The sequence below is a fragment of the Cytobacillus pseudoceanisediminis genome, from assembly GCF_023516215.1.
GTDB lineage: Bacteria > Bacillota > Bacilli > Bacillales > Cytobacillaceae > Cytobacillus > Cytobacillus pseudoceanisediminis.
On the sequence record NZ_CP097350.1, the window covers coordinates 57,672 to 173,014 of the forward strand.

108 protein-coding genes and 15 pseudogenes (2 of these 123 cut by a window edge) are annotated in these 115,343 nt (G+C 35.3%); 97 read left to right on the forward strand and 26 right to left on the reverse strand.

What is annotated here, in order from left to right; genetic code table 11:
* Positions 1-375, reverse strand: partial view of a hypothetical protein gene (locus M5V91_RS28715; RefSeq protein WP_019379588.1) — the 5' portion only. The gene continues 57 nt to the left of window position 1, outside the view; only the first 375 of its 432 coding nucleotides appear in the window; its start codon is at positions 373-375; the stop codon falls past the left edge of the window.
* A 179-nt stretch (positions 376-554) separates the two neighbouring features.
* On the opposite strand from M5V91_RS28715, the pseudogene M5V91_RS28720 reads away from it, so the two are divergent.
* The 24 genes and pseudogenes from M5V91_RS28720 (at position 555) to M5V91_RS28835 (ending at position 20,742) form a co-directional block, all read left to right on the forward strand.
* Positions 555-1,087 (forward strand): annotated as a pseudogene (locus M5V91_RS28720) (RsfA family transcriptional regulator).
* 448 nt (positions 1,088-1,535) lie between these two features.
* The gene (locus M5V91_RS28725; protein ID WP_284522370.1) at positions 1,536-2,024 is read left to right on the forward strand and encodes a helix-turn-helix domain-containing protein; all 489 of its coding nucleotides are present in this window, start codon (positions 1,536-1,538) and stop codon (positions 2,022-2,024) included.
* The gene (locus M5V91_RS28730; protein WP_284522371.1) at positions 2,002-2,535 is read left to right on the forward strand and encodes a DnaA N-terminal domain-containing protein; all 534 of its coding nucleotides are present in this window, start codon (positions 2,002-2,004) and stop codon (positions 2,533-2,535) included. The genes M5V91_RS28725 and M5V91_RS28730 overlap by 23 nt, the downstream gene beginning before the upstream one ends.
* A gap of 623 nt (positions 2,536-3,158) precedes the next feature.
* Positions 3,159-4,052 carry an ArdC-like ssDNA-binding domain-containing protein gene (locus M5V91_RS28735; RefSeq protein ID WP_019379886.1) on the forward strand — a complete coding sequence of 298 codons (894 nt, stop codon included), beginning with the start codon at positions 3,159-3,161 and terminating at the stop codon, positions 4,050-4,052.
* A 29-nt stretch (positions 4,053-4,081) separates the two neighbouring features.
* Positions 4,082-4,321: a hypothetical protein gene (locus M5V91_RS28740; protein ID WP_019379887.1), complete on the forward strand. Its 240-nt coding sequence runs from the start codon at positions 4,082-4,084 to the stop codon at positions 4,319-4,321.
* Positions 4,311-4,496 carry a hypothetical protein gene (locus M5V91_RS28745; protein ID WP_236888100.1) on the forward strand — a complete coding sequence of 62 codons (186 nt, stop codon included), beginning with the start codon at positions 4,311-4,313 and terminating at the stop codon, positions 4,494-4,496. Before M5V91_RS28740 ends, M5V91_RS28745 begins: the two co-directional genes overlap by 11 nt.
* A 93-nt stretch (positions 4,497-4,589) precedes the next feature.
* Positions 4,590-7,160 (forward strand): helicase, encoded by a 2,571-nt coding sequence (locus M5V91_RS28750; protein WP_284522372.1) that lies wholly within the window; start codon positions 4,590-4,592, stop codon positions 7,158-7,160.
* A gap of 713 nt (positions 7,161-7,873) precedes the next feature.
* A complete protein-coding gene (gene ltrA / locus M5V91_RS28755) occupies positions 7,874-9,676 on the forward strand; it encodes a group II intron reverse transcriptase/maturase (RefSeq protein ID WP_284522373.1) in 1,803 nt (600 codons plus the stop codon).
* Positions 9,677-9,745: 69 nt separating this feature from the next.
* Positions 9,746-10,558, forward strand: coding sequence for a hypothetical protein (locus M5V91_RS28760; protein ID WP_284522374.1), 813 nt, complete (start codon positions 9,746-9,748; stop codon positions 10,556-10,558).
* Positions 10,555-11,319 (forward strand): hypothetical protein, encoded by a 765-nt coding sequence (locus tag M5V91_RS28765; protein ID WP_252222843.1) that lies wholly within the window; start codon positions 10,555-10,557, stop codon positions 11,317-11,319. The genes M5V91_RS28760 and M5V91_RS28765 overlap by 4 nt, the downstream gene beginning before the upstream one ends.
* A gap of 318 nt (positions 11,320-11,637) precedes the next feature.
* Positions 11,638-12,327, forward strand: coding sequence for a hypothetical protein (locus M5V91_RS28770; RefSeq protein WP_252222846.1), 690 nt, complete (start codon positions 11,638-11,640; stop codon positions 12,325-12,327).
* Complete coding sequence (locus M5V91_RS28775) at positions 12,318-12,875, forward strand: hypothetical protein (protein WP_252222849.1); 558 nt, start codon at positions 12,318-12,320, stop codon at positions 12,873-12,875. The genes M5V91_RS28770 and M5V91_RS28775 overlap by 10 nt, the downstream gene beginning before the upstream one ends.
* A gap of 278 nt (positions 12,876-13,153) precedes the next feature.
* A complete protein-coding gene (locus M5V91_RS28780; protein WP_284522375.1) occupies positions 13,154-13,537 on the forward strand; it encodes a hypothetical protein in 384 nt (127 codons plus the stop codon).
* 132 nt (positions 13,538-13,669) lie between these two features.
* On the forward strand, positions 13,670-14,086 hold the full coding sequence (locus M5V91_RS28785) for a hypothetical protein (protein WP_009336446.1): 417 nt from the start codon (positions 13,670-13,672) through the stop codon (positions 14,084-14,086).
* A gap of 94 nt (positions 14,087-14,180) precedes the next feature.
* Positions 14,181-14,489 (forward strand): DUF2325 domain-containing protein, encoded by a 309-nt coding sequence (locus M5V91_RS28790; RefSeq protein ID WP_284522376.1) that lies wholly within the window; start codon positions 14,181-14,183, stop codon positions 14,487-14,489.
* Between the two features lie 17 nt (positions 14,490-14,506).
* Entirely contained in the window at positions 14,507-14,680 is a 174-nt protein-coding gene (locus M5V91_RS28795) for a hypothetical protein (RefSeq protein WP_251174760.1), read from the forward strand.
* 27 nt (positions 14,681-14,707) lie between these two features.
* Positions 14,708-14,851, forward strand: coding sequence for a hypothetical protein (locus M5V91_RS28800; protein WP_284522377.1), 144 nt, complete (start codon positions 14,708-14,710; stop codon positions 14,849-14,851).
* Between the two features lie 195 nt (positions 14,852-15,046).
* A pseudogene (locus tag M5V91_RS28805) lies at positions 15,047-16,737 on the forward strand (DNA topoisomerase).
* A 23-nt stretch (positions 16,738-16,760) separates the two neighbouring features.
* A complete protein-coding gene (locus M5V91_RS28810; protein WP_284522378.1) occupies positions 16,761-17,195 on the forward strand; it encodes a topoisomerase C-terminal repeat-containing protein in 435 nt (144 codons plus the stop codon).
* 20 nt (positions 17,196-17,215) lie between these two features.
* Entirely contained in the window at positions 17,216-17,599 is a 384-nt protein-coding gene (locus tag M5V91_RS28815; protein ID WP_284522379.1) for a DUF7828 domain-containing protein, read from the forward strand.
* Positions 17,600-17,601: 2 nt separating this feature from the next.
* Entirely contained in the window at positions 17,602-18,066 is a 465-nt protein-coding gene (locus tag M5V91_RS28820) for a hypothetical protein (protein WP_284522380.1), read from the forward strand.
* A 692-nt stretch (positions 18,067-18,758) separates the two neighbouring features.
* Complete coding sequence (locus M5V91_RS28825) at positions 18,759-18,941, forward strand: DUF8096 family protein (RefSeq protein WP_284522420.1); 183 nt, start codon at positions 18,759-18,761, stop codon at positions 18,939-18,941.
* A 259-nt stretch (positions 18,942-19,200) separates the two neighbouring features.
* Positions 19,201-20,004: a hypothetical protein gene (locus tag M5V91_RS28830; RefSeq protein WP_284522381.1), complete on the forward strand. Its 804-nt coding sequence runs from the start codon at positions 19,201-19,203 to the stop codon at positions 20,002-20,004.
* Positions 20,005-20,391: 387 nt separating this feature from the next.
* Positions 20,392-20,742 carry a DUF4181 domain-containing protein gene (locus tag M5V91_RS28835; protein WP_284522382.1) on the forward strand — a complete coding sequence of 117 codons (351 nt, stop codon included), beginning with the start codon at positions 20,392-20,394 and terminating at the stop codon, positions 20,740-20,742.
* A gap of 58 nt (positions 20,743-20,800) precedes the next feature.
* On the opposite strand, the gene M5V91_RS28840 is transcribed toward M5V91_RS28835, so the two are convergent.
* On the reverse strand, positions 20,801-21,037 hold the full coding sequence (locus M5V91_RS28840; RefSeq protein ID WP_284522383.1) for a helix-turn-helix domain-containing protein: 237 nt from the start codon (positions 21,035-21,037) through the stop codon (positions 20,801-20,803).
* Between the two features lie 182 nt (positions 21,038-21,219).
* Here M5V91_RS28840 and M5V91_RS28845 point away from each other — a divergent pair, with 182 nt between their 5' ends.
* The 6 genes from M5V91_RS28845 to M5V91_RS28870 all read left to right on the forward strand — a co-directional run bounded on the left by M5V91_RS28845 (position 21,220) and on the right by M5V91_RS28870 (position 24,157).
* Positions 21,220-21,474 carry a DUF7662 domain-containing protein gene (locus M5V91_RS28845; RefSeq protein ID WP_284522384.1) on the forward strand — a complete coding sequence of 85 codons (255 nt, stop codon included), beginning with the start codon at positions 21,220-21,222 and terminating at the stop codon, positions 21,472-21,474.
* A 56-nt stretch (positions 21,475-21,530) separates the two neighbouring features.
* Positions 21,531-21,782: a hypothetical protein gene (locus M5V91_RS28850; protein WP_284522385.1), complete on the forward strand. Its 252-nt coding sequence runs from the start codon at positions 21,531-21,533 to the stop codon at positions 21,780-21,782.
* A 183-nt stretch (positions 21,783-21,965) separates the two neighbouring features.
* The gene (locus M5V91_RS28855) at positions 21,966-22,700 is read left to right on the forward strand and encodes an LXG domain-containing protein (RefSeq protein ID WP_284522386.1); all 735 of its coding nucleotides are present in this window, start codon (positions 21,966-21,968) and stop codon (positions 22,698-22,700) included.
* Positions 22,701-22,708: 8 nt separating this feature from the next.
* Positions 22,709-23,020, forward strand: coding sequence for a hypothetical protein (locus tag M5V91_RS28860; RefSeq protein ID WP_284522387.1), 312 nt, complete (start codon positions 22,709-22,711; stop codon positions 23,018-23,020).
* Positions 22,998-23,678 (forward strand): HNH endonuclease signature motif containing protein, encoded by a 681-nt coding sequence (locus tag M5V91_RS28865; protein ID WP_284522388.1) that lies wholly within the window; start codon positions 22,998-23,000, stop codon positions 23,676-23,678. Before M5V91_RS28860 ends, M5V91_RS28865 begins: the two co-directional genes overlap by 23 nt.
* A 17-nt stretch (positions 23,679-23,695) precedes the next feature.
* Positions 23,696-24,157 carry a YrhA family protein gene (locus M5V91_RS28870; RefSeq protein WP_284522389.1) on the forward strand — a complete coding sequence of 154 codons (462 nt, stop codon included), beginning with the start codon at positions 23,696-23,698 and terminating at the stop codon, positions 24,155-24,157.
* A 221-nt stretch (positions 24,158-24,378) separates the two neighbouring features.
* On the opposite strand, the gene M5V91_RS28875 is transcribed toward M5V91_RS28870, so the two are convergent.
* Positions 24,379-25,614, reverse strand: coding sequence for an IS110 family RNA-guided transposase (locus M5V91_RS28875; RefSeq protein ID WP_072502019.1), 1,236 nt, complete (start codon positions 25,612-25,614; stop codon positions 24,379-24,381).
* A 517-nt stretch (positions 25,615-26,131) separates the two neighbouring features.
* Here M5V91_RS28875 and M5V91_RS28880 point away from each other — a divergent pair.
* Entirely contained in the window at positions 26,132-26,752 is a 621-nt protein-coding gene (locus M5V91_RS28880; RefSeq protein ID WP_284522390.1) for a hypothetical protein, read from the forward strand.
* Positions 26,753-26,881: 129 nt separating this feature from the next.
* Positions 26,882-27,751: a YxiH-YxzG fusion protein gene (locus tag M5V91_RS28885; RefSeq protein WP_284522391.1), complete on the forward strand. Its 870-nt coding sequence runs from the start codon at positions 26,882-26,884 to the stop codon at positions 27,749-27,751.
* A gap of 87 nt (positions 27,752-27,838) precedes the next feature.
* On the opposite strand, the gene M5V91_RS28890 is transcribed toward M5V91_RS28885, so the two are convergent.
* Entirely contained in the window at positions 27,839-29,005 is a 1,167-nt protein-coding gene (locus M5V91_RS28890) for a tyrosine-type recombinase/integrase (protein WP_284522392.1), read from the reverse strand.
* Positions 29,006-29,355: 350 nt separating this feature from the next.
* On the opposite strand from M5V91_RS28890, the gene M5V91_RS28895 reads away from it, so the two are divergent.
* From M5V91_RS28895 to M5V91_RS28910, 4 genes are all read left to right on the forward strand, one after another.
* Positions 29,356-29,505 (forward strand): hypothetical protein, encoded by a 150-nt coding sequence (locus M5V91_RS28895; RefSeq protein WP_284522393.1) that lies wholly within the window; start codon positions 29,356-29,358, stop codon positions 29,503-29,505.
* A gap of 594 nt (positions 29,506-30,099) precedes the next feature.
* The gene (locus M5V91_RS28900) at positions 30,100-30,402 is read left to right on the forward strand and encodes a hypothetical protein (protein WP_284522394.1); all 303 of its coding nucleotides are present in this window, start codon (positions 30,100-30,102) and stop codon (positions 30,400-30,402) included.
* A gap of 810 nt (positions 30,403-31,212) precedes the next feature.
* Positions 31,213-32,169 carry a helix-turn-helix domain-containing protein gene (locus tag M5V91_RS28905; RefSeq protein ID WP_284522395.1) on the forward strand — a complete coding sequence of 319 codons (957 nt, stop codon included), beginning with the start codon at positions 31,213-31,215 and terminating at the stop codon, positions 32,167-32,169.
* 76 nt (positions 32,170-32,245) lie between these two features.
* Entirely contained in the window at positions 32,246-32,494 is a 249-nt protein-coding gene (locus tag M5V91_RS28910) for a DUF3986 family protein (protein ID WP_284522396.1), read from the forward strand.
* A gap of 251 nt (positions 32,495-32,745) precedes the next feature.
* Here M5V91_RS28910 and M5V91_RS28915 read toward each other — a convergent pair whose 3' ends face one another.
* Positions 32,746-32,883: a hypothetical protein gene (locus M5V91_RS28915; protein WP_284522397.1), complete on the reverse strand. Its 138-nt coding sequence runs from the start codon at positions 32,881-32,883 to the stop codon at positions 32,746-32,748.
* 13 nt (positions 32,884-32,896) lie between these two features.
* Positions 32,897-33,601, reverse strand: a complete 705-nt coding sequence (locus M5V91_RS28920; protein WP_284522398.1) for an acyl-CoA synthetase family protein — start codon at positions 33,599-33,601, stop codon at positions 32,897-32,899.
* Between the two features lie 961 nt (positions 33,602-34,562).
* Between M5V91_RS28920 and M5V91_RS30785 the strand changes: the two genes are divergently transcribed.
* The 5 genes from M5V91_RS30785 to M5V91_RS28940 all read left to right on the forward strand — a co-directional run bounded on the left by M5V91_RS30785 (position 34,563) and on the right by M5V91_RS28940 (position 36,125).
* Positions 34,563-34,802: a thermonuclease family protein gene (locus M5V91_RS30785; protein WP_369426017.1), complete on the forward strand. Its 240-nt coding sequence runs from the start codon at positions 34,563-34,565 to the stop codon at positions 34,800-34,802.
* On the forward strand, positions 34,708-34,908 hold the full coding sequence (locus tag M5V91_RS28925; protein ID WP_284522399.1) for a hypothetical protein: 201 nt from the start codon (positions 34,708-34,710) through the stop codon (positions 34,906-34,908). The genes M5V91_RS30785 and M5V91_RS28925 overlap by 95 nt, the downstream gene beginning before the upstream one ends.
* A 1-nt stretch (position 34,909) precedes the next feature.
* Positions 34,910-35,137 carry a hypothetical protein gene (locus tag M5V91_RS28930; RefSeq protein WP_284522400.1) on the forward strand — a complete coding sequence of 76 codons (228 nt, stop codon included), beginning with the start codon at positions 34,910-34,912 and terminating at the stop codon, positions 35,135-35,137.
* A gap of 231 nt (positions 35,138-35,368) precedes the next feature.
* Entirely contained in the window at positions 35,369-35,749 is a 381-nt protein-coding gene (locus tag M5V91_RS28935; protein ID WP_019380832.1) for a DUF4257 domain-containing protein, read from the forward strand.
* A 121-nt stretch (positions 35,750-35,870) separates the two neighbouring features.
* Entirely contained in the window at positions 35,871-36,125 is a 255-nt protein-coding gene (locus tag M5V91_RS28940; protein WP_159866808.1) for a hypothetical protein, read from the forward strand.
* A 234-nt stretch (positions 36,126-36,359) separates the two neighbouring features.
* On the opposite strand, the gene M5V91_RS28945 is transcribed toward M5V91_RS28940, so the two are convergent.
* The gene (locus M5V91_RS28945; RefSeq protein WP_284522401.1) at positions 36,360-36,635 is read right to left on the reverse strand and encodes a hypothetical protein; all 276 of its coding nucleotides are present in this window, start codon (positions 36,633-36,635) and stop codon (positions 36,360-36,362) included.
* Between the two features lie 783 nt (positions 36,636-37,418).
* Between M5V91_RS28945 and M5V91_RS28950 the strand changes: the two genes are divergently transcribed.
* From M5V91_RS28950 to M5V91_RS28975, 6 genes are all read left to right on the forward strand, one after another.
* Entirely contained in the window at positions 37,419-38,153 is a 735-nt protein-coding gene (locus tag M5V91_RS28950) for a polysaccharide deacetylase family protein (RefSeq protein WP_284522402.1), read from the forward strand.
* A 295-nt stretch (positions 38,154-38,448) separates the two neighbouring features.
* Positions 38,449-39,333 (forward strand): hypothetical protein, encoded by an 885-nt coding sequence (locus tag M5V91_RS28955; protein WP_284522403.1) that lies wholly within the window; start codon positions 38,449-38,451, stop codon positions 39,331-39,333.
* 152 nt (positions 39,334-39,485) lie between these two features.
* A complete protein-coding gene (locus M5V91_RS28960; RefSeq protein WP_284522404.1) occupies positions 39,486-39,617 on the forward strand; it encodes a DUF2187 family protein in 132 nt (43 codons plus the stop codon).
* A 715-nt stretch (positions 39,618-40,332) separates the two neighbouring features.
* Positions 40,333-41,985, forward strand: a complete 1,653-nt coding sequence (locus M5V91_RS28965; protein ID WP_284522405.1) for a bifunctional lytic transglycosylase/C40 family peptidase — start codon at positions 40,333-40,335, stop codon at positions 41,983-41,985.
* A gap of 1,540 nt (positions 41,986-43,525) precedes the next feature.
* Positions 43,526-43,747 (forward strand): hypothetical protein, encoded by a 222-nt coding sequence (locus M5V91_RS28970; protein ID WP_284522406.1) that lies wholly within the window; start codon positions 43,526-43,528, stop codon positions 43,745-43,747.
* A 98-nt stretch (positions 43,748-43,845) separates the two neighbouring features.
* A complete protein-coding gene (locus tag M5V91_RS28975) occupies positions 43,846-44,361 on the forward strand; it encodes a S1 family serine peptidase (protein WP_284522407.1) in 516 nt (171 codons plus the stop codon).
* A gap of 510 nt (positions 44,362-44,871) precedes the next feature.
* Here the strand turns inward: M5V91_RS28975 and M5V91_RS28980 are convergent.
* Positions 44,872-45,783 (reverse strand): DUF3109 family protein, encoded by a 912-nt coding sequence (locus tag M5V91_RS28980; RefSeq protein ID WP_009335983.1) that lies wholly within the window; start codon positions 45,781-45,783, stop codon positions 44,872-44,874.
* A 130-nt stretch (positions 45,784-45,913) separates the two neighbouring features.
* On the opposite strand from M5V91_RS28980, the gene M5V91_RS28985 reads away from it, so the two are divergent.
* The 5 genes from M5V91_RS28985 (at position 45,914) to M5V91_RS29005 (ending at position 49,243) form a co-directional block, all read left to right on the forward strand.
* On the forward strand, positions 45,914-46,039 hold the full coding sequence (locus tag M5V91_RS28985) for a hypothetical protein (RefSeq protein WP_256815743.1): 126 nt from the start codon (positions 45,914-45,916) through the stop codon (positions 46,037-46,039).
* A 274-nt stretch (positions 46,040-46,313) separates the two neighbouring features.
* Positions 46,314-46,604, forward strand: coding sequence for a hypothetical protein (locus tag M5V91_RS28990; RefSeq protein WP_284522408.1), 291 nt, complete (start codon positions 46,314-46,316; stop codon positions 46,602-46,604).
* Positions 46,605-46,614: 10 nt separating this feature from the next.
* A complete protein-coding gene (locus M5V91_RS28995; RefSeq protein WP_009335984.1) occupies positions 46,615-47,001 on the forward strand; it encodes a hypothetical protein in 387 nt (128 codons plus the stop codon).
* 113 nt (positions 47,002-47,114) lie between these two features.
* Complete coding sequence (locus tag M5V91_RS29000) at positions 47,115-48,020, forward strand: MsnO8 family LLM class oxidoreductase (RefSeq protein WP_369426018.1); 906 nt, start codon at positions 47,115-47,117, stop codon at positions 48,018-48,020.
* A gap of 206 nt (positions 48,021-48,226) precedes the next feature.
* A complete protein-coding gene (locus tag M5V91_RS29005; protein WP_284522409.1) occupies positions 48,227-49,243 on the forward strand; it encodes an MFS transporter in 1,017 nt (338 codons plus the stop codon).
* 372 nt (positions 49,244-49,615) lie between these two features.
* Here the strand turns inward: M5V91_RS29005 and M5V91_RS29010 are convergent, their stop codons facing one another.
* A complete protein-coding gene (locus tag M5V91_RS29010; protein ID WP_009335987.1) occupies positions 49,616-50,191 on the reverse strand; it encodes a recombinase family protein in 576 nt (191 codons plus the stop codon).
* Between the two features lie 148 nt (positions 50,192-50,339).
* Here M5V91_RS29010 and M5V91_RS29015 point away from each other — a divergent pair.
* Positions 50,340-52,622, forward strand: a pseudogene (locus M5V91_RS29015) (Tn3 family transposase); the annotation flags it as partial.
* A 275-nt stretch (positions 52,623-52,897) separates the two neighbouring features.
* Here M5V91_RS29015 and M5V91_RS29020 read toward each other — a convergent pair.
* The 6 genes and pseudogenes from M5V91_RS29020 to M5V91_RS29045 form a co-directional block, all read right to left on the reverse strand.
* Positions 52,898-53,356 (reverse strand): NUDIX domain-containing protein, encoded by a 459-nt coding sequence (locus tag M5V91_RS29020; protein WP_019379931.1) that lies wholly within the window; start codon positions 53,354-53,356, stop codon positions 52,898-52,900.
* 9 nt (positions 53,357-53,365) lie between these two features.
* A pseudogene (locus tag M5V91_RS29025) lies at positions 53,366-53,820 on the reverse strand (putative iron-sulfur cluster-binding metallochaperone).
* A 56-nt stretch (positions 53,821-53,876) separates the two neighbouring features.
* Positions 53,877-54,272, reverse strand: a complete 396-nt coding sequence (gene merR1, locus M5V91_RS29030; protein ID WP_019379929.1) for a mercury resistance transcriptional regulator MerR1 — start codon at positions 54,270-54,272, stop codon at positions 53,877-53,879.
* Between the two features lie 207 nt (positions 54,273-54,479).
* Positions 54,480-54,863: a DUF6262 family protein gene (locus tag M5V91_RS29035; RefSeq protein WP_019379928.1), complete on the reverse strand. Its 384-nt coding sequence runs from the start codon at positions 54,861-54,863 to the stop codon at positions 54,480-54,482.
* Positions 54,856-56,892 carry a tyrosine-type recombinase/integrase gene (locus tag M5V91_RS29040; protein WP_019379927.1) on the reverse strand — a complete coding sequence of 679 codons (2,037 nt, stop codon included), beginning with the start codon at positions 56,890-56,892 and terminating at the stop codon, positions 54,856-54,858. The genes M5V91_RS29035 and M5V91_RS29040 overlap by 8 nt, the downstream gene beginning before the upstream one ends.
* A complete protein-coding gene (locus M5V91_RS29045; protein ID WP_369426019.1) occupies positions 56,892-57,764 on the reverse strand; it encodes a phage lytic cycle repressor MrpR family protein in 873 nt (290 codons plus the stop codon). Before M5V91_RS29045 ends, M5V91_RS29040 begins: the two co-directional genes overlap by 1 nt.
* 366 nt (positions 57,765-58,130) lie before the next feature.
* On the opposite strand from M5V91_RS29045, the pseudogene M5V91_RS29050 reads away from it, so the two are divergent.
* From M5V91_RS29050 to lhaT, 6 genes and pseudogenes are all read left to right on the forward strand, one after another.
* Positions 58,131-58,823 (forward strand): annotated as a pseudogene (locus M5V91_RS29050) (Tn3 family transposase); the annotation flags it as partial.
* A gap of 156 nt (positions 58,824-58,979) precedes the next feature.
* On the forward strand, positions 58,980-59,423 hold the full coding sequence (locus M5V91_RS29055) for a hypothetical protein (protein WP_034297798.1): 444 nt from the start codon (positions 58,980-58,982) through the stop codon (positions 59,421-59,423).
* A 63-nt stretch (positions 59,424-59,486) separates the two neighbouring features.
* Positions 59,487-60,767 (forward strand): hypothetical protein, encoded by a 1,281-nt coding sequence (locus M5V91_RS29060; RefSeq protein ID WP_009335989.1) that lies wholly within the window; start codon positions 59,487-59,489, stop codon positions 60,765-60,767.
* 423 nt (positions 60,768-61,190) lie between these two features.
* Entirely contained in the window at positions 61,191-61,853 is a 663-nt protein-coding gene (locus M5V91_RS29065) for a YwmB family TATA-box binding protein (protein WP_009335990.1), read from the forward strand.
* A gap of 499 nt (positions 61,854-62,352) precedes the next feature.
* Complete coding sequence (locus M5V91_RS29070) at positions 62,353-63,522, forward strand: D-alanyl-D-alanine carboxypeptidase family protein (RefSeq protein ID WP_009335991.1); 1,170 nt, start codon at positions 62,353-62,355, stop codon at positions 63,520-63,522.
* A 158-nt stretch (positions 63,523-63,680) separates the two neighbouring features.
* Positions 63,681-64,259, forward strand: coding sequence for a lipoprotein heptaprenylglyceryl N-acetyltransferase LhaT (gene lhaT / locus M5V91_RS29075; protein ID WP_009335992.1), 579 nt, complete (start codon positions 63,681-63,683; stop codon positions 64,257-64,259).
* Positions 64,260-64,309: 50 nt separating this feature from the next.
* Here lhaT and M5V91_RS29080 read toward each other — a convergent pair whose 3' ends face one another.
* Together M5V91_RS29080 and M5V91_RS29085 are read right to left on the reverse strand one after the other, a co-directional pair.
* Positions 64,310-64,633, reverse strand: a complete 324-nt coding sequence (locus M5V91_RS29080; RefSeq protein ID WP_009335993.1) for a hypothetical protein — start codon at positions 64,631-64,633, stop codon at positions 64,310-64,312.
* 19 nt (positions 64,634-64,652) lie between these two features.
* The gene (locus M5V91_RS29085; RefSeq protein WP_009335994.1) at positions 64,653-65,339 is read right to left on the reverse strand and encodes a response regulator transcription factor; all 687 of its coding nucleotides are present in this window, start codon (positions 65,337-65,339) and stop codon (positions 64,653-64,655) included.
* Between the two features lie 288 nt (positions 65,340-65,627).
* Here M5V91_RS29085 and M5V91_RS29090 point away from each other — a divergent pair, with 288 nt between their 5' ends.
* Positions 65,628-66,614: a F510_1955 family glycosylhydrolase gene (locus tag M5V91_RS29090; RefSeq protein WP_034297799.1), complete on the forward strand. Its 987-nt coding sequence runs from the start codon at positions 65,628-65,630 to the stop codon at positions 66,612-66,614.
* A gap of 51 nt (positions 66,615-66,665) precedes the next feature.
* Here the strand turns inward: M5V91_RS29090 and M5V91_RS29095 are convergent, their stop codons facing one another.
* Positions 66,666-68,162: a multicopper oxidase family protein gene (locus M5V91_RS29095; RefSeq protein WP_232292552.1), complete on the reverse strand. Its 1,497-nt coding sequence runs from the start codon at positions 68,160-68,162 to the stop codon at positions 66,666-66,668.
* A 391-nt stretch (positions 68,163-68,553) separates the two neighbouring features.
* On the opposite strand from M5V91_RS29095, the gene M5V91_RS29100 reads away from it, so the two are divergent.
* The 3 genes from M5V91_RS29100 to M5V91_RS29110 all read left to right on the forward strand — a co-directional run bounded on the left by M5V91_RS29100 (position 68,554) and on the right by M5V91_RS29110 (position 71,238).
* On the forward strand, positions 68,554-68,916 hold the full coding sequence (locus tag M5V91_RS29100) for a hypothetical protein (protein WP_284522410.1): 363 nt from the start codon (positions 68,554-68,556) through the stop codon (positions 68,914-68,916).
* Between the two features lie 18 nt (positions 68,917-68,934).
* Entirely contained in the window at positions 68,935-69,690 is a 756-nt protein-coding gene (locus M5V91_RS29105; RefSeq protein ID WP_009335998.1) for a DUF8832 domain-containing protein, read from the forward strand.
* 108 nt (positions 69,691-69,798) lie between these two features.
* The gene (locus tag M5V91_RS29110; RefSeq protein ID WP_009335999.1) at positions 69,799-71,238 is read left to right on the forward strand and encodes an MATE family efflux transporter; all 1,440 of its coding nucleotides are present in this window, start codon (positions 69,799-69,801) and stop codon (positions 71,236-71,238) included.
* An 89-nt stretch (positions 71,239-71,327) separates the two neighbouring features.
* Here the strand turns inward: M5V91_RS29110 and M5V91_RS29115 are convergent, their stop codons facing one another.
* Positions 71,328-71,498: a DUF2759 domain-containing protein gene (locus M5V91_RS29115; RefSeq protein WP_009336000.1), complete on the reverse strand. Its 171-nt coding sequence runs from the start codon at positions 71,496-71,498 to the stop codon at positions 71,328-71,330.
* A 98-nt stretch (positions 71,499-71,596) separates the two neighbouring features.
* Positions 71,597-73,234, reverse strand: a complete 1,638-nt coding sequence (locus tag M5V91_RS29120) for a multicopper oxidase family protein (protein WP_009336001.1) — start codon at positions 73,232-73,234, stop codon at positions 71,597-71,599.
* A 625-nt stretch (positions 73,235-73,859) separates the two neighbouring features.
* On the opposite strand from M5V91_RS29120, the pseudogene M5V91_RS31035 reads away from it, so the two are divergent.
* The 17 genes and pseudogenes from M5V91_RS31035 to M5V91_RS29205 all read left to right on the forward strand — a co-directional run bounded on the left by M5V91_RS31035 (position 73,860) and on the right by M5V91_RS29205 (position 91,812).
* Positions 73,860-74,974, forward strand: a pseudogene (locus M5V91_RS31035) (YncE family protein).
* A 205-nt stretch (positions 74,975-75,179) separates the two neighbouring features.
* A complete protein-coding gene (gene lgt, locus M5V91_RS29130; protein WP_009336004.1) occupies positions 75,180-75,995 on the forward strand; it encodes a prolipoprotein diacylglyceryl transferase in 816 nt (271 codons plus the stop codon).
* 329 nt (positions 75,996-76,324) lie between these two features.
* Positions 76,325-77,782, forward strand: a complete 1,458-nt coding sequence (locus M5V91_RS29135) for a UDP-N-acetylmuramoyl-L-alanyl-D-glutamate--2,6-diaminopimelate ligase (protein WP_009336005.1) — start codon at positions 76,325-76,327, stop codon at positions 77,780-77,782.
* Between the two features lie 310 nt (positions 77,783-78,092).
* Positions 78,093-78,644, forward strand: coding sequence for a ferric reductase-like transmembrane domain-containing protein (locus M5V91_RS29140; RefSeq protein WP_369426022.1), 552 nt, complete (start codon positions 78,093-78,095; stop codon positions 78,642-78,644).
* A gap of 52 nt (positions 78,645-78,696) precedes the next feature.
* Positions 78,697-79,479, forward strand: a complete 783-nt coding sequence (locus M5V91_RS29145; RefSeq protein WP_009336007.1) for a C39 family peptidase — start codon at positions 78,697-78,699, stop codon at positions 79,477-79,479.
* A gap of 59 nt (positions 79,480-79,538) precedes the next feature.
* A pseudogene (gene ltaS, locus M5V91_RS29150) lies at positions 79,539-81,493 on the forward strand (lipoteichoic acid synthase).
* A gap of 145 nt (positions 81,494-81,638) precedes the next feature.
* Entirely contained in the window at positions 81,639-82,595 is a 957-nt protein-coding gene (locus tag M5V91_RS29155; protein WP_009336009.1) for a metal ABC transporter substrate-binding protein, read from the forward strand.
* A gap of 273 nt (positions 82,596-82,868) precedes the next feature.
* On the forward strand, positions 82,869-83,102 hold the full coding sequence (locus M5V91_RS29160; protein WP_284522412.1) for a hypothetical protein: 234 nt from the start codon (positions 82,869-82,871) through the stop codon (positions 83,100-83,102).
* 161 nt (positions 83,103-83,263) lie between these two features.
* Positions 83,264-83,743 carry a YdhK family protein gene (locus M5V91_RS29165; protein WP_232292558.1) on the forward strand — a complete coding sequence of 160 codons (480 nt, stop codon included), beginning with the start codon at positions 83,264-83,266 and terminating at the stop codon, positions 83,741-83,743.
* Positions 83,744-84,148: 405 nt separating this feature from the next.
* Positions 84,149-84,775, forward strand: a complete 627-nt coding sequence (locus M5V91_RS29170) for a class I SAM-dependent methyltransferase (RefSeq protein ID WP_009336011.1) — start codon at positions 84,149-84,151, stop codon at positions 84,773-84,775.
* A 46-nt stretch (positions 84,776-84,821) separates the two neighbouring features.
* Positions 84,822-85,022, forward strand: a complete 201-nt coding sequence (locus tag M5V91_RS29175; protein WP_009336012.1) for a hypothetical protein — start codon at positions 84,822-84,824, stop codon at positions 85,020-85,022.
* A 281-nt stretch (positions 85,023-85,303) separates the two neighbouring features.
* Positions 85,304-85,630, forward strand: a complete 327-nt coding sequence (locus tag M5V91_RS29180) for a four-helix bundle copper-binding protein (RefSeq protein WP_034297800.1) — start codon at positions 85,304-85,306, stop codon at positions 85,628-85,630.
* A gap of 472 nt (positions 85,631-86,102) precedes the next feature.
* Positions 86,103-87,074, forward strand: a complete 972-nt coding sequence (gene spoIIP / locus M5V91_RS29185) for a stage II sporulation protein P (RefSeq protein WP_284522413.1) — start codon at positions 86,103-86,105, stop codon at positions 87,072-87,074.
* 327 nt (positions 87,075-87,401) lie between these two features.
* Positions 87,402-88,135, forward strand: a pseudogene (locus tag M5V91_RS29190) (urease accessory protein UreH domain-containing protein).
* Positions 88,136-88,174: 39 nt separating this feature from the next.
* Positions 88,175-88,377, forward strand: a pseudogene (locus tag M5V91_RS29195) (asparagine synthase (glutamine-hydrolyzing)); the annotation flags it as partial.
* A 55-nt stretch (positions 88,378-88,432) separates the two neighbouring features.
* Positions 88,433-89,377, forward strand: a complete 945-nt coding sequence (locus M5V91_RS29200; RefSeq protein WP_009336016.1) for a F510_1955 family glycosylhydrolase — start codon at positions 88,433-88,435, stop codon at positions 89,375-89,377.
* Positions 89,378-89,656: 279 nt separating this feature from the next.
* Positions 89,657-91,812 (forward strand): annotated as a pseudogene (locus tag M5V91_RS29205) (heavy metal translocating P-type ATPase).
* A gap of 156 nt (positions 91,813-91,968) precedes the next feature.
* Here M5V91_RS29205 and M5V91_RS29210 read toward each other — a convergent pair.
* Together M5V91_RS29210 and M5V91_RS29215 are read right to left on the reverse strand one after the other, a co-directional pair.
* Positions 91,969-92,370, reverse strand: coding sequence for a plastocyanin/azurin family copper-binding protein (locus M5V91_RS29210; protein WP_284522422.1), 402 nt, complete (start codon positions 92,368-92,370; stop codon positions 91,969-91,971).
* Entirely contained in the window at positions 92,283-92,888 is a 606-nt protein-coding gene (locus tag M5V91_RS29215) for a hypothetical protein (RefSeq protein ID WP_284522426.1), read from the reverse strand. The genes M5V91_RS29210 and M5V91_RS29215 overlap by 88 nt, the downstream gene beginning before the upstream one ends.
* Before the next feature lie 233 nt (positions 92,889-93,121).
* On the opposite strand from M5V91_RS29215, the gene M5V91_RS29220 reads away from it, so the two are divergent.
* The 12 genes and pseudogenes from M5V91_RS29220 to M5V91_RS29280 all read left to right on the forward strand — a co-directional run bounded on the left by M5V91_RS29220 (position 93,122) and on the right by M5V91_RS29280 (position 104,468).
* The gene (locus tag M5V91_RS29220; protein WP_232292555.1) at positions 93,122-93,829 is read left to right on the forward strand and encodes a PIG-L deacetylase family protein; all 708 of its coding nucleotides are present in this window, start codon (positions 93,122-93,124) and stop codon (positions 93,827-93,829) included.
* Positions 93,830-93,858: 29 nt separating this feature from the next.
* On the forward strand, positions 93,859-95,655 hold the full coding sequence (locus M5V91_RS29225; RefSeq protein WP_284522414.1) for an ABC transporter substrate-binding protein: 1,797 nt from the start codon (positions 93,859-93,861) through the stop codon (positions 95,653-95,655).
* Between the two features lie 71 nt (positions 95,656-95,726).
* The gene (locus M5V91_RS29230; RefSeq protein ID WP_232292560.1) at positions 95,727-96,713 is read left to right on the forward strand and encodes an ABC transporter permease; all 987 of its coding nucleotides are present in this window, start codon (positions 95,727-95,729) and stop codon (positions 96,711-96,713) included.
* Positions 96,706-97,563 (forward strand): ABC transporter permease, encoded by an 858-nt coding sequence (locus tag M5V91_RS29235; protein WP_009336022.1) that lies wholly within the window; start codon positions 96,706-96,708, stop codon positions 97,561-97,563. Before M5V91_RS29230 ends, M5V91_RS29235 begins: the two co-directional genes overlap by 8 nt.
* A gap of 3 nt (positions 97,564-97,566) precedes the next feature.
* Positions 97,567-98,538: an ABC transporter ATP-binding protein gene (locus M5V91_RS29240; protein ID WP_009336023.1), complete on the forward strand. Its 972-nt coding sequence runs from the start codon at positions 97,567-97,569 to the stop codon at positions 98,536-98,538.
* A pseudogene (locus M5V91_RS30210) lies at positions 98,531-99,330 on the forward strand (ABC transporter ATP-binding protein). Before M5V91_RS29240 ends, M5V91_RS30210 begins: the two are co-directional and overlap by 8 nt.
* Entirely contained in the window at positions 99,315-99,533 is a 219-nt protein-coding gene (locus M5V91_RS29255; RefSeq protein WP_284522417.1) for an oligopeptide/dipeptide ABC transporter ATP-binding protein, read from the forward strand. Before M5V91_RS30210 ends, M5V91_RS29255 begins: the two are co-directional and overlap by 16 nt.
* 16 nt (positions 99,534-99,549) lie before the next feature.
* Positions 99,550-100,179, forward strand: coding sequence for an NAD(P)/FAD-dependent oxidoreductase (locus tag M5V91_RS29260; protein ID WP_009336025.1), 630 nt, complete (start codon positions 99,550-99,552; stop codon positions 100,177-100,179).
* A gap of 114 nt (positions 100,180-100,293) precedes the next feature.
* Positions 100,294-100,641 carry a metal-sensitive transcriptional regulator gene (locus M5V91_RS29265; protein WP_009336026.1) on the forward strand — a complete coding sequence of 116 codons (348 nt, stop codon included), beginning with the start codon at positions 100,294-100,296 and terminating at the stop codon, positions 100,639-100,641.
* A gap of 14 nt (positions 100,642-100,655) precedes the next feature.
* A complete protein-coding gene (gene copZ, locus M5V91_RS29270; protein ID WP_009336027.1) occupies positions 100,656-100,862 on the forward strand; it encodes a copper chaperone CopZ in 207 nt (68 codons plus the stop codon).
* Positions 100,863-100,993: 131 nt separating this feature from the next.
* Positions 100,994-103,423, forward strand: coding sequence for a heavy metal translocating P-type ATPase (locus M5V91_RS29275; protein WP_009336028.1), 2,430 nt, complete (start codon positions 100,994-100,996; stop codon positions 103,421-103,423).
* A gap of 538 nt (positions 103,424-103,961) precedes the next feature.
* Positions 103,962-104,468, forward strand: coding sequence for a GNAT family N-acetyltransferase (locus tag M5V91_RS29280; protein WP_284522418.1), 507 nt, complete (start codon positions 103,962-103,964; stop codon positions 104,466-104,468).
* A gap of 342 nt (positions 104,469-104,810) precedes the next feature.
* On the opposite strand, the gene M5V91_RS29285 is transcribed toward M5V91_RS29280, so the two are convergent.
* Positions 104,811-105,200, reverse strand: a complete 390-nt coding sequence (locus M5V91_RS29285) for a hypothetical protein (RefSeq protein WP_034297806.1) — start codon at positions 105,198-105,200, stop codon at positions 104,811-104,813.
* Positions 105,201-105,788: 588 nt separating this feature from the next.
* Between M5V91_RS29285 and M5V91_RS31040 the strand changes: the two are divergent.
* A pseudogene (locus M5V91_RS31040) lies at positions 105,789-106,167 on the forward strand (IS1595 family transposase); the annotation flags it as partial.
* 966 nt (positions 106,168-107,133) lie between these two features.
* Positions 107,134-107,750: pseudogene (locus M5V91_RS29295) on the forward strand (YdhK family protein).
* 111 nt (positions 107,751-107,861) lie between these two features.
* Here M5V91_RS29295 and M5V91_RS29300 read toward each other — a convergent pair.
* The 3 genes and pseudogenes from M5V91_RS29300 to resA form a co-directional block, all read right to left on the reverse strand.
* Positions 107,862-108,538, reverse strand: a pseudogene (locus M5V91_RS29300) (response regulator transcription factor).
* Positions 108,516-109,925: a sensor histidine kinase gene (locus M5V91_RS29305; protein WP_284522419.1), complete on the reverse strand. Its 1,410-nt coding sequence runs from the start codon at positions 109,923-109,925 to the stop codon at positions 108,516-108,518. Before M5V91_RS29305 ends, M5V91_RS29300 begins: the two are co-directional and overlap by 23 nt.
* Before the next feature lie 703 nt (positions 109,926-110,628).
* Positions 110,629-111,150 carry a thiol-disulfide oxidoreductase ResA gene (gene resA / locus M5V91_RS29310; protein ID WP_009336034.1) on the reverse strand — a complete coding sequence of 174 codons (522 nt, stop codon included), beginning with the start codon at positions 111,148-111,150 and terminating at the stop codon, positions 110,629-110,631.
* Between the two features lie 717 nt (positions 111,151-111,867).
* On the opposite strand from resA, the gene M5V91_RS29315 reads away from it, so the two are divergent.
* The 3 genes and pseudogenes from M5V91_RS29315 to M5V91_RS29325 all read left to right on the forward strand — a co-directional run.
* On the forward strand, positions 111,868-113,523 hold the full coding sequence (locus M5V91_RS29315) for a peptide ABC transporter substrate-binding protein (protein WP_034297814.1): 1,656 nt from the start codon (positions 111,868-111,870) through the stop codon (positions 113,521-113,523).
* Positions 113,524-113,652: 129 nt separating this feature from the next.
* On the forward strand, positions 113,653-114,582 hold the full coding sequence (locus M5V91_RS29320) for an ABC transporter permease (RefSeq protein ID WP_009336036.1): 930 nt from the start codon (positions 113,653-113,655) through the stop codon (positions 114,580-114,582).
* 63 nt (positions 114,583-114,645) lie between these two features.
* A pseudogene (locus M5V91_RS29325) lies at positions 114,646-115,343 on the forward strand (ABC transporter permease) (its annotated part continues 158 nt past the right edge of the window); the annotation flags it as partial.

The window sequence follows — 115,343 nt, forward strand, 5'->3', positions numbered from 1 at the left end:
ATTATCAACCCATTCTAATCTTATATAAGCCTCCCCAGGAGTGGGCTTTGTACCATCGGTATCCTGGTAGTCCCTCTGCAATAATTCATCAATTTCTTGCTGGATAGAGATTGCAGCTTGGGTATGAAGCTTTTTCCCAAGATGAAGAACTAGACATACATGTCTTGCAGCGGTTAAAGACAAAAATTTAAAGGAGCCTTTTTTACTAATATAACCTATGCAATCCGTTCGTTCGCCTTGCTTATAGCGAGCGTGATAATCCTCAACTTCCTCCCTATATGTACTTTTATTATATAGATACTCATCAACTTCTCTTGCTAGCTCTCTTGCTTTAGTAGTCTTAAAGAGATCGAAAAAATAATCTTTTGTTTTCAAAACATCATACCCCCATTACCTCATAACGTATAGTCTTAATTATACATATGAAACAAGCCTATCGTTTGAATTTTGAACCTAATGATGTTTTTAGCTTTACATCATGCTTTATTGCCTTCTACATTTGTAAATCCATTCATACTTATATTTATATAAGAAATTATTGGGAGGTAAGGGCCGTGACTAAAACAAGACAAGATGCTTGGACCGGGGAAGAGGATGAGCTACTAGCAAATGTAGTACTTTCAAATATTCGAACCGGGGAACACAATTAAAGGCATTTGAGGAGGTAGGTAAGCAACTATCAAGAACCGCTTCTGCCTGTGGCTTTAGGTGGAATGCTTGTGTTAGAAGGCAGTATAAAGAGGAGATTATAAAAGCAAAAACACAACGAAAAGAGTTAACTCCAACTCAGCCAGATAATACTACAAAGAAAATTGGACAGATATTTAGTAGGAGGCCCTCACCCTCTGGAGATATTATTGAACTTCAAGTACTTATCAATAATATTGAATTATTGTATAAGAAAGCTTTTGAAGGAGAGGAACAACATAACCAAGTCGATACGCTAAAAAAACAAGTTCTATTTTTAAAAGAGGAAAACCAAAAATTATCAGCAGAGAAAGATAAACTCGAAAAAGAATATAACAAGCTAAAAGAAATAATAGAATCTTCTACTAGGTTACTTACCTCGGGAGCCCGACTTAAATAGAAACTTAACAATCTCTTCCTCAGGTGTTGAATATTTCCACTAGTCATGTTTTAATTTAGGTACAACAACTGGATATCCAAAGGAAGCCCCCTATCAAACAAGCCGAAATACCTTCGGTTTCTTTGTAGGGGGCTTTTTGTCGTCTATTCGACATTTATCTGGTTAAAAGGCCAAAGTATATTAGAATTACCTGTCTTGTTTTGTTATGATAGAAAATATAGCATCTATAGACATAATAGTGTTAATTCACTATAAAATGGCAAAAAAACCCACCAGAGGCTTTCATTTAATCTCTTCCAGTTTGGCCGCTGAAAGATTAAATGAAATTCAATAGGCGGGATTTCTCATACTTGATAATTTAATTCATATTTTAACAGTTTGAATTACTTATTTCAAGAAGGAATCTCCGTTCAGAGCCTTACGGGTAAATGATTTGGAGGTTTTAATTTTGAAAGATGCTCGTCCTAATCTAAAGGGGGAAAATTATCCTCTTATCTATTACCGTCCTGTCAAAGAAGATCTAAAAATTGAAAAATCCAGGTGGTTAATAGACAAAACAGGTCAATTTAAAGAATTTTTTTATCATGATCCTGTAGTTAATAAAATCCTTTTTAATGAAGAGAAGGTTAAAGAATTTAGCTTAGATGGTTATGGTCAAAACATTGAATTCGAAGATCGGAATTTTACAATCATACATAACTACCTTATTCATTTTTGGCAGCACTTTCTTAAAGCAGATGGTTTGGCACTGTTTATCACACTTAAAAGCTATTGTATTGAGAAAGACTATTGCTGGCCAGCATTAAAGACTCTGCAGCTTCAGTGTTCTTTTGGTTCTGTAAACACTGTTAAAAGCAGGTTAAGTCTTTTAGAAAGATATGGATTTGTATTCAGATTTAACTGCATGTCTGCAGATGAGAAGAAAAAATATGGATGAAACTCCAATTTATAAAGTGAGAAGACGGGTGCCATTTCTTCCGAAGGAATTGTATGAAGAGCTTCCGGAGGAACTAAAGAGAAGGCATGATGACTTTATGGAAAAGTATATGTCTGTTTATAGCCCAGACAACCTTGGAAATGTCGTTAATTATGAAGGGATTTATGAGGACTTTATTGAACAGGGAGAAACGTTCCATAAGCCGGTAAAAAAGAGAAATGCCGCGGTACAAAAACATAAACTAGATATCAAAGAATCAATGACAACTGATGACTTGAATCTTACAAAGCAGGTATTGGAATACATACAAGCTAAAATTTCGAAACCATCTTTCGATACCTGGTTTAAAGATTCTTTATTTAAAAACCGTGATTCCGTGATTACACTTTATGCACAAAATAAATTTGCGGCTAGCTGGATTAATGATAGACATATAGATTTAATTACACAGGCGTTGAATGATTTAAATATTAATTTCTTAGATATCAAAATTATTTCTATTGAAGAGTAGAGGGATCATTTCCTCTACTCTTTTTCTATATAAATATATATATTAAAGTCTTTTTAAAGATTTATATTATTCGGCATCATCTTATGATGGGGGTGGGTCAGGAAATGACGCCCGGAAAATCCGCCTATCATTTCCTGACTGGCTAGGGTGTCATCTCCTGACAGGCGGATTTATTAACAAAATAGAGATTTCTTGTGGATAAGTCCGCCCGTCATTTCCTGATAGGCGTAGCCCGTCATTTCCTGACGGGTGGGGGTCATTTCATGATGGGTCCGCCTGTCATCTTATGATGGGTAGGTGTCATTCCTTGATGGGTAGTATTGTGGAATAATCTGAGATGAGTCACTTATCATTCTTGTCTAAATAGAAAACAAAGGATATAATACCAATATATTCATTTCATTTTTTTCATTTTATGGCAATCCTATGAGGATTAGCGGGTATTTTTAATCATTAGCAGCCTTTGCGGTTGATGGATAAATAGCTTTTTTATTGCTATTTTTTCAGAAACTTCAAGGGCTTTTTTGTGTTTTCAAAGCAATTGAAGATGGTCGTATTCAAAGAGAATGGGTTTCCTATTCTCTTTTTTATATATACACACTAAAAGATAGGGGCTGTTGTACATGGCAAATCGTCAAGGTAAGAGCAAGAGATGGAGCAAAGGAGGTCCAAGCGTTGAAGAAAGAGTAAAAGAACTTGTTTCTGTCCTGGATGAAGGTGTAAGAAACTTTGAATATTCTCCAGAAGAATTCAAAGCTCTTTTAGAAATGAAAGCACTGATGCCGAATTACTCTTTTAAAAACATTATGGTTGCTAAAACTCAATTTCCAAATGCCAGCTATATAGCGAGCTTCAAACGTTGGAATGAGTTAGGCCGCAATATCAAACTAGGTTCTAAAGCCATTAGAATCTTCAAGCCGAAATTCATAAAGGTGAAAGATGAACAAGGCAATGAAACCGGTGAAACACAGTTAGGTGGTTTCATAACTGTTCCAGTTTTCGCGCTTGAACAGACGGAAGGAGATCCGCTTCCTATTGATAAGGTGATTATAAAGCTTGAAGGCGATTCTGAGGCAGCTAGAGAGATTATTGAATATGCTGAACAGATTGCTGAAGAAGATAATTGTCCAATCAAATATGGAGACGCGCAAGGAGCCAATGGTTACTATAGCCGAGCAAACCATGAAATCGTCGTTAGTGACACTTTAAGTGTTAATCATAGATGCAAGACATTAGTACATGAATTGGTGCATTCAAAGGTGCATCGATATGATACTACGTCTTCTACATCGGAGAAGGAAGTTGTTGCAGAAGGAACAGCCTTTATTGTTTGTTCATTCTTCGGCTTAGACACATCAGATTATTCCTTCCGATATGTTAACTCATGGAGCAAACATGACCCCGATTCTCTTTTAAATTACGGATCTATGATTTGTGATATTTCAGGACGAATCATAAATGAGTTTAGAACTTTAATGGAAGCGAATAAACAGGAAAAAAATCTTCAAACAGCTTAGTTTTTTCTGAGAAAGGAAGTGCAGAACCAATGCACCAGGTTTCTTCTTTTCAATTAGAGGAGTACGCCAGCCAGAAGTTTTTCGTGGAGTATGTTGATTCCCTGCCTCTCGGAAGCTTGTTCAGAATCCATATGAGTAATGGTGTAATTCATAATCTGACTACCGGCTGTTATGACTCAATTGAAAAGGCAAGGCAAGAAGTTATTACGGCATTTAAAGAATTTTTAGATGGGAGCATTAATACGGATGATATTCATATTGGAGACTGAGTATGAAGATTTTTCGATAAAAGTCTACTATATCAACGAAGGTGACCACAATGGAAAGTTTCAAGCTCTTGTGAGCCCTCTATCTATCCAAACGACTTTTCAGGATACAGTAGGAGGAGCTATTGATCGTGCACTCTTAAAGATCCACAAACAGCTTAAAGAGTATGTTCATTAAGAAAACTATATAGGGAGGTGTATCCCTGCCTCATTTGAGATAGGGATCGCCAGCTGGCATACCTTATTCAATTTGGTGCAGGGAGTCAGCAGCATGGAATTAAATAAAGTGATTGAGACAGATGAAAACCCAAAGATGATTGAAATTTACCTGGAGCAGGCATGGCAAAGCGCTTTTTGTTACGCATTAGCGGTAGAGGAACCCAAGCATGAATGGCAAGGAGCTAAATTACTCATGACCATTATTGCTGGTAATGATTCTACTTTACAGGCTATGAAAGCTGCAGTCGATACCGGGAGTGGCGGTTTGTCTTTTGGGCAAGGGAAGAAAGATTTAACTGACTATAAATTTTCCCAAGAATTCCGTATGTACTCTGATAAAGGAAAGTATTCAAAGTTCCCAATTACTATTAATCAAAACCGAAAAGCGGTCGCAATTGTTCATGATGACCTGCTTGGAAACGGAGACTATATTCTTTCGTTCGATGCAGATCCCGGAGAAGGGCTAAGACAAATTTTAGGTGGCGGAAAGTATGGGCTTAATATTCTACCTGAATGGAAAGATATTATTCTAAATGAGTTCTTAAGAAGAGGGTGTATTGAGGAATTCAAGTTTTATTATGATTCCGCCCTTTTTCCTGATGGATTTTCCATCTATAAACTGAATTTTAGTGAGGAAACTGGAGAGCAGGAAGCGGATGATATTATTTCTGAAATGATTTCAAGTGGGATGCTGAAGTTTCCTAAAACAGGAACTGGTCAAGCAGTGGAATCCATAGAAGATTTGACACAGTATATGACAACCTTCATGGATGATATGGTCACAAAGGTAAGCAATAAAGTTACTCCAGGCCATGACCCAATGACAGACGCTATACACCCGCAAATCTCAACTTATAAGCGGGAACTTTTTCCTGTCCAATCTCATGTTACTACCGCGATCGCTAAAGTTTTGAAAAAGCAGAAGGTAGCTTTAATACAAGGTGAAATGAGCACGGGTAAATCAACCATGATGACAGCAATTCCTGATGTAGTTGCTGCTATGTCAAATAAAAAAGGGTATTTTGCTTGTCTAATGTGTCCCCCAAGCCTAACAAAAAAATGGCCGGAGGAAATAAAAGAAATTTTACCTCATGCTGATGTAAGAGTTATTGAACGGACAGAGCAACTCATTGAGTTTCATCGTAAATGGACCAGTCAAGGAAGGCCTAAGCCATTGAAACCAACATTCTTTGTCATTTCCTTTACAACAATGAGGGGCGATTGTGCGATGGTTCCTGCAGTTCGTTTTGATTATAAGAAAACGGTACTTCAAAGTGAGTCAAACTCCTTACCATATCGTTTTGGATACTATTGTCCAAGCTGCGGTAATGCACACCAGGTTATTGAATCTACTGCAGTGGAAACCAATGAGGATGGAGAGGAAGAAGAGGTTCAGAATAAACGGACGATGGATGAAGATGAATTTGGAACAAGCAGGCGACTTCATAATTCAAAAAATCCAGCCAATGCTTTTTGTTCTGAATGCGGTGAAAGTTTATGGACCAAGAAGGTACCTACTAGATACCAATCAATAAAAGACTGGTTTAAGTACGAAAGGCAGATTGAACATGCTTTAAAGGAGAATCAGCCTTTGGTCCAACAAATTCAGCTCTCTCAACCTGAGATTCCTAAGAAAGTCGGGAATCCAAGGAGAATCGCTTCTATTGAATACATCCGAAGGAAAATGAGATGGTTTTTTGATATTACTATCTGTGATGAAATCCATATGCTGAAATCTGGCATGTCAGCCCAGGGAAATTCACTAGGGAGCCTTGCAGCTGCTTCAAAGAAGCTTATAGGTGGTACAGGAACCCTTTTTGGAGGCAAGGCCGAGGATATCTACTATACACTTTGGCGCTTATTCCCACACCTTATGGTTGAGAACGGATACGCTTTCAATGAAGTTCGGAAGTGGAATGAAGAGTATGGAAACATTGAAACGACTATTTACAATCAGGACGATAAAGGCGAGTACAGCAACAAGCAATCGCGAGGAGGCACCAGGAGAACAGAAAAGGTTCTTCCCGGTATATCACCATTTGTGTTCTCAAAGTTTCTTGTCCAAAACAGTGTGCTTGTCCGCTTAACAGATGTATGGCCAGACCCTGTGGAGTTGATCAATGTTCCTACAATTCTTGTAGATTTAGACGAGGATTTAAAGAAGCATTATAACAACATGGTATCTACATTTGAATCAGCTATCGATGGACGAGATGACGGGCATAAGCTTTATCTTCCATTGACTCAAACAGGCATCGCATATCCAGATAACCCTTTCACCTATCCCCCATTCTCTATCAAAACAGAAGATGGGGACCGAGATTTAATTTGGAGCCCAGATGAATTTCCTAAAGAGCGAATACTTAACAAGGAAAAGAAGCTCCAGGAAATCATTAAGGGTGAGATAGAGGAAGGCAGGAAAAGTATTGTCTATGTTCGAGATACAGGTTCCAGTGTAGAAGGCAGAGATGTAAGGCCGCGTTTACAACACATTCTTGAGCAGGTTGGAGCAAAGGTTTGTATCTTAGACACTTCTACCACGGCCACAAATAAGCGTAGTGAATGGCTAAAAAAGAAGATAGAAAAAGAGGGATACGATGTTTGTATTGGCGCGACTTGTTAAGCGTATAAGCCAAGTATGGTGAAATCGCTGTGCTTACTTAAATGTAGGTTCAACTTCTGATTCGATGGTTGAAATGAGGAATACATGTCATTCCGAAGCGACCACACTGATACTCCTACATGCGCTATTTAGTGTCAGAAAATTAGTGTATGGGGCTAGGTAAAGTCGGCTGAAGGATTGTCGTCAAATAACACTAACGTGTTAATCGAAAATCTTCCAGAGGTGGAAGACACAATCTGATAGGCCGGGTGTCTATAAAATATCTACGGTGAGAATGACCTAATCAGGTCTGACGAAGTTTCCGAATGGAAGGGTCTATAAAACGACTGTATCTAACCGGTACAGGCTGGCATTACGCTAGGTGAATTATCGGAGAGTAAAAACCGATGCTATGAAATCCGTACATCAGACCATGTTGATGTAAATTCACAGGCTCAAAGGAACCACCTAAGGATATATGTGAAAGATAGAATCAGAGGAGCAAGGAAAGCAAAGGACGTCGCTTAGGACTGACATCCTGACGGTTGCTATAAGGCATTTTGCCGAAATGCATTCACCTTTGTGAGAGTAGGGGCACGACTGATGAAGTTTTTGTAATGAAAACGGAGGAACAGCCCCAAGTCTATCCATAGCTAAAACCGATATTCTAAATAGTTTATTGCGAGGGTCGAGTAAGAATATGGGAAATCATTCCACGAAAGGAGTGATCCATTTTGCAAACACAGTTACGATACTGGGATTATTACGGATTAATAAATACCTTTGAGGAATTGTATGAAAAAAGCAAGCAGGGTAATATCAGCTTCACGAATCTCTATGAATTAATAAAATCTAGAGAAAATATCCTTCTTGCATATCGAACCATTAAGTCTAACAAGGGTTCCAAAACGGCTGGTGTAGACGGAAGGACAATAGATGACTACAAAAAATTCACTGATGATGATTTAGTATCATTTATTCAAAAACGTCTATCAAACTATCAGCCAATGAAGGTGAAAAGGGTTTTAATTCCTAAACCAAACGGTGATAAAAGACCTTTAGGTATCCCAAGCATGAGTGACAGGATTATCCAACAAGCTTTCAAACAGGTTCTCGAACCGATTTGTGAAGCTAAATTCTATAACCACTCATATGGTTTCAGACCGCTACGAACTACGCACCATGCTATTGCAAGGGTTAATTACCTGATTAACATTAATAAGCTACATTTTGTTGTTGATGTTGACATAAAAGGGTTCTTTGACAACGTTAACCATACGCTTCTTATCAAGCAACTATGGAATTTAGGAATACGGGACAGAATCGTGTTACGTCTTATCAGTAAGATGCTCAAGGCAGAAATTGATGGAGAAGGCATTCCAACAAAAGGTACACCGCAAGGAGGGATTCTTTCCCCTTTGCTATCTAATGTTGTGTTAAATGACCTCGATAATTGGATAGCATCTCAATGGGAAAACTTCCAATCAAACCATCAATACAGCTCAACTCATAAATTCAGGGCATTAAAAAAGACCAACTTGAAAGAAGGCTACATTGTCCGCTATGCTGATGATTTCAAAATCCTCTGCAAAGATTGGAAAACAGCCGAAAGATGGTTTCATGCTGTGAGACTGTACCTAAAAGACCGACTAAAACTCGAAATCTCACCCGAAAAATCCAAAATTGTTAACTTAAGAAAGAAAAAGTCAGAGTTTCTAGGTTTCTCTATAAGTGCCGAGTTGAAGAATAAGAAACGTGTGGCTTACACCAGGTTAACCAAGAAAAAGAAGCAACTATACAAAGAAGAAGGAATTAAACGAATCAAAGCGATTCAAAAAAATTCCACGGCGCAAAACGCTCTTCTGTATAACAGCTGGGTCTTGGGTATCCACAACTACAATAAGTACGCAACACACGTTAATAGCGAATTCAACGAAATCGCCTTCCAACTTAGCAGGACATTAAAGGACCGTTTGACCAAATGTAGCATTTACGAAAAACCAATCAATCCACCTCTCTCATACAAAAGGTTTTATAAGGGCACTTCTAAAACCTTTAAGGTTTGTGATGTTTACCTCTATCCAATCCACGCTGTTAGCCATACGTCAGTGATGAATTATTCACAATGGCTGACCCCGTTTACGAAGGATGGAAGGGAACATATCTACACAAATCTAGATGGGGATGTCTTACATGAATTAGGGAGACTTATGAAATCCAATATCCCTAATAGGAGTATTGAGTACCTGGATAATCGATTAAGCAGATACAGCATGAAGAAAGGCAAGTGTGAAATAACCGGTCATTTTCTTACGGCTGATTTAGTTCATTGCCATCATTTCACACCCGCTTACATGGGTGGAAATGACGACTTCAATAATCTGCGAATTATCAATAAGCTGGTACACAGGTTAATCCACTCAACTACAGAACAAACGGTTAGAGAATATCTAGAACTTCTAAAACTCAAAGGGACAGAAATCAAGAAAGTAAACGCATATCGTAAAGTGTGTAACTTAGAACCTATCGGTTATTAAAAGCTACTAAGATAGATGGAACGCCGTATGAGTTGAAAGGCTCACGTACGGTGTGGAGCGGGGGAAAAGGTGGAGATAACTTCAAAACCTTACCTATCGCTATTGTCACAGGAGCTTGTACAGGTAGGTCTTGACCTATTATGTACACCTACCCTCATTTTCTACCAATTTAGTTGGAGCTTATTCACGATTAATCAAGCTGCTAGAAGAGCATGGCGGATCGGACAAACGGAAGAGTGTCGTCTTTATTACTTAGCCTATAAAGAAACTTTCCAAGAACAAATGGCTACCTTGATAGCTCAGAAGAATAAAGCTGCCGGTGCCATAAACGGAGAAGTAAGTTCAGATGGGCTTAATGCAATGTTGGGAGATGAAGGAGACCTGCAGTCCATGCTGATTGAGTCCATTAAAAAAGGAAAAGTGCTTAAGGGATCTACCGAGGAATGGACGGCAGAAGCTTCTGATCGTGCAAGAAAAATCTTAGCAAGTATCGGAAAGAAAAAGAAAATGGGCAACTCACCAAAAGAACAATTTATTGCCTGGGTTAATCAGCAAGTTTCCGCGGATTCCTCTAAAAACGTCCTTATCCGGAAAGCGGCAACCATTACAAGCCATATTGCAGATGGAAAGGTCAATGGGTTTATGTTTACCAATCAAATCCTGGAAGTAGATTTAGTAAAAGCTTTTGGATTCGATTGTATTCAAGATGGGGAAATCGTGGCTTACTTAACGGAATATGAAAGAGCAAAATTTGCAGAAACAGCTGAGCAAATATCGATATTCGAAGTTGAAGTTGATACGACTACAAAAACAAAGAAGAAGCGAACAGCAGCGGTAAGCGGGCAACTCGCGTTAGAACTTTTTAGGAGGAGACAGTTATGACAATTTTAATAACTTGGGATTGGGCTGTTTATTTTTATTGGTTTCTTGAAAGTTATTTTTATGTACGGGTAGAGGAAATTAAAGTTTTACATTACCCCGAGGATGATGACTATTCATATTCTGGCGAGGATTGTACAAACTTTGCAGAAGTTATTCCTATAAGTGCTGCGAAGCATAGAGTGAATGCGGAAGAGGAACCATTAATTTTAAAATCAGCACTAAATGAGGAATCAGAAGAATTATTTATGCAGATTGAAAAAGAGATAACAGCTGCTGAAGAAGGTGATATTTATCACCACAGTTATAAAACTGGTGAATTACTATTAGATGGTCTCCGCCAAGAATCGGATCAAGAAGAAATTTTCGTTTCTGAATGGATAGAGGATGATGACCAGGATGAAGATTGTATTCATATGAATGACTTAATGATTGAACAGACAACACCCTCTCAAAATGGTTTTGAATCATTTGCCTCTGCAAAAATTATGGACTGCTTAGAAGGTGCTCAACAATGGGTAGTTTCTGTAGTTGGTATAGAAGAAAACTATATCCATATTTCAGATGGAAAAAGGCTATGGGTAAATGTGGGGGAAAAAGCAAAAAAAATAGGCAATGGGGATATTCTCATTCTAGATGTAGTAAGGGCTGGTAAGGAAATCAGTGTACAAAACCTAGTAAGAGTTGAAGCATCTGTGTCAGAGGAATACATGATTCCAGATGAAGAGCATCTTATTCAAGACGATAGAGTACTAGCAATGTAAAGAATTTCAAAAGAGCGACTTTAGTCGCCTTTTGGTCCAAGCCCGGGTGCAAAACCTTGGTTTGGACCAAAAGAATAATTCTTTTGGTAATAAAGACCCTCATATTTTACATTTTTAGATAAGATAATCAGATTTTCGACACTTTTCGACAGAGGGGATGAGTCTATTGTAATATAATAATGGCAGTTTTAGTTTTACTTGGAAATGTTTTCATTAACAGCTTTTTTTATCCAAAATATAGAGATTGAGAATATATGGAGATTTATAAAGGATTTTAAATTAAGGCTTAGCTACAATAAATGAGAGGAGATTTATCCTATGATAATTCAAAGGTTAGGCGAAAAGCAAATTTTAGAAATAAAGCAAGAAATTAAGAAAAAACAAATTGGACTAAATAAACTGCATATCAATTTCAGGTTTGTCAAAGGGGAGTTATACATCAATGCGATGGGGGTAGAAGGAATACCTCAAACAGAAGAATATTATGAATCAATTGAAGATAACCTAACCTATGTAGATTTGGCCTGGTTGACCCCACTAAGTAACCATTTAAATGTAAACCTGGATGCTTCTATAGCAGTTAACCCAGATGGATCCTTTGAACATAATAGTATTGATTTAGAATTACATACAGCTCTTCCAAGTGAAGTTCAAGATAATCATAGAATACTAAGTTATGTTACGCCACTGTTTAAGAAACTAATTCCATTTAGAGCGTTTCTTACCCAGATTGAATTTGGATGGCATAATTACCGATTAAGCAATATTCGATTTAAGTTGAACTTGGATGGTAAAAAGGTTAATACCATTTTAAGCAATGAGCAAACTGTTAACACACAGGTTCTTGGTCAATGGCTATCTTCTCTTTCTCAAGTGCTGGATTACAATCAAGGAAGGTACAAGCACTTAGTGGACCTTCCAATCATTAATGGCCGAATTAGTACAGCAACTTTTGAAACGGGCCTTTGCTTCCGCTTTGATGCAAAAGGGAAAAGAAGATGGTCTTAAAATTTCGTTACCTATTACTACTCTTAGCTTTAGTGATTTTGATACCCTCTGCTGCAAGCGCAAGTCCGTTGCAGCAGGGTAACGGTATCACATTAAATGAACAGCTCAATGTTTGGTCTACAAATCTAAATAATACTGCACCAAAAATATCCTTTTTGTTCTCTGCCATATTTACAATAATGTTTCTATTTGGAGTGGTTAGGCTAGGTTACTCAATTGTTACTAAGACTGGCCAGGTGATGAAAGGATCCACCGGACTTTTAATCTGGGTTCCAATCACTTTCTTTTTCATCAGAATTTTAATACTATTATTATTTACAACAAATAGTGAAAATGTTACACTACTCGCAAGTGATTTTATTCAGTTAATCTCTGCTGCCAGTCACTCTACTGTTGATTGGATGATATCAATTGGATTAGTATTTTATCTATTTTATCACTTGATAAAACATCCTGAATTCGGCAGGTGGAGCAAAAGAATGTGGGTCTTTGCTGGCGGATTAACCTTATTGACGTTTATTTCTCCAATTGTATTAGGTGCTGTATAACAAGCTATTAGGAAAAGGGTGAATGCCATGTTAAAACTTGTAATAGATAATAGTAAAAAGCAAGTAAATCCTGCAGAGGTAACATGCCGGACATCGTGTGACCTATTTGATGAACTTACAGAAACTTGTTCGATCAGTCAAAACGTAAATGTCGATAGTTCTTACGAGGCAGCCAGGTGCGGCTTTTTCTTATCTAGAGATATAATGGCCTCTCCCCGCTAAACAATAATCATATTGGCTTTAAATTCTCACTAATAGAAGAAGAAGCTGATTATTTATTGGACGATCCGAATGTGTTTCATGAATTAATCGGAAAGCCGGTACAAAAGGAAAAGTACACATATCCAAATGAGCCTGACTTTCCAGCTCAAAGAGAAGACGCCAGATGGTATGTATCTTCTTGTGGTACTTACGGTTGCTGGATAGTCAATTTGTGCAAAAAACCATTGCTACATCCAAAAAGCCTTGAAAATGCAGTAAAAGGCTGGACTTCCAAAGTATATAAGTCCCCAATTCCACTGCACGATCACAAATCTTCTCTCACTTTGGCCTCCAAAGTCGCGTGGATAATAGACGCAGAAGGATACGGGCAGTATGGATTACTAATTAACGGCCAAATTTCTTCAATTTCCTCTCCTAAACCGGTAAATTGGACGAAGTGATATTGATAATTATGCAAAAGTATTGATATAATTAAATCAAACAAAATATATAAAGGGACCACCCTGTTGTAAATGCATACATCTACTTGTATGCACTTTTACAGCAGGGTTTTTTATGTAGGAGGGGAGATAGTGAACAGAGATACCATTATGGTGATACATGAAAAGTCACCGTTTCAGGATGGGTTGGTTAAGCTAATTGATCTGAAATTTGGACATTTGTTCAAAGTTATTAAAACGGAGACTAGTAAATTACAACTTTATGAAAATGGTTGTGTTCCTAAACTAATTATTCTCGAGAAAGTAATTAATCCAAAGACAGTTGAGTTTCTTATCAAAATGAGGAATATGGGTTCCAAATTAATTTTAGTTACCTTAGATGCTTCAGAAATAACTGAATTAGAGTTAAACCTTTTTAACGCGTTTCTTGTTAAGAATATGCGTACTTCAGAAATGCTGAAAGTCATGGAAGATTTACTGGATTATAAAGAAAGCTATGTGCATCCAGACTTTGGTGATATATTTTTGAAGAAGTTAATAAACGCCTAATTAAATTGGAAAAATATATGAGAAAACACTTGTTTTTAGTGTAATATATGTTATATTTATTTGTAATTCAAACACTAGAGATGAGGGGTTTTTTATGAAAAAAACTGTCGCAATTTTCGGAGGATCTCAAGAGGCTACGTACAAGCGAATAGGACAAAAAAATAACGTAAACATTATGTTCCATAGTGGTAAAACAAGAAACGGAGGTAACAAAAAGGAGTTCAAAACGCTAGTAAAGAAGGCAGATTGTGTAGTCGTATTACTAGGTGCTGTTGGACACGTAAGTATGGATATTGTAAAAGAAGTTTGTAAAGATCTTGGTAAAGATGTGCTTTATCATAATGGGTTTGGTGCTTCTGGCGCTATTCAAAGGTGTGTAGAACACTTAAACACCGCAGCTTAAGAGGAGACATGACTAGTATGATTTTAGTAAATGTTAAAGAGCTAACTCAAGGAGAATTATTGTTGATTGAAACTTTGCGGAATCTTGAAGATCCTGATGAGCTGGTTCGCGCCTGTTGTGATGTTCAATCAATCAATATCAAGAATTGCTTGTTAAATATAGCTGCAGAAAAACTTAAAGGCATTTGTTGAATAAATGATTAACCGGAGGATTTGCTAATGTCTGATAAAGGTGGGAAAAAGGCTTACATAGTTTTAGGGGTTTTATTAGGAGCTTTAATCATAAGCGGATGTGGCATTCAAGACATTATGCCTGGAACAGAATTTAATGATAACCATGAATCATTTTCAAAGATAGCTTAATAAAATACAGCTTATTCTTCATATATTAGGGGAGAGAAAATTGGATCAGCTTCAGTATCAAAAGAAAATTATAAGAGAGGAATATGGAGACCTAAAAAAACCGGCTGAAGAAGAAACAGATAACAAAGAATCTCTTATTTCCAGGCCAAAAAGGAGTAATAATCAATTTCTTTTTAGGAAGGGAGGAAGGGTCTGATGGGGAAAGCACTCATTTGCGCTGAAAAGCCCAGTCAAGCAAAAGCGCTTGCTGCTCCATTTCCTAATAAAAATATGAAAACACATATAGCCATTGCACCTTGTGTCATGTTCCCCGAAGGTGCAGTGGTTATTTGGGCTGTTGGACATATTCTAGAACTTTATCGCCCTGAAGACTACTCAAAAGAGTACCAGGAATGGAGTTTAGATAACTTGCCTATTATTCCAAAAGAGTACAAGTTAAAGGTAATTGAAAGTAAAAGAAGCATTTTCAATAATTTTAAGAAGTTTTTAAAGGACTCCGACATTTCAGTTATCATACATGCTGCTGATCCTGGAATTGAGGGATGTTTATTATTAGATGAGATTTTCTACTATTTGAATAATAGAAAGCCAGTAAAAAGATTGTGGACTAGTAGCCTGACCAAAGATAGTGTGGTTGAAGCATTTCGTAGCATGAAGGACAATAGGCATTATCAGCATTATTATTATGCGGGATTAGCCCGACAAAGAGCCGATTGGTTAGTGGGCATGTCTTCTAGCCGAGCCTTAACTTGTCTGCTTAATCAAAAAGGAATTGAAAAAACATTTAGTGCGGGACGAGTACAGACCGCCTTAATGAGTATTATTTATCAGCGTGAAAAGGAAATTGAGAACTTTATTAGTAAACCATATTTCGACCTAATCGGTGAATTTCAATTTGGAGAGGCCAAATTAAATGCCAAATGGTTTAGTAATGAATCAGAGCACATCTTTGACATGGATGAAGATATGCTTGAAGCCTTTTCTAAGTATTGTCAAAGTCAACCAGCTATTGTAAATACCATTAAAAAAGAAGAAAAAAGAATCGACCTCCTATGTTCTACAACTTATCTTCCCTTCAAATGCATGCTAATCGTTTATATGGAATGACTCCCGCTAATGTTTTAGGTTTTGCTCAAGCATTATATGATAAATCCCTGATTACATATCCACGTTCCGACAGTCAGCACTTAACTCCTGGGGAAGCATCTTGGATGCCAGTCATAATAAAAAATTTGGGAGAGCTGGAGTCCTACCAAGATTTAATAAAGGGGGCAACTCGAGATATTTCTCAAGATAAAAGATATGTGTATTCTGATAAAGTAAGTGATCATTATGCAATCATATTGACGGAAGAAAAGGTAAACCCGCTTACTTTGCCAAAAGGGGAACAACAAATATATGACCTAATTGCTAAATCCATTATTGCCGCACACTATCAAGACTACATATACGATACTACTGGAATCATTATTACGGTTGCAGAAAAGTTTGGTTTTAGAAGCAGTGATACTCTAGTTAAAGAAGAGGGGTGGAAAAAGATATATAAGGGGCTTTCCACAAATTCGGCGGAGGAAGAGATTCAATTGCCAGATATAAAAGAAGGGGAAGTCGGAACAATGCTTTCAGGTCAAATTAAAGCTGGATCAACAAATCCCCCTTCTCGTTTTTCACTAGGAGACTTGATCAAAATTATGTGTAACCCTGCCCCATATTGCGCTGATAAAGAAGATTTTAAGAACTCTGAGTTGCAGCTGGGAACGGAAGCAACCAGGAGCGGCATCGTATCTATTATCACCAAGCGGTATGTAAATGCAAGCAAAAACCTAGTTTATATGCTGCCCGAGGGCCGTGTCTTAATTGAAGCATTAGGGGAAACAACTATCTAACTTCTGTATTAACCAGCGGTAGGATGGAACGTTATCTAAAACAAATCCAAAAAGGAGAAGGTTCTGTTTCCTCCTTCGTTAAGAGAACGGAAGACATAACGAAAGAAATAGTTGAAAAACTTATTAAGGATGCCGCTTCTTGGAATTTTGTTGAATATGCCAAAGTTATTCGAAAAGCTGAAGAAGTAGGTCTATGTAAAAAGTGCGGTGCACCAGTTTTAGAGCGTGAAACGTTTTACAGTTGTAGCAACTTTAAAAAGACAAACTGTGATTTCAGAATAAGCAAGGTTGTCGCGGGAAAACAGATCAGTAAGGAGAACATAAAGAAATTGTTTACTACTGGTCAAACCTCTTTAATAAAGGGATTTAAAAGTCAGAAGAAACCAGATAAAATGTTCGAAGCCTTTTTAGCTTGGGATGAGGATAAAAACAAACTTATATTTAAATTTCCGCAATAAAGAGAATAGGAGGAATAAAAATGAATTCAGCCCTGCTTCACAATGGCCAAATTATTACCGCAGCTGAGTACAATCCAGATAAGAATGGCCAACGAATTAGATGCATTGATAAAAGTTGTCATACCGACCTAATTTTTGTTCCTGGAACAGATTCATCTGTGCCTTACTTTAAAACAACCGGCAAGAATGATCATTCAAAACACAATGAAAAATGCGGATTTTATAGAATATTAACTTTTGAGGAAAGTATAAAAAAGGTAGAAGAATATCAATCTGACTTAATGGAGAAAGGCATAAAAGAAACCCTAATTCGGCAAAATTTAAAAAAATTAGATCCTGATTATGTTGCAAGAACAGTTGAAAAAGAGGAGAGTGAAAAAAGGCGAAAGATCCAAATGAGGTAAAAGTGAAGCAGGAAAGCAAGACGCCTAACAGTATTGGTACTTTAAAGGCTATAGTTAAACTCATTACTTCATATGAACCAGATACTCTGGCAACAATATTGGTTAGCATTAATGGGCGAAAAATTCCTCTTTCCCAGATTGTAATAAGCCATGATAAAGCACATGAATTAGCATGGTCCGACCGAGCAGACCCTAACCTTAGTTATTTTGTATACGGGGTTATCCAGAATGTTGTAAGAAGAGAGTCAGTGTATTATATTAACTTCGAGCCAATTAATGGGGTGGTTTTTAGTTTGGTGATATTCTCAAAATACTTTAAACACTTCACTTATAAAGATGAACAACTTATAGGAAGAAAAGTTTTAGCTTACGGTTCCCGATTAAAAAAGAATGAGTATAAGAGGAAAAATACGTCAGAACTTGTAATAAAATCAAATCAATACATAGAATTCTTAGGAAAGAACTAAATAGCTTATAGAGGTAGATGAAATTATGAATTATCCAATGGTAATAAGAAGAGAGCCTTTGTTTACAAGCTGGTTAATCGTTGTTTTCGCCTTATTATTTTATAAATTACTTACACTACACCTTATTATAGGGCTGACTATGGGAGCAATTTTTGCTGGTATATTATATTTGATGCTACAACACAAAATCATTGTTAAAGATGAACATTTTATTTACAAAGATTTTTCGCGAAGACGTGTTCAGTACCAGGAAATAAATAAAATATTCTTAAGGGTAGACAAGCACTATGGTAACAATAATTTAAGAAAATTTTGGATTGATGTAATCTTGACTAATGGTAATCAATTCTGTATTCCTTCCTACCTCTTTACAACGAAGAATCTAAGGATTTTTTCAAAGTGGCTCTAAGTAAAAACACTGATATTATTATCAATTCGAGTCTAATCGACTATATTTCCTCTAAGCAAACAAGTATAGAAAAGATAGGAAACATACTAATAATGACCTTGTTTACATTAATGGTGATATTTTATTTGGTTAATGCTAATTAGTGTTCTAACATTCACATTTGGTTCAAAACATCTATTGACTCCCCAATAATAAAAGTGAAGAAATTCTTCAAATTTTTAAGTATAATTGGAGTTATTGTCTAATGGCATTAAATCTAGAGGCATATATACAGGGGGCAACCATGGAAAAAACATCTGATGTTTTTATAGACTTTGATTTCGACAAGATTTATGACTATAAAGAAATGCCAGATAAGAATAGCGGTCGATGCGACAACTGCAATAGTGCTCACTTCAAGAGTTCAGTGGGTGAAGGTAAATTTATTAGAGAATGTTCAAATTGCGGGTTAAAGAAGTCAATATAATAAATGCTTAGATACTGACCCTAATTCCAAATATATTTTATGTTTTAACCCTGACATGTGGTCAGGGTTTTTATTATACCGACACTGTAATTAAGAAAAAAGATGAACTGCATGCGGTTTTTTCCATAAATATTTATTCAAAATCACGAAAGTAGTTCAAGAAGTAGAAAATCAGATAATTTCCATTTTTTAAATTATATTCCCATGTATACTAAAGATGGTAATTTTAGTAATTATTCTATCAAATGGAGGTTGGCAAATGAAGAAATTGTTTAGTAGTATTCTGTTCTTATTGTTAATTGGTATAGGAGGGGTAGCTTTTGCTGAAGAAGGTAATTCAACTTCTTTAACGGAAGAGGAGAAAAGTTATTTACTTGATGCTGGACATACTGCAGAAGAAATTGAAAGTTTGCCAGTAGAAGTAGCAAAACAGCTAGTGAAAGAGAAAGCAGTAATAACTGATAAGGGTTCAGAAATAGTAGAGTTTATAGAAGGTGTCAATACTAAGCCTGGCCAAATTTCAACAATGGGTTCTATCTCTTCCTCAACAATGAAATTAGCAGGTACTGTATATAAAGTTACTAGTGATAAAGCAAATAACGATAAGTTTTATATCTATGGTAATTTCAACTGGCTAAAAACCCCATCTTTTAATTTAGTAGATAAGATGACTTTTGGATTCCCATCAAGCTCAGGATTATACTTACCTACTAGCAGCGGTAAGGTAACACAACATCAACACAGATATTCGCAAGATCAACAAGGGAATGGGAATTGGATCGACTATGCTATCGATTATTCTCCAAGCGATTGGGAACCAAGTGCAGGTGTAGCTGGCGATTTCGATTTGAGGGCTTCTACTAGTAATACAAAGCATAAAGGCTATATGGGCCAGTATGTTTATGTACCAACATCTAAAAACGCAACAATTAACATAAAAATTGAATATGGACATAAAAGAATTTCTGGAAGTCCAACAGTTTCTGTGTATCCTGCAGGTTTAGCTATTACTCCTACAAGCACTGTTGATACAGCTTCTTATGCGTTAACTTTGAGCTATTAATTTAAAAGGAGGTCCGAGTATCTTGTCGGATCTCCTTTTATATCTAAGTATATATACTCATTGAATTAAATTGAATTCTTTGATATTAATGGGAAATAAAACCTGATGTTGTAAAAGAAGGGAGTGGATAAAGACATGAAACAAATTGTCATTAACTTTATTATAGTATTAGTAATATCTGCAATTTTATTTTTCTTATTTACTTTTGACGCTTCACTTGATAGCGCATATATATTAGGACTAATGGTAATCTTGATTATGCAATCGTCTTTAATAATCGCTATTCTCCTAAAAAAGGAAAAGGACTAAAGTTTCAACAAATTTCAGATACCAATGAACAGCATTTTTATTGAAACAGGCAGAAATACAGTTGGGGGAGATTTTAACATGTATGTTTACACAGTGTTAGTATTTCTAGCCTACTTAATTATGTACTTTATTTTAAAAAACAAGCTTCATATTAAAAGTAACGAAGGAAAATTACACATTAATACAACTCATAAAATAACTGAAATAACAATTGCTGCAATTGCATTAATAATTTTATTTTTAATTGGCTTTGTATTTGATTATGGTTTAAAACCACACTATCCTGTCGTCATTTTATCAGCAATTTTACTTGTTCGTGCATTGTTTGAAAGAAAGTATATGAAGGATTCTAAACGGCATGTCTTAAGTATATTAACTAGTTCAGCTTTATTTATTATGTTTATTGGGATTGAAATATTTTTTATTTAAAACTGATTTTGATAGTCGCTACCTATAAAGATCAAAGGGAGACCTTTGATCTTTAAACTTATTCTTTTTCCGCCGGTCTATACTTACCCTCCGGAAGTTTCTCAACTAAATTAAACTCAATCAACTTCTTCAAGGATAAATTACAGTAAGCAGCTGCATCGTATTTATCTCTTCCGACTTTTTGTCCAATCTCGGATGGCCCTACACCTGACTGCTTTTCTTTGTATAACTCACATAACGCTTTAAGGATATTCTTATCTTTTTCAGTAATTTGTTTTTTGGACTGTTGTGACAAAATATACCTCCCTAGATATGGTTATAAAGGAAAAGTAAAACAATAAAGGCTTATAAATCAAGTCATTTAGCAGATCTACATCAAATTGGGGAGGTTCGACTTACAACCTTTCCAATATATTCAAAAGGAGATATAATGATATCTAGCTAAAAGTTATAAAGCTTTCCTAAGGAGTGATAAGAATGAGTAACAGAAATAGCAAATACGAACCGCTACAAAATTTTTTAAAGTTCCAAAAGACTAAGAGTATCAAAATGACTTTTTTAGAGGTAGAAGACATTCTAGGGTTCACACTCCCAAAATCAGCCTATGAACATGAAGCGTGGTGGGATAAATCGGATTCTCATACACAGTCCTTCGCTTGGAAAAATGCTCATTTTATTGCAAAACCAAACTTGAAAAAAAAGGTAGAGTTTGTTAAGCACATAGAAGATTAGTTTTATAAAAGCAGCGTTGTTAATATAGTAATCACAAATAACAGTAGGGGCGAACAATGATTAAAATTAACAGTATAAATGAATTTAATGAATATAGAAATAATAAAATTGGTTATTTCCTTATAGATGATAAACCAACTAAAATTAAGACATTACATATGGCAAGTTGTCCTCATATTAATATTAGATTTTTTGAACAAAAGGTTATTAATAATCAAGAAAAGAATGGAAGTTACTACTGGTGCGGTGATTTAAAGGAAATCTTAAATGAAGAGAGCATACGGGAGTGCCTAGTTTGTAAGAAGTAATTAAGCGCCTAGATACATTTTCAATAAGTTATTTGTCGTTGCTTGCAAAAGAGAACAATACATAAGAAATTTTCACATCAAAATCCCTATTCAACTAGTTCAATGAGTAAATTAATATAAAAATAGAAAAATGTGGAATATGTGATTGTCAGGTGAACAGTTTAAGTATGGAGATGATTAAAGTTGAAAGTATTAGATGTGAAAGATTTACTTTTAGGTATCCAACAGACAAGTAATCAACTGAATATACTTAAGAATCAAGTTAAACATGTTCAAATGGCCATCAAGGAGTTTATCTCTCATGAAGATTCTTTCAAAGGAGATGGCGGCAGGTCGATTATAAACTTCTACCAGGAAAGCCACCTGCCTTTTCTACTATTCTTTGAATCCTGGATTGAAGATTACCAATCCTATTTAAACAGTCTAGAAAACACAATCCACGACTTTGAATCTTCTCCTGCAGGATTCATCCGCCAGGAATTCCTTGAGAATGAGCTACAATTGGGCCTAAGAAACACTCTTCAGATCGCCTCTGAACTAACTAAAGAAGCAAATGAAGTAATAAAAACCGTAAGCGATATTGTCCCGCTGCCGCTGCTGGAGGATAACAGCTTTATCCAAGCATCAATACATGCCCAGGACTCAAGCCGGGGAACAGTTGAAAAATTAGAATCCTTTGACCATCGACAAACTGCAGCGCTTGACCCCCTCTTAAAAAATTTAGACCACATGGAAGACTACATAAAAAAATGGCTGGCATGCTCCAAAGCGGCAACTTATCTTTGGCCGATTATCAGCCAAGAGCTCTTAACTGGGAGGATTTCCATGATGAAATATCGAATCCTAGTCCACAAAGGGAGCAAAGTCACCTTCAAGATTTGGCTGAAGGAGCCATTGAGGGGGCTTCTAAAGCTGTAGGAGATTCTTTGGAAGGCCTTAAGTCTACCTATGAGCTGGGACGAAAGATCATGGGACCGTTCAGTCCGCTGTTTTTAGGTAGTGAATTGCTTTTTAACCGTGACCAGCTGCTAGAAAATCAAAGGAAGTACGAAGAGTTTTATTTACGCATTTTAAATGACCCCATAGGAAAAGTACGTCAGGTTCTGGATATGCCGAAATACATATGGTCTGCTATCACCAGTGCCTGGGATCGGGATGTTGTAAATGGGGATGCCAAAAGCCGGACAGCCTTCTTTACCTATGGCCTGACTTCCCTTGGAATTGGTATTCGGGGATAAAGGAATTGGTAAAGCCGGTACAATAGCCAAGACGGTAGGCCAAGGGAAGGGACTTTCTTTTCAGACGCATGGACCAACTCCTGCAATGGTGAAAGGTGTGGCTCAGGGCCCAGTTCCTTACAATGTACTTCATAACCCCTTGACACAGATTAAGAAGATGATAGATGAGGGGTATGTAGCCAAGCCTACAGATAAAATTGAAGAAGATAATTACTTTATTGGTACATTAAAGGGAAACAAGGTCCACTTAAAAGGCGTAAAAGTAGAAGAAATAATATATACAAAAAGAAATCCAGAAGAAACTGCGCAATTAAGAAGGACATTTAATAATTCTGTTAAGAAAAGTTTCCTTAAAACATTTGCTAACGATCCGATAAGAGTACAATATCTTCGGAAAGCTGGGTTAGATGAAAATGATATTGCCAGAATGAAAGATGGCCTTAATCCAAAGGGATGGCAAGTCCATCACAATTTACCTTTAGATGATGGTGGAACAAATGATTTCACTAACCTGGTATTGATTAAAAATGATCCATATCATAAGGCAGTTACCAATGAACAAAACTCTCTAACAAGAGAATTAACTCCTACACAAAGTAAGAGGATTAATTGGCCAATGTTTGAAGATGAGGTTTACCCACCGGAACCTTTTAAATAAAGAAGGGATGAGCTGATATGGCCCAGTGGAAAGAATTGTTGTTTGAAATAAAGAAAATAGAAGAGAAATATGGAAGTTCACTAAGGAATCCGGTGACGGATGTAGAAATAAGAAATTTGCAGCTGGAGATTCAGGAGAAATTAGGTTATATAGAATTACCAAAGTCTTTTGAAGACTTTTTGAAAACTGTAAATGGATTGGACTTTAATGGATTGGTCATTTATGGTGTTGATAAACATCTACTTGATGACCAAGAAGGTGAAGATCTTCAGGGGTTTGTTGAAACTAATGAGATTTGGTATGAAAATGATTGGCAAAAGCAATACATGTTTTTTGGGGACTCTGATACTGCCTGGTACTGTTTAGAACTTCAAAAAGCAAGGTTCCTTGAACTTGATAAACCGTCCGGATCCATAATTCAATCTTTTGATAGTTTTGATTCAATGATAAGTGAAGCTTTACAAACAGCTCTAACCTAATATCCTTAACTGAGGATTAGGGTAAACTGAATCTCGTTTCTTCAATACTAGCTGCCAAAAACCAGGCAGCTTTTTCTTATTAAACAAAACCAGCTAATAGTTTGTCAATATTTTTCAATAAAAACTTAAAATATCTCATGCTATACTAAAAATGCGCATGCCAAATAACCTTCCATTATTCTGTTGTTGGAAGGTTTTGTGATATTTAGTTTAATTTGGTTTTAAGCTATATCTTGGAAAGTTGTTTTGCTTTTTAAAAGGGCAAATATCCAGTGTAAGAGCTTATTTACACAAGCAATTACAGCTACCTTAAAAGGTTTTCCTTCTTCACGTTTTTTATCATAGAACTCTCGTAATTTCTTATTTCGAGGAATAATTTCATCGCTTGTTTTACTCTTGCGACAGTCACGAATCGCACAACGAACAGCCATATATAAGGCGTGACGAAGCCTACTGGATCCTCTTTTCGTGATTCGGTTTCTGGTGGCTGTAAACTTACCAGATTCGAATACACTAGGATCAACTCCAGCGAAAGCTACGAGCTTTTTAGGATCATTAAATCGATCTATCTCCCCAATTTCTGAAATGATCGTTGCAGCGATCTTTTCACCGATACCAGGGATAGATTTGATAATATTATATTCTTCAACTTCTTTAGCGAGGGCATCTATCTCTGACTCTAACTTGGATAGGTGCTCTTTGTATTGAAGAATAATGTTTATATACATACCAAGACTCAAAATATGACTCTGATACAAAGTCTTTTCAAACGGATTTCGGTCTGCGGCAGCTTTGAGTTGAATAGCTTTTTCATTAGCCCATCTGTATGAACGGCTTTTACATAATTGAGCGATTTTGTCAGCTATGGTTTCAACGCTTGCCTCTAATATATCTTCAGATGAGGGAAACTCTGAAAGAGTTAACAGTGATACTACCGAATATAAGTCACCAAAAACCCCTCTATATTCAGGAAAGACCTGGTCCAGAATGGCTTGAAATTGTAGCTTTGTTTGGATTAATACCCCCGTTATATTCTCGTGCTGTCTGGTAAGATTTCGAAGGTTTAAAAGTTGAACTCCACGCTTTTTATATGGCTCAAGATCCTCTTTATAAAACAGCTCGCAGAGATGGTAAGCATCGACCGCATCTGTCTTTACTTTCCGAAGACTTGAACTTTTCGCCTTATAAGAAATCAGTGGATTAATGATGATCAATAAATATCCACGGTCCTCCAAGTATTGAACAACAGAGGAATGATAATGTCCTGTTGCTTCTAGGACGATAGGTGGTTTCTTACCTGTTTCTCTCTTTACGACCTCCAGAAACTCTACAAGTAAATCAAGACCTTCAATAGTATGAGAAACTTTAAAGCTCTTACGATATGGTTTGCCTTTATCCAAAAATGCCTGAACCTGACTTTCCCCTTTTGAAACATCCAGACCAATGACTGGATTCATTTAAAATCCTCCTCCTAAACTAGTAATTTGCCAGTACCCCTAATTCCTCCATGCAGTGTCACAGCTTCGCTTGTTATACGAGATCTATGTCCCAACCAGCCTCAATCATGTTTCTACAAGCAGGGGGCGAACCGTTTAGTTGACGGGGTCGAAGGCCCCACGGGCAGTTACGTTCTACCCTGGCTACTGATATAATAAGACCAAATAAAAAATGGTCAACCAGAAATATCTGGTGACCTTATAATACGAAAGGGGCAGGTTTGTCGAATAAGAATTTATAAAAGTAATTTTTGAACCTATTTGATGATAAGTGATACTTAGGGAGGAAACAAGCTTTAAAAATAATAAACATAATAATGTAAAAAATTGAAACAACTTAGTGTTTTATTCGTATAGTTAGTAAAAGGGAGATTTGGGTTTTGAAGTATCTGACTATTGGAATTGTTTTATCAATAACTTGTTATAATTTAAATTTGTATCTTTTGTTTTATTTTAGCTGTAATCGGAGGCCATTCGTATGATAAGAAGGTATAAAGCATATTTTTTTGTAATTTTATTAATAATTGCAGCTTTAGCTATCTTTGATAGTATAAACAGTTCAAATGTTGCGGAAGATGTCCGAAAGGAAAAGGATAAGTTAGCTTCTAAAGTTACAAGGTTAGAAAAAGAAAATGAAAATAGGTCTAATCTATTCGTTGAGGTAAGAGAGGAAAAGGAAGACTTAGAAGAAAACCTTTCTCAAATGGAAGAAGAAGTTGAATCTTTAAGATCTGCCTTTGAATATCAAGAATTTACTGCGGCAATAGATACTATTGAGTCTTACAAAGCTTCACAATCATTTCAGGAAGCAACTAAATTTATGGCCTTTAAGGCTGGACAGGGTTACTTTACAACAGACAAAGCAGGGAACTGCCCTTGTGGTTTTGGCTTTAATGGCAAAGGATTTGAATGGATACCAAATGCTGTTCTGGATCTTAAGGAATTCAGAATTGAAAAAGATAAAGTATACCTTACCTATAATACTGTTGAAGATATCAAAAACAATTATCAATTTGTTATGACTAAGGCGATAGGAAGGTATGATAGTGTGAAAAAGTGGAGAATAGAAGACATTAAACTTGTAACAAAGGAAAAATAAAAAATACAAACTATATTGTGAAGAACTGTACTTAAACAAACGGGTGCATTACCGCAACAAGGTAATACTTTTTTTATAAGTAGTTTTTATGGCAAATTTAAAATGAATATATAACTAATAAGGGTGGTGATGGAAATAGAAAAATTAATATTACAAAAGTGTATTGATTATTCATCAAATTTGAATTTTATAAGTGGTCAAATAACAAAAGATGGTACATTACTTCTAATTGAGAGTAATTTACAGGAATTAGATTTTTTTCAACGTCCTGTACCAAAAAATAATTGGACAATCCAAGTTATTAAAGGTAACAGTGTAGAAACAGTAGAACTAAAGAATGTTCCTCTTATACCGACGGAAGTGGATTTGTTTTCAGATGGTACTTTACTTATCGTACAAGGTCGTTGTTTAAAAGATGGTACATATATCGAACGAAATGCCAGAAGTTACAACAAAAATGGGCAATTAATTGAAGCCTATACACTTGGGGATGGCATTGAACATGTACAAATTGATGAAACCGATACAATTTGGGTGAGTTATTTTGATGAAGGAGTATTTGGTAATTTTGGATGGGAACAGCCTATGGGTAGTGAAGGTCTTATTGCTTATAGGAGAAATGGTCATAGGTTGTGGGGTGCAGGTAGCTACGGAATTATTGATTGTTATGCTTTGAATGTTGTGAGTTCAAAGGAAGTATATTTCTATTACTATGATGATTTTTTTCTTGTTCAACTTAATGAGATGAAGGAGACTACTCGCTTTCGTATAGAAGGTGACGATACAATACAACAATTTATGTTTGACCAAACGGGCTTAATTGGTCAAGTAGATATGAATACAATAATGCGTTTTCGAATAAAAAATAGGACAATTACTCCAAAGGAAAAACTACAATTAACTGATGAAAACGGCAAACCCATTATTGGACCAGTGTTTATGCGAGGGACGTTTCTATATGCATATGGTAAAGACGGAATATATATAAAGAGATTGTGAAGTAATGTACTTAAAGTAACGGGTGCTTTTGTTTAATAAGCCCTATATTAATAAAGACCACATAACATTGTTTATGTGGTCTTTTATTTAAATCTTATTAATGATATCAGAGTCCTTCCAAGAATGAGCAGCATTATTCTTCCGTTGCATTTTTCTTTGTAAGTAAATCTGGGTCGTCTTGATGTCGGAATGGCCAAGACTTTCCTTTATGGTCAACAAATCCGCCCCCTGGTCAGCACTAATAAGAGCAAAACCATGTCTGAAGCTATGAGGCGTTATAGGATTCTTCCGCATTTTAATAAAGTCCAAATCAGCTTTGTTTATTTTTGTGATTAAATAATTCGACAGATATTTATATCCATAGGCCTTTCCCTTAGAAGTAGTAAACAAAGGGGAGCTATCGGAAGGATCGAGTTTAAAATCTAGCCTTCTTCTTTTACGAAACCCCTCTATGGCCTTTAAAACGTTTGGATGAATTAATACCTGCCGCTCCTTTTGACCCTTTCCCATAACTGTAAGCCAGCATTCTCCATCTAAATAAACAAGATCGCAAACTTTTGCATTACAGAGCTCCTGTATACGTAGCCCAGTTGTGGCCAATACTGATATCAATCCGTAAAGGATGGGATGAGTTCTGAAGTAATTGACTATGCTAATTACCTCCACAGAACTCATTTCTTTATTTGGACGTTCATATGAACGAACATTGCTGCTTAACATTTTTTGATGAAGCGGGACCGTAATGTATTGATTTTCGTACAGGTACTTTAAGAAACCTCTAATTACAACTGTTTTTCGACTTAAGGTTGCTACAGAATATTGCTTCCCACCCTTCCCAAGGGGAGCTTCCTTCAACCACTCCTGGAATTTCCTCATATTCCGTGGTGTTAATTTTTTCAGTAACCGATACTCCTGCACATTTCTAATTTCAATCTCCAGTAATTCTGCTTGTTCCAGCAGCTGCTGATAGAACAAAAGAAGATCCCTTAGATATTCCCGCTTTGTATTTTCTGTTCGGTTTTTCTTCTCATTTAAATCCTTTTTTTGGTGCGCGTAATAATAAATCATTTCGATATCGTTAAAGAGTGAAAAGTTTGCTTCACCGTCTTTATCTATAATATCGCTCATTTTTTTATGTAAGGAATCATCTAGAAGGTATGTTACCAAAGAAGAAATTGTTTGAGCTTTATTTATTAAATCAGGAGTTAATAATTTATTAATTTGTTCAGTATAAACTAATTCACTAGATTTCATATTTTATTTTACCTCCTTCTAGATGAAATAGATTTATTAACAATTTTATTTAAACCTATTAATTTTATTTAGATTTTATTATAAAAAACTTCTTATATAAAGAATTATTAAGTTATTATCGTACATTTATTATAATACAGATTACGAGAAAAATGGGTTATTTGTCTACTTTATATCATTTTAAATATGTAGATTTTATTTATATTTTTAATATTTATTTAATAAGTAACTAGACTATATTTATTAAGTTTGGTATATTCGTCTCAAGGAAATGTTTTCCACCAACCAAGGCTAAGGTTTTTATTGGAGCTTTTCCAAACACTAAAAAATTTTAAGAAGGGATGATTAGAATGAAAAAAACATTAACATTCCATCTTCCTGCAATTTCGGTTGAAATTAATGGAAGTGAAGGACAAACTCAGGACGAACTTAGAAAGTTAGGCGAAGAAGCGGTTATTAAACAACTAAAAAAGATTTCCCTCGATACCAATGGGCAATGACAGAAGGAACTGTGATTAAGGATGAAGATGTGGTTTGTGGACGTCCCGTAAAATTGAAATCTTCTGCGGAAGTAGGCATTATCTATGAAGTAAAACCAGGAACTAAATATCCTGTCAGGATCCTAGTAAATGGGGAGAAAAAATCCAGTGCACCCAAGCGGCGATTGATAAAGTGTCAAAGAAAGCAAGCATCGACAAATTAATTAAAGGGCGTCAAGAATGGGAGAAATCAACAGGGGAATGGCTTGGTGTTCGAACAGGTTATTTTGTTAATGGGCAAGATATTATCCCAGTGGTACTAAATGCGTGAGGTAGAGGCAAAATAAAAGCTTATAAAGTCGATCACGAATCCAAAGGAAGTTACTATCATCTTACGGCTTCAAATATTCTGAGACTATTTGACACAAAATTAGAAGCGGAAAATTACGCCTCTATGTTACAAAAACGATAGTTATAACGTTTAAAGCAGTTTACATCATAGTTCATAATAACTGTGGTGTAAATTGCCTATGGAACTCAAATCTCTAAAACCCGATAATAAGAACGCCTTGTTAATTCATCAGAGGACTTTCGGTTGTTAAAGGAAGGACGCTTATGAAAGAAGAATTTGAATTCATTGATAAACAGGTGCGAGAGGGGAAAGTTAATATAAAAATAACATCATATTACCTTTCTGATATCAAAGCAGGTCTCAGAATAGAAGTACGGAAACTATCCACAAAAAGGAAATCAACCGCAGAGATTGAATTAGTTTGGGGAGACGATAACATAATTTTAAAAAAGTCCCTAAAAAAAGTGGTTCTTGAAAATCCAAAAACCAAAGAAGTAAACGCATACATTGACAATTTTATTGAATATAGCAAGAAGAAAGGCTTGCTAAAAAACGGGGATACATAATGCTTAAAGGCAAGTATATTGGCAGTGATAAGTTGTGTTCCTTAAATAAAGAATATACATATTTTTTATTTCCTAATGGACCAATCATTATTATGTATCTAGATTTAATAACCCCAATGCACATTTTGGATTTTTCGACTGTGACTGGTTCCATATCCTTGAAGAAGAGGATTACGCTTCTGAGCCCCACGCACGAATATAGATCTTGAACAGGGAAAGATTTAAAAAGCTAAATTGTTTTGGAGAAGAGCAGGGTATTGTAATATCCTGCTCTTCTCACTATTGTCTATTGCCTCAGAATACTCATGCTCATTTCTATGAAGATATTGAACTAACTGAATGTAAGGGATACTTTCCGCTGCATTGGTTCAAGGAGTTCAAAGAAGTTACTAATATAATAGAAGAAACAAGTTCAAATCATTCTCTTTTTACCTTTTCAATAACTTCCGAGGAAAGTTCGGAATTTACATTTGAGCAACTCACACTTTTCTAAAGGCGGGTGAGAAACCTTTGAATATCGTATTTACTTGTCAATTTTGTAATTCTATTGTGGATGATGGAGGGTATATTACAGTTAACGGATCTCGATATTGGATTGGCATCGTATGTGGATGTGATAATAAAGATATTATAGAGTTAGAAAAATCTATAAGAAAAAAATCATCTTTAAAAGTGATTAGGAAATAATCTCCACTAAAACTTATATTAAAAATTGTATTGTAGTATGATTATCTTAGATAGACGAATTAAAATTGATAACCAGCAACATTGCTGGTTTTTTTAGACACATTAAAAAGTAAGGTGAAACTCATGGATAAAGAAAGAGAAATGATAACAACAAATGAAGCTGCAGAGATTCTTAAGGTTAAGCCATCAACTATTCATAAATATGTAAAGCAAGGGGAATTAAAGCCGGTTTATGAAGACAACTGGCACATTGATAACACTAAATTATTCTATAATGAAGATGTTGAGGAATTAAAAAAGAAAAAGGGAAAGCCGGGAATTACTACTGGAGAAGCCAGCAAATTACTTGGCCTTCATACAGCAACAATTTTTCAATACATACAACAAGGATTACTTGCTGCCGAGAAAAAGTTATATAAGGGAAGAGAATTTTATTTCATTACCCCAGAGGAACTTGAGCGTTTTAAATCTTTCTACGAAGAACAGAAAAGAAATGAAGGGAAAGATTTCTACGACAAAGATACAAATTATGCCTGGTACCAGGAGTTTCTTTCTCCGGAAGGAAAAGACAGTAATTTTCTATTACTAAATGAAGAGTTGCAGCCCTATCTTCATAGCCAAAATGGAGAACAAATCCCGTATGAGGAAATTGAAAAAGCAGGCTATAAACCAGTAAAAAAGATTCCTGATATAGGATATAAAACGCAGAAAGGCTTTGCTAAGTTCCAATTTACAGAATCACCAGAATTCTATAGAACTATGGGAATCTTTTACTCTATATTAGGGCCAAAAAACATTAAGGTTTTTATAGATAAAGAAAACAAGATCACCGTTGAAGTAAAACCCATCTTAATTAAAGAAGATATACCTGGTTACATTTTTTCTTTACTAGAAGAATCTATAATTGAGGGAGATATTACAAAGAGATTAGAAGGATTGTTTATTGACAGTGACTTGGAAGTCCTTGCAATCGCTATCCCTTCTAAACTAAAGAGAAAAATTAAAGAAGAAGCTGCTATATCAAAATATACAATTGAAGAATTGGTGATCTCAATTTTAAATGAAAAGTATGATAATTGAGTTGTTATATATCGGGATTTCCCCATAAATATATTATTAATAACATTCATGGAATTCAATTTGGGGGTACTTGAAATTGTTATATGAAGATAAATACCATATGCACTTAGGGTATTATGAAAAAGGGTTTGATCTAGAAGCTGTTGCTCTTAAAAGACATTCACAAGCAACTTGGGACGTCTTTTTTGATTTCCGTTTTTATGGATTTAATAAACCTATTCAAGAAAACAATGTATATCTAAAAGGCTTTGGCACAAAAATTTTTCAGTTGAAATTGAAGAACTTGATTTTAATGAAGGTTCTAAGAAATTTAAACAATGGTTAACAATTCAAGGAATATTATAAGACTTTTTTAGAGATAGAATAAGTTAAGAATAATAAGGGAAGCCTTTCTAAAAAAGGCTTCCCTTATTATTCTAAAATTTGACTAAAATACGGTAGTAATCCGAATTTTATTTTGTTTAAATAAATCGGCCAGAGGAGTACCTTCTATTTTCGTTAATTCTAATAGGGAGATATGATCTTCACTAAAACCTTCGCTTACCATTGTTTGACCACTCCATATAGCTCTTCCTTCTAGCGATTTAGATATAAAAATTCTTTATCCATATAATTAAATTCTATTTCTCTTCCCTGTTCCAAATAGAGTAACAGTTGTTGATAGCTAATACTCCCACCCGCAGGAACGTCTTCAAAATTCTTTTGTCCATTCATTTGTATCACCTTCCTAATGCCCACTTCTCACTCCGTTTTTCCAAGTGTGTCTATGTGGGAATTTAAAATTTCCAGCATGACGATAATCAATATCTAAGTCCGCCTTTCCATTTTTATCATAATATCTTCTTTGCTTTACACCTTTACTATCTTTTAAATCTTTTGAAGATAAAGCCTTCCCTGTTGTAGGTAAGGATGATTTTGTTGATGTCGACTGCGTTGAGTGATTTGATGTCTTAGAACCATCTTTCTTTGCCTTTTCATATGCTTTTTCTGCAAAATACGAAGAAACTTTATTATATAGCCATGAACCTGCTGCAATTGTAGCACCACCTATTACAAGAGCTCCAGTTACAGTTATAGCTACTTGTCCTATTCCAGGAATAACATAAATACCTGCTGCTGCACCAATTGCGAATGATTGAAATTCTCTCTCTTGTGGATTACCATATGGATTATAAGTAGTACCAATTGTATCAGGATGATATGGATTTTGATATTCAGCAGGAATATAAATTATTTCATCTTCAGAATAGTATCCTGGCTCTAACAATTCTGCAGGTATTTCTTCAAAACTATCAAATTCAAATTCCCCTTCTAATACTTCTTCGGAAGAATAAGAACCATCATAACTTTCATTAGCTAAAGCCGGATTAATAATAGAAAAACATAATAAAACAACCATTAGCAAAGAAATACTACGTTTCAACTTTTTCATAAATTTCTCCTTTTTTACCATAATATAGGATAATATTACTTTATTAGGAAAACAAAATAAAGAATTGAAAAAAATAATAATCTGCTATAATATACAAAAATTCATGTGCAAATATGAATGTTATGGTAAAACAAGGTAAATTAAAGATGATAATGGGAGGGCCCCAATCAGCACATTATATGGCTGCATTTGGGTCTTTTTGTTTGGGGGGATATTTAAATGTTAGCTTTAAAGCGTGAGGAGGAACAAAGAAAAAGTTGGTTGAGAAAGTTCTATCAAATCAATATCAAGGGGAGGTTTATATATTAACCCCTGGACGAATATGGAAGTCACTGGTTTTAAAATATTATAAAAAAGAAATGATATGGGACAAATATCAATTGAACAACTAGTACATTTACTAGAAGAAAAAGGAGGGGTAAAGTATGGCCAAAGCTATAAGTTAGTGAGATACCCGATAGAAGAATGCTTGAACTACATAGCTAAATTAGCAAAGAAAAAATAGTAAAAATAGAAATTTAGGCTTGTTAGGAGGGAAAGGGTATAAATAAAATACGGATAACCAAAATTTTGTTAATCGTTTCAACTGCTTTAATGTTAATCTCCTGTTCTGCCCCAGGTCTTACCTATGAAGATGCACCAAAGTATGAAATAAAACACTCAAATTTTGATATACATGACCATTTCTTTGGAAATATAATATACCAAAGAATGAAGAAAATGGAAACTATGAGATAAAAACCATTCTAAAACCAATTAATAAAAAGGAAAAAACTGAATCCGAAACTAGAAGGAAGGTGACAGTAACTTCCGTGATTGATGCTGATAGTATCTGATATTTCGATCCTCTGCTAAATAAAGAGGTAACTGGAAGATTATTGGGGATAAATGCGCCCGAGGCAACCAAAACTGTTGAAAAATTCGGACCTCTGAAGGCACAGCATTTTTAACCAATCTAATAATGGGTAAAGAAATTGAGATTGAAAGTGATCCCAATGCTGATATTACAGATAAATACGGGAGGTACTTAATTCACGCATTTATTAGTGGAAAAAGTATTCAACAAATTCTCATCTTAGAAGGATTAGTAAGAGTCGCTTATCTATATGATGAATACAACTATACCGATCTATATCTTGCGGCGGAAAAAAGCAAAAATAGTCGGCCAAAATATTTGGAGTATCCCCGGGTATGTAGATAAAAAGAATGGTTTTGACATGGATGTTGTAATCAGAAGATTTGAAGGGAAGTATTGTAGAAAAAGCAGGAGAATTCATGAATATATTAAAGTAGAAAAGAGGGCGTGATATGAAAGAACTCAAGATAAATCTTATAAATTTAGATGAGTCAAATAGTCAGGAAATTATAATTGAGATAAAAGGAAAGTCCAAAAGTGAACTTGAGCTGACTTTGCAAGCCATTGAAGTTCTATTTCATTCCGTTGAGGATACTTGTAGGGAAGATCCAGAATGTTTCAAAGAAACTTCTACAATAATAAAAAATGCTTTAAAAAGTACCGTTGAATGGGTGAGTTAAAAGAATAAATAAGGAAAATATTGAAACTGCTAGAAATTTATAGTAGAATTTTGCTGTAAGTATTTTTTTATATTAATTTTTTTGCAGTCTATTGAAGACTAGCGGGAACGCTTAAAGTTACGGCCTTTGTGGTCGATGGAACATTACTTTATTTGTAATGTCTTTCTATCGCCCAAAGGTCGTTTTTTTGTGCAAATTTTCAAGACAAAAAACGAAAGGGTGAGGTAAAATATGTTAACAAAGATATTAATAGCAGCAGGGATAGGTTCAGTGATGGGCGTATTATCTCATGCTAAGAGGAATAACACCATTAAAAAACCAAGAAACACAAAAAGAACATTCTATCCTGGTTTTTTAACTGATATGGCTTATGGGGCATTGGCTGCCGTCGCAGTTGTTATTGTGGCAGACCCTAATGGTATGGAAAGAGTGATATTGACTTCTATCTTAGGCGGCTATGCTGGAGAGGGTGCAATTGCCAAATTGGAAGCTTCAAATCAGCAAGCTAATATTGATTCGGTTAAGAGCAATTTGGAAAAATTAAACGAATCTTTGCCCGCTCCAGAACCGAAAGACAATGAGTCCTCAGCAAAACAAGAGAAAGAACAATAAACAAGCATTGTTCTTTCTTACATATTTTGCAAGAAAAATATGATATAATTACCGTAACAATTAAACGATATCTAAATGGAGACTGAATCTTAGCAAATAAATCCTGAAAGGAGATGCCAAGATGCAACTTAAGGACTTTCTAAATGCTAATGAGCTTGAGAAGTTTAATGAACTTCAACTTGAACTACTTGATGCCCATAACAAGAAGGAGAGGACCTTAATTCAGGCTGAGATTGACGAAATCTTAAATACAGCGAGAAGTCGGTACGAATCTTTAATGAGCGGAAATAAAGAACAGGCTTCAACCTATGAACTTATTAGAGCAACGTCACCTTTTGTCCGGATTAAAGGAAAGAAAGAACATGTATTACAATGAAAAAGGCTGTATTCCATCATATTGTGGGATACAGCTTTTTTTAATTTGGTGACAGCTCTATTGAATCGAGTTTAGGCCATCCAGCGTCTTTCCATAATAGTCTGACATTACACTAATATTCTCTTGTGAAAGAGCTGAAGGATCACCATTGGATATACCTTGAAGGACTTCTAAGTAAACATTCGTCTCCTCTAAACTGGTCATCCAGTTGTTCATAATTTCTTGGTATTCTGGTTAAGGAACAGGTACACTTACAGATTCTCTATAAATATTCCCTAAATCCATTTGCAATTGGGTTATAGAGGTCATTCCACTTGATACACCTTGAACTTGGTTCATAACATTGCTCCAATAATCATCCAGTAGGCTATTCATAATATTGACAAATTCTAATTTTGCAGGGTCTTCCACTGGAATGTTTTGAAAATCCTGATCTTCATTTACTGAGACATCTGTCTCTTCATAGTCAACCTCATTGGTTTCCGCTTCTTCATTTACAGAACCCGTCATATTAGCTGCAATATCTAAATTTTTTTGCTATCTAATGCTTCTTTTTTCATTGTTATTGCTTTTTCATGATCCGGATAGGTGTTAAGGGCAACAGTGAATAGAGAGATTGCTTCATCCCATTCTTGGTTATTATACGCTTTGGTTCCGTTAATCATATTTTCACAGAACATAAGGAGCTAACTTAACCTAGGGATATACACGATCAAGTCACAAAAAGACACCCTAATGTTTGTTTTCATGGATTAGGCTTAGCAGATGAAATGCTCCTGGAGTTTAATCTATTCTCTGCAGACTCCACAAGCTTCCTTAATGCAAGAAAGTGGGAGGGGGAGACAAGATATATCTTTCAAATCAATGTCCACACTAGATATAATCAAACAAAATATTCATTTCTTATTAGGACTTGAAGAAATAAAAAACAGGCAGCTATCTTTTACAGAACTGATAGTAGCATAAATACCATTTAAGCGAACTTTTGAACATCTGTTGATTTTAAATAAAGTATGATAATTTGTAGTAAAATTCGAAAATTATATTAAAGATTAATTAAAATCCCTGTATCAATACAGGAATTTTCTTTCGCAATCGGGCCATTTTCTTGAATAACTCTCCACAAGTAAATTATATAAAACCTGCAATGAAAATTAGCATCTAATTTGGGATGATCAAAGTCGCAAATGATTTATGGTAGATTGAATATAATATTGGAGAAATCATAATAATCCTATGTTTTTGAGGAATAATAAATTGAAATGTAATAACAAGAATAAAGCGAGGAGTTTTATGAAAAAGGTTGCAATGTTTTTCCTATGTCTTCTTTTATTAATTCTTCCATCACAAGTTTTTGCCCAACGTAAAGTACCTATTTTAATATATCATTCAATTGACGAATATAAAGGGCAGGGTTCAAAGGAGTTATATGTAACACCGAAGAATTTCGAGAAACAAATGATTTATCTAAGAGACCATGGCTACACATTATTAACTTTTGATCGATGGCTAGAAATTTATAAAGTAAACAAACCCATTTTCATTACCTTTGATGATGGGTACAAAAACAATCTGAATGCATTTGGTATCTTTCAAAAACTGAAAAACGAACGTTTTAAACCAACTGGTACCATTTTTGTTATATCTGACTTTATCGGTCGCTCCAACCGATTATCGGAATCGGATTTAAAAATGATGGCTGATTCGGGAATCATATCAATTCAGTCTCATACTGCTACACATCCTGATTTGACCAAAATGAAAAATTTGGAATATGAACTGAAAGGGTCAAAAGATAAAATTCAAAAAGTTACAGGCAAACCAGTTAATGTTCTTGCGTATCCATACGGAAATTTCAGTAACAAGATCGTAGCAGAAACGAAGAAACACTATTTGTTTGGACTTACGACAACTCCTGAACTATTTTCTGAGAAGGGTATAAAAGACGAATACTATCTCTTACCACGGATCTATATCAAGTATTCAACTACTCTAGATGACTTTACAAAGATCGTTGACGGAGAATGAAGGCGGTTACTATACCAGGTAATCGTTTTTTCTTTTGGAACTAATCAAGTAACGAAACTGGTTAGTTGATGAGTGTTATTTATTTCGTGTCCAACTTTCGAATAACGTACTAAGATTGTTAATGGGTGAACTTAAATGAATTTATATTTCAAAACAACATCAGCTTTTTTTATCCCACAAAAATATTATTGTGAAATTCTACAATGAAAACTTTTGGGTGTTCTTATGATGAAGATACGTGTTAAAACTCTACACTTAACCTTATGGGAGGAAATAAGAACATGAAGAAAAAATATTGAGCATTACTCTGGCTTCCGCAATAACTCTAAGTGGAGCCGCAGCATTACCAACAGGAGCTTCTGCTGCCTCTAATTTATCGAGTAACTTAGGAGTAGTTGAAATTAGTACCAGCCTAATAAAAACCGAGGTAGCAGCCTTTGATGAGTTTCAAAAAGCAACCTGGGAAAATATTAATATTGGTACTAAAAAAGCGGGTGAAATGAACAAATTCCAAATCGAACTTGCAGAGATTCGAAAACTTGCGAAAGTAAAAGACGCTGAAGTAAATCTTGAAAGAGCAAAAGCGGAGTTCAATCAATTAAGAACTAAAAATCCTCAATTGGCGAAACAAAAACTTGACGAAGCTCATAGGAAGTTTGAGCAAGCAAGAGTAAGAGCCGGAGAAGAGTTTAAGCTTCAAGCACAGAAAATACAGACTGATTTCGCAAGAGAGAGAAGCAAAATTAAATCAATGACTTCACAAAACGATAAAGTGATAAAAGATAAGGGCACTAAGGTTCGTAAGACTACTGGCGTTGAAGAGGTACAAAATGCTATTGTACTAGTCAATGAGTATAAAAATAATAATGTGGATAATATCCAGGATTATGCTGTAGCCGAAAGAGAAACAAATAAAATTTCGACACAAATTTTAGAGCGCGAATATTTTATCAACAAATTAGATACAGAAATCATGAAAATAAAAAATACCTTAAGTGAAAAAGGGTACCGCGCTAAAATGGATGCTTTGAATAAAGAGTACCAGCTGCAAAGCAAGAAATTGCAAGACCAATATGCAAAAATTAGAGTTAATGAGAATCAGCGTTACCAAGTGGTCAATAAACGGGCCCAAGATTCAATCTCCTTATTAAAACTAAGGCTGAAGTCAGTTAGTAAGTAATTATTGTTTTATCCTTTCTTAGATTTATGTTAATCTAGTTTTAATTAAACTTATCTAATGGGAGAACCCACATTACAGAATATAAACCTCATTCTGTAATTGTGGGTTCTCTTTTTGTATTTAAAATAAGGATAAATTATAGGAGGATAAGGATGATAAAAAAATTAGATAAAAAATCAAAAGCACAAGTCGGTGAAGAAATCTTATTCACAAGACAAGGAAAGGAGCATGAAGGAATAGTTTATAAAGTACAGGACAACAGTGTCCTTGGTAATTTCAAATGATTCCAAGGAGTGCTTAGGTTACGAAAATAACAACACTGTCGTTGCTCATAAAAACTACTGTGTGTTGAAACCAGCTAAAAGATTTCATAATTAAAAAACATCAAATTATGATAATTAAGAGTATGTATGAATTTATTGTTTTGGAGGCAAGTGTGGAACTGATAAAACAGATTGATGATATAGAACATATAAGAACTAAAGAGAATACTGATATCGTAAACGTAAAAGAAATTCACAGGAGAAATTGGCTAAGGCTACAGCTCGATTTGAATAATTCTACTATACCCCGAACTATGTATGATTCCTTAGAGAGAATATATTTTTTCCTTACGCAACACTCAAATATTAAAAGCATTGATTTTATAGATACTGATTGTCTTATCAAATATATATTGCAAAATACAAAGAAAGATTTCAAAGACATTACACTTAAACAAACCATTAAAGATATAAAGCATCTACTACATTTCCTTATTAATATTAGAGGGATCAAACACCCACCCAAAATTGATCTCTCTCTCCAAAATATAGACTTATGGACAAGACTATAATACTCTCAATCTTAACAATAATTCCAAAAGGACCAATCTTGTAGGTGGATGTAATTTACGCTATGATATATTTAATTAAATAAACTATAAAATGGGAATTCCCCAAGAGTACACAGTGATCACCTTACTGTGTCTCTTGGGGTTTTTTTGTTTGGAGGGAAGTCATGAAAAGGTTAGCAACATTATCAGCTGCCCTTGTTATAGGTGTAGGTAGTCTCCCGGGTCCTGTCCTTGCAGAAACAAACAGTACTGTTTCTAGGATTGAGGAACAAATTGAAGGTATACAGCAGCAAGTAGTTAAAATGGATAGCACCATTAATCAATTTCAGAATGAGAAGGCCATTTTAAAGAATCATATCGAAAGATTAAAAACGGCTATATTAGATAACCGCGAGAAGATAAAAGAAGCTAAAGAGGAGAGCTTTCGTCTAGAAACTGAGATTCAAGAGCTGAAACTAAATATTAAGCCCCTGCAAGAAAGAATTTCTGTAATTCCAACTTATGATTCAACACTTTTGCCTATTCACCAAAGGAACCTATCGATTCCTTCAGCATTGGAGACGACAAAACAGATTATAACTGAAACTGAAACACTTAATATGTTAATAGAGAAAGAAGAAGAAATTACATCTAAATTAAAAAAGCAGCAAAGCCTGGAACTCGAACTAAAGGGTATGGCTGAACTTTTAAGCGAGCAAATAGCTGAAAAAGATAAGCTTCTTTCGGAGTTAGAAATTAAGGAAAAACAAAATCACGAGGCTATGGAATCCTTGGAAAAAGAAAGCCAAATGCTCTCGAAACAAAAAACAGTTATCGAAAGTGCGATTGAAAATGAAAAGGCTCGGAAGGAAGGGACTTTAGGAGATCTACAAGTAGATAAACCAAAGACATCAATTGTTGTTTCAACGTTTTCTACAGACCAGGTTCCTCCTGAGTATATGAAGTATTATCTTCATGCAGAAAAAGAATACGGAATCCCGTGGTACTACTTGGCCTCTATACATGGAATAGAAACTGAATTTTCTAAGCACCCAACAATGATTTCATCAGTAGGAGCAGTAGGGCACCTCCAGTTTATGCCTGCAACTTGGGTTGGTCATAAATATGAAACAAGCGGCGGGTTAGTAGCCCCTGACATTGATATAACTGATTTAAACCATATTAAAGCGGGGTCTGGATTCGGAGTAGATGCAGATAATGACGGTATAGCTAGCCCGTGGAGCATCGTAGATAGCGTGGCTTCTGCCGCTAAATATCTTTCTAGTCATGGCTTTAAAAAAGATGTGAGAAAGGCGATATGGCACTATAACCACGCTGATTGGTATGTAGATAAAGTCATTGCACAAGCAGAATTATACAAAAATAGCATGAAGGTTAATGAAGATGGTGAAATCAATATAATTCCTGGTGCAGACAATGAGGTAACCACTATAGGTAACCGGTGGATAAATAATTCTGTATATGTTTTTGGAGGAGGAAGAAGCCTAAACGATATTAAAATGGGAATGTTCGATTGTTCCAGCTTTGTGCATTGGGCCTTTTCTAAGGTCGGGGTTAACTTGGGGGAATTAACTTCGGTCAGTACTGAGACACTTAAAAATTTGGGCACTCCTATTAATGTAGAAGATATGCAGCCGGGTGATCTCGTATTCTTTGACACATACAAAAAGGATGGCCACGTGGGTATATATTTAGGCGATGGGAACTTTATAGGGGCTCAAAGTTCTACTGGAGTAGCGATTGCAAATATGAATGATGGCTTCTGGAAAGAAAAGTTTAATCAAAGGGTAAAACGCATTGATTACGTCAAAAAATAATTTTGTTTAAATAGTTGTTAGAAAGCAGGAGTAGCATTTAAAAGCTCCTCCTGTTTTTAGTTGATAAATGAAGAGATGCCTCTGACGGGATTCGAACCCGCACTCCTTTCGTAAGCATAGGCTAGGGGAGAACACGCTTCCCTACGGACTTTCACCGGCTAGGAATTTCACCTGCCTCAGCTAATTTGCTTTTCGGTGCTTCTGAAACCCTTGCCTTGCGACCCGGTTTCTACAATGTTTTCCGGCGCTCTTCCCTTCTAGAGCTACAGAGGCATTTTTGTATTATATTCTTTTACTTTATGGAGTATCAATAAATTTTTCTTTAATTAAATTTAGTTTCCTAGGAATAAAAAAATTACAGTTATCAAGCCTAATAGCGGAGTACCATATCTTTTCTTGATTTTACGATTAGTTCCAGGAATCAATGTAATTAAGTAGTAAAGGGGCATTATCATTAACAGAGGAAGCAGGGACTTTGCAAAGAATGGGAGACTTTCAATGCTTAAAAAGAACCTACCAATAATTAAAAGAGGGATTAGAGCTATTAAATAGGCAAGTGACACCATCATCACACCTTTATTTTTCTAAATTGTACCATCCCCGTTTGGAAACACAAGATATTTTTAGTAACTTGGCAGTATTGACCAGTACTTCAGAAGAAATTAAAATCTTGCAAGGATTTCCTTCTATAAGGGCATCTGTTCTTGGTGCGACAATAGAAAAATATTAATTTAATAAATTTTTTATAAGAAGTAAACTAATAAATAGCAGAAAATATATTTAGTGAAATCACTTGGGAAAAAGCGTTTTTTGCATTAATCGGATATGTACTTTAAGCAAAAACTAAAGCTTTACTATTATCATCCTGCGCTGTGTGGTAAAATTTACATATCACGAACAACTTAAATGATTGAAATGACCATGCCAAGAACCAATAATTATGGTTCTACTAATAACACCAAATTGTACAACATGGTCGACTTTAAGGATGGTTATAAATGCTATATATTATGGACGTTTCTCAGGTAAAGGGTATTTAACAATATTTTTTACATTACTATTAAAACTAGCCCTTTTAACCTTATTAGGAGTATACTAGTATACTTTTGGAGTATTGGGTATTATTGGAATAATAACTTATCTAGGTTTATTTGCGTATATTTTAATTAATAAATATGTGCATAAAAGTATATTTTTTGCTTTAATCCTTGCTACTCATGCATATTGGGTTGGTGTATTATTCGTTCAACCCTTTTTATATTACGATTACCCTGAAATATATTACGAATCCGGAGAGGGTTATAATCCTCCTATCCTGACTCAAACATTTGTAAATCTTGGTCTTCTACAAAACTGTAGTCGACCTTTACATTTTGATCCTCAACTATACGAGAAATTACAGTTGACCCTATGATAACTTTTATTTAATGTATTTCTAATACAAAACCAGAACAATTTTTATAATTTGATATGACAAAAAGAAGATTAGGCTGGTGCCTGTATATATATATCGTTGTAAATAAAAGGAGGATTCAATTATATGCTCATTAAAGAATTAAATTATTCAACTGTAAGGATTATATCGAAGTTAAGTAATGGTAATAGCAGTACTGGGACTGGGTTTATTATAAGATTTGCTGAACAGTACAGAGCAGAGCAATATTTAAACGTGCCATCAATTGTTACTAATAAACATGTAATAGATGGAGCCATTGAGGTAACCGTAAGATTTCACGCTGCTAACGCAAATGGAAAAAAATAGACGACCAATGTGAGTTTACAGTGCCCCCAAGTCTCTTTTTCAAACATCCTGATCCCAATGTTGATTTATGCGCAATGCCGATTGCAGCTCTGTACAAAATGGCAGAGAAAGATCAAATTAAACCTTATTATTATGGACTACGGCTTCAACAGATACCAAAAGGGGATGAATTGAATAAGTATCACCCAGCTACAGATATAGTTGTTGTTGGTTATCCTAATGGACTCTGGGATGATGTAAATAATTTACCTATATTCAGGAAAGGTATATTGGCAACATCTCCATCTGTTATGTATAAAAATACTCAGGAATTTCTAATTGATTGTGCAATCTATCCAGGTTCAAGTGGATCACCAGTCCTTTCGGTTGAAACTCTTTTCAATAAGGACACCTTTGAACCTTTTTTATCTGTAAAACTACTAGGAATAGTATACGCAACATATCAACATAACGCACAAGGTGACTTAAGTATAATAAATATTCCAACAAGTATTAATACACCTGTTCCAAATCATTTAGGTTTGGTTATAAACTCTATTAGAATACATGAATTAAACAATATTATTAGTGACTATTATTCAGAGGGGACTCTTCAGAAATACATTATGCGTTAGGTTTTAAGCCAAAGCCTGATCAATAATGAATTTAGGTATAGAATTTAAAAAAACAAGGCCTATTATTTATTATAAAAGGGCACTTGTTTTTTTAAACTCATATGGTTCTTTTACATACAAAATAGGGGTATAGTCAGGAAAATGCGGATTTACAACGTTAAGGAAGTTCCAATATAAAAAGCCCAATTTCTCGGTATAACGCAAAAGAAATTGGGCTTTTGGGTATTCCTAAAATGAGAACTCAATCTTTATTAAACTCCACTAATATCAGTTTCAATATGTTGATTTCCTAAAAGTAATACCATAATTCGATCAAATAGTTCTCTGGAGGAGACAGCTCTCAATTTGCTTTTTCGACGAAAAGGCAGAACCCTTTAAAGAATTCTGTTGCCAGGAACTAATACTACTATAGAGCTAGCAATAAAATTGACTAATGTTTTATTCATGTTCTCCTTCCAATCAACAGTTCTATGAAATAGGAAATGTCAAACTTTTAATACATTTCCTATTCTAAAATGAGAGCATTCCCTTTTCAGTTAGTAGTTCACTTTTTGATCTAATAAACTCATATGTCTCATTACCATATAATTCTTTTATAAATCGTTTTTCTTGTTCGTAAGCAGGAACGTATTCATCTAAAACAAACACACCATCAGGAAGTGATGCTTTACTATATTCGCTCTGTGGTTTCCTAGTATCCATGATGAGTTTACGATGATTTTTGTTCAAACAGATATAGTTCAAATCAAACTTATTCCATCTGCTGAAACCTTTATTATCATTAACTGTTGATAAAATAACTTCATCATTTTCAGTTAGTTTTACGACATCAAGTACTGTATTATCATCAGCACCAAAAACAAAATCACTATTATCTGATAACTTTACTATATCTAAAGGATACATCATACAACCCTTGGGTTTTAGTTTTGTGTAGTTTATATTGTTCTTTATTGCATAACCATGAATTGCACAACCATGTGAGCCTTTTTCACCTATTTTAATTGAAAATATACACTTCCCACAATGCTCTATAAAGCTTCCGTTTTTATCTAATATCCCGTTTTCACTATAATATTTTTTTGATTTAAAATAGTCGGAATTTGATTGAGTTTCTTTAAAAATATTATCTACGTGGTTGTATACCTTATTAATATCTTCCTTAGTTGGGGGATAGGGAGAGCCATCACAACAAAGTGAGAAATGCGCTAAGTGACAATTCATACAATCTAGATTAACGGGTCTGCTTAGAGATTTAATATCAAAAAGATTCCCCATAAATTCAAATACACTAATATTGTAATTTTGTGAGATGTATTTATCTAAGTTCTCTTTTAAAACAGTTGCCATTGGAAAGTTAATGTAAGCATACTCCCTCGCTTTTTTATTTGATAATATACTAAACCCTCCTCTCTTTTTCAAATAGATTTAATAAAATAATTATAAAACAACAAAATAAATAATTACAATATTTTAAATTAATAGAAAATATTTGAAATTTAAAACAGAATATTGTATTATAATTCTGAATTTGGAAAAAGGAGGTGGGCTGATGTCTAAAATCAATGAAAACATAAAGCTATTCTCAAAGAACCATTTTAATGAAAAAGGAAGACGTGTTGTTGTCGTCCTAGTAATGCAATTACATGATGAAGGTAATAAAACAAGCGAGGAGTAAGCAGTGATTTGATTGGGGCAAGCCCCCTATTAAGTCATAAGGGGCTTGCCCCTAACCAGTAATTATCGAAAGGGGTTGTAAAAATATTGAGTAGCGTTGTCTCAAAGAAAACAAACCTAACTTTTTTAAACAAAAGGGAAATTAACAGAAACATTGATGCTGTTATTGATTATCATTTTGGGGAAGGTACTAGTAGCGGAATTCCTGATAATGAAAAAAAGGATACTTTATTCAAACATTAAACGCCCTTCAACAATCACAGATTCCTTTTGAATTGGATAATATTAAGATAATTTTTGATAGCGATATTCTGTGTGAACATTTAATCAATAATTACTTAATAGAAAAAAAGGATACCTTAGATGATAAACATTTATTCAACGAAGAGGAACGCAGAGAAATTGTTTATAATGTTGAAAAAGCGTTAGATTTAATAAAATTACTCCATCCTGATCTCCACTACCTAATTAATAAACACATTGGAACCCTCTACTTTATTAAGAAAGAAGGATTTGGTGGGGGTTCTGTCTCTGGTTTATTAGGCTTAATATGGCTTAACCCCTAAGAGATGGACCGTGATCGACTATGCTGAAGCACTTTACCATGAATTTATTCATAATAGTTTATTCTTGGATGACATGGTCAATTGTATTTTCCCAGATCCCCTTTCTTGTGAGAATGAAGAAGCTCTTACTACGTCGACGATTTTAAAAAAGAAGCGGCCATTAGACAAATCTTTCCACGCTGCTAATGTATCTATTGGAATAATGCATATGTACCATTTGTTAAGCGATAAAAAGAAATCTAGAATGTACGAAGAAGATCTGAAACGTACTATCGTAGAAATGAATGATAAAACTCAATTCTTAGGAGAACGTGGACTAGAAATACTTAAAGAAATGAATCACTTTATCAATACTTATGATTTCGATAGTATTACACTATCTCTAAGCGGTAAATGATTACTTGAAAACTATGCTTGCAGAGAACTTTTTCTGCAAGCATATATTCCGTGCTGTCAATCTATTACAGAAAAAAATTTAAAAGGATCAATGGAAAGAAAGGTGTTTATTGAATGGAATTAAGCATTCTTGATTTGGCTACTCTCGCTGTAGGGAAAACAGCAAAGGATGTTTTAGAGGATTCCACCAGATTGGCAAAGGCCGGAGAAGAATTTGGTTATACAAGATTTTGGATCGCTGAACATCATAATATATCTGCGCTCTGTTGCCCATCACCTGAAGTTATGCTCGGATACATTGGTGCTAATACTGAAACTATCCGTCTTGGTTCTGGAGCTACACTTCTCCCCTACTATAAACCTTATAAAATAGCTGAAACATTTAATTTGCTTTCATCTCTATTTCCTAACCGAATAGATTTAGGAGTAGGAAGAGGTCCTGGAGGCTCTCCAGAAGCGAAGTTAGCTCTTTCGGATAATTTTTCGGAGCAAGCAAAAAAATTTCCCGATACTGTGAAAGAGCTTAAAGACTTTCTTGATAATAGTTTCCCACATAAACACCCGTATTCGACTATAAATGCTTATCCAATCCCATCAGTTCCTCCACAATTATGGATTCTAGGAACTTCTTTAGAAAGCGCGAGGCTTGCAGCATTATACGGGGTCCCTTATGCATTTGGTCACTTTTTAAGTGCAAACAAAAGCTCAGAAATCATGAATTATTATCATAATAATTTAAAAGGTAAAGAAAGCGGCATTAAACCGAAAACAATTTTTGCTGTTTTTGTGATTTGTGCAGAGACAAATGAACGCGCCCAGGAGCTTGCAAGAAGTGCTTTATTATGGGAGGTACAATTATCAACAGGCATTGGCGATAAAGGACTTCCGTCTTTTATAGAGTCAAACGGCTATACTTTTAGTCGACAAGAGATGGAATTAATAAGAAACTTTAAGAATAAAATGATAATAGGATCACCAACAGAAGTGAAAAAAACTAATAGATATACAAAATACATATAAAGTAGATGAAATTATGATCTTAACTAATACTTTCTGTTTTGAAGATAGGATAAAATCATATAAGTTAATTGCAAAAGAAGTGTTTTCCGTGTAATTATTACATAGCCGAATTTAATTTTTTTCAAAGGAGAAGAATAGAGTAGAGGTGATTAAAATATGTAATCCTAATAAATAGTACTCAAATTATATGTAAAGGAGTATATTTTTTGCAAATAAAAACATCTTTCCGTTTTTTATGGATAGGCCAGTCAATTGCAAATTTAGGAGACATATTATATATAGTAAGCATAATTTCAATAGTGTACGAAATCACTGGGTCTGCATTTTATATGGCTCTATTTCCTTTTGTTAATACAGTTTCAAGGTTTATTAGTGGTTTTATTGCTCCTATTCTTTTAGAAAGATATAGAACGAAGCCACTTTTGGCATTTTCACAGTTTGGTAAAACAATCATTGTATTAATGCTCACAGTAAATTCAATCTATCTTTTTTCAATAGATAATATAATTTTCACCTTTGTATTTGTAATGTTTATTTCATTTCTAGATGGGTGGGCTAGCCCTGCTAGAGATTCATTGATTCCCAGGTATTTCGATTCAGAGGAGAAATTGGTTAAAGTAAATAGTTTTCTTTCTATAGTCGATCAGACAATCACTTTAGGAGGATGGCCAGCAGCTGGTATTTTAATCACTCTATTAGGATCAGGTAATCTACTAATTATAACAACTATATTATTCGTTATTTCAACCATTTTTATGTTTTTAATTAAGGATTTAGATAGAATTGAGGATGAACTCAATAAAGACGAACAAGAATCAGAAAAAATGACAAAGAAGGTTTTGCTGGAAGGATGGAATACAATATGGAAGACACCTTCTTTAAGAACAATTACGATTGTAGAATTTACGGAATCCATAGCAAATGTGGTATGGGTTGCAGCTATTCTGTATATCTATGTTGAAGAAGTTCTACAGGTTAGTGAAAATTGGTGGGGATATATCAATTCAAGCTTTTTTGCTGGTTTAATGATCGCTGGTTTTATTAGTTTAAAGTGGTCACAAACAATAACTAATAATTTGAGATTTGTAATCATTAGTGGAGCATTTCTTACCAGTATTACTACACTTATTTTTGGATTAATTTCAACTCCTTGGCTCGCACTTGTCATTTCCCTTTTTTCGGTTTTGGTAGTCAAATTAAGGGAGTTGCTCAACAAACTATAGTCCAAACGAGTGTTAATTCAAAATTATTATCAAAGGTATACTCTGCACAGGATAGTATCGTCTTTGGAACATTTGGTGTTTCAACTATTTTATTTGGGATATTTGCTGATCAATTTGGTGTGAGATTTACATTTTTATTAGCTGCATTTCTACTTTTCGCTTCAGCCTTTTTTGTCTCAATAAATCAAAAAACACTAAAACATATTAAAAGTGGGGAAATAAATAAGTGATTTGATAATTGAAATAAAGAGCCTATGTCAAAGATTTTAATATTCAATTTGACATAGGCTTTTATATTTTATTATTTTATCAAAATGCACACTTCCTCTTACAAGCTAATATTACCTTGCCCATTATTGGACTAAAGATCAACTAATTGTCCGGATCTGATAGCTTTCTGTATAATGAAGCTCTTGATACATTTGTGATTTCACAAATTTGATTTACAGTCATATTCCCTTCCTTATACAGCTTTACTGCATAATTCATTCCTGCGTGATTTTTATGATACTTCTTTAACCGACCTTTAAATTTTCCTTCTTTCTTAGCCAACTCAATCCCTTCACGTTGTCGCATACGAATAAGATCTCGCTCTAATTGGTTAACACCAGCCATTACCGTAATTAAGAATTGGCTGTATGGATTATCTTCTGATAAATCTAGCCATGTATCTTTTAGTGATTTTAAGCTTCCCTTTTTACCTCGTATGTTATCGATTAATTCAAATAGATCTTGTGTACTACGAGTGATTCGAGTTAAGTCTGTAACATAAATGATGTCATCTTTCTGTAAATTCCCTAACATTCTTTGAAGTTGCTCGCGATCCTTTGTTGCTCCTGAAACTTTCTCTTCATAAATAATATCCATTCCGATCTCGTTCAGCTGCTGAAATTGCCTTGAAGTATTTTGGCTAGTCGAACTGACACGTATATAACCGATCTTTCGCAAAAATACCACCTCACTTTTGAGACAAGTCTTGTGAGACACTCTTAACTATGATTCTATCAGTCTACTTCACTTGTATCAATAGAGTACACTCTATTGATATATAATTAAACTACTTAACTGAATAATTGCAGAAATGAGATGATACTGTATGAAAGTTGCAAGGGGTAGAGAATTACTTACACCAGATCAGAGACTGGCTCTAATGCAAATTCCTGAAGATGAATGGATATTGGGAACCTACTACACTTTTTCCAAACGAGATTTAGAAATTATAAATAAGCGAAGGAGGGAAGAAAACCGTTTAGGGTTCGCCGTTCAATTAGCCGTTCTTCGATATCCCGGTTGGCCATACACTCATATCAAAAGCATCTCAGATTCGTTCATACATTATATATCAAAACAAATTGGTGCCAGTCCATTTTCACTTAGTCTTTATCCTCAAAGAGAAAATACACTTTGGGATCATTTGAAAGAAATTCGAAGTGAATATGATTTTGTAACTTTTACCCTAAAAGAATACAGAATGACATTTAAGCATCTTCATCAATTAGCTTTGGAAAATGGCGATGCCATTCATCTACTACATGAATGTATCGACTTTCTAAGAAAAAACAAAATCATACTGCCTGCTATCACTACACTTGAGCGAATGGTGTGGGAGGCAAGAACAATGGCTGAAAAGAAGCTATTTAATACGGTTAGTCAGTCCCTAACAAATGAGCAAAAAGTAAAACTTGAAGAGATCATTACATCACAGCATCCATCCGAATCCAATAAAACGATTTTGGGTTGGTTAAAGGAACCACCGGGTCATCCTTCACCCGAAACATTTCTAAAAATAATAGAACGACTCGAATACCTACGGAGAATGGAATTAGAAACGGTACAAATTAGTCATTTGCACCGCAATCGCCTTTTACAATTATCTCGCTTAGGTTCAAGATATGAGCCTTATGCATTCCGTGACTTTCAGGAACATAAACGATATTCGATATTAACCGTCTATTTATTACATCTTACTCAGGAATTAACGGATAAAGCTTTTGAAATTCATGATAGACAAATACTCAGTCTGTTATCAAAAGGCCGTAAGGCTCAAGAAGAAATTCAGAAACAAAACGGTAAAAAGCTAAATGAGAAGGTTATACACTTTACGAATATCGGACAAGCCTTAATTAAAGCAAAGAAGGAAAAATTAGACGTATTTGAGGTTTTAGAATCCGTTATTGAATGGACTTCTTTTGTCTCCTCGGTGGAAGAAGCACAAGAACTTGCACGTCCAGCCGACTATGATTATTTAGACTTACTGCAAAAACGATTTTATTCACTTAGAAAATATACGCCAACGCTATTAAGGGTATTGGAATTTCATTCAACAAAGGCAAATGAGCCACTTTTACAAGCTGTTGAGATTATCCGAGGAATGAACGAATCGGGAAAGCGAAAAGTGCCTGATGACTCGCCTGTGGATTTTATTTCAAAACGTTGGAAAAAGCATTTATACGAGGATGATGGTACAACAATCAATCGTCATTACTATGAAATGGCTGTTTTAACAGAACTTCGGGAGCATGTTCGGGCAGGAGATGTTTCCATTGTTGGCAGCAGACAGTATAGAGATTTTGAGGAATATTTGTTTTCAGAAGATACATGGAGCCAAACGAAGGAGAATACGAGATTATCAGTTAGTTTATCATTCGAAGATTATATGACGGAGAGAACCAGCAGTCTTAATGAAAGGTTAAAGTGGTTAGCTTCTAATTCCAACAAGTTAGATGGAGTTTCTCTTGAAAAAGGAAAGTTGTCGATTGCACGCTTAGAAAAAGATTTTCCAGAAGAAGCAAAGAAATTTAGTGCAAGCCTGTATCAGATGCTACCAAGAACAAAATTAACTGATCTACTTATGGATGTTGCTCATATTACAGGATTCCATGAGCAATTCACCCATGCTTCTAACAATCGAAAACCGGATAAAGAAGAAACGACTATTATTATGGCTGCCCTTTTAGGAATGGGAATGAATATTGGTTTAAGCAAAATGGCTGAAGCAACACCCGGCCTTACGTATAAACAATTAGCCAATGTATCTCAATGGCGCATGCATGAAGATGCCATGAATAAAGCCCAAGCTGTATTAGTAAATTTTCATCACAAATTACAATTGTCCTCCTATTGGGGCGACGGTACAACATCCTCGTCAGATGGTATGAGAATGCAGCTAGGTGTTTCATCACTTCATGCAGATGCAAACCCACATTACGGGACTGGAAAAGGAGCCACCATCTACCGTTTTACTAGTGATCAATTCTCTTCTTACTACACAAAGATTATTCATACAAATTCAAGGGATGCAATTCATGTTTTGGATGGTTTGTTGCACCATGAAACGGATCTAAACATAGAGGAGCATTATACAGACACAGCCGGTTATCAATACCTTTTATAAAAAAGTTAGAATTTAAGTGTGTTCTTTCATTATAGACATGTATTTAAAGAATGATTTAAAAATGACTAACGATTCAAAGTCGTTAGCCATCTATTCAATAATCGCGCCTGATTGCTTAATATCAGAAAATTGAGAAGGTATTGCGAAAGGCCCCTAAGTTATTTTACTAATACACACTTTTGCACAATTAGGGGTAGCAATAACATTTTATCCTAAGAGAAAAGAGATATGTCGGAACAACATAAGAATTAACCTTTACATTATATTTTTTCAAGTTTTCCTTTTAATTCAACCAACTTATTCTTAATAAAAGGGTCTGTTTCTTCAGGTAACTGTTCTAATTTAAAAAATTCAGCTTCAATTGCTTGATTTGCATCAGGCGTTACTTCACCTTCATAGTCCGTACATAAATATCCTATTGCGACGATGTGGTACTCATCTTCACCACCCTCTAGCTTCGTATAGAGATCCAGACCAGAATAAACACCAAATAATTGTAATGAATTTATCGTTAGCCCTAAATCATCTTGTACATTTCTTTTAATACATTCCTCAACTGACTCATTTAACTGCAATATTCCACCGGGAACACTCCATGTTCCACCTTTGTATCTATTCAGTAAAATTTCTCCTTGATTATTCATGATAGCTACACTTGGTCGTACTATTATCAAAGGCGAATTTCCAATCATTTCCCTCATATTTTCACAATAATCCATAAAATCCTCCTACGAAAATTGATTAATGAACTTTGTAACATTTCCTAAACAACAACTACCTTGAGGATTATTTATCTCGCACCCACACCGATTTTCTTTTATATTTTCACGAATATGTTCTACTGGATTAGGGGGAATTCCTTCTTCAGAATATTGTTTAATTTTTTTGTCCAATCAAAACAATAACAAATTGGTGTAGTTACTGAGCCATCTTTTTGATGAACGGCTACCTTTATGTCAGATACAAGGTACTTTTTATTATTCGTATCAAAATAGACTACATCACAGTCTTCAGTTGAACAAAAATAGTGATTTTCTTTAGCGTTTAATGTTTCTAATGCAGATGGTTTAAGTAATGATTTTAGTGTAATCAATTTTACATTTTTAGCTTTATTTTTACATGATGGACAATTACCATTACTATCAATTTTTATTTCATTAACGTTACTACAACAATCTTCCATCATTCTTCCACCTTTACAATTTATTATTTCTATAAAAATTCTTTTGCTTTCTTTTCTTAATCCATTAAAGTTTCGATAATAGGACATTCATAAATATTTTTGTTTTCAGGACATCTTTCTTTAAGGTCTATCAACATTTGTTCAATTTTTTTAAGATCTTCAATTTTACGCTCGATGTCCTCTAATTTAAGAACAGTGAAATCATATATGTCACGGCACTTTGCTTCGTTGTGATCGACAACCCCTAGCAATTTATCAATTTCATTTAAGGTAAATCCCAATTCCTGCATCCGTTTTATGAAATTCAATCGATCAACCGTTTGTAGGGAAAACATTCGGTATCCTTTTTTGGTACGATTAGGTTCTGGAATTAAACCTAAACGCTCATAATACCGAATGGTCTCCTTGTTAACACCACACCTCTCAGCCAGTTCCCCAATACGATATTGCATCTATCTCACCTCATATATAGTATAAACCCTGTACCATAGTACAGGGTCAAGAAAAGTATTATTTACTAATCGATCTTACTATCTTAAAAAAACTGCCATTTTTCAATAATCCTTATTCGGCAATTTGGCGTGATTGCGGAATACAACTTATCTTTTAATGGCATTTTACACAAAAATATCAAACTGGGAAGGGAAAATTTTTGGAACTTAAATTCCCTCATAAATCTTCCCAAATTGAATTTTTAGTTGTTCTTTAATTTCTTTATTTTCCTTTTCTAAATGCTTGACTCGCTTTCGTAAGGAAGCGATAATTACATCTTTTGATGTGTCACTCATATTCCTTTTAACTTGTTTTATTGAGGGGAGACCTTCTTGTTGTTTACGAAGTGTTTCGATTCGATCTCGGAGTTCTGTATTTCTGTATAGAAATGCCTTTGAAACCCCTGATTCTGCAGATACAGAGTTAAAATTGATTTTCAGTTGTTTTTTTATCATCCTTTTGATCGCTTCTTCAACTTTTTGAATGGTCTTTTCCGTTTTCAACTTTGCGTGTTTTATAATACCTTCGGTATTTGGGTTTTCATTAGACATTTTGCATCACCTTCTCACGTTCATCTCCAACATACTCACGTCTAGGTTTTTCTAAACCAAAGATACCACCAGTATGTAGTAAACCACTTGCTAATTCTTTATATCTTTTTAATTTGGGTTCAATTAACTCAATGGAACGTAACCTTCCGGATTTTTTGTATACTTCAATATCAGCTTCCATTTTAAATATCTGTTCTTGATAATAGTCGAGAAAAGTCTTGTCAACGTGAAAACTTCGGCAATTGTTTTTAATACACGGTGGTTCCAAGGTCTGTTCAAGAAAATCACAATGAAGTTTTGGGCTTTTTACACAAAACCCATGATCTAAACGAATAGAGTCCATATTGTGACGTATCCACTCCAGTTCAACTCCATTTTCTTCAGCCTGTTGAGCTAAATCAGCGACAATAACTTCTCCATGAGTATCTAGTCTTACTGCGCCATTATCTCGAGCCTTTTCCCATTCATCACGGAGTGTCTGGTCATGAATTTGGGCATAGACTAATGTCATTTCAGGACTGGCATGTGCCATCAGTTTTTGAACATGAAGGATATTCATTCCGTTATTAATCAAATTAACACCGTAACGGTGTCGAAATGCATGATTTTTAAACCAATAAATTTCTCCATCCTTGTCCTTAATATTACATCTGTTTGCTAGTTTATTAAGGTTCAGCTTAATGGAATCCTGCGATATGGGATTACCCATCCTTTTCCCTTTTAGTACTGGAAACAAATATTTCTTAGGGTTCGTGTCCAAAGAGTATCTCTTTTTTGTAAGTTCTTGCTGCGCTAAGACAACATTAGCAATTTCTTCTGAAATAGGAACTTTATGATTTTTATAACTTACTTTCCTTTGATCTCCGATAATCCACCAGCCATCTTCTTGATTTACTAAGCAGTCAATTTTAAGTGATAAAACGTCACTAATACGAAAACCTGTAGCTTCCATTAGAAGAATTATAGGTATATGTTCTGAGGAAAGTTCGTTAATATGGAAAACTAACTGTTCCCATACTTCATCCGGAATATATTTAATTTCATCAGCTTTTGCTCTTTTCTTTTTAGGGATATCCTCAATTGACAATAGTGAAATAACTGACTTTGTCGGGGCTTCTTCCCATTCGAATTTCTGTATATATGAGATAAACGTTTTAAGATCTATTAAAAAACGATTTACATAATTGTGATCTGGATTAATTAAATATTTTCCCTTTTTAATAGTGGAATGTCGTAAGTATTCAATATACTCTTCAATATCCATTCTAGATAGGTCGTTTAATTCTTTCCATTCAGGATGTTTATCCTTCAAAAAGGTGAAGAAAAACGAAAGTCTATTTAAATAACATATTGCTGTAGAAAAGCTGATGGATTGCTGCACAACTAGGCGAGTCTTTATATATTTTTTAAATAATTGTCTATAAGGTTGCGGAACCTTCGAAAAGTCTATTGAATACCTACTGATTGTATTGTTATAATTAATCTTCAATTTTCGTACATCCCAACAATCTTTATCTGTTTCTTCTCGTTCATCATAAAAGTGATAATAAAAATCATAAACTTGAAGAAATAGTCTAATATACAATGATGGTTGAACTGTTGGTGACATCCATGGTGATGACTTTTTCCGGTGTACAATCTCAACTGATTTTCCTTTCTCTACAAGAAATGTTCGATATTCTATTAGAAACTTTTCTTTCGGAATATCAATAATAGAATCTAAATTAGCATAATATCGAGAGATGAATTCTGTAAAAACTTTAAGACATGGAGAATAATGCATAAAAGCATAGATAATCGAAATCCTTGTCTCCTGTAACCCCTTATAAAAATAATATTTTAGTTCATTTTTTAATCTAAGATTGTGTACCTTATCAAAAATCAATTTTCTATTCCAATCATAATGTTTATCCAAGAAGGGGCATTCTTGTACATTCCACACATCATTTGCCCAATATCCAAGTAATGGTTCATTTATCTGTTCCAGATGGTGGGGAAGGGGTTTTACTTTGAATGTGCCATGTATCATTATTTATCTCTTCTTCCCATTTTTTTATTTGATTGAGCTTGTTTCCAGCTTTCACGTATGGTTTCATCGGATGAATGGATATAAGTCTGTATGGTTGTTTGAACGTGTGCATGCCCTAATAACCTCTGTATGATGGCAATATCTACTCCTGCTGCATGTAACTCTGTGGCATATGTATGCCGGAGCATATGAGGGGTAAAATCTATTTCTGTTTTTTTCTTCATCCTTTTAATTAAGGAACGAACAGAACCATCAGTCATTGGTTTACCACGATTAGGTCCAGTTAAGGAGATAAAAACATAATTGCTATCAATTTCGTAAGAATGAAAGTCTATTAGATAATCTTGAAAGAGATTCATAGTCTCAATAGATACATAAACTTTTCGTTTTTCTCCATCGGATGTTTTGGATTTCCTAACCGTAATAGCATTTTTACCTATATCAAAATCCTCTACCCACAGAGAAAGGGCCTCTCCAATCCGTAATCCCCCTTCATATAAAATACGGAATAATAATTCATCTCGTATATTACTGCACGCATCATGGATCACTTGGATTTGATTTTTACTCAATGTTTTGATTAAACGCTTTGGTTCCTTAATCTTTAAAATGTTTTTATCATAAGAATTCCCTTTTGTAATGTGATGAAGGAAAGGTTTAAAAGGCTTAAAACGACCGGGGACTTGCTTTTTTAATTGATCATTTACATTTCCCCCATAATCCTCGCTACGAGACAAATAGTCATAGAACCCTATTACACACGTTATGATGGTATTAACCGTTTTTTCTGATCGTTTCGCCAAGGTTTCTTCAAAATAAGTGACTTTTGTTGATTGATCAGGAATTCTCAGCCAACCGATGAATTGAGCCAAAATATCAAGGTTTACTTCTTGATATTCTAATCCACACTCCTCTAGGAATTGAAAGTAAAGCTTTAGATGATAACAGTATGACTTTAGTGTGCTTTCAGCTTTTCCAATGTTATCTAAATACTTTATATACTTTGCAACTGAAGTAACTGGATACCCCCATTGTCAATTAACAGAAATCTTTTCTTCTCATGAATGAGAACTTCTTGTACTTTCAAAATTATCCCCCCATGGTCTAAAATCATTTCGTTAGATACTATGTATCCATAAAATTCATAGTATACATAATGAATCTATAAAGAAATGAAAAAGAAGTAGTTGATAACATAAGATACGTTAATAACTACTTCTAATACTAGTTCAATTAAGGCCGGCTACACGGACCAAATATTCGGACTGACCCATTTATTAGGATTTAAATTTGCTCCAAGAATAAGAGATTTATCAGACTCGAAATTATTTACAATAGATAAAGCAAGTGAATATCCAAAGTTAGAAGCCATTTTACGTGGACAAATAAATACAAAAATCATTAAAGAAAATTATGAGGATGTTTTGCGATTAGCCCATTCTATAAGGGAAGGAACAGTTTCAGCATCCCTTATTATGGGGAAATTAGGGTCTTATTCAAGACAAAACAGCCTAGCTACAGCTTTACGTGAGATGGGCCGAATAGAAAAAACGATCTTTATTCTTAATTATATTTCGGATGAATCTTTAAGAAGAAAAATACAAAGAGGATTGAATAAAGGAGAAGCTATGAATGGTCTGGCAAGGGCTATTTTCTTTGGAAAACAAGGGGAACTGCGGGAACGGACGATACAGCATCAACTACAAAGGGCCAGTGCCTTAAACATCATTATCAATGCCATCAGTATCTGGAATACTTTACATCTAACAAAAGCAGTTGAATACCAAAAACGGACAGGTAGTTTTAATGAAGATTTATTGCACCATATGTCACCTTTAGGCTGGGAACATATAAATTTATTGGGAGAATACCATTTTAATTCGGAGAAAATGGTCTCATTAGATTCTTTAAGACCACTGAAATTTTCTTAACGTTGTTAAAAATGGGGGAAACGCCTCGAAAATGTGCTTAGCGTTGTAAATCCGCATTTTCCTGACGGTACCCCAAATAGACATATATCCAACCGATCAAATGATATAAAGAAGAATAAACAAATTTAAAAGATTTTAAAACAATATGTGGGTTGCATGAATACAAATGTTAGTAAAGAAATAAAATATTATATCCTATTTTCTGTTTCACTATTTATTATGATATTATTTCTGACCCGGAACAATATATCAGTTATTTTCAAAGTAATGAGTTTTATTATATTAGTGGCCCTTATAGTAAATATAATTGCTCTTTTTATAGTGAATACGTATCATCGTGAAAACGCAATATTACGTAACCATTTAAAGAATAAACATGGTGAGGATCCAAATTCTATTATTAGTCAGATTATAGATAAGAAAGATAAAAAATCGATAAGTAGGTTTACCTACTATTTGATGGTTGGGCTTACTGTATCTTATATTATTTATGCCGTTTTATTTACAGATGATTTTAATATTGGAGACATTTTTACTGTTATGGTCAATGTATCAACACTCCTAGGTATATTAGTAATTCTAGAAGATAGAAGTAAATAATTATTCTACAGGTACGCCTTACGAAAAGTGATGGTTAAATCTATCTGTAATTAGGAGGTTATTATGCGTTTACATATTGAATCCTGGGTTGAGGAAAGACAATTCTCAATCGAAGTTAATAATCTATTTGAGGAATCTGCAAAATGCTACAAAGCAGCTGCATATAGAGCTGCCCTTCTTTTTTCATTCCTTGCTTTTCAAACAATCATCAAAGAAAGAATATTAAAAGCTACAAAACCAGAACATATAAATGAACATTATTGGCTTAGTATCCATACTAGACTAAGAGATGATGATAATTGGGATTCTGAAGTAATAGACTGCATTAAGAGAAGTGATCCGGGGAAAAAACTTTTTAACATTAGTGAAGATTTGCGTCAACAGGCAATTTACTGGAAAAACAGAAGGAATGATTGTGCACATTCAAAACGAAATATTATTACAGACGTCCATGTAGAATCATTCTGGTACTTCCTTAAGGCCAATTTAAATCAATTTGTATTGCCTGGTAGTCAAAGCTCATTAATAAATGAAATTAAGAATCACTTTGACACAAACTATACTGCTGAAGATAAACCTTTTAATAATTTAATAAGTGAAGCTATATTAATTATAGACCAATCAAATGTGGTTAGTTTCGTAAGTAGGTTATTTGAAATGTTCGAAGAAGAAAGGCCTATTGGTCTATTTACAAATGAAAGGGAACTGGAATTCATCGAATCACTTATACTTGCAGATCAAACTATCTCTAGGGAATTAACGGAAAAGATTACCCAAAGTGAAGTGATCTACTTAGCTTTTATTGAAGGCCGTCCGAGTAGGCTTCAACATTTTCTCCAATATGAAGAAATAATACGAAAAACATGGAGAGTTCATTTATTTAAAGGTTCCAAGGTGTCCCTTCCATTACTTGCATCTTTACTTCGTTTTAACGTAATACCAGCTGATAGTCGGATTAGATTATATTTGAAAATCATCACCAAAGGGTTTGATATAAATATAAGAGAAAGTGATTTTGAAGTTCTACTTGAGAAGGGTTTTATGCAGCAACTTAGACAATCGCTATTTTTTGAACATCATGAAATGGGAATGCTTCTTAATGATTTTGAATGGGCTAATAAGAATGTAAGAATTGCTTTATACTATCTAAAAAAATTTGAATTAGATAGAGACATTGTTAAAAACGTTGCTAATACCTTTAATGCTTTCCCTTATCCTTTTAAAGCCCGTGATGCATTAAGGAATTTTTTCAGGGAAAACCCAGAAATTAATGATTTGTTTATAAAAATTGCTGATGAAAATTACATAAGTTTACCTGAATCTTTAGGATTTGAAGAAAAGTAAAGCATTCACTGTAAAGAAAACTCTGGTAGGGGATAGATGATAGTAACGAAGAAAAGATTACAGTAATTAATTCTTATATAGAAGACAATTATTAAATTCCTTGTAAGAATTTTAATCAGTAAGCAAGAATGGATGTTTGAGGGAAAGGATCACCTAACCCTAATGAACCTTATAATTTTACTACTAACTACTTTTTTACCTTCATATTGCAAATTAGTAAAACAGAAACCTAAAATTAAAATCACTTTCATAATTTCTGCATATAATTCGTTTATTATATAGTTCTAGGACAAAGTTTCACCCCTGAATTGAAGAAGGAAGCACTCTTAATGGGTGCTTCCTTCTTCAATTTAACCTGCTACAAAATTATTAAGAATAAAATCAGAAAACTTGTACCATACTATCTGATAGGGAGGGATGGACATGAAGCAAGCACTATTAAGTTTATCAGTAATAGTATTAATTTTTTCATATGTTCAAATTGGAAAAGGTAAAGAGGATAACCTTATATATATAGTAAATAGTTTAGAAAAATTGAACGCAGACATTAATGAATGGTCTATCTATTATAAGTATGACGATAGGTATGTAGATTCATTAGGTACTTTTAGAAAACAAGAAGCAAAATTGAAAAATAAATATCCCAACTTTAAATGGGAGGAAGAAAAAGTTAAAGATCATCATATCTTAATAACCGGAAATGCCACTGGAAATAAATTTAGCGAGCAAATCTTACTGACAGCATTGAAAGAAGGAAACAGGTATAAAGTTTTACATACATATAGTTATACCGGAGAGAATTGGTCAAAAGATAAGTACTTAAAACTAACTAAAACTCTGGATAACAGAAATAATCTTTATTTTACAGTAAAGTCTAAAATGCTACCTTCTGAGCATCAGAACTTAGGTAAAACGGCTAATATTCTTTTGGATAAACTATTAGCTAAACCAGTTGAACAACTTACAGAGGAAGATTTTGTTGCTGTTTCAGCTTATAAAAATTCATGGGAAAACTCTTTACAAACAAAAAATAACGAAAAAATGAATTTACAAGTAGGTTTGAGAAAAAAACAGACGAAAAATTGATAAGTCTTACAATAGGAAATCCTATTATCACAGTTGAATATTAGAAAAAAGATATTAAAAATAGAGAGTTTTAAGTTTATTTCATATCCTAGTTGCTGTTTGGTAATAAGAAATGTCATCTGTGTGTAAAGAATAACTTGGTTGATTTAAACTTTTCATATATCTCTAGTTAACTACTGAAAATTTTATCTTTCCCGTTCTTAAAAACATAAAGTGTTTTTAAAAATTTAGAGTTTAAAACTTAGAATATCGTAGCCTTCTATTTATCTGAATAGAGGTTTTTTTTGCATGGTAATTAATTTAGTTATTCCTCCTCCATATTTTCTTCAAAGTTATTTTCTATAATACATTTTTGATAATAAAAAATATTGAACGCAATGAAAGAAAACTGCTTTTCGTAAATGGTAGTTACTTAAAAATATAAATATTGAGAAATTATTTCTTGAGAATATACCACTTAATGTTTAATTCATTGCTTCATGTATTGGAGGAGGAAAAAATGAAACAAGTGATAGTACTTATTTTTATTGCATCGCTATTTAGTGGGTTTCAAAAGACAATTCATGCTTCTGACTCCCCGGTGGTGTCAAGCGGATCTGCTATTTTGATAGACGCAAATACAGGAGAAATATTATTTGAAAAGAAAGCTACTGAGGAGATGTATCCAGCAAGCCTGACAAAAATAGCTACAGCCATTTATGCTATTGAAAAAGGAAATCTAAATGATATTGTATCCATAGGTAGTAACCCAAGGAAAATAGAAGGTACAAGGGTTTATTTAGAAGAAGGGGAAAGAGTCTCCCTTAGAAAGCTGATCCAAGGTTTGCTTATTAATTCCGGCAATGACGCTGGCGTTGCTATAGCTGAGCATATGGATGGATCTATAGAGACATTTTCAAAAAACTTAAATAGCTATTTAGCTGGATTAGGTTTAAAGAATACAGTCTTTATGAACCCACATGGCTTATTTAACCCTGAACACGTAACTACTGCTGAAGATTTAGCTACGTTAACTCAATATGCAATGGAGAACCAGGAATTCAGTGAAATTTTCGGAACCAAAGAGCTTGAGTGGAAAGGGGCAACATGGAAAACGACACTATATACTCATCATAAGCTTATGAGGGAGTTACCATATGAAGGGGTCATAGGTGGGAAAACTGGATATGTAGATCAGTCTGGCCACACATTGGTGACAGCTGCTAAAAGAAAAGAGCTTAGCTTGATTGTGGTTACGCTCAATGCATCATCTCAAGAGCTTGCGTATGATGACACTAAGAAATTACTAGATTATGGATTTAATCATTATAAGACATCAAGTATAGCTAAAGGAACCTCTTTTAAAGTAAATGATGGTTCATATACAGCCAAAAAGGTGATTTATTTTACTCAAAATACCAAAGAAAATATGAATAATTCAATAATAGTTGGGGAAAGAATGGCAGTTTTGAATCCAAGTGAAAAATTCCTTTCGGCTGTGCAAAATGGAACTATTACTGAAAAAACTAAGGAAGAAAAGGAAAAAGAGAAAAATAAGGAGACAAAAAATGAATCAAAAGAACAATACATTGGACTTTATTTTGGACTCGGTCTTATTTTAGCAATCGCATTTTTTATAGTAGTAAAAATCAGGATTAATAAAAAACACTTACAAAAAAGATTTCATTGAATGAATAGCTAATTTTGTACTTTGATGTACTCGTACTGGTGGGTTATCTCCCGGCTAAAATCATGGAGGATACAAGGTTTAAACGATACAGCCAGGCTTCTAGCCCCAAGTGATAATTTGAAAACTCAATAGAGAATCCAAGATAGGGGGAAATATTAATGATGAGATTTTATAACCTGCTGGAAAAGAGGTGGGTTTTATGGATTTTACTTATATCAAATTTCATAGGGACGATCTATGGCTACATCTGGTATGGGGATCAACTGGAGAATACTCCTCCTGAATTTCTAATATTCGTACCTGATAGCCCAACAGCAAGTTTATTTTTTGTTTTAGTTCTAGGGGCTTTTCTCTTTGGGAAGAATATTCCACTAATTGAGGCTTTAGCTGCGGTAACCTTGTTTAAATACGGGGTTTGGGCTGTGTTCATGAATATTTTTACATACTATGCTACTGGGTTCCTTCATTGGACAGGTTACATGCTAATTGCGTCTCATGCTGCTATGGCGATTCAAGGGTTGCTGTATGCTCCATATTATCGTATAAGAATATGGCATTTGGCGGTTGCTGCCGTCTGGATTTTACACAACGATGTTATCGATTATGTGTTTTTCATGATGCCTTGGTATGGTCCATTAAGTAAGTACATTCCACAAATAGGATATTTTTCTTTTTGGTTAAGCATCACTTCATTATTTATAGTATATTTTATTGCCATAAAAAGAAAAGGGAGCTGAGTGGCTCCCTTGATGCAGTTTATCAAACTGCATAGAAAGTTTAATAGTGTTTACGGATAAATCCTAAATTGGTTTTGATCTTCAGTATTATCTAAATTTGTAATTGAGATAGAACCCTTTTCTGAAAGAGCTTCTAACCTTAATATAGAGCTTGTGCAGATCTTTAACATTTTTCTTAGTTCCATAGGGATAGAAAACCTCCCATTTCTAAAAATCACTTTATTTAAATGATCATCTTCATGGTGCCTGCTTATCACAAGCTTGCGAGCTTCCTGATATATATATATAAATTCCCCATCCATTACACCCAAATTTTTCTTAAGGGCTGCAGGTAATAAGATTTGGCCATTTTTAGATAATTTTTTAATATACAAGGAATTTCCCCCTTAAAACTTAGGATTTTCCGTTTGAGTTCCATTGATATCCTGTTCCCCAAACTGTATTTAAATATAGATCTACGGGATAACCTGACTGTCTTAACTTTTCTCGAATATTTCTGATATGTGAATCGATCGTCCTGTTTTCTGTCTGGCCATTGTTTTCCCAGATGATTTTCAGCAGCACTTCACGGGAAAACACATGGTTAGGATTTTTTATCAATGTTCCTAAAAGGGCAAATTCCTTCGGTGTTAAGGGAATTGACTTCTCATTATAAGTGAGATCAAACCCTCTTTCATCCCATATTAATCCCTGAATAGAAAGCCCGATCTGTTTATGAGCCGAAGTTCTTCTTAACAGAGCCTCTACTCTTGCCAAAAGCTCCCCATCATTAAATGGTTTGGTTATATAATCATCTGCTCCATGCTTAAATCCATTTAGTATATCTTTTCTTTCTTTTTTTGAACTTAAAATCAAGATTGGGATGTTAGAGGTGTTCCTTAGTTCTCTACATGCAGTCCAACCTTCCTTTTCAGATAATGATGTAGGCTCCAGAATTACGAGCGATATATCTTCCGAATTTAGAAAAGTTAATGCCGCCTTGAAAGATTGAGGATTCACACATTGATAGTACGGCAAAAATAGGTTCTTTAAAGAGTTAACCAATCCTTGATCTTCATCTATAATCATGATCTTTTTCATTGCAGTTGCTCCTCATCTGGTAATATCCTTAAACTTACTTTACATAAAAAATATGAAGAAATTTTGCATTATTAATAACTACCAACAAAAACTTAGTTGTATTTTTAAGGAAGAATAACCTATTTAATATGAATTTCTTTCTGCCTGTTTTTTCTGCACAATATATGCATATTTTTGTTATAGTCTTTATGTAACCTTGAAGGAGAGAGATGAACAACTTTTTACTTTTTGCATTTTAGGTTGTATTCTTCTAAAAGGATCCTATAATTGGTAGCAGGAGTGGTATATATGAAAAAGTTAAGTTTATTTGCTGTAATTGGATTAACGTTTAGTCTTGCAGCCTGCGGACAGGCTGAAGAAAAAGATACAAAGGATACAGGACAATCAGAAGTCCAAACTGGTGAACAGGAAAATGGGGGAGGAGAAACCTCTATTTCTTCAAATAGCTTTTTTGAAAGCTTCGATGGGAAAATAGACCATATTCACGGAGCGGGTTATCCTGGAAATCAAGGTAAGATCTATTTTGCAGCTCATGACGGGCTAAAAGTTTATGATAACGGAAAATGGTTTAAAACTAAGGAAGAAAATAATGATTATATGGGCTTCAACGCAACAAAAGACGGGTTTTATTCCAGTGGACATCCCGGAAATGATTCATCACTTCCCAACCCTCTAGGAATACAGTATAGTTCGGATAATGGACAAACGCTGGAAAAGAAAGCCCTTGAAGGGGAAACGGATTTCCATTTGATGGGAGTAGGATATGAAAATTCGGTCATTTTCCTTATGAACCCGCAGGAAAATTCTATTATGGATACTGGAAGGTTTTATCTCAGCGAAGATAAGGCAAAGACATGGAAGGAAGTTGCTGCAAATGGTCTGGACGATACATTGCTAAGTTTATCTGTTCATCCTAATAATGCAGATTATTTAGCAGCATCTGGACAGCAAGGAATTTACCTGTCAAAGGACAAAGGGGAAAACTTTGAACTTATCTCGAAAAGCGGACAGGGCACATCTGTCTTTTTTACAAACGAGGATTTAATATATGGCACATACGATGGTACAGCTAAATTGACAAAACTATCTCTTTCTGATGAAACAGAAAAAGAGATAGCTTTGCCTAAAATGAAAGATGATGCAGTAATGTATTTTGCTCAAAACCCAAAAAATGAACAGGAACTGACGTTTGTTACTTTTAATGGGGACATATATCATACTGCCGATGGTGGGAATAACTGGGATCCTATTGTTGAAGCTGGAAGTATTAAATAATTAAGAAAAAGGATCGAAGGCTTGCTTCGATCCTTTTAGTTTGTTCTTTACTTACAATCTATCTTTAACCTCAAACTGTCCCATCATCCCCGCATCTTCATGCTCTAAAATATGGCAATGATACATAAAAATCCCCTCATGATCAAAGGTTGCAATTGCTCTAACTTTTTCTCCTGGGTAGACGAGTATGGTATCCTTCCACCCTCTCTCATTTGGTGGAGGCGGGTTTCCGTCTCTGTCAATGATTTGGAATTGCACACCATGAGCATGGAAAGGATGGGCAATACCCCCATTGCCTCCCATCATTCCACCCATACTGGAACCATCATTAGAAATCTCCCATATTTCAGTGTCTCCAAGGTTCACTTCTTCATCAATTTGATTCATATCCATTTGTTTGCCATTAATGTTTACATTTCTACCCATTCCCTGCATGACAAATTCTCTAGTGCGAATGGCATTTCCCGGATTAATCTCAGGGATATCTGTTATTTGATCAGGAACAGCATAACCTTTTCCTTCGTTTGCATTAACAACGAACTTCATAAACTCGCTTCCTTGGTCAGTTAAATGGACGACATCCCCTTCATTATAATTGGAAAAATCAACAATAATCTCAGCCCTTTCAGCGGAGCTCAAAATTAAGCTATTCATTTCAGCAGGCTGTTCTAAAAACCCGCCATCACTTGCAATCTGTTGGAATGATTGGGCACTGCTAAACTTAAATTCGTAAATTCTTGCATTTGAGCCGTTTAACAGGCGAAGACGTACCTTTCCTCTAGGCACTTCCAAGTAAGGGTTGATAGCACCATTCACAAGTATCCTCTCACCCTGAAGTCCCATCATCACATCGTGCATCCCCAGATTATATTCATATTTTCCACCTGAATTAAATTGCTTATCTTGGATTACCAGCGGTATATCATCCACACCATATTCTTTGGGGATATTGAGATTTTCCGAGACTTCATCATCTATATAAAACAATCCCGCAAGTCCCATATATACCTGTTCTCCTGTTGTGTGCAAAAGGTGAGGGTGATACCATAATGTCGCAGCAGGCTGACTTATAGTAAAATTCGGATTCCAGGTTTCACCCGGCAGGATTCCCGAATGAGGCCCGCCATCCTGGTCACCATCTACTTCAAGCCCATGCCAGTGGACAGTAGTTCCGACACTCATATCGTTTTCTACTTTTACGGAAACTTCTTCACCATTTTTTACTCTAATGACTGGTCCGAGGTAATCACCGTTATAGCCTAATGTTTTTGTCTTCTTGTCTTTAATAAATTCTTTTTCTGATTCCTGTGCAGTCAAATAAAATTCTGCCTTTTTAGGATCTGGGTTTGTATCCTCTAACAAAGGAGGGATTGGTAAAGGGGTATTAAATAAGGATTCCTCATTTTCCATGTTTTCTGGTCCATTTCCTATACCGCCCATGGCACCATTGGGAGTATTGCCGCCCATGCCTGAAAATCTCATGAATAGAAACAGGGCTCCAAAAGATAAAACAAAAATGCTGAGAACAACCATAATACCCTTTTTCAAATTCTTCTACCTCTTTCATATTTTTTCTTAGTCTTTTAAAAGACTGTATAGAGTAAACAGTCAAAAAACTCTTATACCTACCTATGTATTAATAAATGATATCCTGCTTATATTTTTAATAGCAACCGAAAAGCACTTCTTTAGGTAAATATGCATTTTTTGTGTAGTTTATAGGCAAATTGCAGTGGTAAAAATTAAAGGATGAAAAAACATTAGGAGGAATAGAAAATATGTTACTACCAGCTTCGGATATGGGGATTATAACTTCTCATTTATCATCACATGATGGAATGATTTTTAAATTTAAAACATACTTAAAGCAAGAAAAAATGGGGAATTGCGAAAAATACTTATAAAACAGTTGGGTATTTTGCGGAGCCACACCAGAATAATGCTTGAAATAATGGATCCTGATAAAAGTGAATTCCCAGAACTTCCAAAATTAGATCATTTACCTAAAGTAGAAACCATTCAGGAAATAGAAAATGAAAGCAATCCAAATGCAGAAAAACATATTGCATTGGAAGGAAAGGCTTCTGCCGAGTCGATGGCTCAAAATAATTTTGTTTCTGCACTAAAAATGAAAGACCCTAAAGTGAAACAAATTCATATTGAGATGGCTCTCCAACAAGTGAAGATAATAGAAGAAATAACCGAATTTTTAAAAGGACAAAACGCAGAAATAGTGCCGTTGGGTACAGCGGTAGAACAAAATAAAGTTATCAAATATTTTCAGCATATAATAAAAGAATAAATTTGTTGAGGTGAAATAATGAATCAGCAATCCAGCCATAATATTCATGAGCATGAATCCCATAACCATATAGAAGCAGCTCGTTTAAAGGACATACAAACTGAATGGTTTATCAGTCCAACTGCTGTTAAACCTAATCAGGAAGTTGAAGTTACTTTAATAGTCAAAAATGAAGGAAAGAATATTACTTGTTTTTCCATGGTACATGAAAAACAGATGCACTTGCTTGTTATCAGTAACGATCTAAGTACTTTTCAGCATTTGCATCCCAATTATGATGGTGAAGGCAGGTTTAGTGTAAAGGCTATTTTACCAAAAGCGGGAAAGTACAAAATATTTGCTGATTTCCTCCCAGAAGGTTCAGCGCAGCAGCTTTCCAAGTTTGATTTAATAGTTGAGGGCAAAGAACAAAATGAAGGAATTTATCCGGATAAGGAGTTAATCAAAACTGTAGAAGACTTGGTATTTGAGTTAAAATTCGATGACTTGGCTTTAAAAAAGCATATTCTAATGACATTTACAGTCACTGATAACAAAGGAAATAAAATCAAGGATTTGGAACCTTATCTTGGATCAGCCGGACATGTCGTAATTGTAAGTGAAAAAATGGAAGAGTTTCTCCATGTCCATCCTAAAGATGAGTCTGCCAAAGGACCGGATGTTGAATATATGACTACCTTCCCTATTTCAGGCGTATATAAAATTTGGGGACAATTCAAATACCTTGGAAAACTCTATACAGTTCCATTCGTTATAAATATTCCGGATAAGTAAATAATGTTGATAGTCTAATTATAAAATGGGGCACACATATGAGGTGTGCCCCATTTTATAAGCATCCTATTATTGTTTACAGTCTTCTCAGAAATGGGGGAGAAATAGTTGAAAGAAGATGTAGTAGAAACAAAACTGAAAAATATTCAATCTAATAAAGATAGGCTAAAAATCATAATAGTCCTTGCCATTCCTGCAGTAATCGAAAATTTTTTCCAAACCATCCTTGGTTTTGTAGACACCTATTTTGTCTCCAAGCTAGGGTTGGCAGAAGTATCCGCTGTTGGAGTTACTAATGCAGTTCTTGCAATTTATTTTGCGTTATTCATGGCAATTGGAGTGGCTGCAAACGTAAGAATTGCCAACTTTCTGGGGGCGAATCAACCTGAAAAGGGAAGACATATTTCCCAGCAATCTATAGTTCTTGCTATTCTTTTTGGTTTGCTAACAGGTCTAGGAACCCTATTTTTTGCAGAGCCTTTGCTAAAACTTATGGGAATAGAGGCTGATGTGTTAGAAGCTGGTTCTCTTTATTTTCGCATAGTAGGCATTCCCTCGATCTTCATGTCTTTAATGTTTGTATTGAGTGCCATATTAAGAGGGGCTGGAGATACAAAAACACCTATGAAGGTAAGTATCATTATTAATATTGTTAATGCAGTATTAGATTACATTCTAATATTTGGGTTTTTATTTATTCCTGCAATGGGAATTGTAGGTGCTGCTCTAGCAACTGTTTTTGCACGTCTTGTTGGCAGTGCTGCGCTTATATACTATCTAAAACGCTCAAAAGTTCTTGCTTTCCGACGGGATTACTGGAAACCTGACAAAGTACATTTAATGGAGCTCACAACACTTGGAGCACCAGCAGCAGGTGAACGCCTTTTGATGAGAGCAGGGCAAATCGTCTATTTTGGTTTTGTTGTGGCGTTGGGAACAAATGCATTTGCTGCCCACCAAATTGCAGGGAATATTGAAGTGTTTTCTTATATGATTGGGTATGGATTCGCAACTGCAGCTACAATACTCGTTGGGCAACAAATCGGTGCAGGAAACCTTGATGAAGCGAGAAGATATGCAAAACTCACAACCGTCGTAACTTTAGCATCAATGACTGCTCTGGGGGCTATATTGTTCTTTCTCGGTGAATGGGCAGGAAGTTTCTTTACAGAGGATCAAGAAGTAATCGAAAATATTGGAACAGCTCTAAAGATATCAGGAGTTTTCCAACCATTTTTAGCTGTCCTTATGGTACTAACAGGAGCTTTCCAAGGTGCAAACAATACAAAATTCCCAATGTACCTGACAGCTTTTGGGATGTGGGCAATAAGAACAGTTCTTGTGTACGTTTTAGGTATTGTGCTGGGCTGGGGATTGGCCGGCGTTTGGATTGCGATTGGCGTAGACATTGCATTCAGGGCTATTGTTTTAGTTATCCAGTTCAAAAGAGGAAAATGGATGGCACTTAAAAAAGCACCAGAGGCAGAATCTGAGTGTCATCCGCAGACAACAAAAGAAACAATGTCGGCTTGTGTAAATAATTATTAAAAAGAATTATGCTGTAAGTAGTAATTACTAATCTATAAGATGAAAGGACCCAGGAGGGGTCCTTTCATCTTATATTCAAATTGATTTTTTCACATAGCAGGGTACCCTGAATTTATAAAAGTCATTAAGGAGAACCAGCCAAAAACAAGAAAGCTTCCTAATCCAAACAGGACGCCTAGGATATTTTTATTTTTTAGTGCAGTAAAAGTGCCAAACCCGGCAAATAAAGCGACTAGCCCAAATATAATGACTATACCCATTAAAACCACTCCTTTTTATTAACATAACGAGATTCGAACTTTCCAAAGAAGCGACCTATTTGCCAGGCCGCTTCTTTGATTGCTTAGCGGATTGATAATTACTCTGGTTTATTATTTGCCTTAGGATCAGGTGTGAAGCTTGGTTTAAAGTCATTGTATTTAACCATATTCACCATTCCTGCTGTCGCATGGTGAAGATCATGACAATGGAATAGCCAATTGCCAGGATTATCAGCTTTAAACGCAACAACATATTCATCACCAGGCTTTAGGTTAATCGTATCTTTCATAATCGGAGAACCTTCTACAGGTTTCCCATTCTTGCTAAGGACTTGGAAGAAGTGACCATGCAAGTGCATAGGATGGTCATCCATTTGAGAATTATTAGTCAATGTTACCTTAACGAGGTCGCCTTCCTTGACATTTATGTTATCAGTATCTGGGAATGTATTTCCGTTAATCGTATAAGCCATTTCGCTGCCATCCATCGCTGTGTTTAAATCCATTTTATATTCAACATCATATTCCTGATCAAGCGAAAATTCACCTTTGTCAGAACCGCCATAATTCATAAATGTGAATTCTGGAAGCTCTTCGGATTGGTTGGATTTATCAGTAGAGCCAGGAGAGTTTTCATATTGTATCATTGTCTTCATACCACTTGTGCCTTCCATGTCTCCGTGGCACTCTATAAACCATTCACCAGGGTTGTCTGCTATAAACTCTATGTCATATCGCTCACCAGGGGCTATTGTGATCACCTGATCTTTAATTTCTTTTGGTTCATTTAGTTCTTGCCCATCAATGGCCGCTACTTTAAAATCATGACCATGCAGATGGATCTTATGAGACATGTACCCAACATTGACAAGACGAATTCTAACTTTTTCTCCTTCTTTTACCTTTAAGGGCTCAATGCTGTCGCCGCTTTTGCCATTTATCGAAAAGATATCGTAAGCACTCATGTCATGACCCATTTCTCCCATTCCATTCATGCTTTCATTATCTTCTGACTCCATGCTGCCGTGATCCATGCCGCTCATACTTGATTCTTCAGAATCAGTCTCTTTATCTTTATCTTCTTCTGAACCCATGTTGCTATGATCCATACCTTCCATGCTGGATTCACCTTCTTCAGGCTTGCTCATCCACTCATCAAGCATGAGGGTATAATCACGGTCATAAGTTTTTTCGTTTGGTTCTACGATAAATGAACCGTATAGCCCTTTATCCATCTGCTCAACAGCATTTTGATGGGTATGGTACATGTATGTTCCAGGATCCTCTGGGGTAAATTCATATGTGAAAGATTTACCTGGCTGGACTGCGTTTTGTGTCACACCTGGTATACCATCCATATCATTGGGAACTCTAATTCCATGCCAGTGAATGGAAACTGGTTCATTAAGTTCATTTTTTAGGTTGATTTTTACCTTTTCCCCTTGCTTTACCCGTATTTGGGAACCAGGGACTGAACCATTGAATGTTAGGGCATTAACGCTAACATTCTCATTCAGCTGATGTTTGCCTTCTTGAGCAACAATGTTAATTTCATTGCCTGTAAGTGTTTCAGTAGTGCTAGTAGTCTTCAATACCTCGACTTCCTCTTTTTCTTCAGAACTATTATCCTCTTCCATGTCCATGTTTTCGTGGTCCATTCCACTCATACCACTATTAGAACAGGCAGCGAGAAAAAGAATTGAAAAAATGAATATAGCAAGCAGTTTAATCTTCATATCGATAACCTCCTGTAATTATTTAAACAAATCATAATAAAAATAAATGCAGAAATTATGGATAATAAAATTTATAACGAAATTTTTTATGTAATACATTGGTCATCTAATTTAGATTTATTACACCATTCATATTTGTAGGGGATTATATTCTGCGAAAAATGATGTTAACCTAAATAATGTATAGATGAGGTGGCGAATATTAATTAATTACCAGATGAATATTTTTTTCAAGCTTTACTTAGCCCAATCAAGCGGAGAAAACCGAAAAGATGGGAAGTGATGTCGTATGGCATGTTGTACCAATAGGAAAGAAAAAAATGGTAAAAAGAGAATATCCTCAGGGTTATTTTTTATTATCTGGTCTATGATTTTGGTAGTAATAGGTATTTTAAGTATTGTATTTAGATAAAACTGAAGATTTCTTACTGAACAGGGAATGCAGTTTTTCCTGTTTATTTTTTTGCGAGAAAACTATTATCCTACACCCCAAATATGAAGATTTGATGGATTTCAAAAGATTGTTAGACTTTTTGAATATTTACTTGTATAAGTGAAATAAATCACTTTTCAATTCTTCTTTGCTTAATAAGATTACGTTAAATTCGCAAAGGAGGTCATTTTCATGACTAAGTTAAAAATGAGTATATTCATTGCTACTTTGATATTAGGAGCGTTGATATTGGTTGGATGCAGTTCAGCAAGTAAAACTGGGGACAATGTAGCTGCAAACAAAGTTGAAGACAAAGAACAACAAACAGAAAACAATGATGAACATGCTGACGGGACGAAAACAGTCCAATATTATTACACAGCTAACGAAGGAGGCAGCATCTCAAAAATTGATGCAGCAACCAATTCAATCGTATCGACAATAGAAGTAGATGGTTCTGTTCATAATGTTCAGGTAGCACCAGACGGAAAAATGATTGGGGCAACGGTTGTACCAAAGATGGCGGGGCATGGCGGTGATGATAATGGCCATGGAGAGGAAATGGAAATGAGTGCAAAAGCGCTTTTTTCAGCATTGAGAGTGATGAACTGTTGAAGGAGGTCGAAGTTGGAAATCATCCTGCTCACATTGTTTTTACAGAGGATGGGAAGCATGCGATCGTAACTAACAATGAAGACAACAATGTTACTGTCATTGATATGGCAAGTTTTAATGTGGTTAGAACAGTAGATACAGGAAAAGGGCCACATGGTTTCAGAATTTCAGCAGACAGTAAGAGCGCTTATATTGCAAACATGGGTGAAGATACAGTCAGTGTTGTTAATCTTGATACGATGAATGAGGAAAAACGAATTAAAGTAGGAGCAGCTCCTGTTACTACAGGTGTCACTTCAGATGGAAAAACGCTTGTGGCTACATTAAATGGAGAAAATGCTCTCGCAGTAGTGGATTTGGCTACTGAGAAGGTTGCTAAAATTCCTGTTGGGACTGGCCCCGCACAAGTATATATTGATGAGAAAGATCAGTTTGCCTACGTTGCAAACCAAGGAACAGAAGAAAATCCTTCAAACAGTGTGACAGTCATAGATCTTGCTGCAAAAAAAGCAACGTCTGAAATTATAACTGGAAAAGGATCACATGGAGTTGTAACAAGTCCAGATAATAAGAAGGTTTATGTTACAAATATGTTTGAAGATACGGTGAGCATCATTGATAAAGAAAAGAATGAGGTAATTGAAACAATTGAAGTAAAAGGTGTGCCGAATGGAATAACCATTACAGATTAAGTAAATATAGATTAATAAAATCCCAAAAGCCGCCTAATAGTAATTAGGCGGCTTTTTCTTTCGTTATCATGAGTTTGTTAGTAAGCTGAACTGTATTTTTTGCTTGTCACAGTTTTTTCTTGAAAAATTAATCATTCTTGCACATTTTCTCGATATTATCCAGTTACACTGCTAATTACAAATAGTAAAAAGAGGTGAGAACCCAATGGAAAGTATTGAGGCAATTGACCGTATAGCCTTTGAATTAGGGCCATTCACAGTCTATTGGTATGGATTGATTATTGGAACAGGGCTGTTTTTAGGTTGGCTTCTTGCGACAAGAGAATCAAAAAAACTTGGACTAGATAAAGATATATTTGCTGATCTGTTATTGTGGGCGATTCCTATATCAATTTTGAGTGCAAGACTCTATTATGTGATTTTTAAATGGGATTATTATATTCAAAACCCTGGCAAAATGATAGCGATTTGGGAAGGTGGCATAGCTATTCATGGAGCACTAATTGGTGCAGTAGTGACTGCGATTATTTTTGCAAGAAAAAAGGGCCTCTCATTTTGGAAACTTGCTGATATTGCGGCACCGAGTCTTCTTCTAGGCCAGGCAATTGGAAGATGGGGTAATTTTATGAACCAGGAAGCGCATGGAGGAGAAGTTACCCGTTCTTTCCTCGAAGGACTTTACTTACCAGACTTTATCATTAATCAAATGTATATCGAAGGAGCCTATTATAATCCTACCTTTTTATATGAGTCACTATGGAATATAGCAGGCTTTTTCATTTTAATTCTAATCAGGAAATTCCCTATAAAGCGTGGAGAGGTTTTTCTTTCATATATAATCTGGTATTCTGTGGGCAGATTTTTTGTAGAAGGACTAAGAACGGATAGTCTGATGCTTACAGAATCAATAAGAATTGCTCAACTCATGTCCTTAAGCTTGATTATAGGTGCTGCAGTCTTAATCTACTTAAGAAGAAGGTCAGGGAAAGCTAGCCATGGATATGCTGAAGAGATTAATTAAACATCAAACCAATGAAGTGGCCTATCTTTGCTTTAATTTAGGCTCATTATGTTAAAAAAACTGTTGAAAAAATGCATTTTTTGTGGAGTTTATGATGATGAAGGCTGGGTAGAATTGAGGATAAGAAAATAAGATAAACTTATTTAAAAAATGAGAAATACCTCCATTTTATACCTCCTTATTACTAGCCTTGTCGTATGTCAGCTCCAGGGAAAGTTGAAATGGAAAAATAAAATTGATATAGATAGTTTGTCTATTAACTGAAAGGTCAGTTTACTGTGCTGTCTGTATTCAGACAGCTTCTTTATTTTAATATACGGAGGCATTAAATGAAGCTTAAAACTCTTATTTCAGACATCACTAATTCATTGGAGTACGCATCTGACATTGAAGTAAACCGAATTCAGTTCAAGTCAAGAAATGTAAAAAAAGGAGACATATTTGTTGCTATAAAGGGATTAAAACATGATGGCCACAACTTCATCAATGAAGCTATTTCTAATGGAGCCGTTGCTGTTGTAGGTGAAGCAGAATATGATTGTCTTCCTGTTCCATACATTAAGGTCCAAGATGCTAGGCAAGCCCTGGGGAATCTGGCTAAAACTTTATACTGTGATCCATCTAAGATGCATAACATGATTGGGATCACTGGAACAAATGGAAAGACCACAACTGCTTATATGGTAAAACATATTTTTCAAACTGCTAGCGAATCCTGCTCACTCTTCAGCACGGTTTCAAACTTTGTGAATGGGACTGAACTCATGTCTACTGCAACTACACCTGACATACTTGAATTAAATAAAATGCTTCGGATGAGTATGGACAAGAATGTTGTAATGGAAGTTTCCTCACATGGGCTGCATCAGAAAAGAGTAGAGGGAATAGAATTCAATTATGGAATTTTCACTAACCTTACTCATGATCATTTAGATTATCATCAAAATATGGAAGAGTATTTCAATACAAAGGCCGGATTATTTAAGCTTCTTAAAAAAAATGGTGAGGCCATCATTAACTCAGGCTGTCCCTGGGGAAGGAAGTTAATAAACCAATTAAAGAACAAGCGTCAGTCTGTCTTATCATTCGGAACTTCTGAGAATGATGATCTTCAGTTATTAAGCACTAAAGATGGAGTTTCAAAAATAAGAATACAGGGTTCTAATGTAAAGTTAGAGATCAAAATGCCCATGCCCGGAAATCACAACCTGCAAAATGCACTTGCGGCAATATTATGCGCTTATAGGGCTGGGGTAAATGTCAATGATATTAAAAGAGCAGTAGAAAGTTTCCCTGGAGTTCCTGGGAGATTTGAAGAATATTATAGCCAAAGTGTCAACTTTATCTTAGATTACGCACATACTCCAGATGGTCTAGAAAACCTTTTGGAAACAGTAAAAAAATTAAATGGGAATAGAATTGTGCATGTATTTGGCTTTAGAGGTAACAAAGATATGACCAAGAGGCTAGCAATGCTTGATATTTCCGCAAAATATTGTGACAAAATAATATTAACACTTGATGACTTAAATGGTGTTGCACTAGAAAAAATGATATTAGATTTAAAAAAGTCAGTTAATTACATTGGAACAAATAATATCCATCTGATAATAGATCGGACAAGGGCTATTGAGTATGCATGGAAAAACTCAATAAAGGGAGATCGGATTGTAATAACCGGTAAAGGACCCGAACTTTATGAACGGGAGTTTGAATTACCAGCTGACAGCGATGCAGAAACAATCAAATATTTGTTTTCGAAAAGCTACAAAGCATCTAATGTATAGGAATTTTTAAGGTAAGGAATATAATCTTGAAAGTACGGAAGCCTCACTTCATACAAACGGCTTTCGTATTTTTGTTAAAACTGCATATTTTCTTGATAAAGATATGCGATAATACTTTCTAGCCTTTTAACCCAATGTGCTATTTTAAACCCAATAATTTGACATATTAAAACTGATCTTAATGAAACTCCGGGAAAAAAGAAAAGGGGTATTGTTTACCATGGGCATATTAACAAGGCACTTGGTTATTGGATTGACAAGCATAATTCTAGTCTATTTATTCTTAGTTAGCCGTTCAGAATGGAGTCCAATGCATGCCTGGAACAGGGCTTATGCTGATGTAGCTCTTGTTTTTCTTATTTTAACCATTATTATTGGTCCATTAAGCCGAGTAACAAACCTATTTGTCCGCTTTTTATCCTGGAGAAGGGAGTTGGGGATTTGGTGCTTTATTATGGCAGTCCTGCATGTCTATATACTTTTCGAGGGATGGTTTTACTGGGAACCCATCAGATTAATTATTGGCGTTATTCAAGAAACGGGCCAGCTTTCTTTTGATCCTGGTTTCACCCTTGCAAATATTCTAGGTACAGTGGGACTTGCCTATTTACTTTTACTTGCTTTGATATCTAATAATAAAGCAATAGAAGTACTGGGAAAAAAGTTGGAACTACCTCCAGAAAAAAGTGGAACTCTATACATTTTGATCATATTGCACACGGCGTTCTTTCTCTTCTTTTTTAGACTAGGGAGTTATAACCCGGTACAAAAGCCTTTTCTAGTGACGGTGACTGTTGTCTTGGTGCTCCATTGGATTGTTTTTTTACAAACTGTCCTAAAAAGTAAAATAAGGAAACAGTAGCCAAGGGATATAAAACGAGGATACTGAGAGAAAAAAGCCGAGGAAATAAAAAATGAAATTGTTTTTAATATTGAATAGCTTTGCTGCCGCAGTTTTAATACTAATCCTTTTATCTGGAAAAGAAGATTTTTCAAAACTACGAAGTTTAATAGTTTCAGAATCACCTAAAGAAACCACACAAGACCTTTTAGAGGAGCAAGAATATAAAAATACAATTGTAAAGATTAAGGACAAAGTTCTTATTGATGCTCCTGTAATTAAGCAATTCCCCGAGCTGCCGAGAGGATGTGAGGTGACTAGCCTTGCAATGCTGCTCCAATATAAAGGAATTGATACTGATAAAATGACACTTGCCGGTGAAATTAAAAAGAATTCTGTTCCTTTGAAAAGAGAAGGAGGGAATATTTATTGGGGGCATCCAAATGATGGGTTTATTGGGGATATGTATTCATATGATAATCCTGGATTAGGAGTTTATCATAAACCTATTAAGGAACTCGCTGAAAAATATTTACCTGGAGAAATACTAGATTTAACAGGGAAAGAGTTTTCCGAGCTTATGATTTTTCTTTCATTGGACATTCCAGTCTGGATTATTACGAATACGACTTATAGGGAATTGCCAAAATCAGCTTTTGAAAAATGGAATACCCCTGCAGGAGAAATCGATATAACCTATAAAGAACATTCGGTCCTTATTACTGGATATGATGATAAAAATATTTATTTTAATGACCCTATAACCGGGATGAAAAATAAGTCTATGAATAAGGAAGATTTTCTTAAAGCCTGGAGGCAAATGGGGAGTCAAGCAGTAACCTACCTGCCAGAATGATGTTAAAGATAATTTAATTAATCTAATCAAATGTGAAAATATATGATTGGGGTGTTAACATGCTTGGTATTAATCTTTTTAAATCACTTTTAAACAAAAAACTTGGCCTTTTTTATATTGTAGTAATATTCTTTTGGATAAAAACTTATTTAATTTACAAAACCGAATTTAATTTAGGGGTCAGCAATGCTATGCAGCAGTTTTTATTATTGCTCAACCCAATAAGTTCTGCCCTTTTATTTTTAGGAATTGCCTTATTCTTTATAGGGAGAAAACAGCATTGGGTGCTGCTGGCCATGAATTTTATTTTAACATTCTTCTTATATGCTAATGTTGCTTATTATCGCTTCTTTAACGATTTTATTACTGTTCCAGTTCTTTTCCAGACACAGAATTTTGGGAAAGTTGGAGGGAGTGCCGCAGCGCTTCTAGAGCCAACTGACATCCTGTATTTCTTTGATACTTTATTGTTACTTGCTTTAATTCTTTCAAAGAGACTGAAAATGCCGGGTCGATTACCGAGAAGAACTTTAAGTAAGGTATTTTTATCGGGATTATTGCTACTTGGAGTAAATGTTGGGCTTGCTGAAGCTGATAGGCCTCAATTGTTAACTAGAAGCTTTGATAGAAATTATCTTGTAAAGTATCTTGGTGCATATAATTTTGCTATATATGATATTATCCAAAACACAAGGTCTTCAGCCCAAAGAGTTATGGCTGACAGCAGTGATATTACAACAGTTGAAAATTACACATCATCCAAACATGCAAAGCCTAATCCCGATTATTTTGGTACAGCCAAAGGAATGAATGTCATTTACATTTCGTTGGAATCGTTTCAGAATTTTCTTATCGGATATAAACTACATGGAGAAGAGGTCACTCCTTTCTTAAACTCATTAGCAAAAGATCCGAACGCAATCTATTTTCCGAATTTTTTCACCAGACAGCACAGGGCAAAACGTCTGATGCCGAATTCCTAATGGAAAATTCATTATATCCCCTTCCTCAAGGATCTGTCTTTACGACTAAAGCACAAAATACGTACCAGGGATTACCCGCTATCTTAAAAGATAAAGGCTATTATTCTGCCGTTTTTCATGGGAATAACAAATCATTTTGGAATAGGGAAGAAATGTATAAGTCATTGGGATACGATATGTTTTATGACTCAACTTATTATAATATGAAAGAAGAAAATGTTATAAACTATGGGCTGGAAGACAAGCCATTTTTTAAAGAGACTATCCCTTATTTACAATCGATTCCTCAGCCATTTTATGCCAAGTTAATTACGCTGTCTAATCATTTTCCCTATCCGATTGACGAAGAAGATCAGTCGATTGAGCCTGCAGAAACAGGAGACGAGACAGTTGATGGCTATTTCCAGACTGCACGATATTTAGATGAAGCTCTAAAGCAGTTTTTTGAAGATTTAAAGCTTACTGGTCTTGATAAAAATACCATGGTAGTGATGTACGGAGATCATTATGGAATTTCTGAAAACCGCAAAAAGCCAATGTCAAAAGTTATGAACAGAGAGATAAATGATTTTGAGCAAGCTCAATTGCAGAGAGTGCCGCTTTTCATATACGCACCAAGCCTGAAGGGATTTGTTAATGAAACTTATAGTGGTGAAGTTGATGTGCGCCCAACAGTCTTAAACCTTCTTGGTATTGACACTTCACATCAGGTAGCCTTTGGAACAGACTTGTTATCAAAAGAAAGAGATCAGATTGTCGCGTTTAGAAATGGCGACTATATTACCGATAAGGTAACTTCAGTAAAAGGTAAAATCTATGATAACGAAACAGGACAAATTGTTGAGAACATTACACCATATCAAAAATACTCAGAAATTGTTAAAAATGAACTTGAGTTATCCGATAAGGTGGTATATGGGGACTTGCTGCGTTTCCACAAACTTAGCGGAATTCAGACAACGGATAAATCAAAATTGGACTATTCAAAAGCTGAGCATTTCAATGAAGACTGGGTTGAGCAGCAGAAATAGGTTTATGGGGGGATTGCCCCCTTTTAATTTTCATACTTTCTGCATATTTTAGAAGTTATATTGCCTAATTAATAAAATTTTTATAATATATAAATCGTAATGGTTACTGTTTAATTCTAGAGGAGGTAACACTTTGTATAAATTAATGTGGCCAATACTGTTTGCTATTGGCATTTTGGTCCTTGGGGGATGCAGTCAAGCAACTCAAGAGGAAAAGAACACTCAAGCTGATGATGAGAAATTAAAAATTTACACGACAATCTTTCCGCTTCAGAATTTTTCAGAAAAAATTGGAGGGGAATTTGTAGAAGTAGAAAATATCGTTCCAACAGGATCTGATGCTCATTCCTTTGAACCTACAACTAAAACTATGATCAAAATCGCTGAGGGGGATGCTTTTATCTATTTAGGAACAGGAATCGAAGGGTTTGCCGATGCAGTCATTAGTGCCGTTAAAAATGAAGATACTGCCATTGTAAAAGCATCCGAAGGAACTCCTCTAATTGGAGCTCAGAAATCTCCCGAAGATGAACATGAAGTAGAAAATGATGAGGCTCATGCTGGTGAAGAGGGAGAGGTTGATCCTCATGTTTGGCTTGATCCAGGCAGATCGGTACAGCTTGCTGAAAATATAAAGAATGCATTAATTAAAATTGATCCTAGCCAGCAAGATTATTTTGAAAAGAATTTTCAGGCTCTCAAAGCTGATTTAGAAACTGTAGACTCTAACTTTGAAAGCATGGTCAACGAGTCAAAAAATAAAACCTTCATCGTTGCCCACTCTGCCTATGGATATTGGGAAGATGCCTATGGTTTAAAGCAAATTGGAATTAGCGGCCTTTCTCCTAGTGCTGAACCATCTCAAAAACAGCTTGAAGAAATCATTAAAACAGCTGAAAATGCAGAATTAGATTATATCCTTTTCGAGCAAAATGTCGAAAATCGGGTTGCTGAGGTCATAAAAAGAGAACTCGGAGCAGAAACTCTGACTCTTCACAATTTAGAATCATTAACTGAGGAAGATATTCAAAACAATGAAGACTATATAAGCTTAATGAATAAAAATATAGAAACCTTAAAACAAGCACTGAATAATACATGAAGTAAAACAAACCCGTTTGAAAAAGGGTTCCCTATTTAGTTCCATTCGTATCATAAAACATAAAATATAATCAATTAAAAGCCTAAATCCGATAAAGATTTAGGCTTTTTCATTCTTTATTAATAGTTTTGGGTATTAGAATATAAAAACACTGAGTAAATAAATATTAACATTGCGGCTTATTTTTTATAATTTCGGCTTTGAAAATTTTGATGTTTTAATAACCCTTTTGGAGGTATATACTCATGTGAAATATTTTAAAGGAGGAAGAAAATGACCAACAAAATTTTAAAAATTTCAGGGTTAGGTTTGGCATCGCTCGGACTCGTTTTTTTAACTGGGGAAATCTCTGCAGATGCCCACAATGCGGGAGCCAAATTACAAACCAGTGCTCAAGTTAAAGAGGAATCGAAAGTTGAGAAACATTTAGAAAAGTTGGAAGGAAAAGTGAATGAGCTTAACCTTAAAATAGGGGGAATAGAAGAATCCCTTGCTGAACCCCCTTAACTGCTGAAGAGGTAGAAAGATACAAGGAATATAAAGAAAAAATAAGCGATTTCCTTAATCGTTTAAACGCTGCGGAAAACCATTTAGAGGCCTTAACTCACAATCCATACAAACAAAGAGCATCCACAGAAGAGATAAAAGTACTTATTAATGAGGTACGAATTAATGCTTTAGAGGTCAATGAAACAATAGAAGCTCATTTTGCTGAGACTATGTCAAGTTTAGGTGAAGTCCCAAATGGACTGCAAGAAGCTGAGAATCCTTTTTTTGAAATCGGAAGTCAGGCTATAATTCAAGCAGATCATATGCCCGGTATGAAAGGTGCTTTAGCAACCATTGCAGGAGCATATAAAACAACTGCTTACTCTGTTACGTACTATCCTACAACAGGAGGAGACCCAGTAAAAGATCATAAATGGGTCATCCATGAAGAAATAGAAAACGCCGGGGAACAACCTTTTAAACCTGGTACGGAAGTTACTCTTAACGCGGATCATATGAAAGGTATGGACGGAGCAACCGCGGTCATCGAATCATCGGTAGAAACTACAGTCTATATGCTTGACTTCACTACTACTACCGGGGAAAAAGTAGATAATCACAAATGGATCATTGAAGAAGAACTTACCCCTGAATATTAACTAAATATTAAAAACCTTAGAAAGCCGAATATATACAAGCCTATTTATCTTGTATATATTCGGCTTTTATTATAGTTAGTAGTGCAGAAGCAGTAATAGAGTTCTTAAAAACCATTAACTACAGGATGTGTGCTGTAATTTTGCAAAAGAGAACCAAACAGATTTACTTTTAAATGTTTTTAGTAATCAAAGAAAATATCTTCCTTTGTTTTCTGCGAAGAAATGGAACTTTCAATTTTGTTGAATTTAAAGCAATATCCTCTACCTTTACACCATTGTTATATGGCTTTATTTTACTAACTCAGATACCCCTATACAATTTTCTGCTACAAAAGGACCTTCATATCCATAAAAAATTCATATTTGTCTGAGAAACTATTCTCAAAAACGATTGGTGGGAAAGAAGTGGATATTTCAAAAAGTGAAGTAGTCATACAAAGGTATAACAGAATTTCTCTTTTTTATGACTGGATGGATAAGATGATTAAGGATGAATGGAGAAGGAGCCTTTTGGCCGATGTAAGTGGAGATGTACTGGAAGCAGGAATCGGGACAGGAATAAATCTTAAATATTATTCTAAAGATATTACTTCCTTAACTGGAGTGGATTTTAGTGAAGGAATGCTCAATTATGCAAGAAAAAAGAAGGAAAAATTAAATGTGGACTACAAGGTAAATCTGATAAATGCTGATGTTCAAGCTCTTCCATTCCCTGATAATACATTTGATGCAATAGTCTCAACATGTGTGTTTTGCTCAGTTCCTGATCCAGTCAAGGGATTGAAGGAATTGAATAGAGTATGTAAGCCAGGTGGGAAAATTTTTATGATTGAGCATATGAGGAGTAGCAACCCTGTTGCAGGAGTAGTTATGGATATGCTTAATCCACTAACGGTCAGGCTGTGGGGAGCGAATATCAACCGGAATACATTAAATAATGTAGATTTGTCTGGACTAATACTCATAGATAATATTCCATTAATGGGTACAGTCGTCCGAAAACTAATTTTAAGGCCCAAGAAAATAGTATAAACATTTCCGTTTGTTGGACAAACATTAGAAAAAAGGAGATGTTGAAATGGTTATTCAATCCAATATGTCACCAAAAGCAATTGTTGAAGTGTGGGCAGAAACAGCGTTAGTCTTTAACAAATACAATATTCCTCTTACAGATCACCCCTTGGAAACATTAGTAGAAATGGAGTACTTATCTTGTCTCCTTCAAAAATTAAATTCTTTTGTTGGGAGTTCGGCTGCTACCTGTGTAGAGGGTGGCTGACAAATCCCATCAAAATTGGAGTAGTTTACTCCTTTGAACCTATTTTGTAATGGGTAATTTGATTTTTGATAAGATAAAAAGACTGTGAACCGTTAGAAGTAATTGGAGGAAGTGGTTGGATACTTTTCTCCGTATTACTCTGGCCACAATCACCCAATAGTAAATCAATGTCTTTTTTGTGGTGAGCTAACTAGAAATATGCATTTTTTATGCAGTTTAATTGCGCAATGCAAGGGTAACCTATCTTATGTATTGGAAAAAAACACAGAAAGGATGATTCTATGTATAGCCAGACCTACGAGCAATGTATTCAGGCTTGCCTTGAATGTATGGAAGCATGTAATGTATGTTATGATGCATGTTTACGTGAAGAAGACATAAAAATGATGGCAGACTGTATTCGAATGGATCGAGATTGCGCAGATATTTGTGCTTTTGCTGCAAAATCTATGCAATCCAACAGTCCCTTTGTAAAACAAATTTGCCAATTATGTGCGGACATTTGCGAGGCATGCGGAAACGAATGCAAGAAACATCACCATGAACACTGTCAAAACTGTGCAGAGGCCTGCTTTAAATGTGCAGAAGCTTGCCGTCAAATGTTATAATTTAGCAAAAAAACAGACACCTTGGTGTCTGTTTTTTTTTTGCCCATCAATAATTTAAATAGTTAATCATTCTCAATATAAAAAAATTTTTGAAGATACATCCGATTTTTCTAAAAGTGTACTACAAGGAACATTTAACTGCATATCTCTGTAGGAAATAAGAGAGTCTAAAACTGCAAGAAAATAGTGCTATATAAGTATTAATAGAGTTTAATAGAGAATCTATTCTATTATCAATTTTTTATCATATATTAAAGTACCAAGGAGAAATACTAGAACGGAGGGAACAAATGAAAGATAGGAATCATACTTCCATGTTTTTTATACGAGTTCATTGGATTTATCTTGCTCTTTTTTTATTCATTTTTAGTATTGTATTTTTTATAAACTATCTTGATTTAAAAGAAAGATTAAATTCTTCAATAGTTTCAGCGACTAGTGAAAAGGTGCATGCTAATTTTTTCTAAGCCTAATGTCAACTGAAATTGGCCCGCTTAAATCAACTATTAAGGAAGATGAAACGCCATCCATCTCCCGTGCTGCATTTCTCACTTTCACAAATATTTGGCCGGAAGACATTCGGACTTTTCTCGGTAGGGAAATTCCTGGTTTTTCCATATTCAACACCGAAATTGCCATTGCAGGACTTGGAACAGACCTCACTACTTTGCCAATAGAATCTGCCCCTCCATTAGAGATGCTTTTGAAAGAGAAAGAACTGACAGAGAAGGACCAGTCTAATCCAAAAATTTCACAAGAAAAGGGAACTTCTCCTGTCCCTAATACCGGTAAAGATGTGGCATTTATTTATCATTCGCATAGCTGGGAAGCCTTTTTGCCATCACTGCCTGGAAAGAAAACGGCAGATGAAGCTGTAAGTTTAAATGAAAGTAAAAACATAATAGCGGTGGGCAAAAAGCTGAAAGACGAACTAATGAAGCGAGGGATAGGAGCAAGCCATAGTACATCGAATGTTACAGAAGTATTGAAAAAGAAAAATTGGAATTATAATTATTCCTACGCTCTCTCAAGAGAAACAGTAATAGAGGCAATAGCCCAAAAATCTTCAATTAGCTATCTTATTGATATTCACAGAGACTCCCAGCCAAAGAAACTTACAACGACAATGATAAAAGGGGAGCCATTTGCAAGATTATTTTTTATCGTTGGAAAGGAAAATAAAAACTATGAAAGGAATCTTGCACTAGCTAAGGAATTGAATAAAAAGCTAGAAGAAGAATTTCCTGGAATTAGCAGAGGTGTTTTTATAAAAACAAAAGATGATGGGAATGGGGTATATAACCAAGACCTTTCTAGCCAATCAATGCTCCTTGAGTTCGGAGGAGTAGAAAATAATAACACGGAATTAGATAATTCTATTGAGGCGTTTGCGAAGGTCTTCAGTGAATATTACTGGGATGCTGAGGAAGTAAACGGAAATTGATAACTAGAAATCGTCACTATTTAGGATTTTATTTACAGTTCTTCTCAAAGAAACTGCAATCTCCGTATATTTTAGATGCAAGGAGTTGCCCTACAGAATAAAGAAAGAAGCTGATTTTAGAGCATTGAAAAAATGTTCCAAAATCAGCTTTTCTAATGTTTGGAGAGTCAATTGCTAGATAACTTATTCTGCGAAATATATTAAATATGTCAATCCTTCATAAAATCTTCATAATTAAATGGTATCAATGAAAAAGGAGCTATCTTTAACAGTGAACCTAAACTTTTTTACAGATTAATGAATGATAACAAGGCAGGGGAATTAAATATGTATGAATTTTTCAGTACAATAAGCAACTTCTTTAGTCAACCTCTAATTAATATAGGTTTGAACACCAAGGACATTCCCATAATTTCTGCTTTTATTTTAGGCCTTGTCGGCGCATTGGCTCCATGTCAATTTACTGGGAATCTGGGCGCGATTACACTATATGGAAATAAGTCTTTCCAAAAGAATATTGCCTGGAAAGAAGTTTTGTTCTTCACGCTTGGGAAAATTGCTGTATTTTCCTTTTTTGGATTATTAGTGTGGATCTTCGGAAGTGAAATAAAGACTTCTTTGACAGTTTACTTTCCTTGGATAAGAAGAATTATTGGTCCTATGTTTATATTGGTAGGTTTATTTTTACTTGGATTTATTAAATTAAGTAAAACAATCTCCTTAGGGGGATTTTTCAAAAGTTCCAAAAGGAAGGAAGCTTAGGCGCATTCTTTATGGGAGTAAGTTTTAGCCTTGGTTTTTGTCCAACCATGTTTGTATTATTTTTCATCACACTGATGCCAATGGCTATCTCTGTAAATTATGGGATGATACTCCCTCCTATCTTTGCAATAGGGACTTCTTTGCCTTTGATTATTGCTGTATTTCTTATATGGTATCTAGAGCTGGGAGGTAAGTTAATGAAAAAGGGGCGAAGAATGGGGGCTATTGTGCAAAAAGCAACAGGCATCATTATGCTGATAATTGGAGTATTCGATACTATTACTTACTGGAGTTTTTAATAGAGAGCTTCTTATGTGATATGTGCAAATGAATTATATGATTCAGGTTATTATTTTGATGGACCTATCCAATTCGGCTTCCAACGTTTGAGTATTATAGATATTGAAAGTTAACATCAGCCGCTTACATACGAAAATGAGCGTTATTGGATTAGTTTTAATGGAGAAATTTATAACGACGTAGAAAAGAACATCTTAATGCTGGTTTAAGCTTTGAAACAAGCTCCGATACAGAGTATTTATAGGAAAATTAGTATTAATTTAAACGATTAAGTTATAAGATCAGGAGGAAAAAAGGTGTCTAATCGAAAGAAACTAAACAAGCTGCGACAGTTTGGCATAGGATGGATTTTTCTGATTGTAATGGGGTTTTTTATTTTCCTTATTTTTATTCCTAATAACGGAGTTAATAAAATTAAATTTCCTGACTTACATGGTCTTAGCTACTCAGAGGATGGTGGAAAATTAGTTGCTGCAGTCCATGATGGCTTAAAAGTATATTCTGACAGTTCATGGTCGGTACCAGATATACCGAAAAATGATTATATGGGGTATTCACCTGTTAAGAATGGATTTTATAGCAGCGGACACCCAGCTCCAGGTTCCAACCTTAAAAACCCCTTAGGAATTGTTAAAAGCAAGGATAATGGGGAAACGGTGGAAATCGTTGATTTTCAGGGGGAGGCAGATTTCCATGCATTATCCGTAGGGTATGAAACAGAAGAGATCTATGTTTTTGCAGCTGAACCTAATTCAAAAATGAAAGAACAAGGATTTTATTACTCCTCTGATCAAGGAGAAACTTGGAATTTAATGAATATGCAGGGGGTATCCGGCTCTCCTCTCACGATGGCAGCACACCCTTCAAAGAATGGAACATTAGCTATTGGCACAGATCAAGGGCTCTATCTCTCTGAAAACTACGGGAATACGTTTGACAAGATATTAGCAGAAATCAGTGTGAGTGCTACTGTATTTGCAGGTAATGACACAATAATTGCCGGTACTAATAATGGGAACAATGAAATTACAGAAGTTAATATTAATAATAATAAATCAACTAATTACAGTATGCCTAAAAATTCAGAAGGGAATATTACCTTTATTGCTGTAAATAATAAAAACAAAAAAGAACTTTCGTTTGCTACAGATCAACTCAATATATATACAACCACTGATTCAGGGGAAACATGGGATAAAATTGTCGAAGAAGGTGCTGGTAAGAACACCGGGAAAAATTAGAGCTTACTATTCCGAATCAATATCTATAAGGTAGTCAATTAATTGCATGAGTCGCTAAACTGAAATAACAAAAATGCTCAGAGATTTTGCTCTGTGCATTTTTTATAGGCTTTTATTAACTGAAAAATCAATTCACCGATCATGCTCTTTTCCTGCCTTGTTTGTTTCGGCATACCTATATAGGGTATACAAGTATTAATTAAGCAGCGTGTCTTGTAAAGCTGTATCAATATCTCTCAGTTCAGAAAAAATAAATTAAAAACCATTTAGTATGAAAGGATGTTAATAATGGCTAGAGATCACCAAACCACTAAGGAACCTGGGAATCACACTAGCAATAACCACAAAGGCCATCATAATAATAATCATGATGACCATATGATCCATCAAAATCTTGAACATCACGATCATGAAATGAAAGGAAAATCTATTGAGAAAGAACATCTTCATCATCAAGATAGTAATGGGGATCATAATCATAGAGACGGCCATGGATCGCATCATGGCCATATGGTAGAAGATTTCAAGAAACGATTTTATATATCACTCCTCTTTTCCTTACCAGTCTTTTTCTTTCTCACATGATACAAGAACTTCTTGGTTTTAAGTTTACATTTCCATATGATTCGCTTGTACTTTTTTTACTTTCATCCTTTGTATTTTTCTATGGTGGATATCCGTTTTTAAAAGGTGCAATTGATGAAATGAAACAAAGAGCACCAGGAATGATGACCCTTATTGCTTTAGCAATAGTTGTCGCTTATGTATATAGCACATTGACTGTATTTGGTTTAGAGGGAATGGATTATTATTGGGAGCTAGTCACGTTAATAGACATAATGTTGATTGGACATTGGATTGAAATGAAATCTGTGATGGGGGCTTCAAACGCTTTGGAACAGCTTGTTAAATTAATGCCATCCGAGGCACATAAAATCATAGATGATGGTACTCAAGAAGTATCCGTTTCAGATCTATTACCTGGTGATAAAGTGCTGGTCAAGCCAGGTGAAAGGATACCTGTAGATGGTATTATTAATAAAGGGAACTCTACTGTTGATGAATCAATGTTAACAGGGGAATCACTGCCTGTTGAAAAATCAACAGACGATGAAGTGACAGGCGGTTCTGTTAACGGGGATGGCGCATTAACAATAGAGGTCAAAAATATTGGTGAAGAAAGTTATCTTTCACAAGTTGTTAAGATGGTTAAGGAAGCCCAAGAATCGAAGTCTAAAACACAAGATCTCTCTAATCGAGCTGCTAAATGGTTGTTTTATATTGCTCTAATTGCAGGGATACTAACTTTAATCGGTTGGCTTATTACTGGTTTTACATTTAACTATGCCTTAGAACGAATGGTAACAGTCATGATCATTGCTTGTCCTCATGCACTTGGATTAGCGGTACCGTTAGTGATTGCGAATTCTACTGCTATTTCTGCAAAAAAAGGATTGCTAATCCGAAATCGAACACAGTTTGAGGAGGCCAGGAGAATTAATACTGTTGTCTTTGATAAGACTGGTACCCTGACAAAGGGTGAGTTTGGTATTACAGATATAATTCTTTCAAATAAGTATGACGAGAATACGGTTTTGAAAGTGGTCGCTTCATTAGAGTCACAATCCGAACATCCGATTGCAAGAGGGATATTAAACAGTGTAAAAGATAAAGAATTAACAATCTCAGAGCCTGATGAATTCGAATATATGCAAGGAAAAGGGATTAAAGGGCGAGTAGATGGAAAAGAAGTATTGGCAGTTAGTCCAGGCTATATGAAGACTCAAAAAATACCTTATCCTGAAGAAAAATACAAGAAACTATCCTCAGATGGTAAAACGGTAATATTCGCCATTATCGATGGGGAATTTGCTGGTATGTTAGCACTTGCTGATCAAATCAGGGAAAGTGCCATGAAAGCAATAATAGAGCTAAAGGAAATGAATATAGAATCAATTATGCTGACAGGGGATAATAACCAGGTAGCGAATTATGTAGGAAATGAAATTGGAGTAGATAAAGTATATGCTGAAGTTTTGCCCCATGAAAAAGCCAGTAAAATAAATGAAATTAGACAGGGAAATAAAAAAGTCGCAATGACAGGAGATGGAGTTAATGATGCACCAGCATTAGCAAATGCAGATCTAGGAATTGCTATAGGAGCAGGTACGGATGTTGCAATCGAGACAGCAGATGTAATCCTGGTTAATAGTAATCCAAAAGATGTGGTTGAAATTATTAATTTGTCTAGAAAGACATATAGAAAAATGATACAAAACCTTTGGTGGGGGGCAGGATATAATATTATAGCCATCCCTTTAGCCTCAGGAATGCTTTATAAGTTAGGTTTTGTATTAAGTCCTGCGGTCGGCGCAGTACTAATGTCTCTTAGTACAATTATAGTTGCCATAAACGCTAAGTTATTAAGGGCATAGTAATTGGGGAATACCCAAATCAATCTTTATCATTAGAAGATTCAATGGTAAGATTGCAAAGTTTTGGCCATTCCATAGAATTATTCCACCATTCTATTTTAAGTTCCTATACAACAAAGAAGCCATCCCTGTAAAAATACTGAGGGATGGCCCTTTTTAATTGACTGTAATAGTGCCTATCATGCCATTTTCTTTATGTCCAGGAATAGTACAATAAAACTCAAACACTCCGGACTCAAGAGGTGTAAAATTCAGAGCCGCTTCACTCTTTCCTGATGCATGCAGGTGGAAGTCAGCTTGATCGGTGCCATGATTAGCGTGTTTGTTGCTATCCGATTTCTTAACAGCTATTTGCTTTATTTCAATGTCATGGTCCACGCTGTCTAGATTATTTAGTGTTAGAGCGGTTTCTTGACCCTTTGTTAGGGTTATTTCTGAAGGGGTATAGGAAAATTTTGATGGATAAACAGTTAAAACGAACTCTTTGGTATTCGAGGTATTTTTAATATCGTGCTCACTATGATTCTGCGCTGTATCAGACGAATTAAAGAAGGAAATTGCTTTGCTTTTATCAAGCTGGTTTCCGAAATATAAAAAAGAAAAAGAAGAATAAAAGTTAAAACTGGTTTTAGGAACCATTTTTTATCGTTAATGGAAGTCTCTGATGAGAAAATATTATACAGCAATAATGAACTCGCTGTAAGTGTGAGTAAGATATTAAGTAAGGTAAATGCTTGGTTCTGAGATACCATTTCACCAAGCATGGCGCCCATCATTCCTCCCATTAAACCAGACATAAATCCTTCTAAAGAGGGAAGGATGCCAAACGCTATTCCGCACGCCAACCCCGCAAATGCCCCAATTCCTGCTGAAACAAGCGTAGAAATAAACAAATTCCCTTGATAAACAGCTCCAAATAAAACCCCAGCTGTTAGACCCAAATTCATTCCCATTACCATTGCAACAACCATAGCTTGCATTTTAGTTAATTGCTCCCTGAATTTTATCGATAGCAAGAAGGCTGCAATTCCCGAAACAGCTATTGTTGTCAAAACAAATAACTGATATGCTCCCAAAATCATCAACTCCTTTTTATTTGCTAAATGATATGTAAACGGTAGACAGGCCATACCAAAAAATCTATGAATATCAAAAATAAATAAATTTTCTAAAAATTCTATATTTACAAAATAGGAATTCAGTATTATTATTGTTTTTAATACCCGATACGATAGAGGGGTACTGTACATTAGGAGGAGGAAATAGTATGTCAAAGGGCAAAAGAATCTTATTTCTTGGTGTTTATGGAATGGAAGTAGTCGAATGTGGGGGAGCGTTAGCTAAAAATGTTTTAAATGGAGGGGAGTCTTATGCAAGTATTATGCTTTGCAGAGAAACAAGTCAGCCTCAAGTAAAAAGTGCAGCTGAGGTATTGGGGGTTAGGATTTCTTTCTTGAATTTTGAATATGGCACAGTAGATTTAAGCAAGGAATCAAAGATTAAGCTGATTAAATTAATACGAGAAATTAAACCCGACATCCTCATCACCCAAGATCCGGAGCACTCTTTCCATGATTTAGATCCCGACCGCAGACCTGCCATGACCCTTTTGCTAGAATCAATTGCACTTGCAAGCAGAGACTATGCCTTAGATGAAACACCCGGTTTGTCCCCACACCCCATCCCGACCATCTACTACATGACGCCACATCATCCAAATACAGTCGTTGATATTTCTCAAGTTTGGGAGAAAAAAGAAAAGGCAATGGATATGCTTGAAAGCCAAATGGAGTTTAGCGGTATGCATTTTGATGAAATTCTTGATACCAAGACAGTTGAATTATTATCACCCGGTTATTCCAAATTAAACAGCCTTCAAGAAAAAGGAAGAGCCATGCATAGAGTGTTGGACAAAGCTATTCATGTTTATCATGGCCTGGCAACTCACGGACATTTCGCTCTGGCTGAAGCATACAGAAGAGAAGGGAACTTTCACTTACAGGAGCTAATCAAATAAAAATCTAGATCGCTAAATAGGGGGTGAAAATGAAGAGATCATTTTTTAGTGTTGGATTAATAATTTTATTACTCTTATCAAATTTCAATCCTGTACGGGCGGAAGAGAAAGTGCAATCATTGAAAGTTGGCATTACAAAGGATGAGAATGGATTAAACCCTTATACATATGTAACAGGGTACCCAGGGTTAGATCTGGTCAATTTACTTTATGATACTCTATTTAATTTGGATGAAGAAAATCAGCCGGTACCTTGGCTCGTAAAGGATTACAAAGTTAGCGAAGATGGGCTAACCTATGAACTAACTCTGCATGATAATGTTAAGTGGCACGACGGCAAACCTCTTACGGCTGATGATGTTAAATTCACGATGGAATATTTCATAAAATACCCGAAATCCAGATTTACAAATCCATTAAAAACAATTAAGTCAATAGAGGTAAGCGGAGCAACTGGTATCACATTAAATTTATCACAGGCTGACCCCAACTTTATTATTCAGCCTCTAGCAGATTTGCCAATTTTACCACAGCATATCTGGTCTGAAGTAAGTACTCCCGATGATGAAACCAATGCACTCGGAAGCGGACCTTATATTCTGGAAGAACACAAATCTGGTCAGTACTACAAAATGAAATCCAACAATGATTACTTCAAAGGTGCCCCGCCAATCAACGAATTAATATTTCCGATCATTGAAGATACAACTGCTATGTATAATGCACTTCAGGCAGGTGAGCTTGATGCTATCTCATCAAGTATTTCACCTGAACTTGTGGAACAATTTAGTTCAAATCCTGCTTTGAAAGTAGTAAGAGGGCCAGGATATAGTACCAGCTTATTTCAAATTAATGCAGAGAAATATCCAATGACCGAAACAGCATTTCGTCAAGCCATAGATTATGCTATTGATAAAGAAAATTTAGTAAATACAGTACTGCTTGGTTACGCAGAAGTCGGTAGTCCCGGATTTATCCACCCATCCTCAGCGTATTTCAATTCAAATTTAAAACCTGTTTATGATAAGGAAAAAGCACAACAGATATTAGAAGATGCTGGTTTTATTGATAAGGATGGCGATGGATTTAGAGAAGACCAGAAAGGCAATAACATCGACCTAACCAATTTGGTATACTCGGGCAATCCGATTCGAATCAGAACGGCTGAATTAATTTCAGAAGCGTTAAATGAAATTGGAATCAAAAATTCTGTAAAAGCAATGGATTCAACTACAGTTGACTCATTAATGTGGCCTGATTTTGATGTCAGTAAAGGAAGGGATTACGATCTTGGGGTCTGGAGCTGGTCCAACACAATGCAGCTATTCCCAGATCGAATGAATGACCTATTTCATTCCGATCCCGCTATTGGGACAGTCAATATCGGGGGATACAAGAACCCTGAATTTGACCAACTTGGTGAAAAACTTAAACAGACATACGATGAAACCGAACGACTCAGTCTAATCAAGGACATGCAAGCATTCGTAGCGGAAGATGCCCCATTTATTACACTATATTATCAAGAAATTGTAGGTGCTTTTAATCCTGCAAAATACGATCAGTATGTCTTCCAGGTAGGTAAGGGAATTATCAACAAACTTTCTTTTGTTTCAAGCGAAAAATCCGAATTATCTGACAGCGGGAAGGCAAACAGCGATACAGCTGCTTCAACAGATAGCAAAACAGCAAGTGCTAGTACAGAGAAAGAAGGGAATAATACTTCATTAATTGTATTTGGCGTAATTCTATTAGTGGCCGTTGTTGGGTTTGTCCTTTTAAGAAGAAAGAAAAAAGATAAGGGGAAAGATGATTTTGATTTTTAATTAAAAATAGTTTCCCGTAAAAGCATTTTCTTTTACGGGAAATCTGTATAAAGACATCTACATATTTGGAGGTGAAAGAGTTGGGTAAATTCATAGCTGGCAAGCTTTTGCAATATTTAATTGTCATATTCCTTATGTTGACGTTAAATTTTCTATTGCCCCGTCTAATGCCCGGAAATCCATTAGTTTTTTTAGCTGGCGAAGATGTTGGATTTATGTCCAGTGCAGAAAAAGAAGCTATTTTAGACAAATATGGTCTGAATGATTCTATCATTGAACAATATGGAGCTTATATAAAGAATATTTTCACAGGTGATTTTGGATATTCTTATCAACAAAAGAGGCCTATCTCAGAACTTTTGGTAGAGAGACTCCCATGGACAATGCTTCTAACAGGTCTCGGGCTTGTACTCTCAACTGTTATTGGTGTCATGTTTGGTGCGATATCAGCATGGAAACGGGGCACCAGAACGGATGCAAACCTTCTTACTGTCTTTATGTTTTTAAGTGCCATGCCTTCTTTTTGGGTTGGCATGATATTAGTATCTATTTTTTCTGCTCAATTAGGCTGGTTGCCGGTCTTTGGTGCAGAAAGCGCATGGTCCAACTTCTCAGGAATGGAGCGGCTAATTGATATTGGAAAACACCTGGTACTCCCATTAGCTACTCTTATATTGATTTCTGTTACGAGTACATTTATGATCATGCGGTATTCTATGCTGAATGTCCTTGGAGAAGATTATATTATGATGGCTAAAGCTAAGGGCGTAAAAGAAAAGGCTATTAAGTATAAGCATGCTATGAGGAATGCACTTCTTCCCGTGGCTACTGTCTTTATGCTTAGCTTAGGATTTACTCTAGGCGGTGCAACTGTTATTGAAACCGTCTTTGCCTATCCGGGCGTCGGCCGTTTAATGTTTGAATCTGTATTAAGCAGAGATTACCCTCTTATACAGGCGACATTCCTGATTATTACTTTTAGTGTAGTCATTGCTAACTTTCTTGCAGATTTAATTTATCCCTTAATTGATCCAAAGGTGGGAAGCGGCAATGGTTAATCAAAAGTTAAAGAGATATTGGCAGGTACTTACATCAAATAACATTGGTTTGTTTGGCTTAATTCTTTTAGCGATCTTTTTATTGATTGCCCTTTTAGCGCCAATCCTTGCTCCATTTGATCCAACTGATCGGGTTGGAGCTCCATTTACAAAACCAAATAGCCAATTTTTGCTGGGAACCAATGATGTCGGCCAGGATATTTTAAGTGAATTGCTTTATGGAACCAGGATTTCCTTATTGATCGGAGTCATTGCGGCTTTTATTTCCATTCTCCTTGGCTGCCTGGTCGGAATCGTTTCAGGTTACTACGGCGGCAAAGTAGATGCATTCCTAATGAGATTAGTAGACTTAGTGCTTGTTATCCCTTTTCTTCCTTTAATGATTTTGCTGGCCGCTTTTATTGGCCCTAGTTTTTGGAACATCGTCCTGGTTATCAGTCTAATTTCATGGGCGAGTCCAGCGAGGGTAATAAGATCACAGGTCCTAACACTGAAAACAAAAGGATATGTGGAAGCTGCAAAGTCTATAGGCACAAACATTACAGTCATTCTAAGCAGACATATTCTCCCGGGCGTCATTCCTATAGCTCTTTCCCAGTTTGTTTTAGCAGCGAGTCATTCAATATTAATCGAAGCCTCACTAAGCTTTTTAGGGCTAGGGGATCCGTTTACAAAAAGCTGGGGGACCATTTTATATTATGCTCAGGCCAGAGGTGCGTTTTTAACTGATGCCTGGATATGGTGGGTTCTGCCTCCAGGCTTATTAATAACAACATTGGTCATTGGATTTGCCTTTACTGGCTATTCACTGGAAGAAATTCTGAATCCCCGATTGAGAAAGGAGCGTTAGTTTATGAACACCGTGTTGTCAGTAGAGAACCTTTCAACCTACTTTAAAACGGATAAAGGCATTGCAAAGGCAGTAGAAAATGTTTCTTTTTCACTCAATAAGGGAGAAATGTTAGGTTTAATAGGTGAGTCAGGATGTGGCAAAACAACAGTTGCCCAATCCATTTTAAGGTTAATAGAATATCCTGGAAAAGTAGTATCCGGACGTGTCTTATTAAATGGAAGAGATCTCATAAAGGCTTCTGATAAAGAACTTGCTTCCTTGAGGTGGAAAGAGATTTCGGTAATTCCTCAAAGTGCAATGAACGCTTTGAATCCTATTTTCACAATAGGAGATCAAATTATGGAATCCATTTTCCTTCACGAAAATGTGAGCAAGCAGGAAGCCCTCAAGCGCACTAAGACCCTTCTCGAATTAGTGGGTATAGATGGTGAGCGGTGGAGAAGCTATCCTCATGAATTCAGTGGAGGGATGAAACAAAGGGTTGCCATTGCTATGGCATTAGCTTGTAATCCAAAATTGGTTATATCTGATGAATCTACAACTGGACTGGATGTTTTAACGCAAGCACAGGTAATCGCCTTAATCAAAAGCCTTCAAAAGAAAATGGACTTATCTGTCATCCTGATATCTCATGATCTACCGATGGTTACAGCCATTTGTGATAAGATAGCCATCATGTATGCAGGCAATATCGTAGAATGGGCAACCACGGAGGATATTTTAAAAAATGCACAACATCCATACTCACAAGCACTTTTAAACGCTTCACCTGATTTAGGCAATCCGGAAAAGGAAGTCGTATCTATACCAGGAAGTGTCCCAAATTTAGTGAATTTCCCAAATTCCTGCCGGTTCCATACAAGATGTCCACATGCCTTTGATAAATGCCGGCAGGAGAATCCGGAATTTAAAGAAATTAGAAACGGACATTATACAGCCTGCTTTTTAGAGGAGGTAGGAACCCATGGATGAACGCTACCTTTTAAAAGTGAGCAATTTGAAAAAAACCTTCATTAAAAAGTCAGGAACTTTTTTAAAAAGAAAAAGAACCGAAGTATATGCTGTAAATAATATCAATTTAGAAGTCAAGAAAGGCGAAATCCTTGGAATTATTGGGGAAAGTGGCTGCGGTAAAACGACAACGGCCAGAATGGTTATGCGCCTTATGAAAGAAACCGAAGGGGAAATAATTTTTGAGGGAAAAAACCTTTGTAATTTAAAAGAAGCAGAGACTAACAAAGTCAGAAAAAAATGCAAATGATATTTCAAGATCCTTATGATACGTTAAACCCAGGCATGAGAATTCTAGATATTTTAATGGAACCGATTAACGCACATGAAAAAGATTTGCCTTACGAAGCAAAATTTAAAAAGGTAGTAGAGGCCATAGAAAATATTGAGTTGCGACCTGCAGAAGACTTTATTTATCGATACCCTCATCAATTAAGCGGAGGGCAAAGACAAAGGATTGCCATTGCCAGAGCGATCATCTTAAAGCCATCTTTTATTGCTGCAGATGAGCCTACATCTATGCTTGATGTATCAGTAAGAGCAGGAATTTTGAACCTTCTGCTTGAATTAAGAAAGAAAATGGGACTTACCATGATGTTTATTACACATGATTTATCTACAGCGAGTTATATGTGTGATCGAATTGCAGTAATGTATCAAGGAAAAATAGTAGAAATTGGTCCCACGAAAAAATTATTCAGCATCCATCGCATCCCTACACGAAAGCACTCGTTGCTGTGGTTAAAGATCTAAATCATTTTATTAAGAATAGGGAGAAGCTGATTCTTGATGGGGAGGTCGATTCCACAAAAGAGGAAAAAGGATGTCCATTTGTCTCAAGGTGTCCTCATAAAGAAGCTGTCTGTCATTCACAGGTGCCTAATTTGGAGTCGCTAGACAACGGCCATTCAGTCTCTTGCCATTGTCATACAGAATTGTTGGAAAAGACTTCATAAGAAAGGAAGAACCGTAATGGAAAATCAAAGAAAAAAGGTAAAAATGGCTGTAAATGGAGGAATCAATTTTGGTGCAAAGCTTAATGCCAAGCAGTTGCTTGTTATAGCGAAATATATGGAGGATCAGGATGAGCTTGAATTAACTACTTTTCAGCAACTCTATATTGACGTATTTGAGGACAAGAAAGACGAAATTATCTCAGAATTTGAACAGGCAGGACTCCGGTGTTATCCAGTAGGGAGCTTTGTTAAAAGCTTAAGGACATGCAACTTTTGCAAAGGAGAAGAAGAAGAAGGAATGCCAGTAGCAAAAGAGTTGAATGAACGAATAGCAGGTATTCCTGTTCCTTTCACATTAAAGCCTGCTTATACGGGCTGTCCTGTAGGATGTGGTGAACCGCTAGTCAATGACATAGGTATTATGAAGGTAAAAGATCATTATGATTTATATATTGGAGGAAAAGCGAAAGGAAAAGATGCTGAACCGGGGTATCTTCTAATGAAGAATCTTAAACCAGAAAATTTATATGCAGCGGTTGAAAAGATTATTGAATTTTATCAGCAGCAGGGAAAGAAACGAGAGGCATTTCATAAGTTTGTAAACAGGATTGGCAAAGAGACGATATTGAAAGAAATTAATATTTAAGCTGAAGATACAGATCGAGTTCACAAAAATAACATATTTTACAAAAAATTATATCCTTTCCTATTTACATAGGGTACGGGGGTATGATATATTTAATTTGTAAGGGGAAGCTAAGTGCAATCTAAATTCAATACAAATGCATTATTAATCGAAGAAGAAAGCTGCTGCGCAAGCGAGAGTGAGAGAAAAAGTCACCATTCGGATAAGGTAAAAAACAATCTTGTGACTCGATTAAACCGAATAGAAGGCCAAATCCGCGGAATAAAAGGTTTAATTGAAAGAGACACTTATTGTGACGATGTCATTACTCAAATATCAGCAACACAATCTGCGTTAAACAGCGTGGCAAAAATTCTTTTAGAAGGGCATTTAAAAGGATGCGTAGTGGACCGCCTACAACAAGGGGATTTGGAAGTATTAGATGAAGTACTTGTTACTGTCCATAAGTTAATGAAAAAATAAAGGAGCTGTTAATAATGGAAAAGGTTACATTAAATGTAGAAGGAATGTCATGCGGACATTGCATTAAAGCAATTGAAGGAAGTGTAGGAGAATTACCTGGTGTTTCGAATGTTAAGGTTCATCTTGAAAGTGGAAAAGTTGATGTAGAATATAACTCTACAGAAGTTTCCCTAGAGAAAATAAAGGAAACAATTGATGATCAAGGGTATGATGTAAATTAAATCAGAAGAAGGGGTGTGCAAATGCGGCACCCTCTCTTTTTCTAAAAAATATACCCAACATGGGTATATAGAGAGCAACTCACGTTACATCAAATTCATCCTCATTTCAATCTAAAAAGGAGGAATAAAATATGGCGGAGCAAACAATAGCCAAGACGCAAGCGAAGGCTACTGGGGAAAATGTCACATTGAGCATAACCGGTATGACATGTGCTGCATGTGCAACCCGTATTGAAAAAAACATTACGAAGGTTCCAGGTGTAAAAAAAGCTAGTGTTAACCTTGCTACAGAAAAAGCTTCTGTAACGTATGATCCTACAGAAGCCACTGTTGAAGATGTTATTGCAAAAATAAAAAAGACAGGTTACGGGGTTCAGGAAGAAAAAGTCCAGCTTGATATCATAGGAATGACATGCGCAGCGTGTGCAACCCGTGTTGAAAAAGGGCTAAAAAAGATCGAAGGGATAACAAGTGCAGCTGTCAATTTAGCAACTGAAAAAGCTAATATAGAGTACATTCCTGGAAATACGAATATCGAGCAAATAATAGCTGCTGTAAAAAAAGTCGGCTATGATGCCAAGGTAGTTGGCGATAGGGATGAGGATTATGAGCGCAGCGCAAGGGAAAAAGAGTACAAAACACAGATAAGGAAGTTTACTATTGGGGCAATTCTATCCGTATTCTTTTTAGTTCAAATGATATCGGATTTTGCAATGGAATATGGTAATGGAATGTTTTTTCATATGAGTCCTTGGGTCCAATTTCTTCTTGCTACTCCAGTTCAATTCTATGTGGGCGGCCATTATTACCGTGATGCATACAATGCGGTTCGCGGTGGCAGTGCTAATATGGCTGTCTTAGTTGTACTGGGGACTTCAGCCGCCTACTTTTACAGTCTTATTGTCACTATTTTAGGTACAGGGCAATTCTTATATTATGAAGCAGCTGCCATTGTTATGACTTTAATTGTTTTAGGAAAACTGCTTGAAACAAGAGCTAAAGGACAAACATCAGAAGCGATCAAAACGCTGATGGGGCTTCAAGCAAAAACAGCTAGGGTCATTCGGGATGGAGAAGAACTTGACATTCCTCTTGAAGAGGTTCAAACAGGAGACTTGATCTTTGTTCGTGCTGGAGAAAAGATTCCTGTTGATGGAGAAATAATAGAGGGAAACACTACTGTTGATGAATCTATGCTAACAGGCGAAAGTATGCCTGTTACAAAAGGAACAGGCGATACAGTCATTGGAGCAACGGTAAACAAACATGGTGCATTTACATTTAAAGCTACCAAAGTGGGTAAAGATACGGCATTAGCCCAAATTATTAAACTTGTCGAAGAGGCTCAAGGTTCGAAAGCTCCTATTCAGAAACTCGCTGATAAAATATCTGGGATCTTTGTGCCAATCGTAATCTTAATAGCACTTGCTACATTTGCTATCACTTACTTCCTTGCAGGATTTACTCCTGCACTTGTCAGCACTATTGCTGTACTTGTTATTGCATGCCCTTGTGCATTAGGCTTAGCGACACCGACTGCTGTAATGGTTGGTACTGGTAAGGGTGCTGAGAACGGACTTCTTATCAAAGGGGCAGAACATCTTCAAACTTCACAGCGGGTAACTACTGTTGTATTGGATAAGACCGGAACGATTACAAAAGGGGAACCAGATGTAACAGATATCGTTACTTTTGGAAAATTCTCAGAAGATGAATTACTGCAGGTGGCTGCATCTGCTGAAAAAGGATCGGAGCATCCACTTGGAGAAGCAATTATTAATGGAGCAAAAGAAAAAGGTCTTCAGCTTCAAGATGCCCAAGACTTTATTGCCATTCCAGGTCACGGCATTCAAGTTAGTATCAGTGATCAAAAGGTATTTATAGGAAATAAAAAGCTAATGCTCAAAAATAATATAGATATAGGTGCTGCGTTAAGTCGGATGGAACAGCTTGAAGGAGAAGGGAAAACCGCTATGCTTATAGCAGTCAATGACAGTCTTGCCGGAATAATAGCAGTAGCGGATACAGTTAAAGAAACATCTGCAAAAGCAATTAAACATCTAAAAAATATGGGTATAGAAGTTATTATGATTACTGGCGATAATAAGTTGACAGCAGAAGCAATTGCCAAGCAGGTGGGGGTTGATCGGGTACTTGCTGAAGTACTTCCTGAGGACAAATCAGCCGAAGTCGAAAAATTAAAGCAGGAAGGAAAAATTGTAGCCATGGTTGGGGATGGTATCAATGATGCGCCGGCACTGGCTGCAGCCCATGTTGGTATTGCTATTGGAACGGGGACTGACGTTGCAATGGAGGCAGCAGATATCACTTTAATGCGTGGTGACCTGATGGGAATAGTTGATACCATCAGCTTATCCAAATCAACCATGAGAAAAATAAAACAAAATCTCTTCTGGGCATTTGCCTATAATGTTATATTGATACCTGTTGCAGCAATTGGCCTTTTAAACCCAATTCTCGCTGGAGGAGCCATGGCTTTCAGTTCTGTCTCGGTAGTAGGTAATACTTTATTTTTGCGAAAATGGAAGCCTGTACGCTAAATTGGTTTAATTAAAGTTATTTATTTTTTCAAAAGAGGGTATGACTCACATTAGTGTCCTGAAGTCATACTCTTTTTTTCGTAATAACGACTATGGTTACCACGATACTATTTATTGACCAATTCAGAAATTGTTGGGTGGTTTTATATAGTAGAGTTAAGTTCTGCTTGAGGTTAAAATTTAAAAACGCCTCATAGGTTATTAAACAAGACCCCTCTAATTTCATTTTAAAAGTTATTTCAAGAAGGTAGTTTACTTTCGATCATACTGAAAAAATGTCATTTTTAGGTAAGTAGTGTGCTACTACTTTTTTATTCTGAAATTCATTCAAACCATCAGAAAATTCATTCAGATTTTCTGGAATTTTCACCCTCACCTCAAAGAGAAAGATATGACTTGAAATAAAGTGATACAAGTATGATTTGCTGGCATTTCTCCAGCAATATTTGTTTTAATAAATTTAAGCATTACCTAGAAAGAATTTGTTGATAGGCGTAAGAATTGAATCACAATTCAAATAGGAGGCAAATTTATACTTATGGTTATAATTCGTGAGGCACTAGATACTGAACTAGAAATTATTCGTGAACGAAGAGTGCAAGCATATGAAGAACATATAAACAGTATCCCCAAGGGCCACTGGGAAGCCCTTAAGACGGCTATATCCTCGGATGCTGATGAACAGCAAGGGGTTGAACTTTTAGTAGCTGAAATAAATGGAGAAATAGCTGGAAGTGTGGCTTTATTCCCTCCGAAGTCAGATGCGTATAAGGGGCTTGCCGATATGTTAGAATATCCAGAAATTAGAATGCTTGCAGTTAGCCCTGAATATAGAGGTAGAGGTATTGCAGAGGCTCTAGTAAGAGAGTGCATTCAGCGAGCAAAATCTAAAGGCTTTCCTTGTATTGGTTTACATACTGCTGAGTTTATGAAATCAGCATTACTGATATATAAACGTATGGGTTTTGAAAGAATACCACAATTTGACTTTCAGCCAGCAAATGACGGGATCATCGTGAAAGCATTTAACTTATCCATTAAATGAGATGTATTATAAAACTCAGAGCAGGTATAAAATCATCTATATGACCTCATTTTATTTAAAGTTAATCGAACTCCATGGTTGATCTTAAGTAATGGATTTTCAGGTGTCTGTTATATTCATGCAAAAAGAACAAAGATAAAAATAAAAAAGGGTGCAGGCTGAATTTTCAGCTGCATCCTTTTTCTTAGCAAATTCTTCTGTGAATATAATGATGCAAACCTTCTAATATGGTTCAAGCGCACTACTAAATATAAACTTAAAAAACTAGCCAATAAAGTCTATTGAACTTTACAAATATTAGTAAAAGAAAAAAGGAGTAGCCACTCCTTTTTTTTCTGACTATTAAAATAAGAGCTTCAAAAATGACCAGCTCATTAAAAAAAACGTGCCCCCGGAGGCTATTAATATAGTAGTTAACTTTCTTTTTTCCCTATTTTGAAGGAGTTTATATTCTTTATAAGTAATAAGGCCTTTTGCAAACTGTAGTCCTACTTCATCTACATTGACGGAATAAGGCCTTCCATCAGTATCTTCAAGCACGACCTTTGTAACTAAAGGCAAAGTTCCACCAGAAGATAAATTTAAATTACTTTGTATAGATAAATTTTCTTTAATTTTAATGCTCTCACCACTAGTAGTAGTTATACTGACTAGTTTGTAAATAGAGTGTTCCCTAATTTCCTCACATATTTTAAGGGCTTGTAATTCAATAACATTATGAGTAAAGCACAAGTTCTTCACCCCTTCTTTAAAACAACAGGAAAGTTAATTCCGAAATCTTAGATGTTTAACAAGGAAGACAATCGCATTAAAAGAGATTATGGTTTTTCTTTTCTCAATAATATGCAAGGTAAAAAGTATTTGTGTATGCATAATTTATGCAAATATTTTAGGTATAAGTAAGATACAGAGAAATTAATCGGCTTGGAAAATTATATACTCTCCAAAAATCAAAAAATAGAACCACTCTGGTTAGTGTGTAGTAACTTGTAAATCACTCACGATCGAATGTACCACTTTAACTTTGAAGGACTAATAAGATTGGAGATATAATAAATGGTCTTTCTATCTTGGTTTATTCAACTCTTGATTATTCTGATTATAATTATTATAGAACAATTTGACAAGGAACAGCCTCTGTATTGCAATAAAGTAATTATTTTTTGCACTTGTTGCCGGAACAATAATACTATATATCGCATTTTAGCTTAATTGAGAAGAAAATAAGTGTTAAGTGTTTTCAATTCTTTAATACCCTTCTATTATGTGCAAATACACAGATTTCTTGAAGACATGGTTTAAATTGAAATCCTATCCAAGCGGGTTAAAGCTGAAGAAACTGATGCAGTGATTGGTGAATTCATTCATCTATTGGCTCTGTTATGCACTGATATGGCAACGAACTAAAAAAATTTCTCGAAGATAAAAGGCTTGCTGCACGAAACGATTAACGAACGTCAAAAGCAAAGAGTAAAAAAGCGATCTATCATATACAGCACGTCACTAACTTCCACAGCTTAAAGGGTTGGATGGAGCGTTTTCAGGGTGTTGGAACATATTATCTAGATCATTACCAAAACTGGTTTATTTGGGTTGAATTAGTAAATCACTCTTACCAATAGATAAACGCATGGAACATAGTTTGATTTCAACCTGCCAAAAATCAAACTATCATACAGTTGAGATGTTAAGAAGTTGAACAGGCAGTTAGATAAAAAAACGCTCAGAGCCTTTTTTACTCTATGCGTCGTAAATTTAAATAAAACGTTGCTCCATGAAAGCTAACATATTCGGAGGAAATAAAATTAAGGCATAGAACTTGTAACAAAGTGTATCCCAACTGTAATTATACTTAGGAAAACCATAAAATAGCACGATGACAACAATAGTTTTTTTATCAACAATTGCTCATTTATTCTTTTCTGGACAAAAAACCCAACCGCAACAACTATAAGCCATAACACTACTCCTAGCAATGAGAATAAGTATCCAGAGTTCATTATCCAAAGAATTAAAATAGATGCGTGAAATAATAATAGAATCCCAGCAAATGCTTTCAAATTCTTCTCTCCCTTTCTCTATAAAGATGCAAATTCAATCTTCAATAATCCTGCTCTTTCGCTCAAGAAGTTCCTCATACATAATACCATAAAAAGTAAAAACAACATTCTTTATGAAAAGAGCCTTCAAGAACAATAGTTATATACCTAAGCAGCCGATAAAGAAGTTGGGATAAAGAAAGAGGTTCTTCCTTATATTTTTAAACGTTTTTACAGAGGGATAGATCCAGGAACAGCAAAACAGGAGGAATTGGCATAAAGTTCTCCATCGAAATAGCACTAGTTAATGTAAACGCGGGAGAAATAAATATAAAAGTTAATATATGCTGGCAGCCACTCTGGCTGTTCTTATTTCCTATTAAAGGTAACCACTAACACGTTGTGCGGCTTGCCATTAATTATTAAATAGATACTCTTAAAAATAGCCATTTGTATAGTCTATAGTATTTATCAAATAAAAATCCCAAAGCTATGCAGAAGAATAATTTAGTTTCTAGTGGGGAATAGATTTAAGGACAAAATTTTTTATAGAAACTGCTTTCATCACATTTTCTGCACATTTTTTAGGTATGATATTCTAAATTACTTAAGGAGGAGTTATTTAAATGTTAAAAATGAAATTAAGGAATTCTATGTTATTTGCATTACTTACTGCTCTTTTATTACTTTTGGGAGCTTGTTCAAATGCAAATGATGAAAACACGGGAAACAATGAAGGCAACGAGAATACAGAAGAGAGCCAAGAGAATATGGATGAAGATATGGAAGGCATGGATCACAGTAATATGGATATGTCTGGATCGGGCGAAGTTCCCGAAGGTTTAGAAGAAGCAGCTTCACCAACTTATGAAGTTGGAAGCAATGCGATTATTGAATCTGATCATATGCCAGGTATGAAAGGCGCTGAAGCAACTATTGTAGGGGCATACGATACTACTGTTTATACTATCTCTTATACTCCGACAACGGGGGAGAAAGAGTGGAGGATCATAAATGGGTCATCCATGAAGAAATAGAAAACGCCGGTGAAGAACCTTTTGAACCTGGAGCAGAAGTTACTGTAAATGCAGAACATATGGAAGGCATGGACGGAGCAACTGCAGAAATTGATTCAGCTGAACAAACAACTGTTTACATGGTTGACTTTACTACGACAACTGACGGCAAAGAAGTGAAAAATCATAAATGGGTGACTGAAAGTGAGCTATCCCCAGCTGAATAGTTTGTAAGATAGAAGATCGATTAAAAATAGAAAGTCGATTCCTTAGCGAAGGAATCGACTTTTGTTATGATTGGGTTTGATTTGAATGCTTAAGTTGAAATAGGCTGCGAATTAATCCTTTCCTGTCCATTTATATCCCACACCCCAAACTGTCAGTAAATAATCATCCGCCGGAAATCCTGCCTTTCTCAGCTTTTCTCGTATGTTTCTAACATGAGAGTCAATTGTACGGTCTTCAATTGATACCCCAAATCCCCAAACCGATTCAATTAAGTGATCTCTAGAGAAAACCTTGTTTCTGTTACTTATAAGTAACTGTACCATCGCAAATTCTTTAGGTGTCAACAATACCTCTTTATCTTCATAATAAAGCTCATAGGAATCTGGTTTTAGTAAAAGACCTTTAAATGCGATGAACTCATCTTCTTTTGCAGTTCTTCTAAGTACTGCTTCAATCCTTGCTACAAGTTCTTCTTCATCAAATGGTTTTAAAATATAATCATCTGCACCTAATTTTAACCCTTTAACAATATCAGGTTTCTCACTTCTCGCTGTGAGCATGATTATCGGGATATCCCTGACTTTTTTAATTCTTTGCATGCTTTCCAGCCATCCATTTCAGGCATCATCACATCTAATAATATTAGATCTGCGGGTTGTGATTCTATAAACCTGATTGCTTCTATTGCAGATGACTTTTTGACGCAATTATAACCTATTGGGGTTAAATACAGGGCAAGTAAATCCAGCATTCTAGATTCATCATCAACTAATAGTATCGTTTTCAATTTTATCTGCTCCTTTAAAGACAAGTTCAAATTCTGTTCCTTTTCCTTCCTTGCTTCTCACAGAAACAGTCCCCCCATGGGCTAGAACAAGCTCCTTTACAATGGCGAGCCCCAAACCTGTTCCTCCTAAAGATCTCGTTCTGGATTTATCTACACGATAAAAGCGGTTTAGAATATAAGGCAGATCTTCTTCGGGAATCCCTTTTCCATTATCTCGAACTTTAATATAGACATCCTTCTTTTTATTGTTTACAGATAGAATCGTTTTGGCCCCAGGTGGAGAGTATTTAATAGCGTTATCCAGTAAATTAAAGATGATTTGCTCAAGCCTAGTAGGATCAGCGATAATAACCGCTTCTTTTGGACAAATTACATCCAATTCCATTTCTTTTTCTTGGAAAGCCGGAGAAAACTTTTGCTCTATTTTCAAAATAAAGTCTGTTAAGTCTATAGGTCTTTTCTGTATAACGAACGAATTTTTATCCATTTTCGCAAGATCAAAAAGATCCTTAATTAAATCAGAGAGACGATTTGCTTCTTCATGAATAATATTTAAATATTTATCTCGATCCTCAATAGATAAATTCCTTTTATGAACAATATCGGCATATCCCTTGATATAGGTGAGGGGTGTCCTGAGTTCATGAGAAATGCTCGCCAAAAAATCGTTTCGCTCTAGTTTTAAATAATGTAAATCGCTTGCAAGCCGAGAGATAGAATCGGCTAAATCCCCAAGTTCGTCATTCCTATTTTTGGGGAGAGAAACAGTAAAATCTCCTTTACTGATTTGAGAAGTAGCTTCCTTCATTTTTATTAAAGGTTTAGCAAGACCTTTTGAAAGAAAAATGATTACAGTTAAGGTTAAAAAGACAGCAAATATTCCTGTTAATATAAAGTGTTTATTTAGTCTGTCAATCAGAGAGTGTATCGATTCTGTTTCTTGAAACATAAAAACCTTCGCGGTAATGTCGCCATCTATTTCGACAGGGCTAACCGTTGAGATAAACTTTCCCTCTTTCCAGTTACCGTCAACTACCTCTCCATCTCGTGGGATTACTGAGTCTGCACTATTAATATGGTCTTGAATATCGCTGCTTTTTGATGAGGAACCAAGTATTCGACCATTCATATCGGTAATAACGACATCCGTATTTGCCTCGGATTCCATTAAAGATACATGAGAGATTGTATCTTGATCAAAATGCTTTTCGAGAATGTCCCTATGGGCGTTACCTCTAGCTTGTAAAGAAATAAACTCTTCTTCTATTCTTGAATCTACAAGGGCCGAGTGTAAGAAGAAAAACATAAAAATCTCAAGGCTAAAAATAATTAGAAAGAATACTATTCCAAGCTTTATTGAAAGCTTTTTTTCATTTATTTCACCCATTTCCCAAGAAGCTGCTAATTTATATTATATTTCATGAATTTGAAGAAATTATGCAGAATAAGGTGATACTCTTTGGATATTATTACTTGTGACTATATCTGAATTTACTTAAGTGATAAGTATTTCTTTAATACTGTATCAATAGTTCTTTTTTTGACGGCCTTGTATGCTTTAAAAAGGAAGGAAACATTATTCCTCTGAAGCAGCGTAATTATGGGTAGTTCCGATAGCGGTCAAGTTTATTCTTCCCACTAAAAAAACAAACCAAGTTGTCATCGGACCAAGCAACGGTTGGAGAATAGGAATCTACGGATGAAGTCACAATTAGTTTGAGAATTTCCACCCTTAATACAATATATAAAGGCTTCACACCTATTTATTATAATAAGAGTGTAGCAATTAAAGAAAACTTATTTCTTTACAGGGAAATTGTAATGGTTGGAATATTCGCAGTTTAGCAAATCCATAATAGATATAGCAGAGTTTAGCTATCTACTAAACAAATTATTTAGATAATTGATGAAGAAATGCATTTGCCGTCTTAAATGCGCTGCGGACATTATAAGTTGACCGTTTGGCTTAAGATTAAGGTATTCATGATTTAAAAGTCACTTGCATTCTATTAAACATTAAATCCCAATTTCTCAATATAATAATGAGAAATTGGGATTTTTATTAACCGACCTTTGGAGTCAGCGTTTTGTTATGGGGCAATTGAATTCATATAATCCCCTATATTTTCCTCAGTCAAAGTTCCAGTTAAGGTTTTAACAACATTCCCATCCTTATCAATTAAGATTGTAGTGGGTATTGGGCCAATGTTATATAATTCCGTTACAACACTTCCCCTGTCCATCAAGATTGGAAACGTCAAGTTATGTTTTTTTACGAAAGTCGAGACAGCTAAGTCACTTTCATCTATATTGACCGCGAGAATTTCTACACCTTTCTCTTTATATTGTTTATATTGATTCTCCATATATGGCATTTCTTTTTCACAAGGTTTACACCATGTGCCCCAAAAATTCAAAAATACCCCTTGTCCTTTTAAATCAGATAATCTTATTTGATCTCCGTCCAAGGTTTCTAAAGAAAAATCAGGAGCAGCTGTCCCTTCTTTTATTGAAACTTTATCTTTTGTCAAATTGGCGTAAAGAGTATAACCGACAGCACCAAAAAGCAACAACAAAATTACACAACGTATGATCAATCTCTTAGTTTTCATAAAAATCTCCTTCGTTGTTTCACTATAATTATAATGAAAATGGTTATTAGAATATTTGAGAAGCATATATGTAAAAAGGGCTTATAACTCTTGGTGGAAACCCAGTGGAGTTACATACTTTAAAAAATTTAATTTTCCTAATTCAATATATATATAGACACCCAAGAAGGTCCTCTTATTTTAGCTATTATCTTAATTAATACCAAAAATAAAATGATGATACACGCAGTTAGAGCCAAAAAGGGCATGCTAATACAGCCAAACCGGTTAATTATTGGCAAACTGTAAAGTACCGCTTAGAGACATATTGGCACAAATGATGGTCCCTTCTAAACTTCTAATTTAAATTATATGTCTTAAATTTGAAGAATTTATGCAGAATATGACAAAATTATTATTTTGCTCTAAATACCTTTTTATTTGTGTCTCTTTTAAATAATCCATATAAACGAAGTATTGACAATTCGAATAAATTTACTTAATATTATGATTAATTATTATATTTTGAATATTATATATAATCAAATTCAATACTTATATAGTCTACAGTTATTAGTTGAAATTAAGGGGCTATATCGAATCACTATGTGCATTTTGCATGGTTATTCGATATGCTTCCTTTTTTATATTTAAGTAGGTTTCGGAGGTGATAAGGAGTAAATTCTCAAGTAACTTAGCGTTTTCGTAAATTAAAAACGAATAATGGGGGGATATTTGATGATTAATACGAGAAGTCGATTATTATTTTTAACCTTCTTAGTAATTAGTTTATTTATCAGTGCTTGCAGTAATAATAGTCAGGTTAATAATCAGAACAGCACAGAAAATAATAACGATAAAACGGAGTCCGCTAACAAAGAACAAATAATTACGATAAATGCATTATCCGAACCTCCTAGTCTTGAGCCGGCTTTAATAGATAACCAGATTGCTGGGGATATATCAAACCAATTATTTGAAGGTCTTGTTCGCTTGGATAAAGAAGGAAACATTGCTCCAGGTGTAGCTGAAAAATGGGATGTTTCTGAAGATGGTACTGTTTACACTTTCCATTTAAATAAAAATGCAAAATGGTCAAACGGTGACCAAGTACAAGCAGAAGATTTTGTTTATTCCTGGGAGAAGGTATTGCGTCCAGAAGTTGCTGCCCCACTTGGAAGTAATCTATTTTTTATAAAAAATGGAGCAGCATATAACGAAGGAACGATTAAGGATCCCGCTGAGCTAGGTGTTAAAGCAGTAGATGAATATACCCTTGAGGTTACTTTAGAAAAACCAACTTCTTTCTTTTTGGGATTAACAGCGTTTTTCACACTATTACCTATAAACAAAGAAGTAGATCAAGCAAATACAAAATGGGCATCAGAAGCTGAGTCTTTTGTTTCAAACGGTCCATTTAAAATAGAGAGCTGGAAGCACGGACAAGAATTAATAATGGTACCTAATGAAAATTATTGGGGAAAAGATGTCGTAAAACTGGATAAGTTAAAGTGGGTGATGGTGAATGAACAAAACACAGAATATGCCATGTACCAATCAAATGAACTGGATTTCTCTGCTAATTTACCAAATTCAATTAGAAATAAATTAATTTCATCTGGAGAGGCAAAAACAGCACCGAGCGCAAGTTTGGCTTATTTACGTTTTAATCATAATGATAAAATTTTTGCTAATGAAAAAATACGCCAGGCATTAAGTCTGGCACTCGATAGAAATCTCTTAGTAGAAAAAGTGACACAAGGAGGAGAAATTCCAGCTCTAGGTTTAATACCAATAGGACTGAGTAGCGGTGCTGGGGAATTTAGGGAATTGGCCGGTGACACATTGTTTCAGGATAATGATGTTGAAACTGCAAAAACTTTGCTCCAGGAGGGACTTGATGAATTAGAACTTTCCGCTTTCCCGAAAATGAATCTACTATTCTATACGGACGATACGTACAATAAGCTTTCACAGGCCATGCAGGAAATGTGGAAGAAAAACTTAGGCATAGAAGTGGAGCTCCAAACAATGGAGCGGAAGGTTTTTGTTCAAAATGTCCAAGCAGGAGATTATCAGTTCGCTATATACAGTACTGGTGCTGACTATGACGATGCCAGTAATTTAATGGGACAATTCATGACCGGGGATGTTTATAACTATAGCAATATCTCAATTCCAGAGTACGATCTATTAATGAAAAAAGCAGAAGCAGAATTAAACCTAGAAAATCGTGCCAAGTATTTGGTTGAGGCTGAAAAGGTTCTGATAGACCAGATGGCTATTTCTCCTCTTTATTATCGTACAAAGGTGTATCTGCAAAAGGATCATATAAATGGAATTTATCAATATACTATCCAGGCCATTGATTTCCGAGAGGCATATGTAAAGTAGTGATAAAAGATAGGTAAACCGGTGAAAATTTTAGTTTATGTAGCTTTTAATAACTGGAAGAGTGTACAAAGCGTACACTTTTTCAGTTTGTTCTATCCAGTTGCTTCTCAAAAATAAAGGAGGGGAAATATGCGCCAGTTTCTGACTAGGAGAATTATTAGTGTCTTTATGACATTGTTCGTAATTATTTCACTTACCTTTTTATTAATGTACGCCATACCAGGAGATCCTTTTACAAGTGAAAATCGAATACCAGAACAAGTAGTTGAAAACTTAAAAGAGCATTATGGACTTAGTGATCCCATGTACATTCAATATTTTAAGTATCTTAAGGGAGCCTTATTATTCGACTTTGGTCCTTCGATCAAGTGGGACAATCAAACAGTGAATGAATTAATAGCAAGCGGGTTTCCAGTTTCTGCTTTGATTGGTTTGCAAGCAATTATTATTGCAACCTTTTTTGGCATTGCATTAGGCATTCTTGCTGCAATTCGACACAATAGTGCAATTGACTATTTTTCAATGATTATTGCTATTCTTGGCCTTTCCGTTCCCAGCTTCATATTCGCAACAGTTTTAATTAACTTTTTTGCTATTAAAATGCAATGGTTTCCTGTTGCCACTTGGGGGACTTGGAAGCACTCTGTTTTGCCTAGTGTTGCCCTAGCCGTGACACCAATGGCATATATCGCCCGCCTAACTCGATCAAGTATTCTTGAGGTCTTATCGATGGATTATATCCAGACAGCGATGGCCAAAGGAGTAACAGGTACAAGATTCGTGTTTAGGCATGTGCTTAGAAATGCTATGATTCCGGTTGTAACTATTCTGGGTCCCATTACAGCCACTGTATTAACAGGCAGCTTTGTAATTGAACAAATCTTCGGTGTGCCTGGATTAGGTAAATATTTTGTGGAAGGCATTACTGATAGGGATTATCCATTGATTTTAGGGACTACAGTTTTTTATAGTGCTATTCTAATATTCTTTGTTATATTAGTCGACATTGCCTATGTTCTTATCGATCCAAGAATAAAGCTTCTTAGAGGGAGGGGATAGCCAAATGCAGCCAGTTCGGGATGAGCTCTTTGTATTTAAGAAAAAAACAGAGAGGAGAAACTACTTAGTAAACCAAGTGTTTCATTTTGGAGAGACGCATTGAGAAGACTGAAACAAAACAAGCTAGCTATGACAGGATTCAGTATGATAATTCTTTTAATCGCAATGTCCATTATAGGTCCAATGCTTGTACCTTATTCGTATTCTGACCAAAGTCTGCTAAATGCTAATCTCCCCCATCAAAAGGTTTTTGGTTTGGAACAGACGATTTAGGAAGAGATATATTTTCAAGGACTTGGATAGGCGCCAGAATTTCCTCTTTATTGGAATAACAGCCGTTTTATTGGACTTAATAATTGGTGTTATATGGGGAGGTATTGCAGCCTACAAAGGTGGAAAAACAGATGAAGTCATGATGCGAATCGTAGACATCCTTTATGGATTGCCTCATTTGCTTGTGACAATTCTATTAATGGTCGTATTAAAGCCTGGATTACTCACCATTATCATTGCTATGGCCGCAACTGGATGGATTGGAATGGCCCGTTTAGTCCGTGGGGAAATTTTGAGATTGAAAGAGTCTGAATTTGTATTAGCATCACAGGTATTAGGGGGAAACTTTTTCAGAGTGCTTTTTAAACACCTGATTCCAAATGCTATGGGCCCAATCATTGTAAGCATGACGCTATCTGTCCCTGGTGCAATATTTGCCGAAGCAACTTTAAGTTTTTTAGGACTTGGTGTACCTGTTCCGCTTGCAA

What these genes read in the sequence shown, in the direction of transcription:
- M5V91_RS28730 (WP_284522371.1), top strand. Translation starts at nt 2,002, where the DNA reads ATGAGAAGAAAAAATATGGATGAAACTCCAATTTATAAAGTGAGAAGA.
- M5V91_RS28735 (WP_019379886.1), top strand. Translation starts at nt 3,159, where the DNA reads ATGGCAAATCGTCAAGGTAAGAGCAAGAGATGGAGCAAAGGAGGTCCA.
- M5V91_RS28740 (WP_019379887.1), top strand. Translation starts at nt 4,082, where the DNA reads ATGCACCAGGTTTCTTCTTTTCAATTAGAGGAGTACGCCAGCCAGAAG.
- M5V91_RS28750 (WP_284522372.1), top strand. Translation starts at nt 4,590, where the DNA reads ATGGAATTAAATAAAGTGATTGAGACAGATGAAAACCCAAAGATGATT.
- M5V91_RS28765 (WP_252222843.1), top strand. Translation starts at nt 10,555, where the DNA reads ATGACAATTTTAATAACTTGGGATTGGGCTGTTTATTTTTATTGGTTT.
- M5V91_RS28770 (WP_252222846.1), top strand. Translation starts at nt 11,638, where the DNA reads ATGATAATTCAAAGGTTAGGCGAAAAGCAAATTTTAGAAATAAAGCAA.
- M5V91_RS28775 (WP_252222849.1), top strand. Translation starts at nt 12,318, where the DNA reads ATGGTCTTAAAATTTCGTTACCTATTACTACTCTTAGCTTTAGTGATT.
- M5V91_RS28790 (WP_284522376.1), top strand. Translation starts at nt 14,181, where the DNA reads ATGAAAAAAACTGTCGCAATTTTCGGAGGATCTCAAGAGGCTACGTAC.
- M5V91_RS28795 (WP_251174760.1), top strand. Translation starts at nt 14,507, where the DNA reads ATGATTTTAGTAAATGTTAAAGAGCTAACTCAAGGAGAATTATTGTTG.
- M5V91_RS28800 (WP_284522377.1), top strand. Translation starts at nt 14,708, where the DNA reads ATGTCTGATAAAGGTGGGAAAAAGGCTTACATAGTTTTAGGGGTTTTA.
- M5V91_RS28810 (WP_284522378.1), top strand. Translation starts at nt 16,761, where the DNA reads ATGGAACGTTATCTAAAACAAATCCAAAAAGGAGAAGGTTCTGTTTCC.
- M5V91_RS28815 (WP_284522379.1), top strand. Translation starts at nt 17,216, where the DNA reads ATGAATTCAGCCCTGCTTCACAATGGCCAAATTATTACCGCAGCTGAG.
- M5V91_RS28825 (WP_284522420.1), top strand. Translation starts at nt 18,759, where the DNA reads ATGGAAAAAACATCTGATGTTTTTATAGACTTTGATTTCGACAAGATT.
- M5V91_RS28830 (WP_284522381.1), top strand. Translation starts at nt 19,201, where the DNA reads ATGAAGAAATTGTTTAGTAGTATTCTGTTCTTATTGTTAATTGGTATA.
- M5V91_RS28835 (WP_284522382.1), top strand. Translation starts at nt 20,392, where the DNA reads ATGTATGTTTACACAGTGTTAGTATTTCTAGCCTACTTAATTATGTAC.
- M5V91_RS28845 (WP_284522384.1), top strand. Translation starts at nt 21,220, where the DNA reads ATGAGTAACAGAAATAGCAAATACGAACCGCTACAAAATTTTTTAAAG.
- M5V91_RS28850 (WP_284522385.1), top strand. Translation starts at nt 21,531, where the DNA reads ATGATTAAAATTAACAGTATAAATGAATTTAATGAATATAGAAATAAT.
- M5V91_RS28870 (WP_284522389.1), top strand. Translation starts at nt 23,696, where the DNA reads ATGGCCCAGTGGAAAGAATTGTTGTTTGAAATAAAGAAAATAGAAGAG.
- M5V91_RS28875 (WP_072502019.1), bottom strand. Translation starts at nt 25,614, where the DNA reads ATGAATCCAGTCATTGGTCTGGATGTTTCAAAAGGGGAAAGTCAGGTT.
- M5V91_RS28880 (WP_284522390.1), top strand. Translation starts at nt 26,132, where the DNA reads ATGATAAGAAGGTATAAAGCATATTTTTTTGTAATTTTATTAATAATT.
- M5V91_RS28885 (WP_284522391.1), top strand. Translation starts at nt 26,882, where the DNA reads ATGGAAATAGAAAAATTAATATTACAAAAGTGTATTGATTATTCATCA.
- M5V91_RS28890 (WP_284522392.1), bottom strand. Translation starts at nt 29,005, where the DNA reads ATGAAATCTAGTGAATTAGTTTATACTGAACAAATTAATAAATTATTA.
- M5V91_RS28895 (WP_284522393.1), top strand. Translation starts at nt 29,356, where the DNA reads ATGAAAAAAACATTAACATTCCATCTTCCTGCAATTTCGGTTGAAATT.
- M5V91_RS28900 (WP_284522394.1), top strand. Translation starts at nt 30,100, where the DNA reads ATGAAAGAAGAATTTGAATTCATTGATAAACAGGTGCGAGAGGGGAAA.
- M5V91_RS28905 (WP_284522395.1), top strand. Translation starts at nt 31,213, where the DNA reads ATGGATAAAGAAAGAGAAATGATAACAACAAATGAAGCTGCAGAGATT.
- M5V91_RS28915 (WP_284522397.1), bottom strand. Translation starts at nt 32,883, where the DNA reads ATGAATGGACAAAAGAATTTTGAAGACGTTCCTGCGGGTGGGAGTATT.
- M5V91_RS28920 (WP_284522398.1), bottom strand. Translation starts at nt 33,601, where the DNA reads ATGAAAAAGTTGAAACGTAGTATTTCTTTGCTAATGGTTGTTTTATTA.
- M5V91_RS30785 (WP_369426017.1), top strand. Translation starts at nt 34,563, where the DNA reads ATGGGTAAAGAAATTGAGATTGAAAGTGATCCCAATGCTGATATTACA.
- M5V91_RS28925 (WP_284522399.1), top strand. Translation starts at nt 34,708, where the DNA reads ATGATGAATACAACTATACCGATCTATATCTTGCGGCGGAAAAAAGCA.
- M5V91_RS28930 (WP_284522400.1), top strand. Translation starts at nt 34,910, where the DNA reads ATGAAAGAACTCAAGATAAATCTTATAAATTTAGATGAGTCAAATAGT.
- M5V91_RS28935 (WP_019380832.1), top strand. Translation starts at nt 35,369, where the DNA reads ATGTTAACAAAGATATTAATAGCAGCAGGGATAGGTTCAGTGATGGGC.
- M5V91_RS28940 (WP_159866808.1), top strand. Translation starts at nt 35,871, where the DNA reads ATGCAACTTAAGGACTTTCTAAATGCTAATGAGCTTGAGAAGTTTAAT.
- M5V91_RS28945 (WP_284522401.1), bottom strand. Translation starts at nt 36,635, where the DNA reads ATGACGGGTTCTGTAAATGAAGAAGCGGAAACCAATGAGGTTGACTAT.
- M5V91_RS28950 (WP_284522402.1), top strand. Translation starts at nt 37,419, where the DNA reads ATGAAAAAGGTTGCAATGTTTTTCCTATGTCTTCTTTTATTAATTCTT.
- M5V91_RS28960 (WP_284522404.1), top strand. Translation starts at nt 39,486, where the DNA reads ATGATAAAAAAATTAGATAAAAAATCAAAAGCACAAGTCGGTGAAGAA.
- M5V91_RS28965 (WP_284522405.1), top strand. Translation starts at nt 40,333, where the DNA reads ATGAAAAGGTTAGCAACATTATCAGCTGCCCTTGTTATAGGTGTAGGT.
- M5V91_RS28970 (WP_284522406.1), top strand. Translation starts at nt 43,526, where the DNA reads ATGCTCATTAAAGAATTAAATTATTCAACTGTAAGGATTATATCGAAG.
- M5V91_RS28975 (WP_284522407.1), top strand. Translation starts at nt 43,846, where the DNA reads ATGGCAGAGAAAGATCAAATTAAACCTTATTATTATGGACTACGGCTT.
- M5V91_RS28985 (WP_256815743.1), top strand. Translation starts at nt 45,914, where the DNA reads ATGTCTAAAATCAATGAAAACATAAAGCTATTCTCAAAGAACCATTTT.
- M5V91_RS29000 (WP_369426018.1), top strand. Translation starts at nt 47,115, where the DNA reads ATGGAATTAAGCATTCTTGATTTGGCTACTCTCGCTGTAGGGAAAACA.
- M5V91_RS29020 (WP_019379931.1), bottom strand. Translation starts at nt 53,356, where the DNA reads ATGGATTATTGTGAAAATATGAGGGAAATGATTGGAAATTCGCCTTTG.
- merR1 (WP_019379929.1), bottom strand. Translation starts at nt 54,272, where the DNA reads ATGCAATATCGTATTGGGGAACTGGCTGAGAGGTGTGGTGTTAACAAG.
- M5V91_RS29035 (WP_019379928.1), bottom strand. Translation starts at nt 54,863, where the DNA reads ATGTCTAATGAAAACCCAAATACCGAAGGTATTATAAAACACGCAAAG.
- M5V91_RS29040 (WP_019379927.1), bottom strand. Translation starts at nt 56,892, where the DNA reads ATGATACATGGCACATTCAAAGTAAAACCCCTTCCCCACCATCTGGAA.
- M5V91_RS29055 (WP_034297798.1), top strand. Translation starts at nt 58,980, where the DNA reads ATGAATACAAATGTTAGTAAAGAAATAAAATATTATATCCTATTTTCT.
- M5V91_RS29060 (WP_009335989.1), top strand. Translation starts at nt 59,487, where the DNA reads ATGCGTTTACATATTGAATCCTGGGTTGAGGAAAGACAATTCTCAATC.
- M5V91_RS29065 (WP_009335990.1), top strand. Translation starts at nt 61,191, where the DNA reads ATGAAGCAAGCACTATTAAGTTTATCAGTAATAGTATTAATTTTTTCA.
- M5V91_RS29070 (WP_009335991.1), top strand. Translation starts at nt 62,353, where the DNA reads ATGAAACAAGTGATAGTACTTATTTTTATTGCATCGCTATTTAGTGGG.
- lhaT (WP_009335992.1), top strand. Translation starts at nt 63,681, where the DNA reads ATGATGAGATTTTATAACCTGCTGGAAAAGAGGTGGGTTTTATGGATT.
- M5V91_RS29085 (WP_009335994.1), bottom strand. Translation starts at nt 65,339, where the DNA reads ATGAAAAAGATCATGATTATAGATGAAGATCAAGGATTGGTTAACTCT.
- M5V91_RS29090 (WP_034297799.1), top strand. Translation starts at nt 65,628, where the DNA reads ATGAAAAAGTTAAGTTTATTTGCTGTAATTGGATTAACGTTTAGTCTT.
- M5V91_RS29100 (WP_284522410.1), top strand. Translation starts at nt 68,554, where the DNA reads ATGCTTGAAATAATGGATCCTGATAAAAGTGAATTCCCAGAACTTCCA.
- M5V91_RS29105 (WP_009335998.1), top strand. Translation starts at nt 68,935, where the DNA reads ATGAATCAGCAATCCAGCCATAATATTCATGAGCATGAATCCCATAAC.
- M5V91_RS29115 (WP_009336000.1), bottom strand. Translation starts at nt 71,498, where the DNA reads ATGGGTATAGTCATTATATTTGGGCTAGTCGCTTTATTTGCCGGGTTT.
- M5V91_RS29120 (WP_009336001.1), bottom strand. Translation starts at nt 73,234, where the DNA reads ATGAAGATTAAACTGCTTGCTATATTCATTTTTTCAATTCTTTTTCTC.
- lgt (WP_009336004.1), top strand. Translation starts at nt 75,180, where the DNA reads ATGGAAAGTATTGAGGCAATTGACCGTATAGCCTTTGAATTAGGGCCA.
- M5V91_RS29135 (WP_009336005.1), top strand. Translation starts at nt 76,325, where the DNA reads ATGAAGCTTAAAACTCTTATTTCAGACATCACTAATTCATTGGAGTAC.
- M5V91_RS29140 (WP_369426022.1), top strand. Translation starts at nt 78,093, where the DNA reads ATGCATGCCTGGAACAGGGCTTATGCTGATGTAGCTCTTGTTTTTCTT.
- M5V91_RS29145 (WP_009336007.1), top strand. Translation starts at nt 78,697, where the DNA reads ATGAAATTGTTTTTAATATTGAATAGCTTTGCTGCCGCAGTTTTAATA.
- M5V91_RS29155 (WP_009336009.1), top strand. Translation starts at nt 81,639, where the DNA reads ATGTGGCCAATACTGTTTGCTATTGGCATTTTGGTCCTTGGGGGATGC.
- M5V91_RS29160 (WP_284522412.1), top strand. Translation starts at nt 82,869, where the DNA reads ATGACCAACAAAATTTTAAAAATTTCAGGGTTAGGTTTGGCATCGCTC.
- M5V91_RS29175 (WP_009336012.1), top strand. Translation starts at nt 84,822, where the DNA reads ATGGTTATTCAATCCAATATGTCACCAAAAGCAATTGTTGAAGTGTGG.
- M5V91_RS29180 (WP_034297800.1), top strand. Translation starts at nt 85,304, where the DNA reads ATGTATAGCCAGACCTACGAGCAATGTATTCAGGCTTGCCTTGAATGT.
- spoIIP (WP_284522413.1), top strand. Translation starts at nt 86,103, where the DNA reads ATGTCAACTGAAATTGGCCCGCTTAAATCAACTATTAAGGAAGATGAA.
- M5V91_RS29220 (WP_232292555.1), top strand. Translation starts at nt 93,122, where the DNA reads ATGGAAGTAGTCGAATGTGGGGGAGCGTTAGCTAAAAATGTTTTAAAT.
- M5V91_RS29225 (WP_284522414.1), top strand. Translation starts at nt 93,859, where the DNA reads ATGAAGAGATCATTTTTTAGTGTTGGATTAATAATTTTATTACTCTTA.
- M5V91_RS29235 (WP_009336022.1), top strand. Translation starts at nt 96,706, where the DNA reads ATGGTTAATCAAAAGTTAAAGAGATATTGGCAGGTACTTACATCAAAT.
- M5V91_RS29240 (WP_009336023.1), top strand. Translation starts at nt 97,567, where the DNA reads ATGAACACCGTGTTGTCAGTAGAGAACCTTTCAACCTACTTTAAAACG.
- M5V91_RS29260 (WP_009336025.1), top strand. Translation starts at nt 99,550, where the DNA reads ATGGAAAATCAAAGAAAAAAGGTAAAAATGGCTGTAAATGGAGGAATC.
- copZ (WP_009336027.1), top strand. Translation starts at nt 100,656, where the DNA reads ATGGAAAAGGTTACATTAAATGTAGAAGGAATGTCATGCGGACATTGC.
- M5V91_RS29275 (WP_009336028.1), top strand. Translation starts at nt 100,994, where the DNA reads ATGGCGGAGCAAACAATAGCCAAGACGCAAGCGAAGGCTACTGGGGAA.
- M5V91_RS29280 (WP_284522418.1), top strand. Translation starts at nt 103,962, where the DNA reads ATGGTTATAATTCGTGAGGCACTAGATACTGAACTAGAAATTATTCGT.
- M5V91_RS29305 (WP_284522419.1), bottom strand. Translation starts at nt 109,925, where the DNA reads ATGGGTGAAATAAATGAAAAAAAGCTTTCAATAAAGCTTGGAATAGTA.
- resA (WP_009336034.1), bottom strand. Translation starts at nt 111,150, where the DNA reads ATGAAAACTAAGAGATTGATCATACGTTGTGTAATTTTGTTGTTGCTT.
- M5V91_RS29315 (WP_034297814.1), top strand. Translation starts at nt 111,868, where the DNA reads ATGATTAATACGAGAAGTCGATTATTATTTTTAACCTTCTTAGTAATT.
- M5V91_RS29320 (WP_009336036.1), top strand. Translation starts at nt 113,653, where the DNA reads ATGCGCCAGTTTCTGACTAGGAGAATTATTAGTGTCTTTATGACATTG.